Below are 112330 nucleotides of genomic sequence, written 5' to 3' on the forward strand. Positions count from 1 at the left end.
CGCCTGTGCCAGATCATCGGCGACCGGCTCGCCGAGCACGCGCGGGGCGGCGGTCTCGGCGGCGCGCCCCTCACCGGCATCACCGTGACATTGCACGAGTCGCACATCGCGTGGGCGTCGTACGAGGTCGAGCTGTCGTGACCCCACCGCCCGTCGTCTGGTTCGTCGTCCCCAAGGGCATCGACGACCCGGCCCGGGTGAGCGGCGGCAACGTGTACGACCGCGAGGTGCGCGACGGCCTCCGCGACCGCGGCTGGACGGTGTCGACCGTCGAATGCGCGGACAGCGCGGGCGTGGCATCCGCTCTCCGTTCCGCTCCCGACGGAACACTCGTGCTCGTCGACGGGCTCGCGGCCGGCTGGGCGGCCCCCGAGGTCGAAGCCGCAGGGGAGCGGCTGCGGGTCGTGGTGCTCGCGCACATGCTCGTGGCGGCATTCCCCGATGCGACCGAGGCGCAGATCGAGGCGGAGAGACGGATGCTGCGCCACGCGCACCGCGTGATCGTGACGGGTCGCTGGACCGGCGAAGAGGTGGCGCAGCGTGGTCTCGCCGACGTCGATCGCATCACGGTGGCCGCGCCCGGCGTGCGAGCGGCCGACTCCCCCGAGCCGGAGCACGACACGGCGCTGCTGTGCGTCGGCGTCGTCGCGCCGCACAAGGGCCAGGACCTGCTGCTCGAAGCGCTCGACCGGTTGCCCACGAAGGACTGGACGTGCACGATCGCAGGTTCGACCGACTCGTATCGCGGGTTCGCCGAGAGGATCGCGCAGCGAGCGGGGGACTTCGACGGACGGGTCCGCCTGCCCGGCGTGCTCGTCGGCGACGCCCTCGCCGACGCCTACCGTCGCAGCGCGCTGCTCGTGGCGCCGTCGCGTGTGGAGAGCGCAGGCATGGCGATCGCGGACGCGCGCGCGCGAGGCATGCCCGTCGTGGGCACCGCCGTCGGCGGCATCCCCGACACGGTGGTGGGCGGCGGGGCGATCCTCGTCCGCCCGGACGACCCCGACGCGCTCGCGCACGCGCTCACGTCGTGGATGACCGAACCCGGGCTGCGCGAGCGCCTTCGGGCGGAAGCGCTCCGTGCGCGCGAGCACCTGCCGACGTGGGATGACACCCTCGCCACCATCGCCGACGTCTTGGAGGCCGCATGACCTCGATCTCGGTCGCTGCTCCCGACTGGCTCGCCCAGCGAGCATCAGCTGACGACCGGTCCCGCTCGGTCGGACTCGCCGAGCAGTTGGCGCGGATGCTTCCGTCCGGCCCGCTCGTCGTGCACGACCTCGGCGCGGGCACAGGCGCGATGACCCGCTGGCTCGCGCCGCGCCTCGGCGGTCCCCAGCGGTGGGTCCTGCGCGACGGCGACGAAGGCATCCTCAACCACGTCGACCTCTCGGAGACGACCGATGCCCACGGGAACCCCGTCGTCGCCGAGGCGACCGTCGAGGATCTGACGTCGCTCCCGCTCGACGCGTTCCACGGTGCGTCGGCGGTCACCGCATCCGCCCTGCTCGACGTCATCACCGTCGAAGAGGCCGCGAACATCGTCGCCGCATGCGTCCACGCGCACACGCCCGCGCTGTTCAGCCTGACCGTGACGGGCGGCGTGCGCATCGAGCCGCATCTCCCGCGCACGAGCGGCATCGAGGGTGACCTCGCCGCCGCGTTCAACGATCACCAGCGACGCGAGACCGCCGGGCGCCGGCTGCTCGGACCGCACGCGGTGCCCCTCGTCGCCGCCCTGTTCGAGGCGGCCGGGTGGAGCGTGCGGCGCGCGTCGACGCCCTGGCGGCTCGACGCATCCGACGGCCCTCTCATCGCGCAGTGGCTGGACGGATGGCTGACCGCCGCCGTCGAGCAGCGGCCCGACCTCGCCCGACCTGCCGACGAGCTGCGGCGCGCCCGCCTCGCGCAGAACGCCGTCGGACGGCTGCGCGTGACGGTCTCGCACGAGGACCTTCTCGCCTGGCCGCCGCAACCCCCTGGGACCGGGGGCGCGTACGGGGGAGGATAGCGACATGAGCGAGCGACCGTACGTCACCCTCAGCTGCGCGATGTCGATCGACGGATGCCTCGACAGCACCGCGCCGCAGCGGCTCGCCATGTCGAACGCCTCGGACCTCGACCGCGTCGACGAGGTCCGCTCGCAGAACGACGCCATCATGGTCGGCGCCTCGACCGTGCGGCGCGACAACCCGCGACTGCTCGTGCGCGACCCCGACCGTCGCGCGCGGCGCGTCGCGGAAGGCAAGCCGTGGTCGCCCGCCAAGATCACCGTGACCTCGACCGGCGACCTGCCGCCCGACGCGCACTTCTTCACGACGGGCGAGTCGCCGCGCATCGTCTACTGCCCGGACGGCCTGGTGGAGTCGCTGCGCGACGTGCTCGGCGACCGCGCGACGGTCGTGGGGGTCGGCGAGCAGGTCACGATGGCGGCCGTGCTCGACGACCTCGCGAGCGCGCAGGGCATCCGCAGCCTCATGGTCGAAGGCGGCGGCACCGTGCTGACGCAGTTCCTCGAGGAAGACCTCGCCGATGAGCTGCACCTCGTGATCGCGCCCTTCTTCGTCGGAGAGCCGCGCGCCCCGCGCGCCTTCGGTGCCGGCTCTTTCCCGTGGACCGCCTCGCGTCGCGCCCGTCTCGCGGGCAGCGCGCAGATCGGCGACGTCGTGCTGCTGCGATACGCGCTGTCGGATCGCGTCGGAATGCTCGACGGCGAGCGGTCGCTGCCCGAGGCCGGGTGGAGGCCCGTTCCCTACCGGATGCCATGATCCCGATCCCGCGAGCGGACACGGGCGCTCTCGGCACGCGGGGGCGTCTGGGGCTCGGGGTCGCGATCGCGGTGCTCGTCGTCGTGCCGCTCGTGCCGGGATTCGTCGAGCACGGCACGCCGCTCGGACTCGTGCGCATGCCGGCCGAGTCCCTCGTGGCGCTGCTCGTGCTCGCGCTCACTCCGTGGCGCGCGCTGCGGTGGATCGTCGCGGCGCTCTTCGGGGCGTTCGTCGTGGCCGCCATCGCGCTCGCCGCGATCGACAGCGGCTACCGGGCGGCGGTCGGGGCGCGCTTCGTGCTCATCGACTGGCCGCAGCTCGGCGACGCGTACGGCGTGCTCGTCGACTCGATCGGCGAGCTCGCGGCATCCGCGGTCGTCGTGGCGATCGTCGTCGTGCTCGTCGGCACCGGCGCGACGCTCGCGTGGGCGGCGATGACGACGGATGCGGCGCTCCGCCGCCGCCCGCGCCGCGGACGCACCGCGCTCGCGACGGTGACGGCCGCGTGGATCGTCGCGGCGCTCGTGGCGGTGCCGGTCGGCGGTGCGGGGCAGGTGGCGGCCGCGGCATCCGCTGATTCGATCGGATCCGCTGCCGCACGCACCGAGGCGACCCTGCGCGCCCAGGCGGACCTCGCGCGACGCATCTCAGACGACGACTTCGCGGATGTCCCGTCATCACGCCTGCTGACCGCGCTGCGTGGGAAGGACGTCCTCCTCGTGTTCGTCGAGAGCTACGGCAAGGCGGCACTGCACGGCACCCCGGTCTCGCGCGGCGTCGTCGAGGTGCTTCGCGAGGGCGAGTCCGCACTCGCCGACGACGGATACGAGATGCGCAGCGCGTGGCTGACGTCGCCCACCTTCGGCGGTGTGAGCTGGCTCGCGCACGCGACGCTGCAGAGCGGGCTGTGGGTCGACACGCAGGCCGACTACGCCGCGGTGCTGCGAAGCGACCGGCTCACATTGAGCCGTGCGTTCCGGCAAGCCGGGTGGCGCACGGTCGGTGTCGTGCCGTCGAACATCCGTGCGTGGAACGAGGGCCGGGAGTTCTACGGGTTCGACGCACTCTACGACACGAGGAACCTCGGCTACCGCGGGCCGAAGTTCGGGTACGCGCGCGTGCCCGACCAGTACACGCTCAAGCGGTTCGCCGACCGCGAGCTGGCGGGGGAGCATCCGCCCGTCATGGCCGAGATCGATCTCGTGTCGTCGCACTCGCCATGGGCCCCGCTGCCGTCGCTCGTCGAGTGGGGCGAGCTCGAGCGCGACGCGATCTTCGACAGGCAGATAGGCGCGAGCAGAAACGCGGCGGAGGTGTGGGAGAGCCCGGCGACCGTGCGGCGGTTCTATGCAGATTCGATCGAGTACTCCCTCGGGTCGCTGTTCTCGTTCGTCGAGCGCGTCGACGACCCGGAGCTGGTGGTCATCGTGCTGGGCGACCACCAGCCGAACGCGATCGTGAGCGGTGAGGACGCCGACCACGACGTGCCGGTACACGTGATCGCGAAGGACCCCGCGGTGCTCGAGGCGATCGCCGCGTGGGGATGGGAGGACGGGCTGCATCCGGATGCCACGGCTCCTGTCTGGCGCATGGACGAGTTCCGCGACCGCTTCTTCGAAGCGCTCAGCGTTGCGCGCTGATCAACCGCGAAGCGCCTCGCTGAGCCAGCGCGCGTACGCGTCCCACGGCGAGGCCTTGGCCGAGATCGACCGCACGTGTTCGAGCAGCTCGTCGTCGGCCCGGAACCACTCGCCGCCCTCGCGCAGGTGCGCGAAGCGGCGGTGCCGCTCCTGCTCGACGGCGCGCCCGCCGCGCTCGAACGCCAGCAGCTCGTCGTGCCAGATCGCACCGAGGCGCCGGCGGGGCTGCGACGACGTGCCGATCTTGATGCGGTCGGCGTACCGGATGTAATAGACGACGTCGATGCGGGGGAGCGGCAGATCCGCATCCGGCACATCGCCCACGCGCCAGCCGCACACCGCGCACGACCAGCGCCCGGCGCGGCGCTCGCCGCGCGTCGCGCCGCACAGCACGCACGGGCCCGGCATCTCTCGGCGCATCGCCATGCCCGAAGAGTACGACCGACCTCCGACGCGGGCGCGATACGGTCTCGGAGGGCAAACCACGAGGGAGACGACCGTGACCGCAGCCGGCGCCAACTGGGCGGGCAACCTCACCTACAGCGCGCGCGAGCTCGTCGCGCCGGCGACGATCGACGAGCTGCGGCGGGTCGTGGCATCCGCCCCTCGGGTCAAGGCGCTCGGCTCGAGACACTCGTTCAACCGCATCGCCGACACCGACGGCGTCCTCGTCTCGACGGCTGCGCTCGGCGGCGAGCCCGAGCTGGACTCCGAGCACGCCCTCGTGCGCGCCCCCGCGGGCATGCGCTACGGCGAGCTCGCGCGGTGGCTCCAGGAGCGAGGGTGGGCGCTCGAGAACCTCGCGTCGCTGCCGCACATCTCGCTCGCGGGAGCCGTCAGCACGGGCACGCACGGATCGGGCGACCGCAACGCGTCGCTCGCCGAGGCGGTCGAGGCCGTGGAGTTCGTCGGCTCCGACGGCGACGTGCATCGCCTCGCGCGGGACGATGCCGACTTCGGCGGCGCGGTGGTCGCGCTCGGTGCGCTCGGCGTCTCGACGGCGCTCGAGCTTCGCGTCGAGCCGACGTTCGACGTCGCGCAGACGGTGTATCCGGATGCCGCGCTCGACCGCGTGCTCGAACGATACGACGCCGTCACCGCGGCTGCCTACAGCGTGTCGCTGTTCACGACGTGGCAGGACCCCGACCGCGTCGACCAGATCTGGGTGAAGGACCGCCCCGGCCGGCCCGGCCCCGGACTGCCGGATGAGCTGGGCGTCTCACCGGCGGGGAAGCCGCTGCATCCGCTCCCCGGTGTGAGCGAAGAGCCGTGCACGACGCAAGGCGGCGTGCCCGGCCCGTGGCTCGCGCGTCTGCCGCATTTCCGGCTCGAGTTCACCCCGTCGGCGGGCGACGAGCTGCAGTCGGAGTACCTCGTGCCGCGCACCGTGGGCGTCGCGGCGATCGAGGTGCTGCGCGGGCTCGCGGCGCGCATCGCGCCGCTCCTGCAAGTGTGCGAGCTGCGCACGGTGGCGGCCGACACGCAATGGCTCGCGCCGTCGAGCGGTCGCGACAGTGTCGCCCTGCACTTCACGTGGAAGCCGCTGCAACACGAGGTGGAGGCATTCCTGCCCGAGCTCGAGTCGGCCCTCGCCCCCTTCGACGTGCGACCGCACTGGGGCAAGCTCTTCGACACGACCGCGGCCTCGCGCCTGCCCGGCCTCTACCCGGAGTGGGCGCGCTTCGCGGGCCTGCGTGACCGTCTCGACCCGCGCCGGGTCTTCGTCAACGGCTTCCTCGAGGCGATCGGTCTCTAGGGGGAGCGGGTCAGAGCTTGACGGATGCGTCGAGCAGCAGCCGCACCGCCTCGGTCACGGTCTGCGACAGGATGTGCTCGGGGTCGCCGTTCAGCCGCAGCGCACGGTGGCCGTGCGACCCGTCCATGGCCCACCCGATGTAGACGGTCCCGGGCGGATGACCGTCCTGGGGGTCGGGTCCGCCCACGCCCGTCGTCGAGACGGCGACGTCGGCCTTCATCGCCCGCAGCACTCCGACCGCGAGCTGCTCCGCGCATTCACCCGACACGGGGTCGAGGCCGGGCTCGACGCCCAGCAGCCCCTCCTTGACGCTCGACTGGTACGCGACGACCCCGCCGGCGAACCAGTCCTCGGCTTCGGGCCCCGCACCGATCGCGCTCGCGACGAGCCCGCTCGTCAACGACTCCGCGACCGCGACCCGCACGCCGCCGGCCAGCGCGATGTCCGCCAGCAGCACGACCCAATCGATGCCCCCCTGGTCGGACTCGGTCACATTCGTCCCCGCATTCGCGCCCACGTCAGAGTCCTCCATCGTCGAAACGATACGCCGCCGTCGCGATCCGCCCTGGGGGTTGACAAACGGCCCGCGGCACGGGCGGGCCCCCGTGTGCGGGGAAGGTCGACAGCCCGGCGCATCCGTGTCAAGCGCCTGGGAGACATCGGGCACGACGCGTACCGTGGCGCACATTCGTCACGAAGGAGACAGTCATGACCGATTCCCCGGGCGCGGACCCGCGCCACTCCCAGCCCGACGACGGGTTCGCCCCGCAGGAGCAGGAGCAGCCGGGCACGACCGACCAGACGCGGCCCACTCCCGACCACGGCGAGGAGTCGTACCGCGGATCCGACAGGCTGCGCGGTCGCCGTGCGCTCATCACGGGCGGCGACTCGGGCATCGGCCGCGCCGTCGCGATCGCGTTCGCGCGCGAGGGCGCCGACGTCGCGATCGTCCACATGCCCGAAGAGCAGGAAGACGCCGACGAGACGGTCGGCTGGATCGAGAAGGCCGGATGCCGCGGCCGCAGCTTCGCGGGCGACATCCGCGACGAGGGGTTCGCGACCGGCATCGTCGACCGCACCATCGCGGAGCTCGGGGGCCTCGACATCGTCGTGCTCAACGCCGCCTACCAGAAGGATCGCGAGTCGCTCGGCGACCTCACGACCGAGGAGTTCGACCGGGTCTTCCGCACGAACCTCTACGGCATGCTGTGGACCGCTCGTGCCGCAGTCCCGCACCTCGAGCCGGGCTCGTCGATCATCGTCACGGCGTCCATCCAGGCGTTCGACCCGTCGCCGCACCTGATCGACTACGCGATGACGAAGGCCGCACAGGTCGCCTTCGTGAAGGCGCTCGCCGAGCAGCTCGGCGAGAAGGGCATCCGTGTCAACGCCGTGGCGCCCGGTCCGATCTGGACGCCGCTCATCCCCGCGACCGGCGGCGACCCCGAGTGGATCGAGGAGTTCGGCCAGGACACGCCCCTCGGCCGTGCGGGGCAGCCCGCCGAGCTCGCCGGCGCGTACGTCTATCTCGCGTCGGACGCCGCCACCTACACGTCGGGCGCCGTGCTGCCGGTGACAGGCGGCAAGGGGCTGTGAGACGACCCGGCGCTGAACGGGCCGAAGGCGAGACGAAGCGCCCGCGGAGCATCCGGCGGATGCTCCGGTGTCAGGCCACGGAGTAGGGTTGCCGTCATGGCGACGACCCCACCAGGCTGGTACGACGACGGACACGGCGCGCTGCGCTGGTGGGACGGCACGCGCTGGACGGAGCATGCGCAGCCGCTTCCGGCACCGGATGCCGCGCCCGCGGCATCCGCGTCGACCGAAGTGGCCGCACCGATCGGCGACAAGCCGGTCGTCGAAGAGGTCGAGGTCGTCGAGTCCCTCGAGCAGCTCGAGGCGGCGACGGCGGCGCCCGCGCAGGAGCAGCCCGCGGTGCCCGTCGGGTATCCGCCCGTGCCGCCGCCCCCGCCGGGCGCGCAGGGCGCCGCTCCCGTGACGTATCCCGTCACCGGCGGACCGGGCTACCCGCAGTCCACGTACCCCGGCGGCTACGTCGGCGCGCCGGGACAGACCGGAGGCTTCATCGCGGCGACGGAGCCGAAGAAGTCGAAGACGTGGATCGCCTGGCTCGTGATCGGCATCGTCCTGCTCCTGCTCGTCGCCGCGGCTGCCGTGATCATCCCGCTCACGCTCATGATCAGCAGCTCGTCCGGCGTCGGCCCGTCCGGCGAGGATGAGACCGCCGCCGTCGCGACGGTGGAGCTGTACGACGACGCGTGGTCGGCGAGCGACTGCGACATGTTCGTCGCCGCGACGACCGAGTCGTTCCGCGAGAACATCGGGCTTGCGACGTGCGAGGACTTCGAGCTCGCATCAGCCGACTTCGGCTCATCCGTGCAGGGCTACGAGATCACCGTGACGGACATCGCACACGAGGACGGCTCGATCATCGTCTCGACGACCGAGCACTACGAGAGCCTCCTCGATGAGACCGGCGAGCCGGCCGATGTGCCGATCCCGCTCGAGGACCACTACGTCTACACGCTCGTCGAGAGCGGCTCGGATTGGCTGATCGACGGAGCCAGGACCGAGGAGTGACCGCCGCGGAGGGCACCCACCCGCGCAGGTCGGTGGGCTTCTTCGCCGCGTGCATCGGCACGGGCCTCGCGGCAGGGCTCCTGTCGGGTCTGTTCGGCGTCGGCGGTGGGACCGTCATCGTGCCGCTGCTCGTGCTGTTCCTGCACTTCGACCAGCGTCTGGCCGCCGGCACGTCGCTCGCCGCGATCGTCCCGACGGCGGCCGTAGGCGTCATCTCGTACGCCGTGCACGGGGCGGTGGCGTGGATCCCGGCGATCATCCTCGCCGCAGGAGCGGTGATCGGCGCGCAGATCGGCACGTGGCTGCTCCATCGGCTTTCGCAGGTCGTGCTGCGTTGGGGCTTCGTCGCCTTCCTCGCCGTCGTGATCGTGAGTCTCTTCGTCGTGATCCCGTCGCGCGACGCGCAGCTCGAGCTCACCTTGTGGACGGGACTCGGCCTCGCGGCCCTCGGCGTCGTCACGGGTGTGCTCTCGGGGCTGTTGGGCGTGGGCGGCGGCGTGATCGTCGTGCCCGCGCTGCTGCTGCTGTTCGGCACGAGCGACCTCGTTGCGAAGGGCACGTCGCTGCTCATGATGATCCCCACCGCGATCTCGGGCACGGTCGGCAACCTGCGGCGCAGGAACGTCGACATCGTCGCGGCGCTGTGCGTGGGTGTGGCCGCGTGCACGACGACGGCGCTCGGCGCGTGGATCGCGACGCTCATCGACCCGTTCGTCGGGAACATCCTGTTCGCCGCGTTCCTCGTGGTGGTCGCGGTGCAGATGGCGCTCAAGGCGATCCGCGTGCAGCGGCAGCTGCGCGGCCGGAACGGCTGAGGCATCCGCATCGGCCCGAGGCCCCCAGGTGCGGCTCAGTAGGATGTCATGGTGCCAGTGAACCCCGAGCTCGTCGGGCGCGTCTTCCCTCCGACCGCGCCCTACCTCGTCGGCCGCGAGAAGGTGCGTGAGTTCGCGCGCGCCGTGTTCGCCGATGATCCGCAGCACACCGACCCGAGCGCGGCGAGGGCTCTCGGCTATCCCGACGTCGTCGCACCGCCGACCTTCGCGATGGTCATCCAGGACCAGACCCTCCAGCAGCTGCTCGCGGAGCCCGACTCGGGCATCGAGCTGTCGCGCGTGCTGCACGCCGAGCAGCGCTTCCGCTACTCCCGCCCGATCGTGGCGGGCGACGAGCTGACCGCGACGCTGTCGGTCACCGGCATCCGCTCGGTCGGCGGCAACGCGATGGTCACGAGCGAAGCAGAGATCACGGATGCCGCGGGCGGTCACGTCGTGACCGCCACCTCGGTGCTGCTGGTCGGAGGTGACGAATGAGCGAGCTGATCGTGGGCGACGTCGTCGCCCAGCGCGACGTGCACCTCACGCGCGAGTCGCTCGTGCGGTACGCCGGGGCGTCCGGCGACTTCAACCCCATCCACTACCGCGACGACATCGCCGCCGAGGTCGGCCTGCCGGGCGTCCTCGCGCACGGCATGCTCACGATGGGCCTCGCGGTCGAGACGATCGTGCCGTGGCTGGGCGACTCCGGCCGCATCCTCGAGTACGGCGTGCGCTTCACACGTCCGGTCGTCGTCGACGCCGAAGAGGGCGCGACGCTCATGGTCGTCGCCAAGGTCGGTGCGATCGCGGACGACGCCGTGCGAATCGACCTCACCGTGACGCACGGCGAGGTTACCGTGCTCGGCAAGGCCCAGGTGCGCGTGCGCCCGCTCGCCGCGTAGCCCATGCCCGACGTCACTCCCATCCCGCTCGCGCAGCTGACCACGCTGCGCACCGGCGGCACGCCCACGCGGATGATCGACGCCCGCACGAAGGGCGAGCTCGTCGCGGCGCTGCACGAGGCGTGGACCGAAGACGGCGCGTGGCTCGTCCTGGGCGGCGGGTCCAACCTGTTCATGGGCGACGGGCCGTTCGAGGGCACGGTCGTACGCGTGCTGACCCAGGGCATCGAGCGGATGCCGTCACCGCGGCCCGGCTTCGCGAGGCTCACGGTGCAGGCGGGCCACGACTGGGACGACCTCGTGGCGTACGCCGTGCGCGAGGGGCTCGCCGGCATAGAGGCGATGTCGGGGATCCCCGGCACGGTCGGCGCCGCGCCCGTGCAGAACATCGGCGCGTACGGGCAGGAGATCGTGCAGACGCTCGTCGAGGTCGAGCTGCTCGACGAGGGCGCCGCCGAGCCCGTCGTCGTCCCGGCATCCGAGCTCGGACTCGGCTTCCGCACGTCGGTGCTGAAGCACCACTACGGATCCGCGCCCGCGCGCACCGCCGTCATCCTGTCGGTGACGCTCGAGCTCGAGGAGATCGGCCACGCGGAGCGCCCGATCGAGGGGGAGCAGCTGCGCTCCGCGCTGGGCCTCGACGAAGGCACCGGGGCATCCCTCGCGTGGGTCCGCGGCCACGTGCTCGAGACGCGCCGGCGCAAGGGGATGGTGCTCGACCCGAACGACCCCGACACCTACAGCGCGGGCTCGTTCTTCCAGAACGCGATCGTGTCCGCGTCCTTCGCGCGGACCCTCCCGCCCGAATGCCCGCGCTGGCCGCTCGAGCCCGATCCCGACAAGTTCCTCGTGATCCCGCTCGACTCGTTCGACGGGTACGTGCCGCCACCGGCGGTGCACGATCCCGCCGTCAAGGTCAGTGCCGCGTGGCTCATCGAGCACTCCGGCATCCGCAAAGGCTTCAAGCTGCCCCGCTCGCGCGCCGCGATCTCGACGAAGCACGCGCTCGCCCTCACCAATCGCGGTCAGGGCACGGCGGCCGAGCTCGCCGAGCTCGCGCGCTTCATCCAGGGGCGCGTGCATTCGGAGTTCGGCCTCATCCTGCAGCCTGAGCCCGTGCTGGTGGGCGTGGAGTTGTAGGCAACGGCCTGCGGCGCGTGGCATCCTGACGGTACCGGCGGCGCGGGGGCGCCCGTGGGAGGGGCGGAATGGCGAAGGCGACCACATTCTTCGCCGGTCTTCGCGACGCGACGGCAGATCTGCTGACGTCGGGTATCAGCGTCGACCTGCTCGGCCAGCCCGGCTCGGGGCGCAGCACGCTCGTGACGTCGGTGAGCTCGGCGCTGGTCGAGTTCGGCTGGGATGTGGTGCAGGTGCGCGGGGTGGCCGCACTCGCCGACCGGCCGCTCGAGGCTCTCGCGCTCGCGGAACTGGTTCGACGCCCGGCCCAGCGACCGGAGTCCCCCGTCTCGGCGACGGTGGAGCGCCTGCGTTCCGCGCTGGCGGGGGGCCGAACGGTGCTCGTGGTCGACGACGCCGACGACCTCGACGTCACCTCCGCGGGGGCGATCGCGGCCGCACACGGTCAGCAGCCGTTCCCGGTGCTCACGACGTCGCGCCCGCGGCCCGCATACCGGCAGGCGCCGGTGACCCTGCGCTCCTCGATCCGACCCGGAGTCGTGATCGACATCCCGCCGCTCGACTTCGTCGAGGTCCTCGCGATCCTCGCCGACATCCTGCCCGGAGAGATCGAGCCCGACACGGTGGCGCGCATCGATGCCCTCTCCGGCGGTCTGCCGAACCTGATCGTCTCCGTGGCGACCGCCGCGCGCCACACCGGTCGCATCCAGCTGGTCGACGGCGTGTGGGTCGCCGGTGCGGACCTGTGGACCCCGGGACTCACCCGAGTCGTGCAGACGCTCATCGCCGATCTCGGAGAACCCGCGCTCGAAGCGCTGCAGATGCTCGCGCTGGCCGGGACGGTCTCGGTGTCGATCGCCGCGGAGCTGGTGGGCTGGGAGGCGCTGGAAGAACTCGACGCATGCGGCCTGCTCCGGTTCGTCCCGCGCGGGGACGACGTCGTGCTCGGGATCTACCCGCCTCTCGTCGAGGAACGCTATCGGCGTCCGCCGCTCGGCGCACGCAGCTTGCACTTCAACGCCCGGATGGCCGCCCTCCTCGACCCGTCCGAGGCCTCGAAGCCCGGTGCGACGACCCTCCTGCCGCCCGCGGTGACCGCCCCCTGGTTCAGGCCCGGCGACGCCGCACCGGACGAACCGCGGTTCGAGCGCAGGCATCGCGACCCGGAGGTCGCCGAGCAGTCCGACACGGTGCACGTCCGTCTCATGCGCGAGCACTGGCACAGGCAGCTTCTGCTGCGGCGACGCGAGTGGGAGCGCAACCCCGCGCCTGGGACGGCGGCTGCGTACCTCCGCGCGCTCCTGGTGAGCAACGCCGAGGTCGAGACGATGCTCACGGTGGTGGCGCAGACCCGTCCCACGAGCGATCAGGCGCAGATGGCCGACCTGTACCGCTGGCACGCGCTCGTTCTCGCGCACGCTGCCGGCGACCTCGCCGAAGCCCGCGCACTGCTGGAGCGCGCGGCCGGCGAGGTCGGTCCGTGGGCCGAAGTGCTGCACGCGGTCGAGGACTACCTCACCCTCACGCTCGACCGGCTTCCGGAACCGCGGGCGATCGATGGCGGGCGCACGGATACCCGCCAGTTCTCTGCGGCCGTGTCCGCCGCGAGGCACGTCGCCGCGGGCGAGGTGCCGGAAGCGCGCGCCGCGCTCGCGGGCGGAGAGTGGACCGATCCGGACATGATGCGAACGCGCGACGTGGTCCGGGGCATGCTGCACCTGACGGCCGGAGAGGTGGAGGAGGCGCTCGCGTGGAGCCGTCGGCGCATGGAAGAGGCCCGCGACGCGCTCGACCCGGAAGGGGTCTACGGGCACGCGTACGTGGCGGCGAGCGCGCTCATCTTCGGCGGTCGGATGAACGAGCTGCGAGTCATGCTGGGGAACGTGCTGTCGACCGGACTGACGTCGTCGGTGCAACGGCACTATGCGGACTCGCTGCTCGGGCTCGCGGCCGTCCTCGCCGCTCGAGATGGCCTGACCGTTCCCGACGCGTCGTATTACCGATACCTCCGGTCGGCAGCGAGTTCCAGCACGCTGCCGCTGCCGGCCTGGGCGATGACTCGCGCGGACCTGGCTCTCGCGGATGACGACGCCGAGGCGGCGGACCACCTGTGGGAGGCGGTCCTGGGCTATCTCGACCGGGGACTGCTCGTCTCCGCGGTTCTGCTCGGCGGTGTCGCACTGGACCTGAGTCCGGACCCGGACCGTGTCTCGCTGCTGCGTCGAGCGGTCGGCCGACGACCCGCCGGGATTCTGGACGCCGTCGTCACCGTGGCCGAGGCGGCCGTCGACCCCGACCCGGTCGCGGGAGCACGACTCGGCGAGCGCCTGATCGACTCCGGCCTCGTCTCGCTGGGCGTGAGGGCAGCAGGGCACTCGATCCGCCGACTCCGCGCATCGGATGCAGGTCCCGACTCCCGCGCGGTCTCGGATGCGATGGTGCGGCAGCTTCACGCCAAGGGCGTCGACCCCGATCCGCTGCTCGGCGCCCTCGCACCCACGCGGCAGCTGTCGCCGCGCGAGCAGCAGGTGGGAAGCCTCGTAGCCCACGGCATGTCGAACACGGAGATCGCGCGCACCCTCGGCATCACTCCGAAGACGGTGGAGAACCACCTCAACAGGATCCTCCGCAAGCTGGGTGCCACGGATCGCTCCGAAGTGGCGCGGGTGTTCCGCGGCTGATGCGCAAGCCGTCATCCGCCCGATCCTCGGAAACGCCGATCAGGGGCCGGACCCGAAGGTCCGACCCCTGACGAGCGGTCATGGTGCGACGACCGCACTCGGCGTCAGCCGACGTCGGCGAACCGGCGCACCGCCACGAGTCCCGCACCGAGGGCCACGAGCAGGCCGGCTCCGAGGAGCAGGCCCATCTGTCCGTCGGCACCGGTCACGGCGAGCGTCTGCGTCTCGGTCGCGGGAGTCTGCTCCACGGGGACCTGCTCCGCGGGGACCGGGTCGATCGTCACGTAGCGGCCGTAGCGGTACTCCACGTGGGTGAGCTCCTCGACCGGATCCACCGTGTAGGCGAAGCGGAATTCGGTGTGCCCCTGCTCCGGAACCGCCGGGCGGTAGTCGGGGTTGGGCACCTCGATCATCGGCTCACCCTGAGCCGGCACCGTCTCTGTGCGGTTGACCGCCTCGAGGTAGAACCAGTCGCAGTTCCCCGAGTTGCCGTTGCTGCGGTAGTAGGCGCCCTCGACGCCCACGCCGTGCGGGTCGCCCTCGGTGTTCGCCTGCCAGTCCGCGCCGGGCCAGGCCGGCTCTTCATCCGCGGTCAGCGGGGCGCCGGTCCAGCTGTACCGCTGCCAGTGGTCGAACACCTCGACCGTGTGCTCGGGCACGTACTCGGGGTTCTCGATCCACATGGTCGGCTCGCCCTGCTCGGGCTGCGCCGGCACGTCCACGACGTAGCGGTCCGCGATCCGGGTCCAGCTGCGGCCGTCCTCCGGTGCCTCCGTGACCCAACCGGTCTCCTCATATTCGCCCGGCACTCCCGGGCGGTCGATCACGGTACGGGTCTCGATGACTTCCCAGCCGTCACCGGCAGGTGCGGCGGTGAGCCACGACGTCTCTTCGTAGCGGGTCGTCGCTTCCGCGGCGACGGGCGCGTCGGCGGGCATCGGGGGCTCTGCGGCGGATGCCGGGGCGGCTGCTCCGACCGTCAGGACTCCCATCAGCAGGAGGGCCACTCCGGCCGCCGGCATCATCGTCTTGCGCATTTCTCTTCCCCCTTTTCGGATCTGTTGCGTTGACTTCACGATCCGCCGGTTCAGCGGGGCCCCACGTCGCGGGTGGTCTGTCTGGGGGTGGACAGTCGCGAATTGGGTGCATCCCCGGTTCGCGGAGCGCCCCGTAGGGGAGGGGGACGGGTCACGGCGCGTCGGCTCGAACCGCGCGCTTCAGGTGCGCTTCAGGCGCGATCCGCCACGATGGAGGCATGCGCGTGCTGGTCGTCGACGACGAGGTCCGCCTCGCCGACGGGATCAGGCGCGGCCTGGAGGCGGAGGGCTTCGCCGTCGATGTCGCCCACAACGGCGTCGAGGGGCTCTGGTACGCGCGCGAGAACGAATACGCGGCGATCGTGCTCGACATCATGCTCCCCGGCATGAGCGGCTACGCCGTGTGCCGCACGCTCCGCGACGAGGAGAACTGGACGCCCGTGCTCATGCTCACCGCGAAGGACGGCGAGTGGGACGAGGTCGAGGGCCTCGACACCGGGGCCGACGACTATCTCACCAAGCCGTTCTCGTTCGCGGTGCTGCTCGCACGCCTGCGCGCACTCGTGCGACGCGGTGCCACGGCGCGACCGGCGACGCTCTCCGCCGGCGACCTCGTGCTCGACCCGGCGCGCAGGACCGTCACGCGCGCCGGTGCCTCGGTCGACCTCACGACCCGCGAGTTCGCGGTGCTCGAGTTCCTGCTGCGCCGCGCGGGCGAGGTCGTCTCGAAGTCGCAGATCCTCGCGGGCGTGTGGGACTTCGCGTTCGACGGCGATCCGAACATCGTGGAGGTCTACATCGGGCACCTCCGTGCGAAGGTCGACCGCCCGTTCGGACGCACGTCGATCCGCACCGTGCGGGGCGCGGGCTACGTGATCGGCGACGACGGTGGCTGAGGCGGAGAACGCGCCGAAGCGGATGCGCCGGCGCGCCGGCATCCGCACCCGCATCACGGCGGTCAGCGTGGGCGCGGTCGCCCTCGCGCTCGTCATCGGGGCGATCGGCTTCTGGCTGACCCTGCGGTCATCGCTCTACGGGCAGCTCGACCTCGCCACGCGTCAGGACGCGGCCGCGTTCGCCGCACAGGCGGACGACGTCGGCCCCGAAGCGCTGCCGGAGGTCGACGACGACCGATTCTGGCAGCTCATCGACCGCGACAGCGGCTCGATCGTCGCGGCGAGCGACCTCCTCGAAGACCTGAGCCCGATCGCCGATCGCGAGGGGAACGTCCCGCCGTTCGTCTCCCTCGGCGACGACGGGGTGTTCGCGGTGGCGGCCGAGCGTGAGAGCGGCGACGCCATCGTCGTCGCCGGCCGCTCGACGACGACGATCGAGGAGACGCTGGGCTCGGTCGCGACCCTCCTGACGATCGCGGTGCCGCTCATCGCGCTCATCGTCGGCATCACGACGTGGGTCGCTGTCGGCCGCGCGCTCGCACCGGTCGAGCGCATGCGCCGCCAGGTCGACGCCGTCACGGCGAGCGACCTGTCGCAGCGCGTCGAGGATCCCCGCACAGGCGACGAGCTGGGCAGGCTCGCGCACACGCTCAACGACATGCTCGCGCGACTCGAGGACTCCCAGCGCGCGCAGCGACGATTCATCTCGGATGCGTCGCACGAGCTCAAGTCGCCCCTCGCCGTGCTGCGCCAGTACGCCGAGGTCGCCGCCGCGCACCCCGATCGCGTGACCGCGAGCGAGCTCACCGAGACCGTCCTCGACGAGGGACAGCGCCTCGAACGGCTGGTGCAGGGCATGCTCGTGCTCGCGCGCGCCGACGAGCACGCCCTGACGATCACGGCGGTCGACGTCGACCTCGACGACGTGCTCTACGCGGAGGCGCAGCGTCTGCGGGCGCTGGGGAAGGTCGAGACGGATGCCTCGGCCGTCCGCCCTGTGCGCGTGCACGCCGACGCCGGCCTCGTGCGCCAGGCCTTGCGCAACCTCGTCGACAATGCCGCGCGGCATGCGTCCGCGCGCGTGGTGCTCGCCTCGGAGGTCGCCGACGGCATGGCGCTCGTCACGGTGGACGACGACGGTCCCGGCGTTCCCGCCGATCAGCGCGAGCGCGTCTTCGAGCGGTTCGTGCGGCTCGACGACGCCCGCTCGCGCGATGCGGGCGGAAGCGGGCTCGGCCTCGCGATCGTGCGCGAGATCGCCGTGCGCCACGGCGGCGGGGCCCGCATCGTCGAGTCTCCGTTCGGCGGCGCGAGGGCCGAGCTGCGCCTGCCGCTCGCACCCGCGGACTGACCGCGATCCCCGTTTCAGGACGCTTCAGGCTGGCTTCAGCATCGCCGCGAGATCGTGGAGACCTCGACAGAGGAGGACACCATGAACAAGCGCACGATCGGATTCACCGCGGCGGCCATCGCGGGGGCCGCGGTCCTGACCGGCGGCGCGGCCATCGCCTTCGCGGCCGGTTCGGCGCCGACCCCCGCCACGAGCCTCGCGGGCACGTCGACCCCCGCCTCCGACTCGCCCTCGCCGTCCCCCTCGGCGAGCTTCGACCACGACCGCGTCGCGGCCGCCGACATCGACCGCGCGATCCAGGCCGCGCTCGACGCGGCGGGACCCGGCACGGTGATCGAAGCCGAAATCGACGACGACGCGACCCACGCGTACGAGATCGACATCCTGCTCGACGCGGGCGGCGTGGCCGAGGTCAAGCTCGACGCGGCGTTCCAGGTGGTCTCGGTGACTCCGGACGACCGCGGCGGCGACCGCGACCGTCGCGACCGGCGTGGTCGCGACGACGACTTCGACGACCGGGATGACGACGACGAGCTGCTCACGGACGCGGCGCGCGTGCACGCGGCATCCGCTGCCGCCCTCGCCTACGTCGGGGCGGGCCGCGTCGTGAGCGTGGAGCTCAGCGATGACGCCGACCACGTCTATGAGGTCGAGATCGAGTTCGACGGCGGCGACGACGTCGACGTCGATCTCGACGCGTCGTTCACCGTCATCCGCGCAGACTGACCCCAGGGCTCGCGCCCCCAGCCGCGGCCCGTGCCCCACGGAGCCACAGCGACGGAACCGTCAGGCCGGGCAGTTCGGGCAGGAAGTTCAGGCGCATGCGGCGCGGCCGTACGACGTGATCTGCCAGTCGTCCAGCGCGCGCTCACGGTGGCGCCGCTTGGCGTCGGCCTCGGTCTGGACGAGCTGCATGATCTCGTCGAACCCGGGCGTGCGGTCGCCGGCGGCGAGTGCCCGGATCATCGAGCTGCGCAGGGTCTTCGGCGAGGCCGCCAGCCATGCGGCGGTCCAGCGCAGCAGCAGCGTCGATTGCAGGAACAGCCATGTCGTGAACTGCCACGGGCGCACGTCGTCGATGCCACCCGGCGCGGCGACGACCAGCCGGCGCACGCGATCCGGGTGGTGGAGGGCGAACCCGAGAGCCACGCCGCCGCCCATCGAGAGGCCGACGAGGTCCGCCTGCTCCCCTCCGACGTGGTCGAGCAGATCGACGAGCACGTCTTCCAGCCGGGGCTGATCCACGATGCCCGTCCAGGGGCGCGACCCGCCGTGGCGGGGGAGGTCGATCGCGATCACGTCGCGGTCGGACGAGAGTCTGGGCATGACGTCGCGCCACAGCAGGGGAGCCGTGTCGTACATCGCCCCGTGCAGGAGGATCACGGGGGTGCCGGTCGCGGTCCCCGCGCGGTACACACGAACGGGGCCGCCGCCCAGCGTGACGTCGTCGTATGCGTCGAAGACGCTCATGTCCGTCCCCCTCCGGGTCGTGCGCGTTCGTTCTCGAGCTCCGCGATCTGCCGGTCGAGAGCGTCGATGAGGCGCAGGTGGGCGTCGCGGATGCTCCGCTCCGCCGTCGCGGCGTGGGGGCGGGTCTCCCAGCCGGCGGCGATCATGTCGCTGAACGTGTCGACCGTCGCCCGCAGGCGCTCGGGGAGAGGGACCCGATCGCGGCGGCCGCGTTGACCAGGCCGATGGCGAAGACGCCCAGCACTCCGGCGGCTTCCGCCGGATCGACGTCCTGACGGACGAGTCCGGCGTCGCGCAGCTCGGTCAGGTGGTTGACGAGCCAGTCCATCCGCTGCGCGTACCGGGCGGGGCCCTTGTCGCGCACGTAGGCTCCGAGCACCTCTGAGCCGGAGAGGTGGAACGCGAGCATGAGCTCGTCGGCGAGCAGCGCCTCGAGCGAGTACCGGTACAGCGTCGACAGCGCCACCGGGGCAGCGGAGTGTCAGGCGAAGAGGTCCTGGAGGCGGCGGACCCCTTCGAGCAGCGCATCGTCGCCGAGCGCGTACGACATCCGCACGTATCCCGAGGGCCCGAAGGCCTCGCCCGGGACGACCGCGACCTCGGCCTCGTCGAGGATGAGGTCGGCGAGCTCGAGCGACGTCTCGACCCGCTTGCCGCGCCACTCGCGACCGAGGAGTCCCGTGACGTCGGGGTACACGTAGAACGCGCCGAGCGGCCTCGGGACCGTCACACCCTCGATCTTCGACAGCTCGTCGACGATCACGCGGCGGCGGCGGTCGAACGCCTGACGCATGTGCTCGACCTCGTCCTGCGGCCCGGTGAGCGCCGCGAGCGCTGCGCGCTGGGCGATGTTGTTGACGTTGCTGCACAGATGCGACTGCAGGTTCGCGGCGATCTTGATCGCGTCGGCGGGACCGACCATCCAGCCGAGGCGCCACCCGGTCATCGCGTACGTCTTGGCGACGCCGTTGACGAGGATCGTCTGGTTCGCCGCATCCGGCACGGCCTCGACGATCGAGACCGCCCGCACTCCTTCGTAGACGAGGTTCTGGTAGATCTCGTCCGAGATGATCCAGATGCCGTGCTCGACGGCCCACTCGCCGATCGCGCGCGTCTCCTCGTACGAGTAGACCGACCCGGTCGGGTTCGACGGCGACACGAACACGAGCGCCGTCGTGCGTTCGGTGCGGGCTGCTTCGAGCTGCTCGACCGTGACCTTGTACTCCTGGTCGGCGCCCGCGAAGACCTCGACGGGGATGCCGTCGGCGAGGCGGATCGCCTCGGGGTACGTCGTCCAGTACGGGGCCGGCAGCAGAACCTCGTCGCCGGGGTTCACGACCGCCTGGAACGCCTGGTACACGGCCTGCTTGCCGCCGTTCGTCACGATGATGCGCGACGGCTCGACCTCGAGGCCCGAGTCGCGCAGCGTCTTGGCGGCGATCGCCTCGCGCAGGACAGGGAGACCGGCCGCAGGCGTGTAGCGGAAGTTCGCGGGATCGTGCAGCGCCTCGGCCGCCGCATCGACGATGTGCCCCGGCGTCGCGAAGTCGGGCTCGCCCGCCGCGTACGAGATGACGGGGCGCCCGGCCGCCTGGAGCGCCTTGGCCTTGGCATCGACCTTGAGCGTCGCAGACTCGGCGATCGCGGACAGCTTGCGAGACAGGGGAGCGCGTTCGGTCACGCGTACGAGCGTAGTCGCGACATCGCGGTTTCGGAGGGCCGCTCGACGCGGTACGGTGAGCGCGTGGGAGCGTGGATCTGGAGCGCGATCGCCTTCGCCATCGTCCTGGTCATCGCGGGCGGCATCACGTGGTGGCTCGCCAAGGGCTGTGTCGTGACCATCGTCGGCGCGGTCGGTGCGATCGTCGGGAGTCTGCTGTCGCTGGGCAGCCTCCTTCTGCTGCTCGACGTCGAGACGGCGATGCGCGTCTCCTACACGCTCATGGGGGTGTCGGGCGTGTGGCTGCTCGCGTGGGCGTTGGCCGGCGGCATCCGGGGCCAGCGGAACGCGAGGGCGGATGCCGCGGCCGAGGCCGCACCCGTCCCCGCGCGCATCGTCGAGTACTGAGCCGTCCGGGCGAGCCCGGCATCCACCGAATGGAGGATGCCGTCTCCCACTGATGACCGCTGGGGCGCACCCGCGCGCGGCGCGATCGTGGAGTCATGGAAACCAACGCGGTGCGGGTGCGGAACCTGCGCAAGGTGTACGGAAACCGGACGGTCGTCGACGACGTCTCGTTCGACATCGAGCGGGGTGAGACGTTCGCGATCCTCGGTCCGAACGGCGCCGGCAAGTCGACCGTCGTCGAGATCCTCGAGGGCTACCGTCGCCGGTCAGGCGGCGAGGCCACGGTGCTCGGCATCGACCCGGGCGACGGGGGCCTCGACTGGAAGGCGCGCATCGGCATCGTGCTGCAGACGACGGCCGCGACCGGACCGGTCACGGTGCGCGAGCAGCTGCGGGAGTTCGCCGGGTTCTACCCGAACCCCCGCGACGTCGACGAGGTGATCGCCGCGATCGGCCTCGAGGACCAGGCGAAGACGCGCGTCTCCAAGCTCTCCGGCGGCCAGCAGCGCCGCGTCGACGTCGCGATGGGCATCATCGGGCGCCCCGAGCTGCTGTTCCTCGACGAGCCCACGACCGGTTTCGATCCCCACGCACGGCGCGAGTTCTGGGACCTCATCCGCTCGCTCAAGGCCGAGGGCACGACGATCCTGCTCACGACCCACTACCTCGACGAGGCGGCTCAGCTCGCCGACCGCGTCGCGGTCATCGCGAACGGGCGGGTGCGCGCGACAGGGCCCGTCGACGGCTTCGGCGGTGAGCACGCGCGTGTGCCGGTCGTGAAATGGGTCGAGGACGGCGTGCATCGGCACCAGCGTGCGGAGGACCCGTTCGAGTTCGCGACCGCGCTCGCCGCGCGACTGGGCGGGGCCCCGGCCGAGCTCGAGATCGTGCGGCCGAGCCTCGAAGACATCTACCTCGCGCTCGTCGCCGAGGAAGCCGAACACGACGCGGAGCTCGCCGCGGCAGTCGTGATGGGAGCGGCACGATGACCGCCATCGCGCAGCAGACAGGCTCGACCACGCGGTCGCTGTCGCGTCGCAACCTCTTCGCCGTGGGGGCTCAGCGCATCCGATTCGAGCTGCTGCAGTACTTCCGCTCGGGCGACACGCTGTTCTTCACCTTCCTGTTCCCGATCTTCATGCTGGGGCTGTTCAGCATCGCGTTCGGCACCGATGGGGACGTCGTGCTCGCCCCGGGGCTCCCACCCGTCTCGATGGCGGAGCTCTACCTGCCGGGCATGCTCGCGGCCGGATTGCTGCTGTCGGGCTTCCAGAACCTCGCGATCGACATCGCGATCGAGCGCTCGGACGGACTGTTGAAGCGGTACGGCGGCACCCCGCTGTCTCCCATCAGCTACTTCATCGGCAAGATCGGGCTCGTCGCGCTCACCGGCGTGATGCAGGCCACGCTGCTGCTCGCGTTCGCGGCGCTCGCGCTCGGAGTGCGGCTGCCGACCGAACCCGAAGCGTGGATGACGTTCGCATGGGTGTTCGTCCTCGGGATCACGGCTTCGGCGCTGCTCGGCGTGGCGCTCTCGGCGCTGCCGCGGACCGGCAAGAGCGCGACCGCCGTCGTCGTGCCGATCGCCCTCGCACTGCAGTTCGTCTCGGGCGTGTACCTCATGTTCGCGCAGCTGCCGGAGTGGCTGCAGAACGTCGCCGCCCTCTTCCCGCTCAAGTGGATGGCGCAGGGCATGCGAGCCGCGTTCCTGCCCGACGGGTTCGCGGCGCTCGAGCAGAACGGCGAGTGGAACCTCGCCGGAGTGGCGATCGCGCTCGCCGTGTGGCTCGTCGTGGGCCTCGTCCTCTCGCGACTGACGTTCCGGTGGATCCGGCGCGACGCGTAACCTGAGGGCGGCAGAGGGAGCGCAGTGCTGAAGCGTCGTTGGTGGGATGTCGCGGTCGCGGCCGGTTCGGTCGTGATCGCGACGGCCCTGCTGATCGGGTTCAATCCGGACGATCCGGTGCGCCTGGCGGTGGGACTCGCGTCGATCGCAGGCTTCGCGGCCGCGTACTTCCTGATCGCACGGCCCGCGATCTGCGAACCCGGCGAGGACCGCGTGCCGGCTCGCTGGCGTTTCCCCGTCTTCGTCGTCGTGGGCTCCCTCGCGATCGCGGTCGGAGCGGGCGCGACGGGCTTCCTCGCGATCTTGCAGGCGCTCGCCTACCCGCTCATGTGGGTCGTGGGGGACTCTCGTCGCCGCGCGATCATCGGCTCCGCGGTCGTCGCGGTCACCATCTGGGCCGGGATCGCGATCGCCGGCGACGACGCGGGCGCGTTCGTCGCGGGTCTCATGACGGCGGGCTTCTCGTTCGCCTTCGCGATCGCCCTGGGCCTGTGGATCTCGAGCATCGCGGAGTACGGCGAGGAGCGCGCACGCCTCCTTGCGGAGCTCACCGCCGCGCAGGCCGAGGTCGAGGCGCTGAGCCGTGAGCGCGGGGCATCCGCCGAACGGGAGCGGCTCGCGCGCGACATCCACGACACGCTCGCGCAGACGCTCGCGGGTCTCGTCCTCCTCGCGGAGCGCGCGGGTCGGCAATCGAGGGACCGGCAGACGGATGCCGCGGCCACGACCATCGCGACGGTCGAGCAGATCGCGCGCGACGCTCTCGCGGAGGCCCGGGCGCTCGTGGCCCGCACGGCGGCCGTCCCGAGCGAGCCGGTCTTCGCCGCCGCCGTGGAGCGCCTCGTCGACCGCTTCCGCGCGCACAGCTCCGCCGACATCGTGCTCGACGCGTCCGGAGTCGACGGCGAGCTCGACCGCGAGACGCAGGTCGTCGTGCTGCGCTGCCTGCAGGAGGCGCTGTCGAACGTGGGCAAGCACGCCGCGGCGGAGCATGTCGACGTGCGTGTCACGGTCGACGACGCAGGCGCCGCGACCCTCACGGTCACCGACGACGGACGCGGCTTCGACCCCGCGCAGTCGACCATGGGCTTCGGCCTCGAGGGCATGCGCGAACGCGTGGCGATCGCGCAGGGAGTGCTCGACGTGTCGTCCGCCGTCGGGCGCGGAACGACGTTGAGCCTGCGGCTTCCGGGTACGCGCACGACCGGGGGCGTCGCGCCCGAGAAGGCGCCCGCGACCGAGCCCGAACGATCCGGAGGACCCCGATGATCCGTCTGCTGATCGCCGACGACCATCCCGTCGTGCGCGCAGGGCTCGCGGGACTGCTGTCGGACGAGCCCGGGCTCGAGGTCGTCGCCGAGGCTTCCGACGGCGACGAGGCCGTGCGCCTCGCCGCTGCCACTCGTCCCGACGTCGTGCTGATGGACCTGCGGATGCCGCGCGTCGACGGCGTCGCCGCGACGACCCGCATCGCGGCGGGTGAGGCGGGCGAGCCGGCACCGCGTGTGCTGATCCTCACGACGTACGAGTCCGACGACCAGATCCTCGCCGCGATCGAAGCCGGCGCGGCGGGCTATCTCCTGAAGGCGGCGCCGCAGGCGGAGATCGTCGCCGGCATCCGGTCGGTCGCCGCGGGGCAGTCGGCGCTGTCGCCGCAGGTCGCCGTGCGGCTCGTGGAGCGGATGCGTCAGCCGGCGGTGCCCGAGACGGTGCTGACGGCCCGTGAGACCGAGGTGCTGCGGCTCGTGGCATCCGGTCACTCGAACAAGCAGATCGCCGTCGCGCTCGGGATCGGCGAGTCGACCGTCAAGACGCACCTGCTGAAGACCTTCGACAAGCTCGGCGTCGCCGACCGCACACGCGCCGTGACGCTGGCGATGGAGCGCGGTCTGCTCGCGTAGCGTCATCCGATCGCTGCGCTCCTCGCTCAGCGACCGGATCTTCTGTCGGCCGCTGAGCGAGGAGCGGGATCGCAGCGTGCTCAGCTGAACTGGTTCATCGTGTTGTTCTTGCCGCCGGCCTTGAGCGCCGCCTCTCCGGCGAAGTACTCCTTGTGGTTGTCGCCGATGTCGCTGCCCGCCATGTTCTGGTGCTTGACGGTCGCGATGCCTTCGCGGATCTCGCGGCGCTGCACGCCGCGCACGTACGCGAGCATGCCCTCGTCGCCGAAGTAGCCCTTGGCGAGGTCATCCGTCGACAGGGCCGCCGTGTGGTAGGTCGGCAGCGTGATGAGGTGGTGGAAGATCCCGGCCCGGGCCGAGCCGTCGCGCTGGAACGTGCGGATCTTCTCATCGGCGAGCCGAGCGAGGTCGGTGTCGTCGTAATCCGAGCTCATGAGGTTGCCGCGGTCGTAGACCGACACGTCGTGTCCCTCCGCCTCGAGCAGGTCGTACGCCTGCTGGCGGAAGTTGAGCGTCCAGTTGAACGAGGGGCTGTTGTTGTAGACGAGCTTCGCGTCGGGCACGACTTCGCGGATGCGGTCGACCATGCCCGCGATCTGCTCGATGTGCGGCTTCTCGGTCTCGATCCACAGCAGATCGGCGCCGTTCTGCAGCGACGTGATGCAGTCGAGCACGACGCGATCCTCGCCGGTGCCGGGGCGGAACCGGTACAGGTTGCTGGCCAGCCGCTTCGGGCGCAGGAGCTTGCCCTCGCGGCGGATGACGACATCGCCGTCGTCGAGCTCCGCCTCGGTGATCTCCTCGACGTCGAGGAACGAGTTGTACCGGTCGCCCAGGTCGCCGGGCTCGTTCGAGACGGCGAGCTTCTGCGTGAGGCCCGCACCGAGCGAGTCGGTGCGGGCGACGATGATGCCGTTGTCGACGCCGAGCTCGAGGAACGCGTAGCGCACCGCGTTGATCTTCGCGATGAAGTCCGCGTGCGGGACGGTGACCTTGCCGTCCTGGTGGCCGCACTGCTTCTCGTCCGAGACCTGGTTCTCGATCTGGATGGCGCACGCGCCCGCCTCGATCATCTTCTTCGCGAGGAGGTACGTCGCCTCCGGGTTGCCGAAGCCCGCGTCGATGTCCGCGATGATCGGCACGACGTGCGTCTCGTGGTTGTCGATCTGCGACTGGATGAACTCCGCCGCGGTCTCGTCGCCGGCGGCGCGTGCCCGATCGAGCTGCGTGAACAGCAGGTCGAGCTCACGCGCGTCGGCCTGACGGAGGAACGTGTACAGCTCCTCGATGAGCGCCGGCACCGCCGTCTTCTCGTGCATCGACTGGTCGGGGAGCGGGCCGAACTCCGAGCGGAGGGCGGCGACCATCCAGCCCGAGAGGTACAGGTATCGCTTCTTCGTGCTCTTCAGGTGCTTCTTGATCGAGATGAGCTTCTGCTGCCCGATGAAGCCGTGCCAGACGCCGAGCGACTGCGTGTACTGCGACGGATCGGCGTCGTATTCCGCCATGTCGCGGCGCATGATGTCGGCGGTGTAGCGGGCGATGTCGAGCCCGGTCCGGAAGCGGTTCTGCGCCCGCATCCGTGCGACGTACTCGGGATTGATCGCGTCCCACGTCGCGCCGTGCAGGTCCTTGAGGGACTGCGTGTCTCGGATGTCGTCCGTGTAGATGGTCATGTCGTCGTCCTTGGTCGTCGTGTCGCAGGGTGGGTCAGTCGGCCTCGACGAGGAAGCGCGAGTAGGCGGGCAGGGTCAGGAACGCCGGGAAGTCCGAGCCGAGCGCGACCTCGCGGAACACCTCGGCGGCGTCGTCGAACCGGTCGCCGTCGCGCCGCTCGACCTCGCCGAGCACCTGCGCGATGAGACCCTCGACGTACTCGCGCGTGATGCGCGTGCCGTCTTCTGTGGTGCGGTCCTGGTGGATCCACTGCCACACCTGGGAGCGCGAGATCTCGGCGGTCGCGGCGTCCTCCATGAGGTTGTCGATCGCGACGGCACCGAGGCCCCGCAGCCATGCCTCGATGTAGCGGATCGCGACCGAGACGTTGCCGTGCACGCCCGCGGCCGTGATGGGCCGGCCGATGTGCACGTCGATGAGATCGGCCGCCTTCACATCGACTTCGGGACGCTGCCGGTCGAGCTGGTTGGGGCGGTCGCCCAGCACCGCGTCGAACTCGGCGCGCGCCACCGGGATGAGGTCGGGGTGCGCGACCCACGTGCCGTCGAAGCCGTCACCGGCCTCGCGCTTCTTGTCGGCGGCGACCTTCTCGAACGCGCGCTCGGTGACCTCGGGGTCGCGGCGGTTGGGGATGAACGCGCTCATGCCGCCGATCGCGAAGGCTCCGCGCTTGTGGCAGGTCTTGACGAGCAGCTCGGTGTACGCGCGCATGAACGGCACGGTCATCGTGACCTCGCTGCGGTCGGGCAGAACGAACCGTGCGCCGCGGCCTCGGTAATTCTTGATGATCGAGAAGATGTAGTCCCAGCGGCCGGCGTTCAGGCCCGCGCAGTGGTCGCGCAGCTCGAACAGGATCTCCTCCATCTCGAACGCGGCCGGCAGCGTCTCGATGAGCACGGTCGCGCGGATGGTGCCGTGCGGGATGCCGATGTACTGCTCGCTGAAGGCGAAGACGTCGTCCCACAGCTTCGCCTCTTCGCTCGACTCGAGCTTGGGCAGGTAGAAGTACGGGCCGCGGCCGTTCGCGATGAGCTGCTCCGCGTTGTGGAAGAAGTACAGGCCGAAGTCGACGAGCGAACCCGACGATGCCATCGTGCGCCCGAAGCGGTCGGTGAAGCGGATGTGGTTCTCGGTGAGGTGCCACCCGCGGGGACGCATCACGATCGTCGGCGTCTCGGCGGCTGTGACCTCGTATCGCTTGCCCTCGGGGCTCGTGTACGTCAGCTCGCCGCGGATCGCATCGCGCAGAGACAGCTGCCCCTCGATGACGTTCTTCCAGGTCGGGCTGGTGGCGTCCTCCTGGTCGGCGAGCCATACCTTCGCGCCGGAGTTCAGTGCGTTGATCGTCATCTTCGGATCGGTCGGGCCGGTGATCTCGACGCGGCGATCCTCGAGCCCGGGGCCGGCGCCGGCGACCTTCCACCCGGTGTCCTCGCGGATGTGCCTCGTGTCGTCGCGGAACTGCGGGTCGTGGCCGTTGCCGACCTCGAAGCGCCGGCGCATGCGGTCGGCGAGCCGGTCGTGGCGACGGGTGCCGAACCGATCGTGCAGCGCGGTGAGGAATGCGATCGCGTCGGGCGTGAGGATCTCGTCGTAGCGCGGCGCGATCCGACCCGAGATCTCGATCGACGGCTCGTGGGTCTGGGAGGCGATGGGGCCGGTGCGCGTGCGCATCGGGGCGATGGTCGAAGGTGTCATGGGCCTGTCTTCCTGTGTGCGGTGTGCTGAGACTGTCGACGGATGCGTCGCCCGGCGTGTGGGCCTGGTCGGGGCATCCGGTCATCCGCGTTCTGGGTCGACCGGCGGACGGTCGTGAGACCACTTTCCGTGAAGTTCGGACCGACCTCGTGCCAATCCAGGGGGTGAAGTTTCGCCAGATTTCTGTTTTCGTGACAGAATCGCAGGATGACGACCCTCGCCACGACAGATCCGCTGACGGACTTCTCCGACGATGGAGAGGTGGACGCGCTGACCATCGGCCGCCGCATCCGTCAACTGCGCACAGACCGGGGCATGACTCTCGAAGAGCTCGCCGCCGCCGTCGACCGCGCGCCCAGCCAGCTGTCGATGATCGAGAACGGTCGGCGCGAGGCGAAGCTCACGATGCTGCGGACCATCGCGCGGGCACTCGGCACGACGCTCGACGCGCTGCTCGAGGCCGAGCCGCTCGATGAGCGTGCGACGCTCGAGATCGCCCTCGAGCGGGCGATGCGCGGGCCGACGTTCCGGTCGCTGGGCATCGCGCCGTTCCGCGTCGCGAAGTCCGTTCCGACCGATGCGCTCAAGGCGATGCTCGCCCTCCACGGCGAGATCGAGCGGCTCAACGACGAGCGCGCCGCGACGCCGGAGGAGGCCCGTCGCGCCAACGTCGCGCTGCGCAAGCTCATGCGCACGCAGAACAACTACTTCGGCGAGCTCGAGGAGCAGGCCCAGCGGATCCTCCGCGCGGTCGACCACCCCGGCGGCCCACTCACACAGCGCACGGCATCCGACATCGCCGCGCACCTGGGGTTCACGCTCCACTACGTGCCGGACCTCCCGCAGACGACCCGCTCGGTCGCCGACATCAAGAACGGGCGCCTGTACCTCTCCAGCCGTCACGCCGCGAAGGGAGACCCGCGCACCGCGGTGCTGCAGGCGCTGTCGAGCCGCATCCTGGGCCATCGCGAGCCGAAGAGCTATGCCGAGTTCCTGCGGCAGCGCGTCGAGACGAACTACCTCACGGGTGCGCTGCTCATCCCCGAGGCCCACGCCGTGCCCTTCCTGCAGGAGGCGAAGAAGGACCGCGCGATCTCGATCGAAGACCTTCGCGACGCGTACTCGGTGTCGTACGAGACCGCGGCACACCGCTTCACGAACCTCGCGACGGTGCACCTGGGCATCCCCGTGCACTTCCTCAAGGTGCACGAGTCGGGCACGATCACGAAGGCGTACGAGAACGACGACGTGAACTTCCCGACCGACCGGCTCGGGGCGATCGAGGGGCAGATGTGCTGCCGTCGGTGGACCTCGCGCGTGGTCTTCGACATCGAGGACCACTTCAACCCGTACTACCAGTACACCGACACCGGCAACGGCACGTACTGGTGCACGGCACGCGTCGAGCACTCGAGCGAGGGAGCGCACTCGGTGTCGGTCGGCGTGCGCTTCGACGACACGAAGTGGTTCCTCGGCCGCGACACGACGAACCGAGGTGTGTCGAAGCACTCGGTAGAGGCGTGCTGCCGGCGTGCGCCCGCCGAGCTCGAGGCCGCGTGGCGCGACCACTCGTGGCCGAACGTGCGGACGCCGCGAACGCTGTTGGCGACGCTTCCGACGGGCGCCTTCCCGGGCGTCGACACCACCGACGTGTACGAGTTCCTCGAGGCGCACGCGCCTCGCTGATCAGCCGTCGTTCACCCGCATCGCGGGACGTGATGGTTTGATCAGACTGTGACACGTCGCCTCATCCCCTCGCCGTCGCTCAGCCCCGAGCCGACGCTGCGGCATGCGCTGCGGCATGTGTCGAAGCAGTTCTCATCGCAGTTGCAGCGGCTGCTGCAGGAGCACGGGGTGAGCCAGGCGGAGTACGTCGCGATGTTCGCGCTCAAGCGTCTCCCGGGCCTTTCGAGCGCGGAGGTCTCGCGGTGGACCGGGGTGACCCCGCAGGCGGGCAATCAGATCGTGAAGGCGCTCCTCGATCGCGGTCTCGTCCGGCGCCGGCCGTCCCGTGATCACGCTCGCGTGCTGCTGATCGACCTCACCGAAGAGGGGCGTCGCGTGATCGACGTGTGCGAGAAGGACGCCGACGAGCTCGAGAACCGCATGTGCCAGGGGATGACGAGCGAGCAGCGGCAGGAGCTCATGTCGCTCCTGCGCATGGCCGCGGCGGGGTTGGGCAGCCCGATCTCGGGCCCCGTCCGCTGACCGACGCACCCACACGCGGGACCGAGGCTGCTTCATAGCTCCCGGTGTCAGGCCACTTGATCAGTATCTAGTTACTTGATAATCTCACCGCGGCGTCGCTGACGCGCTGAACAGGTTGGCAAGGAGGCTGAACCCGTGGCCGGGATGTTGGGCAGACGACTTCTCCTCGTGATCCCGATGGTCATCGTGGTCTCGCTCGTCATGTTCCTGCTCGCCTCGCTCGTTCCGGGCGACCAAGCCCGCACCATCCTGGGAGAGAACGCATCGCCCGAGGCGGTCGCTGCGCTGCGGAAGGAGCTGGGTCTCGATCTCCCGCCGCTCCAGCAGTACCTCAACTGGGCCCTCGCGGCGGTGCGCGGCGATCTCGGCGCCTCGATCTACAGCGGTGAGCCGGTCGTCTCGATCCTCGCGGGCCGCCTTCCGGTCACCTTGTCGCTCGTGGTTCTCTCGACGCTCGTCATCGGCATCATCGGCGTCGCACTCGGGCTCATGAGCGCGCTGCGCGGGGGGTGGCTCGGCCGCTTCCTCGACGCGATCTCGCTCGTCGGTCTGGCCGTTCCCGGCTTCGCGATCGCGATCCTGGCGGTGTCGCTGTTCGCCGTGACCTTCCGCATCTTCCCCGCGACCGGCTACGTGCCCCTCACCGTCAGCGTCGGAGGCTGGCTGTGGGCGCTCGTCCTCCCCGTGTTCGCGCTGAGCCTCACCGGCACCACGCTCGTCGCCAAACAGGTGCGCGACTCGGCGAAGGACGCGCTCGCGAAGGACTTCGTCCGGTTCCTCCGCGCCAACGGGGTGAGCGAGACCTCGATCGTGCTCCGGCACGTGCTCAAGAACGCCTCCATCCCCGCCGTCACGGTGCTCGGCATCGGCGCGATCGCCTCGCTGACCGGCACCATCTTCGTCGAGAACGTGTTCGTGCTCCCCGGGCTCGGAACGATGGCGACCCAGGCGACGCTCAACCACGATCTGCCCGTTCTGCTGGGAATCGGCGTCCTCTTCACCTTGATCACCGTGGTGATCAACCTCATCGTCGACATCGTGTACGGCGTGCTCAACCCGAAGGTGAGGGCCGCGTGATGGTCTCCCGTCAGGGATCGCCGCGCATCGTCGCGAGCAACCGGCGCAACCTCCTCGTCGACGTCCTTCGCCGCCCGCTGGGCGCGGCGGCCGTGATCTACCTCGCGATCGTCATCCTCGCGTGCGTGTGCGCGCCGCTGCTCGCGCCGCACGATCCCCTCACGCAGAACCTGAGCGCGGTGCGGCTCGGCCCCACCGTCGAATACCCCCTCGGCACGGACGCCCTCGGGCGCGACATCCTGAGCCGGCTGCTGTACGGCGGGCAGGAGTCTCTCATCGGAGTCGCACAGGCGCTCGTGGTGGCGCTCGTCATCGCCATCCCGTTGGGGACCGCGGCCGGCTTCATCGGCGGATGGTTCGATCGCCTCGTGATGCGCTGCATCGACATCAGCATGGCGATCCCGGGCATCATCGTGACGCTCGCGGTGCTCGCCATCTTCAGCAACAGCATGCTCGCTGCGATGGTCGTCTACGGCATCCTCGTGTCGGCATCCGCCGCGCGCGTCATCCGCAGCTCCGCCCTCAACGTTCGCGAAGAGCTGTACATCGACGCCGCCCGGACGACGGGGCTCACGCGCGGACAGATCCTGGTGCGCCACATCCTGCCGCGCACGCTGGGCGTCATCATCGTCCAGGCGGCGATGCTGAGCGCGATCGCGCTGGGCGTGCAGACGGGTCTCGCATTCCTCGGCTTCGGGCCCCCGCCTCCCCAGCCGACCTGGGGTGGAATGGTCGGCGAGGCCTCGTCGATGCTGCAGCTCCACCCGTGGATGATCGTCCCCACGGCGGGGATCATCACCGTCACGACGCTCGCCTTCGGCCTGCTGGGCGACGCAGTCCGAGATGCGAACGCCGAAGGCATCGAACGGCCGATGCGGACTGCGCGCCGCCGGCGCGGTGCTTCGAACACGGATGCCGCGCCCGCCCCCGCCGCGCCCGCGAGCTCGCCGCCGAACCCGGATGCGCTGCTCTCCGTGCGGGGGCTGACCGTCGCGTTTGGAACCGGCGACGACGAGACGATCGTGGTGGACGGCGCCGACTTCGACATCCGTCGCGGCGAGACCGTCGGGCTGGTGGGGGAGTCGGGCTCGGGGAAGACGGTGACCGCGATGGCGGTCCTCGGCCTGCTCGCACAGGGCGGACGGGTCGTCTCGGGGAGCATCTGGTTCGACGGCACCGACATCTCCGGTTACACGAGCGCGCAGTACCGGGCGCTGCGCGGGACGCGCATGGCGCTGATCTCGCAGGAGCCGATGGTGGCCCTCGACCCGGCGTTCCGCATCGGGTTCCAGGTGGCCGAGGTGCTCCGCTCGCACCACCGCCTGAGTCGGCGCGCAGCACGTGCCCGTGCGGTGGAGCTGCTCGCGGCCGTGCGGCTCACCGATCCCGAGCACGTCGCCACGCTCTACCCGCACCAGGTCTCCGGCGGCATGGCCCAGCGGGTCGCCATCGCGATCGCGCTCGCGGGGCGCCCGGAGCTGCTCGTCGCCGATGAGCCGACGACCGCCCTCGACGTGACCGTGCAGGCCGAGATCCTCGACCTGCTGCGCTCCCTTCAGGAGCGGCTGGGCATGGCGGTGCTCTTCGTGACGCACGACTGGGGCGTCGTCGCCGACATCTGCGACCGGGCCGTCGTCATGTACGCGGGCCAAGTCGTGGAACGCGCCTCCGTCGCGGAGATCTTCCACGATCCGCTGCATCCGTACACGCAGGCTCTGCAGGCGTCCGATCCGCACAACGCGGTCAAGGGACAGCCGCTGCCCACGATCGGCGGGATCGTCCCACCGCCCGGGCACTGGCCCGTGGGCTGTCACTTCGCCGACCGGTGCAGGTTCGCTGTGGACGAATGCCGCGCCGGACGCATCCCGTCGTTCGAGCGGGGCGAGGGCCGCGAGGCTCGCTGCATCCGCATCGACGCCGTGCACAGCGAACGGGCGCAGACGCTCGAGGAGGTCGTCGGATGACCGCGTCGGACCGGCCCATCCTCGAGGTGCAGAACCTGTCGGTCGAGTATCGTCGCGGCCGACGTGTCAACCTCGCCGTGAACGACGTGTCGCTGCACATCGCGCCGCGCGAGACGCTGGGGCTCGTCGGCGAGTCAGGCTCCGGCAAGTCGACGATCGGCAAGGCCGTCCTGGGGCTCGTGCGACCGACGGGCGGCAGCATCCGCTTCGATGGGAACGACATCCTCACGGCCCCTGCCTCGCAACGGCGGGCGCTCGCGCGCGATCTCCAGGTCATCTACCAGGACCCGCACACGTCCCTCGACCCGACGAAGCCGATCGGGTACTCGATCGCCGAGCCCGTCCAGATCCACGAGCCGGCGAGCAAGGACGTCGTGCGCGAGCGCGTCTTCGCGATGCTGCGACGCGTCGGCCTCGACGAGGACGCCGCGCGGAAGTTCCCCGCGCAGTTCTCGGGCGGTCAGAAGCAGCGGATCGCGATCGCGCGTGCGCTGATCCTCTCGCCCCGCCTCGTGGTGTGCGACGAGCCGGTGAGCGCGCTCGATCTGTCGATCCAGGCAGAGGTGATCAACCTCATGGCCGAGTTGCAGCGCGAGACGGGTGCGAGCTACCTCTTCATCTCGCACGACCTGTCGATCGTGCACTACCTGTCGGATCGCATCGCGGTCCTCAGGAAGGGACGACTCGTCGAGTACGGCGACGCGGGCCGCATCTACGAGGACCCGCAGAGCGACTACACGCGGCGGCTCCTCGCCGCCGCCCCCGTCCCCGATCCCGAGCTGCAGGCGCAGCGCAACGCCGCGCGGGACAAGGACGGTCTCGACGCGCGCACCGACGCCATCGCCCGTGCCATCCGCTGACCCGACCCACCGAGGAGGAGCATGCCGCTGCAGAAGATCGACGACGCCGACCTGTGGTACGACGAGTACGGTCCCGACGACGCCCCCGAGACGGTGCTCTCGTGCGCGATGGGATTCTCCGGAACCGGGTACCCCGAGATCCTGGCCGAGCCGCCCACGGGCTACAAGGTCCACACGATCGTGGCGCGGGGCTTCGGGCGGTCCACGCATCCGCAGGCGCCACCGCCCGAGGGGTGGCTGACGCGGTGGGCGGACGACGTGGTGGCCTTCGCGGATGCGAAGGGCATCGACCGGTTCGTCTACACCGGCGCGTCGCATTCGGCCGGGATCGGGTGGTACATCGCGGTGCGCCACCCGGACCGACTGAAAGCGTTCGTCTCGGTCGTCGGCACTCCTCACGACCGGTTCGGGGTGACCGACTCCTCGGAAGGGAGGCGGGAGGTCATCCGTGCGCGCCTCGCGGGCGACACGACCGCCGTGCGCGCGCAGCTCGAGAAACTCGGCGGCTGGCTGCACGAGGACGAGACCGAGCGGCGGCGCGAACGCGACAAGCTGATCGACGCGGCGGTCGCCACGACCATGACGCGGGATGAGGACGAGTCGCGCATCAACCAGGGGATGCCCTTCCCCGAGGCGAAGACGAACGACGAGCTGGCGGCGGTGCTGCGCACGATCCGCGTTCCGACGCTCATGCTCGCCGGCATGCGGGACGGCATCGTCTCGCCCGAGTCGGCGCTGCGGGGCGTCGTCAACGTCCGCGATTCGAAAGCGGTGCTCTTCGAGAGCGAGGGGCACTTCATGGCTCAGGAGATCCCGGAGCGCCTGGCGCGCGAAGTGCGGATGTTCCTGGATGAGATCAACGGCACGGCCGAGCCGCGGCCGCGTTTTTCGCGCGAGAACGAGAAAGTGGGGACGATATGACGACACGACCGAACCGATCACGGCGCTCGGCGATGCGCCGCGTGGGCGCGATCGCCGCGGCGGCGGCCCTGGTCGCAGCGCTCGCGGCCTGCGCGCCCGCAGCGGACGGAGCGGATGCGGGCGATGAAGCCTTGGGGCAGCGCGGCGAGGAACTCATCGTGCAGTTCCGCGGAGCGCCCATGAGCCTCGACCCGGCCCTCCAGGGCACGGCGAGCGGCTCCATCTTCACGGTGCTCGCGTACGATCCGCTCATCTACCAGGCACCCGACGGCAGCCTGCAGCCCGCGCTCGCGACGGAGTGGGAATTCACCGACGACGACCGCACCGTGTTCGAGCTGACGCTGCGCGACGGCGTGCAGTTCGCCAGCGGCAAGCCGCTGACGGCGGAGAGCGTCGTCGCCTCGATGGAGTACTTCCTCTCCAAGAGCGGCCCGAACATGTCGCGCGTGGGTCCCATCGAGACGATCGAGGCCGTCGACGACGACACGGTGCGGATCACCTACAGCGCCCCGTTCGCGGATGCGCCGATGTCGCTGACGCAGACCTACATGTTCGGCAACATCATCGGCCCGGACGGCGTCGCCGATCCCGCGTCCCTGCTGCAGACGATGGACGGCGCGGGACAGTACGTGTACTCGCCTGAGGCCTCCGTCCCCGACTCGGAGTACGTCTACGAGCTCAATCCGACCTACTGGAACCCGGATGCCCAGATGTGGGATCGCGTGAAGGTGGAGATCATCTCCGACCCCAACGCGGTGCTCAACGCCGCGGCGACGGGTCAGATCGACTTCGGCCTCGGATCCTCGCTGCTGGCGGAGTCGGCGGAGGCCGCCGGGCTCGAGATCGTCACGGCGCCGTTCTACAACTGGGGGCTGCGTCTCGTGGACGTGAACGGCGAGATCAACCCCGCTCTGGCCGACGTGCGGGTGCGGACGGCGATCGGCCTGGCCATCGACCGCGAGTCCATCGTCAACGCGCTCGGCGGCGAGTACATGGCGCCGAGCGACCAGATCGTCGTGGAAGGCGCAGACGGCTACAACCCGGAGATCGGTTGGGAGTACGACCTCGATCGGGCGCGTGAGCTCATGGCGGAAGCCGGGTACGAGGACGGCTTCTCGATGACGATCCTCGACAGCAGCCTTCAGGACCAGCAGTCGCAGATCGCTCAGGCCATCGCGAGCGCCCTGGGGGAGATCGGCATCGACGTGAAGCTCGAAGTCGACTCCACGAGCATCCCCTCGTTCATCGAGAAGGCCGAGTCGAAGCAGTTCGAGGCCATTCTGTGGGCGACGAACGGCACGTTCGGGAACGCGTACGCGGATCTGCGCGGCGTCGGCTCGATGGCCAACCCGTTCGGGTTCGTCGACGAGGAGATGGAGCGCATGTACGCCGAGAGCCTCGGTGTCGAAGGCGACGAGCGGCAGGCGCTGTACGAGCGCATGGGCGAGCGCTGGCAGGAGCTGGCCATCACGATCCCGGTGCTGACGCAGTACTTCGTCAACTACGTCGGACCAAAGGTCACGAACGTGCAGGCCTCGGCGCAGAACCCGGTGATGCTGCCGGTCGGCCCGCAGCCGGAGTACAGCTGGCAGCCCGCGGGCTGAGCCGTCATGCGGATCAGGACACGCGCACGACGTCGTCCTCCCATGAGAAGCCCGTGTCGAGGCCGGCGCGGCGGGAGATGTCCTCGATGTATGCGGCCACCGAGTCGCGGTCGCCTTCGGCCAGGGGCACGGGGCGCGCGTCGTCGTCGATCCAGCAGGGGATGAATCCGGCGCGGATGTGCCCGCCGTCGACGTCGAGCACGGCGATGGCCGTGTTGCGACTCTCGGGGTGGAACGGGTAGCCCGGCATCGCGGGATCCGGTGCGAATCCGTACATCTCGACGCGACGCCGGGCCCAGGCCTTCAGCTCCTCCGAGTCGCTGTCCGGGTCGGGAGTGAGGGCATCCGTCACGCACACGAAGTTGCCCAGGCCGTGGAAGATCGGCTTGCCCCGGTACACCTCGATGCCCCGCATGATGTGCGAGTGGTGCCCGACCACGGCATCCGCCCCCGCGTCCACTGCGGCGTGCGACACCTCGAACTCGTAATCGTCGATGCGTGCGGGTGTGTGCCCGTATCCCTTGTGAAGCGCGACGACCACGATGTCGACCTCGCGCCGGAGCGCTTCGATCGCCTCGGTCATCTGCGCGAGCGACCGGCGGTCGCAGAACGTGTAGATCTGCGGAGGGTTGCCGGGGTTCAGGTCGTCGAGGTCGTAGTGCGTGATGACCTTCACGAAGGCGCATCCGGCCTTCTTGCTCGTCGCCCAGGATTCGCGCGGTCCCACGCAGTTGAAGCTCAGGACACCCACGCGCACGCCGCTGCGCTCGACGATCGCGGGGACCATCGCCGCGGCGAGGTTCGCCCCGGTTCCCGTCGTCACCATGCCGGCGTTCCGCGCGGCGGCGATCGTGTCGAGCACGCCTCTCGTGCCGAGGTCGAAGGCATGGTTGCCGGCGACCGTGCCGATGTCATAGCCCGCCGCGGCCATCACGTCGAGGTACGCCGGGTCGGCGGGGGGCGAGGGCACCGTGAGCGCGCTGACCGCCGTCTCGGTCGTGTGGGGGACCTCGATCTGGCCGATGGCGACATCGCTCGCACGTGTGATGGGCGCACTCGGAGCGAAGTAGCGCTCGGGGTCGCCGTACTGCATGACGATGTCGCCGACGGCGGTGATGCGTATGCTCATGGGTCTCCTTGAATCAAGTTACTTGATATTATTGTCGCGATCGCCGGGGGTGGGTGGCAACGTGGCAGCGCCGCCGATCGCCGATTCCTCAGACCGCATCGGGGTGAACATGAGCCGACCGCTCGAAGGCAAGACCGTCATCGACCTGACATCGGCATTGGCCGGTCCGTACGCGACCCTCCTGCTCGCGGGACTCGGCGCGCGCGTCATCAAGGTCGAGAACCCGGCCCGCGGGGGCGATTCGTCGCGGAACAACTCGCCCTACGTCGGGTCCGACGGCCTCAGCGTGCGACGACGGTCCGCCGACGACATGTCGGTGTCGATGATGCTCCGCGGCCGCGGCAAGCAGAGCATCGTGCTCGACCTCAAGCGCGCCGAGGGGAGAGAGGTGCTCCGCGACCTCGTCCGGCACGCCGACGTGCTCGTCGAGAACTACAGCTCGGGCGTCGCCGGGCGACTCGGGATCGACTTCGCCGCGCTGCGCGAGGTCAACCCGCGCCTCGTCTACACCTCGATCAGCGGGTTCGGTGCGACGAGCGGCCAAGGCGACCGCAAGGCGATGGACACCATCATCCAAGCCCTGAGCGGAGTGATGCTGACCGCGGGGGAGCCGAACGACCCTCCCGTGCGCTTCGGCCTGCCGATCGGAGACCTCGTCGCGCCGCTGTTCGCCGTCATCGGGACACTCGCGGCCGTCCTCGAGGCCGAGCGGACAGGCGAGGGGCAGCACGTCGACGTCTCGATGCTCGGCGCCCTCACCTCGCTCGTGGCGTGCGAGCCGTTCGACGCCCTCGAGTCGGTGGGCTTCCCGCTGCGCACCGGCGCGCACGTGCCGCGGCTCGCGCCGTTCGGCACGTTCGCCACGAAGGACGGATGGTTCGCGCTGTGCGCCCCGACCGATCAGTTCGCGGCCGGCGTGCTCGAGGCGATCGGTCGCCCCGACCTGCTCGACTCGGACGACTTCCGCACACGCGACGCACGCGTGGCGAACGCCGATCGTCTCCACGGCCTCATCGCGGGCTGGGCGGCGGAGAGGACGCAGGCCGAGGCCCTCGCGGCGCTCGAGGCGCACGGCGCACCCGCGGCCGCGGTGCGCACGACGGCGGAGGCGGTGCGGGATCCGCTGGTCGTCGCTCGCGGCGAGGTCGTGCCCCTCGTGCATCCGCGGTTCGGGCATTTCGACGGACTCTACGGCTCGGGTCTGCCGATCGTGTTCTCGCGCAGCACGACGGACCTCTCGACGCCCGCTCCGGGTCTCGGGGAGCACACGGACGCCGTCCTGCGCGACCTTCTCGGCTACACCCCCGATCGGATCGCGGAGCTGGAGGACGCGGGCGTCGTCGGACGCCGGCCGCTCGACGACCTTGCCACATCGCTGCGCGCGTGAGGTCGTCGGGCGTGATCATTCCGGGCCGGGTGACTGCACGCCGCGTGGTGTCCTCGCTCCGCCGAGCGATGCGCTCCCGGCTCGCGATCCGGTCGATGTGCGCAAGATCCTGAAGACCGCTGTGCCGCGCTGATCCGGGGGCGAGGCGGATGCCGCATCCGATGCCCGCCGGCCAGCTCGCACCCACCACAGGGCGAACAGCAGCGCGGGCACCAGGCCGCCGAGGGCACCCGCCGCAGCCGCCCAGCGGGGGCCGGCCTCGGTCGCGATGAACCCGATCGCGGGCGCTCCGATGGTCGGCCCGCCGATGATGACGGCGATGTAGATCGCCATGACCCGGCCGCGCAGCTCGGGCGGCGTCGCCGCCTGCAGGTAGGCGTTCGTCGTGTTCATGATCACGAGCGACGTGAAGCCCAGCACGACGAGGAAGGCGCCGAACACCCACGCGTCAGGGCTCACCGCCGCCCCGATCGCGCCGAGTCCGAACACGAGCGCCGAGAGCGCGATCGCCGAGAGGCGCGCTCGCTCGCGGCGGGCGCCGGCGATCGCCCCGATGACGCTCCCGATCGCGACCACCGACGACAGGATGCCGAACTCGGTCGGGCCGAGCCCGAACTCCACGGTCGACATCGTCGCGACGATGATCGGCAGATTCGTGCCGATCGCGCCGAACACGAGGGCGCTCAGTACGACCACCGCGAGGTCGCCCCGCGAGCTCACGTAGAGCAGTCCCGCCCGAAGGCGTCCCGGCGCGCGCGGCGACCGCGGCTGGCGGTGCAGCTCCGCAGTGCGCATCGCGAGGATGCCCGTGATCGTGGCGGCGAAGGTCACCGCGTTGATGAGCAGCACCCACCCCGCCCCGATCGCGGCGGTGAGCAGGCCGGCAAGCGCGGGCCCCGCGAGACGCGCGACCGTGAAGGAGGTCGCGTTGAGCCCGACCGCGTTCGAGATGAGCGACGTCGGCACGAGCTCCGACACGAAGGCCTGGCGCGCGGGCCCGTCGAAGGCGCTCGCGACGCCGAGTGCGACGGCGAGGCCGTAGACCATCCACAGCTCGACCGCGCCGGTGAGCACGAGTGCCGCGAACACCGCGCCGATCACGGCCATCGCCGTCTGGGTCGCGAGGAGCAGTCGCCGTCGGTCGAACACGTCGGCGGCGAGCCCTGTCAGGGGAGTGAGCAGGAGCACCGGTCCGAACTGCAGTGCGGTGGTGATCCCGACGGCGACCGCGTCGTGGTCGGTGAGCTCGGTCAGGACGATCCAGTCCTGCGCGGTGCGCTGCATCCAGGTGCCGACGTTCGACACCGTCGCGCCCGCGAACCACAGGCGGTAGTTGAAAACACCGAGCGAGCGGAACGGGCTGCTCATACGGGCGGGTCTCCCACCGGCATCCGCGGTCGACCGTTCCCTCGCACGATGATTAGGGTACCTTATGAAATTCGAGGAGGTCACATGACGACGACGCGCGTGGCACAGATCGAGGTTCGAGACCCCGGACGGTTCGACGAGGTGGTCGGCGAGGTCGCCGTCGCCTCGCCCGACGAGATCGACCGGATCGTGCGAGAAGCGGATGCCGCCGCCGCGGCGTGGGCACGGGCCGGCGTCGACGCGCGGGCGGAGGCCCTCCTCTCCGCGGCACGGGACTTCGACGCCGTCGACGACGCGCTCGCCGAGCTGCTCACACGCGAGAACGGGTCGGTGCTCGCGGTGTCGCAGCGCGAGGTGTCGCTCGTGCCGCACCTGCTGCGCATGGCGGTCGACCTCGGACTCGGAGCGCTCGCCGAGCCCGCCGTCGAGGACGCGACGGTCTCGCTGCGGCGGCGCCCGTACGGCGTCGTGGCGTGCATCGTGCCGTGGAACGCGCCCGTCGTGCTCGCGCTGCAGAAAGTGGGCCCCGCGCTCATCGCGGGCAACACCGTGATCGTCAAGCCGTCGCCGAATGCGCCGCTCGCCGTGACGCGCATCCTCGAACGCATCGCGGCGCACCTTCCCGCCGGGGTCCTCTCGGTCGTGAACGGCGGCGGCGAGGTCGGATCGGCGCTCGTCGTCCATCCGGCGGTGCGCAAGGTCTCGTTCACGGGCGGCGAAGCGGTCGCGCGGCAGATCATGGTGCTCGCGGCCGACTCCTTCACGCGGGTCCACTTCGAGCTCGGCGGCAACGACCCCGCGATCGTGCTCGACGACGCCGACGTGCCCGCGGCGGCGGAGGCGATCGTGTCGCACGCGTTCCGCCGTTCCGGCCAGGTCTGCTACGCGATCAAGCGCGTGTACGTTCCGCGTCGCAGGCTCGACGACTTCGCCGACGCGGCGTTCGCCGCGATGGACCGTTTCGTCGTCGGTCACGGCCTCGACCCCGACGCGACCATGGGGCCCGTCAACAACGCCGCGCAGTTCGAGCGCGTGCGCCGCCTGCACGACGGGCTCCGCGAGCGGGGGGTGCGGGTCGAGACCGGCGGTGTGCGCCTCGACCCCGCGGGGTGGGATCGCGGGTGGTATGTGCAGCCGTCGCTCGTGCGCGGCGCGGACCCGCGCGACGAGGTCGTGACGACGGAGCAGTTCGGCCCGATCCTGCCGATCGTCGCGTACGACCAAGAGGCGGATGCCGTCGCCCACGCGAACGGCACCGAGTACGGCCTGTGCTCGTCTGTCTGGTCGAGCGATCTCGACAGGGCCCGGGGGATCGCGGAGCAGCTCGAGGCGGGCATCACATTCATCAACGAGCACGCCCTCAGCCCCGCGGGCCGCCGCGCGCTTCCGTTCGGGGGCGTCAAGCGCAGCGGGATCGGGTGGGAGGGGGCGTCGGCCGGCATCGACGAGTACCTCCAGTTCCACGGGATCCAGGTCGCGGAGGCGGCGCGATGACGGGCGGTCGCGGCGAGACGGCCGCGCGTGCGCTCATCGAGGGGCTCGCGGCGTACGGCGTCGAGGTCATCTTCGGAAACCTCGGCAGCGACCACACCGCCCTCATCGACGCGCTCGCCGAGCTCCATGGGCGGGGCGAGCGGGTGCCCGCGGTCGTCCTCGCACCGCACGAGGCGAGCGCCCTCGCGGCGGCCCACGGGTACGCGCTCGTGCGCGGGCGGGCGCAGGCGGTGTTCGTGCACGTCGACGTCGGCACGGCGAACCTCGGCGGGGCGGTGCACAACGCCGCCCGCGCACGCGTCCCCGTGCTGCTGTTCGCCGGTCTCACGCCCTACACGATGGAGGGCGAGCTTCCGGGCAGCCGCAACTCGTACCCGAACCACCTTCAAGACGTCCCCGATCAGCACGGCATCGTCCGCCCGTACGTCAAGTGGAGTTACGACCTGCGCACGGGGGCCAACGCGCGACAGCTCGTCTCGCGGGCACTGCAGATCTCCGAGAGCTCCCCGCAGGGGCCGGTCTACCTCACGGGGGCGCGGGAGGTCCTCGCATCCGTGTCGTCCGGTCGCGGCGTCGACCCGCAGCGCTGGCGCGCGGTCGAGCCGGCCCCGCTGCCGTCGTCGCTCGTCGACGAGATGCTCACGGCGGTCGCGGGGGCGGAGTTCCCCGTGCTGGTGACGTCGTCGCTCGGGCGCGACCCCGGCTCCGTCGACGTGCTCGTCGAGCTCGCCGAGACGCTGGGCATCGGGGTCGTCGAGGCGGTGCCCGACGTGCTGAGCTTCCCGGCCGACCACGAGCTGCACATGGGCTTCATGGCCGAGCCGCTGCTGTCGCGCGCGGACGTCGTGATCGTGGTCGATTCGCACGCGCCGTGGATGCCGACCCGCGCGACGCCGCGCGACGACGCCCGCATCTTCGTGCTCGGCGCGGACCCCCTCGACGAGCGCACGCCGCTGTGGTACCTCGAGGCTGACGCGTTCGCGCGCACGGACTCGCCCGTCGCGCTGCGACAGCTGCGGGACGCGGCGAGAGACCTCGCGGACCGAGGAGAGGCGACGGGTCGGCGGGCGAGGCTCTCGGCGGAGCATGCGGCGCAGCGCGACCGGTGGCGCGCGGAGCGCCAGGGCGGTGACGGACGCCTCACGGTGCCGCTCGTGTGCGCGGCGCTCGAGAGTGCGCTCGATCCCTCGACGATCGTGCTGAACGAGGCGATCAGCAATGCCGAGACGGTGTTCCGCCATCTGCCGCGCACGCGCCCCGGAACGCGCTTCGCGAGCGGCGGGTCGTCGCTCGGGTGGAGCAGCGCGGCGGCGGTGGGCATCAAGCTCGCGCAGCCCGACGCGACCGTCGTGTCGATCGTGGGGGACGGGTCCTACTTCCTCAGCGAGCCCTCGTCGTCGCACTGGATGGCGCATCGATACGGAGCGCCGTTCCTCACGGTGATCCTCGACAACGGAGGCTGGAACGCGACGAAGCAGAACGTGATCCGCCAGCATCCGGAAGGTCCCGCCGCAGCGGGCGACCGGTTCTGGGTCAATCTCGCTCAGGAGGCGGACCTGCCCGGTGTCGCGGCCGCGGCCGGTGGCGCCTATGCCGGCACGGCGTCGACGGTGTCCGAGCTCGAGGAGCAGCTGCGCCTCGGTCTCGAAGCGATCGGGTCGGGCCGTGCCGCGGTGATCTCGGCCCGGCTCGCGCCCATCAGCGGTCAGCGCCCCGACAGGCTGTCGGCACGCGTCCGCTCCGCTTGACGCGTGATCACAGGGAGCCGTAATCTGGAAGTAGTTAGGTCACCTAAGGAAATGGAGACGATCGTGTCGGAGGCCGCGCCGGTACTTGCCGCTGATCGCATCGAAGAGGACCACGAGCTCCTCATCAGCGTGGCCGCGCGCCTCAATCGCACCAGCCAGATGCTCCTGGCATCCTTGCCCGTTCCGCTGACCTTCCGCCAGTACCGCACGCTGTCGCGCGTCATCGGCGGGTACACGTCCCTCAGCCAGCTCGCGAAGCGAGGCAACCTCTCCCTTCCGACCGTCTCGGAGAACGTCGACGGGCTCGTCAAGCGCGGACTCATGACGACGACGGCGAGCGAATCCGATCGGCGCGCGATCGTCCTGCATGTGACGGATGCCGGGCGCGAGGCCGCGGCCGCCGGCCAGGCCGTGCTGAAGGACTTCACCTCCGCCCTGCTCGCCGAGCTCGCGCCGGGCAGCCGCGCCGACCTGCAGGACTCGCTGCGGGTCGTGTACGAGGCGGCGACCACGTACTTCGTGCAGAACGTCCAGGCACGCTAGCCGTCACGACAGCCGAGGAGGCGCCGCTGTGGGCATGACGATGGCTGAGAAGGTCCTCGCGCGCCGGAGCGGACGGGCGGTCGTGCGACCGGGCGACATCGTCGTGACCGACGTCGACCTGATCGTGCTCGCCGACACCGTCTTCAGCGACACCCCCGACACCCTCCCGACCGACCTGCTGCGCGTCGCGCATCCCGACCGGATCGTCGTCCTGATGGATCACGGCGTGCCGGCACCCAACGAGCGTTACGCGCGTGCGCAGCGCCGCGCCCGCGAGCACGCGCGGCGCCTCGGCTTCCGCGAGGTCGCCGACGTCGGCGGCGGAGGCATCGAGCATCAGCTCATCTTCGAGCGCTGCCTCGCGTTGCCCGGGCAGCTCGTCGCGTCGAACGACTCGCACACGAGCGCGGCCGGCGTGCTCAACTGCGCGGCCCGGGGCCTGGGCCTCGCCGACATCCTCCAGCTCGCCGCCACGGGCCGCACGTGGTACCGGGCCTCGCCGACCGTGCGGTTCGTGCTCGAGGGGGAGCTGCCGTTCGGCGTGTACGGCAAGGACGTGTTCCTCCACCTGTCCCAGCTGTACGGGAGCCAGGAGGGCCACGACATCGAGTTCGGCGGTCCGGGACTCGAGACGATGCCCCTCGACGACCGCGCGACGCTCGCGACGATGTGCACCGAGCTCAACGCGAACTTCGTCATGATGCCCGTCGACGCGCTGCTGCGCGAGCACATCGCGGCAGTGACCGACGCCGCGTACGAGCCGGTCGAGCCGGATCCGGATGCCGAGTACGCCGCCGTCCACGTCGTCGACCTCGCCGAAGTGAAGCCGCGCATCGCACTCCCGCACCGCATCAACGGGAACGTCCGCAGCGCGGCGGCCGTCGCGGCCGACGGCATCCGGATCGACCAGGCGTTCATCGGCTCGTGCGCGAACGGCAAGCTGTCCGACCTGCGCATCGCGGCGCGTCTGCTCGAGGGGCGGAGCGTCGCCGACGGCGTGCGCCTCATCGTGACGCCCGGGTCCCAGGCGGTGTACCTCGAGGCGCTGCGTGCGGGCTACATCGAGACGCTCACCGAGGCCGGAGCCGTCGTCACGAACTCCACGTGCGGCGCGTGCGCCGGCGGACACCTCGGCGTGCTCGCTCCCGGCGAGGTGTGCATCACGTCGAGCACGCGCAACTTCCGCGGTCGCATGGGGAGCGCGGACGCCGAGATCTACCTCGCCTCGACGGCCACGGTCGCTGCATCCGCGATCGAAGGCGTCATCGCAGACCCGATGCCGCATCTCGTCGAACGGCCCGTCGCATGACCGGGCGGGAACGAGACTGGGTGCTCACCGGCCGCGCGCGGGTGTTCGCCGAAGACGACATCAACACCGACCAGATCATGCCGCGCCGCGGGTTCGAGCTGCCGCCGGACGAGCAGTCCGCGCTCGTGCTCGACTCGATCCGCCCCGGGTGGGCGGCGACGGTGCGGGACGGCGACATCCTGATCGCGGGGCGCCGATTCGGATGCGGGTCGAGCCGACCCGCGCCTCTCGTGATCGCGCGCACGGGCATCGCTGCGGTCGTGGCCGAGTCGCTCGGCGACATCTTCCTGCGCAACGCCGTCGCGTACGCGGTTCCCGTGCTCGAATGCCCGGGCGTGCTCGAGGCCGTCGCCGAGGGGCACGAGGTCGAGGTCGACATCGCGCGGGGGACCGTGGCGAATCTCACGACCGGCGCCGCCGCGGCGTCCACGCCGCTGCCGGCCATGCTCCTCGACACGATCGCGGCGGGCGGCGTCCACGCACTCCTGCGGCGCGACGGCTATCTCGCACCGGTCGGCTGATCGCGCGGCACCCGTTTGGGCCACGCTGTCGGGTGTTTCCGACCATCGGAACGCACCGTCCTCGGCTGATCGCATCTCTGGTGGAGTGGGCATTTCCCGGACAGCGGGCCCGACGCATCCGGATCCCTTGACTAGTTAGGGACCCTAACGGTATCGTCGGGCAGGTACTTAGGGGCCCGTACTAATGGGCTCGGCCCACAGGCCGGCACACGTCGAGGTCCCGGTACTCCACCCGACGGTCGAACCCCGTCCGGCGGGTGAGGAACGCACCGATTGCCCGAAGAAACGCAGCCCCGGCCGGGACTCGAAGCAGAGCCCCGACCTCGATGAAGAGAAAGAGGCCAGTAATGCGTGCAAAGAGAGGTATCGCCCTGGCGATGGTCGTGGCCGGCACGATCGCCCTCGCCTCCTGCGCCAGCCAGCAGCAGCCCCAAGCCGGTCCGTCCGACGGGGGAGCCGACGAGTGCGGCCCCCTGACCGAGCTCACGAAGGTCACGCTCGGGGTCAACCCCGGCGCCCAGGACCTCGTGACGCAGGCGATCAAGGAACAGGAGTTCGACAAGAAGTACAACCTCGACCTCGAGATCAAGAGCTTCGAGAACCCGCCCGCCTCGGCCCAGGCGGTCACGCAGAAGGCCGTCGACATCGGCTTCGGCGGCGTCACCACGATGGCCCAGGCGCGATCGAAGGGCCTCGACGTCTTCCTGTTCGGCGCGCTCGCGAGCCCGTCGAACGGCGTCTTCGTCCAGAAGGACTCCGACATCGAAGACATCGGCGACCTCAAGGGCGCGCGCTTCGGCTCGTTCTCGGCGAACAACAGCGCGACGTTCGTCGTGCTGTCCGCGATCGCGTCCGAGGCGTTCGGCATGGACAAGCTCGAGGACGAGCTCGCATCGCTCGCGGTGGCTCCGGATGCCGCGATCTCGGGCCTGCTCGGTCAGGGCGAGCTCGACGCCGTCCTCCTCGGCTCCACGGCGACGGTCGTCACGCAGCTCGAGGGCAAGTACAAGCAGATCGGCGATCTGTCGAGCGAGTACATCGAGGCCACGGGCATCGCCCCGGTCCACCTCGGGATCGTCTCGACCGACAGCTATGCGGCGGATCACTGCAGCGAGCTCGTGGCGTTCTCGAACGCCATGCGCGACGGCGTCGAGTACGTCCAGGCCGACGACGAGGCGTGGGAGCGCTACGCCGAGGCGCTCGACCTCACCGATCCGAAGGCGCCGCAGGCCCTGCAGGACCTCCTCGGCGCGAACTTCCGCACCGAGTGGGACGAGAAGCAGGTCGAGGGCATCACGAAGATGCTCGAGTCCTTCATCCCGATCCTCGGCGAGGAGGACTTCATCCCCGAGGTGCCCGACGGCCTCTTCCGCCTCGAGTTCGTGGCCACCGAGGACTGACCCGTCCGCTCGGCCCGGACCGCGCGGTCCGGGCCGAGCCCACCGGAACCACTCCACATCGATATGGAAGGCAACCCCATGTCCACTTCCACCGAAGTCGCCGACGACTCGGGCATCCGCGTCGACACGGACGTCGTGCGGGGCATCGAAGAGCCCGTCCCGATCAAGCGGCGCAAGTCGTGGAAACGGCCGCTGCGGCGGTTCTCCGCCCTCATCGGCATCATCGTCATCTGGTGGCTCGCGTCGCTGTTCATGAGCCCGCAGACCCTGCCCGGTCCGTTCCTCGTCTTCTCGACGATGCTCGACAACCTGACCGAGGGCGACACCTACTACCAGCTGGCCGTCACGATGGGCCGCGTTCTCGGCGGCATGACGATCGCGATGATCATGGGCCTGGTCATCGGCCTCATCATGGGCCTGTCGGCCTGGGGCGAAGACCTCCTGATCAACGTCGTGCTCGTGGGCTTCTCGATCCCCGCCGTCGTCTTCGGAATCCTCTTCATCCTGTGGTTCGGGCTCAACGACACGGCGGCGATCCTCGCGGTCGGCGTCGCGGCGACGCCCGCCATCGCCATCAACATCTGGCAGGGGACGAAGGCGATCGACCGAGACCTCATGCACATGGGCAAGGCGTTCCGCTTCTCGCAGCGCTCGATGCTCACGAAGGTCGTCATCCCGCAGCTCGTCCCGTTCGTGCTCGCGGCTCTGCGGACCGCGCTCGCGATCTCGTGGAAGATCGTCACCGTCGTCGAGCTCATCGGCCTCTCCAGCGGCGTGGGCTACATGCTCCATTGGTGGTTCGGCAACTTCAACATGACGCAGGTGCTCGCGTGGACCCTGCTCTTCACGATCACGCTCCTGTTGATCGAGAACCTCATCCTCAAGCCGATCGAGAAGCGGCTGACCCGTTGGCGTCCGCACGCGGCGGCGCTGGAAGGAGCGGCCTGACATGGCGTACCTCGAGATCGACAATCTCCGCAAGGAGTTCCGCCGGCCGGGGCAGGCGCCCCTCAAGGTCATCGACGGGCTGAACGTGAGCGTCGAGGAGGGCGCGCTCCTGTCCATCCTCGGACCGAGCGGATGCGGCAAGTCGACGATGCTCAACATCATCAACGGCCTCGACGACGCGACCTCCGGGCGGATCGTGCTCAACGGCAAGGAGGTGAGCACGAAGGCGCGGTCCGACGTCAAGGTGAGTGTCGTGTTCCAGCAGCCGCGCCTGCTCAACTGGCGCACGGTCAGCGACAACGTCCTCGTCCCTCTGCTCGAGCGCGGCGTCGGCAAGCGCGAGGCCAAGGAGCGGGTCGAGAAGTACCTCGACCTCGTGGGGCTCGGAGAGTTCGGCGGCTACTACCCGCTGCAGCTGTCGGGCGGCATGCAGCAGCGCGTGTCGCTGGCCCGCGGCCTCGCGATCGAGCCCGACCTGCTCCTGGCCGACGAGCCGTTCTCGGCGCTCGACGAGATCACGGCGCGCAAGCTCCGCCAGGAGTTCGTGCGCGTGTGGGCGACCACCGGCCGGACGATCCTGTTCGTCACGCACAACATCCGCGAGGCGGTGTTCCTCTCGTCCCGCATGCTCGTGATCACCGCACGCCCGTCGACGACGTTCCTCGACATGGAGATCGACGTCCCCCAGCCGCGCAAGCCCGAGGACGACGCGCTCTTCGAGCTCGAGAAGTCGATCACCGCCGACTTCATGCGCATGGAGGACGAGTCCGAGATGAAGCGCCGCCTGCAGGAGGCCGTGGCATGACGGACGCGACGACCCTCACTCCGGGTGCGCCCTCGACGCTCGAACCGGCGGATGCCGCGGAGCGCGCGCTTCGCCACAGGAAGCTGCGCGCGGCGATGGCCGACCAAGGGCTCGACGCGATCCTCGCATACGCCCCCGCGTGGCGCCGCGAGAACGTGCGCTACCTCACCGACACGTCGGTGGGAGGCACGGCGACCTTCGCGCTGCTGCCGCTCGACGGCCCGGCCACGGCGTACTCCACGAGGCTGAGCGACCTCGCGCCGCTCGTGCGCACCGGGTGGGTCGACGACGCCCGCCTCATCGCGCTCCCGGGCGCGGAGGCGCTGGTGGACGCGGTGGCGGACCTCGGCCTGCGCCGCATCGGCGTCGGGCACCTCGAGCTCCTGCCGCTCGGCTTCGACCGCGCGATCCGCGAGGGCATGCCCGGGGTGGAGCTCGTCTCGGCCACCAAGCCCCTCGACGAGGCGCGCATGGTCAAGAGCGAGTGGGAGCTCGAGCGCATGCGAACGGCTGCGGCGGTGTCGGATGCCGCGTGGAACGCGTTCGTCGAAGTGCTCGAGCCCGGCATCACCGAGTACGACATCGTCGCCGGCGTCGAGGCCGAGATCAAGCGCCTCGGGGCGGAGGACAACTTCATGCTCATCGCGTCGGGCAAGGACGAGGTGCTCGGCATGACCCCCCCGAGCCGCCGCGTCATCCAGACGGGAGACATGGTCCGCACCGAGCTGACGCCGCAGACGGGTGGCTACTGGCTGCAGATCTGCCGTTCGGTCACCGTCGGTCCGCCCTCCGCCGAGCAACAGCGCTCGTTCGAGCTGTTCCGGGAGGCGGCGGATGCCGGGTTCGCGGTCGTCAAGCCGGGCGTCACCGCCCACGAGATCGCCGTCGCCGAGAACGACGTGTTCCGCAAGCACGGGCTGGGGGAGTACTGCTCCGATCAGTGGACGCGCGTGCGCGGACACGGGGTCGGCCTCCACCTCGACGAGACGCCGATCATCGAAGGCAACCACACCGTGCTGCCCGAGGGCGCGACGTTCATCATCCACCCCAACACGTTCACCCCGATCGCGGGCTACCACGTGTTCGGCGACCAGGTGGTCGTCACCGCGACGGGCGCGGAGTACTTCGTCTCGACCGAGCGACGACTCTTCTCGTCCGACGAAAGGAGCCGGCGATGAAGCGCGGACTCGTGGTGCTCGACCATGACGAGGTCTCGGTCGACGAGTGGAGCGGCCGCATCGCGGCGCTGCAGGCCGACCTGCATGCGCAGGGCGTCGACCTCGCCCTCATCTACAACGACGTCTCGCGCGGCGACGACATCGGCTACCTGACGAACCTCGTCATCTACTGGAACGAAGGCGTGCTGGCCGTCCCCGCCGAGGGCGAGGCGACGCTGCTCACGAAGCTGTCGAAGCGCGTGTTCCCGTGGATGCAGCGCACATCCAACCTGACCGACATCCGCAGCGGCCGAGCGTTCGGCGCCCTCGTGTCGGCGTACGTCGCAGACAAGCCCGCCGGGACGATCGGTTTCGTCGACGCGGAGCTGTGGCCGGCGGGCGTCGTCCGCGAGATCGAGGCCGCCGTGCCGGAGTGGCGCACGAAGCTGCTCGGCCCGCTCGTGCGGGACCGCAGGGCGCTGCCGTCCGAGGCGGAGCTCACGCTCCTGCGCACCGGTGCCGGCATCCTGCGCGACGCGCTCGCGGCGGCGACGGCGGACGGCCTCGGGGCGCGCGACCGCATCGCCGCGATCGAGGACATCGCGCGCCGCGGCGGGTTCGCGGACCTGCTGTTCCGCATGGCCGACGACGACGGCCACGTCACGTTCGAGGCCACGGGGCAGTACCGGAACGGATGGCTGCTCATCGCGCGGACGTTCGGCGACGAGCAGTGGCTGCCCGCTCTGGCCGACGCGCAGCGTGCGGCGCTCGGGGCGATCCGTCCCGGTGTCGAGTGGAGCGCGGTCGAGGCATCCGCCGCTTCGGCACTCGACCCGCTGCCGCCCGGCTCCGTGTCGACCCTGCGGTGGATCAGCCAGGCCGACTTCGCCACCGGCGGAGAGCTCCAGCCGGCGCCCGAGACCGGCCCGGCCGAGGGCGAGGTCATCGCCGTCGTGCTCGAGGTCGTCGACCCGCGCGGCATCCGCAGCGTCCTCACCGACACCGTGCTCGTCGCACGCGACGGCGTCGAGCCCCTCACCATCTGAACGAGAGAGAACTTCCGAGATCCATGAGAATCCTGTCGAACGCCGACGTCGAGCAGCTCCTGAGTCCTCAGGACGTGCTCGATGTCCTCGAGGTCGCCTACCGCGAGCTCGCCCAGAACCGCGGCCACAACCGCCCGCGCAACCACACGTACTTCCCGGTCGAGGATGAGCGGTATCCGGGGTTCCGGTTCCGCTTCAAGTCGCAGGAGGGCGGCAACATCTCCAGCGGCGTGTGGGGCACCCGCATCACGTCCGACATGGTCGGCGTCGAGACGCTCCCCACGGGCGAGAAGCGCCGGCGCCTGCTCCCTGTCGCACCCGGCGGCAACTACGTCGGGCTCGTGACGCTGTTCAGCCTCACCGAGCTCGCCCCGCTCGCGATCATCCACGACTCGGTGATCCAGAAGTACCGCGTCGGTGCGACCACGGCTCTCGGCATCCGCGAGATGGCGCGCGAGGACGTCACGGTCGCCGGCATGTTCGGGGCCGGGTGGCAGGCCGCAGCGCACCTCGAGACGCTCCTGCTCGTGCGTCCCGACATCGAGGAGATCCGCGTGTTCAGCCCGACGCGTGAGCGCCGCGAGAAGTTCGCGGCGGACTGGGCCGAGAAGACCGGCCGCAACGTCGTCGCCGTCGACGACCCGAAGCAGGCGGTCGTCGGATGCGGCATCGTGACGGCGGCCACCGCGGCGATGGATCCCGTGTTCGACGGGAACTGGATCGAGCCCGGCACGCACGTGTCGTGCATCACGAGCCCCGACGGCACCGCGACCCGGCGCGAGCTCGACGACACCGCGTTCGACCGCGCCGGCCGCATCGTCGTCTTCAGCCGTGAGCAGGTGCATCACGACAAGCAGTTCGACATCCTCGGCCCCGTCGAGCGTGGTCTGAAGAAGTGGGAGGACATCCAGGAGCTCGGCGACATCCTGGATGACCCCGCACCCGCCCGGTCGAGCGACGACGAGATCACGATCTTCGCGAACAACACCGGCATGGGCATCCAGTTCGCGGCGGTCGGGGCGAAGATCCTCGAGCTCGCCGAGGAGCGCGATCTCGGTCACGTCATCCCGACCGAGTGGTTCGTCGAGGACACGACGCCGTGAGCGCCGTCACGAAGGACCGCCTCGGCGGCAGGAGCATCGTCTTCGGAGACGACATCAACACGGACGTCATCATCCCGGGCCGCTACCTCGTGAGCATCGACCCGATCGAGCTCGGAACCCACGCGTTCGAGCCGCTCGGGCCCGAGGTCCAGGCGAAGCTCAAGGAGAGCCGGGTCGTCGTCGCCGGTCGCAACTTCGGATGCGGCAGCGCCCGCGAGCAGGCGTCGACGTGCCTCATCGGGGTCGGCGTGACGGCCGTCGTCGCGCGCTCGTACTCGCGCGTCTTCTTCCGCAACGCGATCAACACGGGACTCGTCGCCGTCGAGTGCCCCGCCGCAGTCGACGCGATCACCGAGGGCGACGAGGTGTGGGTCGACTACGAGGCGGGCACGGTGACGGTCGGCGACCGGTCGTTCCCGTTCACGCCGTTCCCGCCGGTGCTGCGCGAGATCCTCGAGGCCGGCGGCCTGATCGAGCACCTCATGAAGAAGTTCGCGAAGGAGAAGAGCTGATGGGCAAGACTTTCGCCGTCAAGGCGCTGGAGCGCGCCTCGGGGGAGAGGGGGCTGGCTCCCGGTCAGATCGTCGACGCCTACCCCGACCTCTACATGAGCCACACCGCGACCTGGCGCTGCATCAAGACGTGGGAGCGCATGGGCGAGCCGGAGCTGTTCGACAAGGACCGCATCGCGATGGTCATGGACCACATCTCGCCCGCGCAGACCGCGAAGATCGCCGGCGACCACCGGCTGTCGCGCGCCTTCCGCGACAAGATGGGCATCAAGAACTTCTTCGACGTCAACGCGGGCATCGCGCATGTCGTGCTGATGGAGAACGGCCTGGTCAAGCCCGGGAACCTCATCATCGGCACGGATTCGCATTCGACGATCTACGGCGCCCTCGGCGCGCTCGGCACGGGTGTCGGGTTCAGCGAGATCACCGCTGCGTGGGTGACCGGCAAGCTGTGGATGCGCGTGCCCGAGTCGATGAAGATCGTCGTGAAGGGGCCGCTTCCCGACGGCGTCTACCCGAAGGACGTCATGCTGAAGCTCATCGGCGACATCAGCGCCGACGGCGCGACGTACTACTCCGTCGAGTTCCACGGCGACTGGGTCGAGTCCCTGTCGACCTCGGAGCGCATGACCCTGTGCAACCTCGCGATGGAGGCGGGCGCGAAGAACGCGGTCGTGCCGCCGGATGCCGAGACCATGCGCTACCTCGCCGAGCACGGCGTCGACCTCGACACCGTCCAGCCGCTCGCATCCGACCCCGACGCGGTCTTCGAGAAGACGATCGAGCTGGACGCGACCGAGCTCGAGCCGCAGATCGCGATCCCGCACAACGTCGACGACGTCGTGGGCATCTCCGGCGTCGCCGGCACGAAGGTCGACCAGGTGTTCATCGGCTCGTGCGCGAACGCCAAGTACGACGACCTCGCGATCGCCGCGAGGTACCTCAAGGGCAACCGCATCGCCCCCGGTGTGCGGCTCGTCGTGACGCCGGCGTCCGCCGACATCATGGCGAAGGCGGCGGCCGACGGCATCGTCACGACCCTCATCGAGTCGGGCGCGCTCATCACGAACCCCGGATGCGGCGCGTGCGCGGGCAGCGGCGGTGCGATGGCGGACGGCGAGGTGACCCTCTCGACCGCGAATCGCAACTTCCGCGGTCGCATGGGCAGCTACGAGTCGAGCATCTACCTGTCGAGCCCCGCGGTGGCCGCGGCATCCGCCGTCACCGGTGTCATCACCGACCCGCGTCACGTGGCGGTGCCGGCATGAACCTCGTCGAGAAGATCCTCGCGCGCGCGAGCGGACGGGAGTCGGTGTCGGCCGGCGACGTGGTCGTCGCCGAGGTCGACCGGCTCGTGATGCACGACCTGAGCGCCTACCTGACCGGCAAGGTGTACGACGAGCGCGTCGGCGTCGACCTGCCGTATCCCGACCGCGTCGTCACGGTGTTCGACCATCACTTCTCGCCGCCGACCGAGCATCAGGCCGACGTCCTCAACCGCAACCGCGAGTGGGCCAGGCGCCGCGGCACGCAGCTGTTCGACTGCGGCAGCGGGAACATCCACAACGTGCTCGTGCAGCACGGGCTCGCGCTGCCCGGCCAGATCGTCGTGGGCTCCGACAGCCACACGCCCGTGCACGGAGCCGTCGGGGCGCTCGCGGTGGCGCTCGGCAACGACTCGCACGCGGGCACGGTCATGCCGTTCGGCAAGGCGTGGTTCCGCGTGCCCGAGCTCATCCAGATCGAGCTGACGGGCGAGCTGCGGCCGGGTACGACCCCGCGCGACGTCGCCCTGTGGCTCGTGAAGGAGCTCGGCGAGGGATCGGTCATCTACAAGGCGCTCGAGTTCACCGGCCCGTTCATCAAGAGCCTGGACTTCTGGGACCGGTGGCTGTTCCCCGTGCTGTGCGTCGACCTCGGCGCGAAGTGCGGCTACATCGAGCCCGACGAGGTGACGCGCGCGTTCGTCGAGTCGCTGCCGAACGGCAGCGTCGACCGGCTCGTGAACGGCGACGGCGACCCGGTCGAGGACGTCCGCCGGTTCGACGTGAGCGACCTTCCTCCGCAGGTGGCTGCGCCGCCGACCGTGGGAAACGTCCACCCCGTCGACGACGTCGTGGGCACACCCGTGCAGTGGGCGGAGCTCGGCGGGCACGGCGGCGGACGCCTCGAGGACTTCATCCTCGCTGCGAAGGTGCTGCGCGGCCGCCGGATCCACCCGGACGTCAAGCTCAACCTCGTCCCCGGCAATCGCGAGGTGTTCCGGCAGGCGCTCGAGCTCGGGCTCGTCGCCGACCTCCACGAGGCCGGCGGCACGTGGTTCCCGCCGAGCACCGGCTCGAACCAGACCGCGAACATGGGCGCGATGTCGGCGGGCGAGGCGATGATCTCGACGCATTCGCGCAACTTCCCCGGGCGCAACGGCAGCACGGAGGCGTCGATGTACCTCTCGTCGGCGCTCACGGTCGCCGCATCCGCCGTCGCCGGCCGCATCGCCGACCCGCGCCGCTATGTCTCGGAAGGGGACCCGCATGAGTGAGTTCGTCACGCGCTTCGAAGGGCGCTGCTGGAAGTTCGGCGCGAACATCCCGACGGACGCGCTCGTGAAGTCGGCGTACGTGTTCGACCCGATGGAGGAGATCGTCAAGCACGTGCTGGAGGACCACAACCCGCGGTTCCCGCTCGAGGTGCAGCCGGGCGACATCGTCGTGGCCGGTCACCACTTCGGCCAGTCGTCGGGCCGCGCGATCGCCGCGAAGGCGCTCAAGGCGACGGGGATCGGATGCGTCGTCTCGAACGCGTTCTCGCGGACGTTCTACCGCAACGTGTTCGAGATCGGACTGCCGTCGCTCGAGGTGCCCGATGCGACCGAGCTCGTCGACGACGGGGATCACGTGGTGGTGGACATCTCCGAGGGGCTCTTCCGCAACGAGACGAGGGGAGTGGAGCGCCGGGTGCCTCCGGCGTCGCCCTTCCTGCTGCGGATGCTGGAGGCCGGCGGCCTCATCGCCCTCACGCAGTCCGATCCGAACTGGGCGGAGGCGGCGCGCGCGTGAGAACCCGCCGCGCGTGAGAACCCGGGAAGGACGACGACGGGGTTTCACGTAATACCTGTCGAGTGTTAGGTTCTCCCCACCGAGGGTGGATGCTCGCGGCGACCCATCGGGATCGAGCCCACGGGGGCTACGCTGAGGGACTACTTCGTCGATCGCGAGATGGAGCAAGGCCTCCGTCCGGCGACGTGGAAGCAGGACTTCGGGTCGTCGTGGGGAAACGCCTGGACACGGTCAGCGCGGCTGAGCCGGGCATTCCTCCGCTCGCCGAGAGGGAGGTCGCCGTGGGGGCACAGGAGCAGGACGCAGGCGGGCAGCGCCGCACGCGCGGGAGCTACGCGAAGGGGCAGGCGCGCCGCCAGGCCATCGTCGATGAAGCGCTCGCGGTGTTCTCGCGCACCGGGTTCCACAGCAGCTCGCTGCGCGAGATCGCCAAACGCGTGGGGCTCACCCCCGCCGGTCTCATGCACCACTTCGCCGACAAGGAGGAGCTGTTCGCCGAGGTGCTCCGCCAGCGCGACGAGAAGGTGCGCGCGGCCGCGGGCGATCCCGCCGAGCACACGCTCATCGAGCAGGCCGAGAAGGTCGTCGCGTACAACCAGACCTCTCGCGGCCTGACGTCGCTCTACGTGATCGTGTCGGCTGAGGCGACCGACTCCGAGCATCCTTCGCACGACGACTTCGCGGAGCGGTACCGCGAGACGGCGGCGCGCGGGGCGGAGCTGCTGCGGGCCGGCCAGGAGGCGGGCGAGATCCGCGCCGACATCGACCCCGCGCACGCCGCGCGCCTCATCAGCGCCGTGATGGACGGCATCCAGCTCCAGTGGCTGCTCGACGAGTCCGTCGACATGGTGCCGCTGTTCCAGGAGTTCGTGCGGGGCTACTTGCGGCCGCAGACCTCCTGACGCCCCACCGGACGCTGAGCGAGGGACCGCAGCGACCGAGACGAAGAACCCGTCAGCGGGCGGGATCCACTGGCAGCGCGTTCGCGCGCGCGACGCCGCCCAGCCACGCGAGGCTCGGCTTCGGATGCCGCTCGAACGTCTCGCGGTCCCACGCGATGAGCCCGAACGTCGGCCGGTAGCTGCCCCACTCGTAGTTGTCGAGCGCACTCCAGTGCAGGTATCCGCGTACGTCGATGCCGTCCGCGATGCACGCGTGCACCGCCTCGAGCGCGCCGGTCGTGTAGTCGATGCGGCGCCTGTCGTCGGCGGTCGCGATGCCGTTCTCGGTGACGTACACCGGCGCCTGCGCGCGCTTCCAGGCATTGCGGATGCCGTCGCCGACGGCAGGCGGGTAGTACTCCCATCCGGTGAGCGTGCGCTCCGCGGCATCCGGGATCTCCCGCGGGCCGTCAGGTCCGATGACCGTGCGCGTGTACGCCTGCACGCCGACCCAGTCGTCGCCTTTCGCGGCCTCGAGGAAGACGTCCTCCCGCGACCACCCGTACTCGGCGGCGACCTCCTCGGCGCCCGGCTCGGGCTGGTAGGCCTGCGTCGCGACCGACCATCCCGCCTGTGCCCCCGTGGAGCGCACGAGCTCGACGGCGGCGCGGTGCGCCGCGATGAGGCGATCGGTCACGTCCGGGACTCCGGGCGGAAGCCCGATCGACGGAAACGCGACCTCGGGATCGGCGAGCACCGACACCATGTTCGGCTCGTTGATCGTGCACACGAGCGACACGTCCTCGAGCACCGGCAGCGCGGCCTCGACGTAACGGCGGAACGCGTCGATCGAGGCATCCGTCCGCCATCCGCCCTCACGCGCGAACCAGACCGGATTCGTGAAGTGATGCAGAGTGATGACGGGCTCGAGCCCGTTCTCGCGTGCCGTGTCGACCATGCGGCGATAGTGGTCGATGGCTGCGCGCGACACCCAGCCCCGCTCGGGCTCGATGCGCGCCCACTCGATGCTGAACCGGTACGCCGCGAGGCCCGCCTGCGCGAGGAGTGCCATGTCCTGCGGGAAGCGGTGGTAGCTGTCGGCGGCGTCGCCCGACGGCTCCGCGATCGCGGGTCCGGGCAGGTGGCCCCATTCGCGCTGCCACCAGTCCGAGTTGATGTTCCCGCCCTCGATCTGGTGCGCGGCGGTGGAGGCGCCCCACAGGAAGCCGTCGGGGAAGTCCATGCGGTGGGAGTCCTTTCGATTCATTTGATGCCGGTGAGCGCGATGCCCTGCACGAAGTGGCGCTGCAGCACCACGAAGACGATGAGCACCGGAACGACGACCACGAGCGCGCCGGCCATCATGAGGCCGTAGCGCGCGGCGTTCTGACCGACCGAGTAGAGGGCGAGCGCGACCGGGAGGGTGTACATGTCCTCGGTCGTCGCGACGACCAGCGGCCACAGGAAGTTGTTCCAGCTCGCGAGGAACGTGAGGATCGTGAGCGTCGCGATCGCCGGGCCGCACAGCGGCATGATGACCCGCAGGAAGATGCGCCACTCACTGGCCCCGTCGATGCGCGCGGCCTCGATGAGCTCGTCGGGAAGCCCCAGCATGAACTGCCGCATGAGGAACACGCCGAGCGGTGTGATGAGGAACGGCAGGATGAGCCCGGGGTAGGAGTTGACGAGTCCGAGGTTCGCGGTCAGCACGAACAGCGGCACGAACGTCACGACGCCGGGGACCATGAGAGTACCGAGGACGAGGGCGAACAGCAGCTTCTTGCCGCGGAACTGCAGCTTCGCCAGCGCGTAGCCGACCATCGAGCAGAACACGATGTTGCCGACGGTGACGAAGACCGCCACGACGATGCTGTTGATGAAGAACGTCGTGAAGTCGAGCCGACCGAACAGCGTCGTGAAGTTGTCGAGCGTCGGCTCGCGCGGGAGGAACTCGGTCGGATGCCGGCGGATCTCGGCATCCGTCTTGAAGGAGCCGAGGATCATCCACGCGAACGGCGTGAGCATCGCGATCAAGCCCAGCGTCAGCACGACGTGGAGCCACCAGCGGCTGCCGGTGCGGCGGCGTCCCGCGGGCGCGATCTCGTCCGACCCGGCCGTCGTCTCGACAGGGGTGGGGGCGATGGCGGTCACGTCAGTCCTCCTTGCGCCCGAGCAGGCGGAACTGGATGAGGGCGAGCACGACGATCGCGAGGAACAGCACGTAGCTCGCCGCGGACGCGTACGCGTAGTTGCCGAACCCGAACTGCTGGAACGTGTACATCGCCGCCGAGAGAGTCGAGTCGAGCGGCCCACCGCGCGTCATCACGAACGGCTCCTCGAAGAACTGCAGGAACCCGATGCCGGTGATGACCGCCGCGAACAGGAGTGCGGGCCTCATCGCGGGCAGCGTGATGTTCCAGAACCGCTGCCACGCGTTCGCGCCGTCGACCATCGCGGCCTCGTGGTGCTCGCGCGGCACGCCCTGCAGTGCCGCGAGGAAGATCACCATGAGCGTTCCGATGTTGCGCCACACCGCCATCGCGATGAGCGAGGGCAGCGCCCACGTCGTGCTCTGCAGCCAGTCCGGCCCCTGGATGCCGAACAGCCCCAGGAACCCGTTGAGCAGTCCGTCGGGCTGCAGGATGAACCGCCACACGATCGCGATCGCCACGATGCTCGTGACGACGGGCGTGTAGAAACCCACCCGGTAGACGGTGCGGAATCGACGGATGCCCTTGTCGAGCGCCAGCGCGACGGCGAGGGCGAGAACCATCGTGAGGGGCACCGCGACGATCACGAAGGTGAACGTGTTCAGAAGCGACCGCAGGAAGCGCGGATCCTGGAACAGGCGCACGTAGTTGTCGATCCCGACGATGTTCACCTGGAACGGCGTCTGAAGGTCCCTCGTGGTCATGTCGGTGAAGCTCATGAGGAGCGATCCGACGATCGGCCCCGCCATGAACACGAGGAACAGGACGACGAACGGCAGGGCGAACAGCCACGCCGTGATCGTCATGCGCCGCGCCCGCCGCGTGGACCCGCGTGAAGGCGGGGCGCTGCGGGGCGGGGCGGATGTCGCGACGGCGGTCATCGGCGGAGCCTAGTTGCCGGTGCCGATCGACTGCGCCTGCTGCTGGATCGTGGCGATCGCGTCGGCGGGCGTCGTCTCGCCGCGCGTCGTCTTCTCCAGCTCCTGATCGATCACCGCCGACACCTGCGCCCACGTGGGGATCGCCGGCGGCGCCTTCGAGTCCTGCAGCTGTTCGCCGAAGACGCTCAGGTACGGGTCCTCCGAGAATGTCGGGTCGTCCCACGCCTCCTGAACACTCGGCAGGTCGGTCGAGATCTCGTACCACGAGATCTGCGTCTCGGGCAGGCTCAGCCAGCGCACGAGCTTCCACGCCGCGTCTCGGTTGTCGGTGTCCTCGAACACCGCGAGGTTGCCGCCGCCCGTGAAGCTCGTGCGGCTGTCGGCGCCCGGCACCATCGCCACGGCGAACTTGTCGGCGAACTCCTCGCCGCCCTGATCGAGCAGCAGGCTCACGTGGAACGGGCCGCTGTAGAACGCGCCGACGTCACCGTTGATGAACGCCTGCTCGATCTCGCCGCCCTCGAGCCGCCGCGGCTCGGCGATGCCCTCGTCGAAGAAGCTCTTGTAGTACGTGAACGCCTCTTCCCACTCCGGGGTGTCGAACGTGAACTCGGTGCCGTCCTCGTTCAGGATGTCGCCGCCCTGCTGCCACGCGAGGGGCGTCACGTACTGCCAGGAGTCGAAGCCTCCGGGCGGGAGCGAGACCCCCCACGTCGCGCCGGCCGACTGCAGCGCCTCGGTGAACTCGGAGTACTCCTCCCACGTCGTGGGCGGCTCCACGCCCGCCTGCTCTGCGAGGTCGGTGCGGTAATAGAGCACGCGCGTGTCGACGTACCACGGCACGCCGTAGGCGACGCCGTCGACGACTGCGGTCTCCCACGAGCCTTCGAAGAACGCGGACTCGTCGACGAGTCCCTCGGGCGTCGGCTCGAACGCGCCGGTCGCCGCGAACTCGCCGACCCACGTCGTGCCGAGCATCGTGATGTCGGGGGTCTCGCCGCCCGCGATCGCGGTGGCGATGCGGTCGTGTGCGCTCTCCCACGGCACCGCGGTGACCTCGACGCTGACGTCGGGGTTCTCCTCCTCGAACTGTGCGACGACCTCGTCGAGCACCTCGCCCTCGTTGCCCATCGCCCACACGGTGAGCTCGCCGGTGGCGGGGGAGTCGTCGATCGCCTCGCCCGCCTGTCCGCCTGCCGCACCACCGCCGTCGCTGCGGCCGCAGCCGGCGAGGGCGAGGGCGCCGACGAGGGTCACCGCCCCGACGGTCGTCCAGCGGGAAGTCCTTCGTGCTGCTGCTCGTGTCATCGGTCTGACGCCTCCATCGGTCGTCGCCGCAACGGGCGACCCTGCCTCGGCTGGTACGGCGCTTGACGGCGCCGTGTCACGACTGTAGGACGAATACCTAACATGTGAAAGGTTTTCGCGATGAGAATCGCCTCATCGACAGCAGGTTCGCGCGCGGACGCCGTCGACGGAACGGCATGGCGCAGCGCACCGGTTCGTGCTAGCGCCGACTCAGACACTCGCGACGCTGAGCGCCGCCCACACCTCGGCGCGCTCGGGGAAGGACGAGAGGTCGCGTCCGAGCACGCGCTGCGCCGTCGCGAGCCGCGCGCGCACCGTGTGGCGGTGGATGCCGAGCGCGCGCGACGTCGCCTCGTGCGAGCAGTCCTGCTCGAGCCACGTGCGCACGGTCTCGCGCAGTGCGCCGGCGTGCGCGGCGTCGTACTCGTCGAGTGGGGCGAGCAGGGCCGCAGCGACCGCGCGCGCCTCGTCGGACGGCTCGGCCGACAGCACGCTCCCGACGCCCGAATCGCCGAAGCGCGACACTCGGGAGCCCGCGGCGGCCCCGCGGTCGCGCGCCACGCGCGCTTCGCGCACGGCCGCCGAGAACGACGAGTACGGCGCGGGTCGCGACACCCCCACACCCACCCCGAAGAGCTCGGCGAACTCGCCCACGATCCCGTCGTGGTCGGCCGACGTCACGATCACGAGTCCGTCGTCGCCGCGGCCGTAGAACACCTCGCCCCGGCTCTCGTCCGCCTTGAGCTCGAGCCACTCGGTCGCCGTGTGGTCGCGGGCGGTCGCGGCATCCGTCATCGCCACCGTGATCGGCGGATGCGGCAGCCCGCGCCACGCGTCGCGCGCGATGCGCCGCGCGAGCGTGGGGTCGTCGGAGAGCAGTGACTGCACGACGCCCGCACGCAGCGATGCGCGGGCGCGGCTGAGGCCCTGGTTCTGTTCGAGCGCGAGGCCTGCCATGGCGATGACGGAGGTCACGACGCCGCGCTCCTCCTGGTCGAGGTCGCCCGACGCGATCGCGATGACGCCGCGCAGGTGCCCCGTGCGCCCGAGAGTCTGCAGCCTGAACGGGGTGTCGCCGATGCGCAAGGACGACCCGGCACGCGTGCCGCGCCGCAGGACGGTGCCCGCCTCGGCGGTAACCTGCGCGAGCGCGTCCGCGTCGAGGGCACCGGGCGGATGCTCCCGCGTGAGCGACCCGGTCGCATCGAAGAGACCCACCCACGCGTCGAGCTGCCGTGCCAGCTCGGCGAGCGTCGCCCCGAGGCCGTCGGGGCGCAGGGCGGCGAGCGAGATGGCGCGCTGCGCGGCGAGCGCCCACGAGCGGCGCGCGTATGCCTGGGCGGCGATCGCCTCGGCGTTCGCGCGCGCGACGGCGATGAAGGGCGTGCGATAGGGGACCTCGAACAGCGCGAGCCCCGCGTCCCGGCATGCGTCGGCGAGCGCGGGCGGGATGCCCTCCCTCACCACCTCGGTGCCGAACCCCAGGCCGAGCACACCGCGGGCCGCGAGCCGACGCACGTACGCGGAGTAGTCCTCCTCGTCCGCTCCCTGGAACTGCGTTCCCGTGGTCAGCAGCACGAGGCCGTCGGAGAGGAACGGCGTCGGGTCGGCGAGGTCGGAGCTGTGCACCCAGCGCACCGGACGGTCGAGCGCGTCCTCGTCGGCCGGCGCCGCCTCGAGGCGCAGGCGCAGGTCGGTGCGCGCGAGGAGAGCGCGCAGCGTGGGGGAGTCGCTGACGATGGTCAGGTGACCTTTCTGTACGCGGCGTACATCAACGTAGAGAGAATGTACACGCAGGAGAGTGCCGCACGAGGCATCCGGCTCTTAGCCTCCCATTCATGACCGCTGCCGACGCCGCCGACACGATCACCGCCCTGCCCCTCGGCGGGCCCTCGCTTCCTCAGGAGCGCCGTCTCGTGACGAGCATCCCGGGGCCCCGTTCGCAGGAGCTGCTCGCGCGCAAGGCCGCCGCCGTCGCGGCGGGCGTGGGGCACACCGCGCCGATCGAGGCGGTCGCCGCGGGCGGGGGCGTCGTCGTCGATGCCGACGGCAACTCGCTCATCGACCTCGGCTCGGGCATCGCGGTGACGACCGTCGGCAACGCGCACCCGAAGGTCGTCGAGGCGGTTCAGGCGCAGGTCGCGCGGTTCACCCACACGTGTTTCATGATCTCGCCGTACGACTCGTACGTCGCCGTCGCCGAGGCCCTCAACCGCATCACGCCGGGCGACCACGAGAAGAAGAGCGCGCTGTTCAACTCGGGTGCCGAGGCGGTCGAGAACGCGGTCAAGATCGCTCGCAAGCACACGAAGAAGCAGGCGGTCGTCGCGTTCGACCACGGCTACCACGGCCGCACGAACCTCACGATGGCGCTCACCGCGAAGTCGATGCCGTACAAGAGCGGCTTCGGACCCTTCGCGAGCGAGATCTACCGCGCGCCGCTGTCGTACCCCTTCCGCGACGGACTGAGCGGGGCGGATGCCGCCCGGCGCGCGATCTCCGTCATCGAGAAGCAGGTCGGCGCCGACAACCTCGCCGCCGTCGTCATCGAGCCGATCCAGGGCGAGGGTGGCTTCATCGTGCCCGCCGACGGCTTCCTCCCCGCTCTCGTCGAGTGGTGCCGCGCCAACGGCGTGGTGTTCATCGCGGACGAGATCCAGACCGGCTTCGCTCGCACGGGGGCCATGTTCGCGAGCGAAGGGTTCGGCATCGTGCCGGACCTCATCACGACCGCCAAGGGCATAGCGGGGGGCTTGCCCTTGGCGGCCGTGACCGGTCGGGCAGAGATCATGGACGCCTCCCACGCCGGCGGCCTCGGCGGCACGTACGGCGGCAACCCGGTCGCGTGCGCCGCGGCGCTCGCGTCGATCGAGGTGTTCGAGACCGAGAACCTCTCGCAGCGCGCCCGCGAGGTCGGCGACATCCTCGTGTCGCGCCTCACCGCGATGCAGGCGGACGACCCGCGCATCGGCGACGTCCGCGGACGCGGCGCAATGGTCGCGGCCGAGTTCGTGGACCCGGCGACGGGCGATCCGGATGCCGCGCTGACCGCGGCGGTCGCGAAGGAGTGCATCGCGCGGGGCGTCATCGTGCTCACGTGCGGAACGTACGGCAACGTGATCCGCTTCCTTCCGCCCCTGTCGATCGGCGACGACCTGCTGAACGAGGGGCTGGATGTGCTGGCGGACGTGCTCGCGACCGCGTGACCTCCCGTGCCGGACCGCTCGCGGCACGGCAGACTGTCTGAAAGAACCGATCGGAGAGCAATGACCGACTACGCCGTCGTCAATCCGGCCACGGGCGAGACCGTGGCCACGTTCCCCGCATTCACCGACGCCGAGGTCGAGGAATGCATCGCCCGCGCGGAGGCCGCGTACCGCACGTGGCGTGAGACGCCCGTCGCCGAGCGCGCGGCGCTCATCCGCCGGGTCGCCGAGCTGCACCGCGAGCGGCGCGACGAACTCGCCCGCATCATCGTCCGCGAGATGGGCAAGCCTCTCGAGGCGGCCCTCGGCGAGGTCGACTTCGCTGCCGACATCACGGAGTTCTACGCCGACAACGCCGAGAAGATCACCGCCGACCAGCCGATCGACATCCTCGGCGAGGGCAGTGCGGTGATCCGCAAGTCTCCGCTCGGTGTGCTGCTGGGCATCATGCCGTGGAACTTCCCGTACTACCAGGTCGCGCGCTTCGCGGCGCCGAACCTCGTGCTGGGCAACACGATCCTCCTGAAGCACGCATCGCAGTGCCCCGAGTCGGCCGCGGCGATCGAGGCGATGTACCGCGACGCCGGCATGCCCGATGGCGCATACGTGAACCTCTACATCACCAACGAGCAGGCCGCGCACGTCATCGCCGACCCGCGCGTGCAGGGCGTGTCGGTGACGGGCTCCGAGCGCGCGGGCGCCGCGGTCGCCGAGGTGGCGGGCCGCAACCTCAAGAAGGTCGCGCTCGAGCTCGGCGGATCCGACCCGTTCATCCTGCTCAGCACGTCCGACCTCGACGCGACCGTGCAGGCCGCCGTCGAGGCACGTCTCGACAACACGGGCCAGTCGTGCAACGCCGCGAAGCGCTTCATCGTCGCCGACGGCCTGTACGAGCCGTTCCTGGAGAAGTTCACCGAGGCGATGAAAGCCGCGAAGGTCGGCGACCCGCTCGCCGAGGACACCGTTCTCGGGCCCCTCTCGTCGCTCACGGCGGCGCAGCGGCTCGAGGAGCAGGTCAAGCGCGCGGTCGAGCAGGGTGCGAAGCTCGTCACGGGCGGCAAGCGCGACGGCGCGTACTTCGAGCCGACCGTGCTGACCGACGTCACACCCGACATGGACGCGTACCGTGAGGAGTTGTTCGGCCCCGTGGGCATGGTCTTCCGCGCGAAGGACGAGGACGAGGCGATCGAGATCGCGAACGGCACGCCGTTCGGCCTGGGCTCGTACGTCTACACGACCGACCCCGAGCAGGCCCAGCGCGTGGCCGACCGCATCGACGCGGGCATGGTCTACATCAACATCGTGCTCGCCGACTCGCCCGAGCTGCCGTTCGGCGGCGTCAAGCGGTCGGGCACCTCACGCGAGCTGGGTCTTCTCGCCGCGGACGAGTTCGTCAACAAGAAGCTCATCCGCGTCGGTCCGTGATCGCGGCCGTCGCCTCGGCGATCGCCTCGTCGGCCCACTGAACCTGCTGGGGTGTGCCCCAGCGGACAGCGGCGTCCTTCGCGCGCTCGAACTCGGCGAGGGCCTCATCGAGGCGCCCCGCGTCGAAGTGGTCCCACCCGGCGTTGTTGTGCAGGCTCACACGCCAGCGCAGCGTCCGCGGGTCGTCGCCATCCTCGAGGGCGTCGAGCGCCTGCGCGGTCCACTCGGCGGTGTGCGAGGTGTCGGCGGCGAGCATGTGCAGCGCGTCGACGTGCAGGAACACGAGATCGCGTGACGCGGATGCCGCATCCGCCGCCTCGCGGAAGAGGGCGGCCGCGGCATCCGCGTCGCCCGCCGAGTCGCGCAGTCGGCCGCGCTCGAGCAGCACGCGCGCCCGCACCGAGGACGAGCGCGCGGCGAGGTCGGCGGGGATCGCGTCGAGCACCGCGTCGCCTTCGGCGAAGCGCTCCTGGAGCCCCAGAGCACGGGCGACCTGGGTCTCGAGCTCGGCGCGGGTCGCGGCATCCGTCTCGGCATCGGCGGCCGCGCGCAGCCGCGCCTCCGACCCGGCCGGATGGGAGAAGTCCCACAGGGCGTCGAGCTCCTGTTGGCGCAGCGCCATGCGCCGATCGTAGGGCGCTGGGAACCTCCCGGCGAGTGGGTGGGACGGTGGCGCCGGATGCCTCCCACAGGGCACGATGGAGCCATGAGCGACACCGACCCCGTCGTCTCTCTCGACGACGCCCAGTGCTGGGAGCTGCTGCGCACGCAGGAGCTCGGGCGGCTCGTGACGCACGTCGGCCGGGTGATCGACATCTTCCCGGTCAACTACGTCGTCGACGACGAGACGATCGTGTTCCGCACCGCCGAGGGCAGCAAGCTCTTCGAGCTGACGGTGAACGACGAGGTCGTGTTCGAGGTCGACGACCACACCGACGACGAGGCGTGGAGCGTCATCGTCCGCGGCCACGCGCACCGCCTCGACACGGCGGCAGAGGTCGAGCACGCCGACAAGCTGCCCCTTCGTCCGTGGATCCCGACCCTCAAGTACAACTACGTCGTGATCAAGCCGGATGCGCTCACCGGGCGGCGCTTCCGACGCGAGCCCGAGCCCGACCGCTACGGCATCCAGCAGTACTGAGGAGCCCCTCGACATGCCCCGCTCGGTTCGCCACCCCGAAGGGCATGCCGTACACTGGGTCATGCAGTTGAAATCTGCATTCTTTTGCCGTGCCCGCCAGTTGGGCAGTCTCCCTCATCGCGATGGATTCGGCGCAGGAGTGCGGGTTGCCGAGGCCCTCCGGGCCTCTAGGGCGGTAGCTCAATTGGCAGAGCAGCGGTCTCCAAAACCGCAGGTTGCAGGTTCGATTCCTGTCCGCCCTGCGCGTCAGCCCAAGCTGACACATGGAAGGTAATCAGGTGGGTTCGATGGTCCAGGATGAGCCGAAGGGCGAAGTCGTCGCGAAGGGCGACGGCACGCCGCGCGAGAAGAAGCCGAACGTCTTCGCGCGCATCGCCCTCTTCATCCGCCAGGTCTTCGCCGAGCTTCGCAAGGTCGTCACGCCGACGCGGCAGGAGCTGGTGAAGTTCACGGCAGTGGTGCTCGGCTTCGTCATCGTCATGATGGCCTTCGTCTACGGCCTCGACGTGCTCTTCGTCTGGGTCACGACCGTCGTCTTCGGAGTGCCGGGCGGCGCCTGATCGCACCGAGCGGCGCGGATCGTGCGATCCGCAGCCGTCCACGAAGAAAGAGATGTCAAGTGTCTGAGAGATATGTCGACGACGCCGATTGGGCGACCGCGGCCGAGCAGTCCAGCGAGGACGACGAAGCCCAGGAGGGCAACGTCCTCGCGGCCGAGGAGCGTGCGGTCGAGGCGGCGGAGCACCGCGCTCTGCACATCGTCGACGACGAGGAAGAAGACGGCGAGAACCTCGACGAACTCGAAGACATCGACGACATCGACGACCCGGAGGCGGATGCGATCGTGAACGACGCACTGGAAATCGACGAGGCCGCAGAGGCCGAGGCGGCAGCCGAAGTGCTGAACGACTCGATCGCCGAAGAGGTGGCAGAGCGCGAGGCCGAGGCCGCAGAAGAGATCCCGCCCTACGACGGCCCCGACATCAACGGCGACGAGGACCGCCCCGCGCTCGACGAGGACTTCGTCGAGGAGGTCGAGGCGGCAGCCGAGGAGGTCGACGAGGTCGAAGCATCCGTCTCGCCCGCCGATGCCGCGACCGAGCCCGAGCGCGCCGAGGGTGCGGCCGACGACGACGAGGCGGATGACTCGGCCGACGAGACCGACCCGTACGAGGCGTTCCGTCAGGAGCTTCGTTCGCTCCCCGGCAAGTGGTACGTCATCCACTCCTACGCCGGCTTCGAGCGCAAGGTGAAGGCCAACATCGAGCAGCGCAAGTCGACGCTCGAGGTCGAGGACGAGATCTATCAGGTCGAGGTCCCGATGGAGGACGTCGTCGAGATCAAGAACGGCCAGCGCAAGATGGTCACGCGCGTCCGGATCCCCGGCTACGTGCTCGTGCGCATGGAGCTGAACGAAGACACGTGGTCGGTCGTGCGCCACACGCCCGGTGTCACCGGCTTCGTGGGCAACGCGCACAACCCGACGCCGCTGCGCTTCGAAGAGGCCTTCAACATGCTGAAGTCGCTCGTCGAGGTCAAGGAGGTCGCCCCCGCGAAGGGCGGCGCCGCCAAGGGCGGTCAGGCCGTGGCCCGCTCCATTCCGGCGGAGGTCGACTTCGAGGTCGGCGAGACCATCACGATCAAGGAGGGCTCGTTCGCGGGTCTTCCCGGCACGATCAGCGAGATCAAGCCCGAGAGCGGCAAGCTCACGGTGCTCGTGTCGCTCTTCGAGCGCGAGACGCCGGTCGAGCTCAGCTTCGACCAGGTCACGAAGCTCTGACGAAACCCCGAACTCACGAGAACGCCCCGCAGGCTCCGGCCCGCGGGGCGTTCTCGTCTCGCGGCGCCGGCCTCACGCGTGCTGCGCCGCCCAGTGCGGGCTCTGGATGAGTCCGAGGAGGTTCCCGAACGGGTCGCTCACCGACGCCGACCACCAGCCCTCGCCGCGCTGCGTCACCGGGTCGAACGCCTTCGCCCCGAGTTCGACGAGCCGGTCGAATGCCGCGTGGATGTCGTCGACGTGGATGCTCACGAGCGCGCCACCGGGGGCGGGGAGTGCGGGGCGGTAGGCGGTCGACATGAGAGCGAGCTCGTCGTCGTCGTCACCGAAGCGCCACTCGGCGTACTGCACCGCGCCCGTCTCGGGGCGCGTGAAGTACGGCGGGGCGTCGAGCACGCGCGTGTACCAGTCGATCGCCGCCGCCATGTCGTCGGCCACCAGGTTCAGATTCGCGAGTCCGCGGAGCATGTGTTCGTTCCTTCCGTCGGCGGTCCCGTCGACCGCTTCGAGAACCAGCCTTCCGGTTAAAGTGATCAAGAACTGATCGCTTCAACGAAGATCCTGAAGTCATGCGCGCAGACCGTCTCGTCCAAGCGCTCCTGCTGTTGCAGGGGCGCGAGTCGCTCACGGCGGCCGAGCTCGCGGCCGAGCTCGAGGTGTCGGTGCCGACCGCGCGCCGCGACCTCGAGGCCCTCCTCGCGGCCGGCGTTCCCCTCTACCCGCAACCGGGGCGCGGCGGGGGCTGGCGGCTCATCGGCGGCGCCCGCACCGACCTCACGGGGCTCACCGGCCCGGAGGCGACCGCGCTGTTCCTGCAGCTTGTGCGCGCGGGCGGCGGATCCGACGCCGCGACGCGCGCGAGGCGCAAGGTCGTTCAGGCGCTCCCCGCGTCCTTCCGCGCGGCGGCCGAGCGCATCGCCGCGACGACCGTCGTCGGCCCGGACTGGGGTGCGGCGCCCGGCGAACCTGAGCCTGCCGAAGCAGGACTGCTTCAGCAGGCGATCGCGGACGAGCGGCTCGTGTCGTTCGTCTACGGTGCGGAGCGCCGCACCGTCGAGATGGTTCCGCTCGTGGTCGGACGCCGCGGGCGCCGCTGGTATCTCATGGCCGCGCCGCTCCGCCCCGGGACCGAGACGGCGGATGCCGCGCGGCTGCGCACGTACCGCGTCGATCGCATGGGCGACGTGAGGGCGCTGCGCACGCCCGGTCGCGCTCCGGAGGGGTTCGTGCCGGGGGAGGCGTGGGACGCGACGGTGACCGAGATGGAGGCGCGGCGGGGTGCGGCATCCGCCACCGTCTCGGTCGCACTTCATGCCGTCGCACCGCTGTGCTCCCGATTCGGTGTACACGCACGCGTGATCGAGGAGGGCGACGAGCGCTCCATCGTCGAGGTGCGCGCGCAGAGCGACGAGGCGCTCGCCGAGCAGCTCGCCGGATGGGCGTCCGTCGCGCGCGTGCTCGCGCCGGCATCCGTGAAGCGTGCGCTCGCCGACCTGGGGGCGCAGCTCCTGGCCGCCTACGGTTCGGAGGGCACCGCCCGGGTGCGGTAGACTGTCTTGGTTTTGTGTGCGCTTTTGCGCGCGCTGACGACACCGCGTTCCGGAACGGCCGGATTCGCGGGAGAACCGGATGCCGCGGCATCCGATTCGATGAGAGGAAAACACATGGCACCGAAGAAGAAGGTGACCGGCCTGATCAAACTCCAGATCAACGCCGGCGCCGCCAACCCGGCGCCGCCGATCGGGCCCGCGCTCGGTCAGCATGGCGTCAACATCATGGAGTTCTGCAAGGCGTACAACGCCGCGACCGAGTCGCAGCGTGGGAACGTCATCCCCGTCGAGATCACCGTCTACGAGGACCGCAGCTTCACCTTCGTCCTGAAGACCCCGCCCGCCGCCGAGCTGATCAAGAAGGCCGCCGGCGTGCAGAAGGGCTCGAAGACGCCGCACACCGCCAAGGTGGGCAAGCTCACCAAGGAGCAGGTGCGTCAGATCGCCGAGACGAAGCAGCCCGACCTGAACGCGAACGACATCGAGGCCGCCTCGAAGATCATCGCCGGCACCGCCCGTTCCATGGGCATCACGGTCGAGGACTGAGGGGAGTAGAGAACATGGCCACCAAGTCCAAGGCTTACGAAGCAGCGCTCGCGAAGATCGACCGCACCAAGCTCTACTCGCCCGCCGAGGCCGTCGCCCTCGCGAAGGAGACCGGCTCGAAGAAGTTCGACTCGACCGTCGAGGTCGCGCTCAAGCTCTCGGTCGACCCCCGCAAGGCAGACCAGATGGTGCGCGGCACCGTCATGCTCCCGCACGGCACCGGCAAGACCGCTCGCGTCATCGTGTTCGCCACCGGTCCGGCCGCTGAGGCCGCGATCGCCGCGGGCGCCGACGAGGTCGGCGGCGCCGAGCTCATCGAGAAGGTCGCCGGCGGCTGGACCGACTTCGACGCGGCCGTCGCCACGCCCGAGCTCATGGGCCAGGTCGGTCGCCTCGGTAAGGTCCTCGGTCCCCGCGGCCTGATGCCGAACCCGAAGACCGGCACCGTGACCCCCAACCCGGCCAAGGCCGTCGAGGAGATCAAGGGCGGCAAGATCGAGTTCCGCGTCGACAAGCACGCCAACGTGCACTTCGTCGTCGGGAAGGCCTCGTTCACGGCCGAGCAGCTGAACGAGAACCTGAACGCCGCTCTCGAGGAGATCGTGCGTCTCAAGCCGTCGAGCTCGAAGGGCCGTTACATCCAGAAGGGCGCCGTGTCGACCACGTTCGGCCCCGGCATCCCGCTGGACGTCAACTCCATCTGACGCGACGACGTCGCATCCACGAAGGGCCTCGCCATCCGGCGGGGCCCTTTCGCGTCGCCGCGGTCAGCTCGCGCGTCGACCGGCCGACGCTTCCGTGCGCCGCGCGCGCTCGCGCGTCTGCTCCGCCCACGGGCTCCACAGGAACCACTTCGGCAGCGCCGCGGCGAGCCGCGGCGGGCCCTCGACCGTGATGAGCCCCGCGTCGACGGCCTCCTTCCAACGCCGATAGCCCTGGAACACGGATGCCAGGTCGGGAGTCGTCATGGTCACGACGAGGTCGACTTCGAAGCCCGGATGCTGGACGCACACCGACACGGCGCCCCGCTCCAGCACGAACCAGATCGTCTGCGGGTCGGGCGCGGTGTGCCGCCATTCGACGACGGTGCGCACGGGCGGGAACTGCTCGGGGTCGACCCGTCGGTGCATCCACCACATGAGCGTCGTCGCCTCGACGGTCTCGGGCTCGAAGTCGTCGAAGAGCCACTCGACCGCCCAGCGACCGAGGCTGTGGATGACGCGCTCGAGGTCGCGGCCCGCAGGAGTGAGGTGGTACTCGCGCCCGTGGCCCGACGGCGACGTCCACGTCTGAAGCACGCCGTTGCGTTCGAGGTGGCGCAGGCGCTGCACGAGCAGCGACCGCGAGATTCCGGGCATCGCACGGGCGATGTCGTTGAAGCGCGTGTTCCCGAGCACGAGCTCGCGCACGATGAGGGGAGTCCACCGGTCGGCGATGACCTCGCTCGCCATCGCGACCGGGCAGTACCGGCCGTAGTCCGCCATGCCCCTATCGTGACCCTCCGCACGCCGCGCGTGTAGTCCTGAATCTGTACCGGGTCGGTCACGATCGTGTACTGGAGGCGATTCCGCGCGGGGCGGAGGCTGTCGGCATGACCACAACCGATGGCACCACACTCACCACCGCCTCCGTCCTCGACCGCGCGAAGAAGATCGGCCCGATCCTGGCCGAGCACGCTGAGCGGCACGACCGCGATGCGACCTTCGTCACCGAGGCGTATGACGCCCTCCGTTCGGCGGGCCTGTTGCGAGCCGCCGTTCCGATCGAGCTCGGCGGCGACGGCGCCACGATCCGCGAACTGGCCGCGCTGCAGCGCGAGCTCGCGCACCACTGCGGATCGACCGCTCTCGCGAGCTCGATGCATCAGCACGTGACCGCCTTCACCGCGTGGCGGTACCGCCGGGGGCTTCCGGGCGCCGAAGCGACCCTTCGCCGCGTCGCGGAGGAGCAGATCGTGCTCGTGTCGACGGGGGGCGGCGACTTCACGCATCCGTCCGGCGAAGCCGTGGCCGTCGACGGCGGCTACATCGTCAACGGGCGCAAGCGCTTCGTGAGCCAGGGTCCCGTGGGGGCCGTCATGTCGACGATGTTCACGTACGACGACCCCGAGCGCGGGCTGCGCGTGCTCAACATGGCCGTGCCGTTCGCGTCGGAGGGCGTCGAGATCGGCCACAACTGGGACACGCTCGGCATGCGCGGCACCGCGAGCGACGACGTCGTGCTGACCGACGTGTTCGTGCCGGCCGAGCGGGTGCTCGCCGACCGGCCGCACGGCGTCGTCGACGGCCCGCTGCAGGTGATCGCGAGCATCGCGTTCACGATCATCGCGGGCGCGTACCTCGGCGTGGCCGAGTCCGCCTACGCCGAGGCACTCCGCCACGCGGAGCGTCGCGCGGAGGACCCGTCGGTGCAGCGCGCGGTCGGCGTCATGCGGGAGCGCCTGCAGGTCGCGGAGTGGGCCCTCGACGGGGCGCTCGAGGCGATCGGCGACGACCCCGCGCCGTCGTACGACTCGTTCCTCGCGGTCATGACGGCCAAGAGCGTCGTGGCGCGCACGGGCGTCGAGGTGTGCGACCTCGCGATGCAGGTCGTCGGCGGGCCCGCGTTCTTCCGGGGGTCGGTCATCGAGCGCGCGTACCGCGACATCCGCGCCGCGGCGTTCCACCCGCTCACGCCGGAGGCGACGCTCACCGCCCTCGGTCGCCACGCGCTCAGACTGCCTGCTGAGTGAAATCCCCTCGTCGACGTGTCGCCGGAGGGCGGCAGAATGGGGAATCCCGCTCCGCGCGACACGTCGACGAAGGGTGACATCAGCGATGAAGCACACACGCCTCGGCTCGTCCGGCCTCCAGATCTCGAGGATCATCCTCGGATGCATGAGCTACGGCGACCCGAACCGGGGCGCACACCCGTGGTCGCTCGGCATCGACGACGCGCGACCTTTCCTCCGCCGTGCGATCGAGGCGGGCATCACGACGTTCGACACCGCGAACGTGTACTCGCTCGGCAGCAGCGAGGAGATCACCGGTCAGCTTCTGCGCGAGTTCACGTCTCGCGACGAGGTCACCATCGCGACGAAGGTCGCCATGCGCATGGGTCCGGGTCCGAAGGACTCGGGCCTTTCGCGCGCGGCGATCATGGCGCAGGCGGATGCGTCGCTCCGCCGCCTCGGCACTGACTACATCGACCTCTACCAGATCCATCGCCTCGACCCCGCGGTGCCGATGGAGGAGATCATGGAGGCGCTGCACGACCTCGTCCGCGCGGGCAAGGTCCGCTACATCGGGGCGTCGTCGATGTACGCGTGGCAGTTCGCGAAGCTGCAGCACACCGCCGATCTCCACGGGTGGACGCGGTTCGTCTCGATGCAGGACCAGTACAACCTCCTCATGCGCGAGGAGGAGCGGGAGATGCATCCGCTGTGTCTCGATGAGGGGGTCGGCGTCATTCCGTGGAGCCCGCTCGCGCGGGGCCGCCTCACGCGGGAGTGGGGTGCCGAGACGCCGCGCACCGCGAGCGACGACTTCGGCAACACGCTCTACCACCAGCAGGAGGAGTCCGACCGCGCGATCATCGACGCCGTCGGCGCGATCGCCGCGGAGCGCGGTGTGTCGCGCGCACAGGTCGCGCTCGCATGGGTGCTCTCCAAGCCCGCGATCTCGGCTCCGATCATCGGCGCCACGAAGCCGCATCACCTCGACGAGGCCATCGCCGCGGTCGACCTCGAGCTCACCGACGACGAGATCGCGCGGCTCGAGGCGCCGTACGCGCCGCGTCTGCCGGAAGGGTTCTGAGGGCGGGCCACCTCGCCCCGCCGAACGTCCGTTTACGGACGAGTTGCGTCCGGGCGTCCCCCTATGTGGGACGCCCCGTTGTCGCGTCTCGCGACGCCGCCTGGAATGGACTCACCCCCCGAACGCCGTCCCTCAGGGACGTGAACGGGACTCGCCGACGCACTCTCCCGATGCGTCGATGGCACCGAGCACCAAGACATGGCAAAGGAGCTGTACGTGAGGAACATCAGCAAGGTCGCGGCCGCCCTGATGGGCGCGACCCTTCTCATCGCGACTGCGGGGTGCGCGTCCGACCCCGCGCCGTCGGGGCAGACGCCCGCCTCCGACGACGCGCAGGCTCTGATCGAGGCCGCACAGGCCGAGGGCGAGCTCACCTTCTACGGCGATGCCAACGAGACGTCGCTGCAGGCGTGGACGCAGGGCTTCACCGAGCAGTACGGCATCGCCGTCAACATCCTGCGACTCCCCGGCAGCGAGCTGTTCCAGCGGTTCAGCCAGGAGATGTCGGCGTCGCAGCACCAGGCCGACGTGTTCAGCATCGCCGACCGCGTCTCGATGGAGACCGCCGTCGACTCGGGCTGGATCGCCGAGTACACGCCTGAGAACGCCGACCTGTATCCGGCGGAGCAGGCGGGAGCCGGCTACTTCTACCCGGTCCAGAACGGCTACTTCCAGACCGTCGCGTACAACCCGACGCTCCTGTCCGAAGACGAGATCGCCAAGATCGAGAAGGACCCGATCAAGGCCGCCGGCGACCCGGCGTTCAAGGGCCGCGTCGGCGTGAACATGCCGCAGTCCTCGCAGCAGGCCGCCGCGTTCTACTACCGCTTCGCCGAGGGCGACGCGGCCGACGAGTACGGCTGGGACGCGCTGCAGGCGATCGCCGACAACGACCCGCTGTTCTACAGCTCGGCGACGCTCGTGCAGAACCTCATCGCGGGCGAGTACGCGGTCGCCGTCGCCCTCACCGACAGCCTCGCCGCACCGCAGGCGCTGCAGGGCGCGCCGATCGAGTTCGTCTACCCGAAGGACACGACGGGCGGCTACTTCGCCGTGGGCGCCGTCGAGGACGCACCGCACCCCAACGCGGCGCGGCTGTTCATGGAGTGGGCGACCACGCCTGAGGCCAACGCCGCGTACACCGAGATCACGCAGACCGTGCCCGCCAACAGCGAGGTGCCGGACGAGCGCGAGATCGTGGACTTCGAGTGGTACCAGGCGCCCGACGTCGCCAACGTGTGGTTCGACTTCATCGGCGACGAGGAGTTCCTCAAGGCCTCGTCGGCCGACGGCGACTTCCTCTCGCACTGGAACGACGTCTTCGGGTACTCCGGATGACGATCCTCGATCGGGCTGAGCCCGTCGTCGACCAGCCGGACGGCACCGCGACCACCTCGGTCGCGGTGCCGCCCGCGGGTCGCCGCCGCGCCCTGTGGCGGCGACCGTCGGCGCTCGGCGTCGTCGTCTTCATCGTCCTGCTCGGTCTGGTCGCCGGGCCGGTCGCGATGGTGTTCGTCGGAGCGCTCCAGAGCTCCGCACCGGGCCTGCCGGACAACTCCTTCTCGCTCGACGCGATCTACCGCGTCTACTTCAGCGGCGAGTACTACGCGTCGCTGTTCGGCACGCTCGTCATGGCGGTCAGCGTCGCGGCGCTCGCGGTCGTGTTCGGCGGCCTCGCCGCATGGTTCCTCACCCGCGTGAACGTCCCGGGCCGCAAGATCTGGGAGTTCGGCCTCATCGTGCCGCTCTTCCTGTCGCCGTTCGTCGGCGCACTCGCCTGGATGATGCTCGCGGCGCCGAACTCCGGGATGATCAACGTCAACCTGCGGTGGATGCTGGGTCTCGGGCAGGACGCGGTCTTCGTGAACATCATGACGCTGCCGGGCGTCGTGTTCGTGATGCTGCTCTTCTACATTCCGTACGCGTACCTGTTCATCTCGTCCGCGCTCAAGAACATGGACCCGTCGCTCGAAGAGGCGTCGTACATGAACGGGCGCGGCACGTTCGCGACGGCGCTCAAGGTCACGCTGCCGATGATGCGTCCCGCGCTCGTGGCGTCGTTCTTCTTCGTCGCCGTGCTCGCGACCGGTGTGTTCGTCATCCCCGCGGTGCTCGGGCTCAACACGAGCTTCTCGCCGCTCGCGGTCGAGGTGTACCGCGCGATGACAGTCTTCCCGGCTCGCCCGCCCGTGGCGGCCGCGCTCGGCACGCTCCTGTTCTGGTTCACGCTCGGCGGCGTGTACCTCTACCGCCGCTCGGTGCGCAACGCGAACCGCTTCGTCACGGTGAGTGCCCGCGGCACGCGCCCCCGCCTCGTGAAGCTGCGCATCGGCCGTCACGTCGCGGCGGTGGTCTTCGCGATCTACGTGCTGCTCGCCGCCGTGCTGCCGTACCTCGTGCTCATCGTCATGTCGCTGTCGCCCTTCTCGATCACGGACTTCCGGCGGATGACGTTCTCGTTCGACGGGATCATCGAGGTGTGGAGCCGGCCGGACGTGTCGACCGCGTTCGTCAACACGATCTGGCTCGGCATCCTCGTGCCGACGCTCACCGTGCTCGTGGGTCTCGCCGTCGCCTACGTCGTCGTGCGCGAGCGCGGCCGGCTGGGTGCGATCGTCGACTACCTCGGCACGTTCCCCATCGCCGTCCCGGGCATCGTGTTCGCGACGGGCATCGTGTGGATGTACGTGCGCTCGCCGATCTACGCGACGATCGTGATCATCACGGTCGCGCTCATCGGCGCGTACATCCCGCAGGCGGCGCGCTTCGCGAGCGCCGGCCTCATCCAGGTCGACAAGTCCCTCGAGGAGGCGGCGCGCATGAACGGCGCAGGCAAGCTGCGCACGATCACGACCGTCACCTTCCCGCTGCTGCGGCCGGCGCTGCTGTCCGCGTGGACGCTCCTGTTCGTCTTCGCGACGCGCGAGGTGAACGAGGCCGTCATCCTGTCCGGGCCGAAGTCGCGACCGCTCGCGGTGCTCGCGTGGAACTACGTCGAGCAGGGATCGATCCGCAACGCGGCGGTGGTGGGCCTCTTCCTCACCGTCGTGATGGTGGTGGGGATCCTGTTCGCGCGATTCGTGCTGAGAGCCAAGCTCGACTCCTCCAATCTCTAGCGACTGTCCACAGTCGACGACCGAAGGAACACACAGTGAGCAACACCATCGAGGCGCCTGCGGGCGTCGCCGCATCCGCCGCCACCGGCCAAGGAGCCGCGCTGGTCGTGTCGGGCCTGCGGATCAAGTACGGCGAGGTCGAGGCCGTGAAGGGAATCGACTTCACGATCGCGCCGGGCGAGTTCCTGACCCTGCTGGGGCCATCCGGATGCGGCAAGACCACGACCCTGCGCTGCATCGCGGGCCTCGAGGCCCCGTCGGGCGGCACGATCACCCTCGACGGCGAGGTCATCGCGTCGGCGGACCGCCAGACGCCGCCCGAGAAGCGCGGAATCAACATGGTCTTCCAGTCGTACGCCGTGTGGCCGCACATGACGGTCGAGAAGAACGTCGGGTACGGGCTGAAGGGCATGAGCAAGAAGGACGCCGCGTCGCGGGTCGCCGAGGTGCTCGAGCTCGTCGGCCTCGCGCCCTATGCCAAGCGCTACGGCACGGAGCTGTCGGGCGGGCAGCAGCAGCGCGTCGCGCTCGCACGGGCGATCGTCACGCGACCGAAGCTCCTGCTTTTCGACGAGCCGCTGTCGAACCTCGACGCGGGGCTCCGCGAGCAGATGCGGTTCGAGCTCCTCGAGCTGCAGCGCACGGTCGGCGTCACGAGCGTCTACGTCACGCACGACCAGACCGAGGCGATGTCGATGTCCGACCGCGTGGCGCTCATGCGCGACGGCGTCATCGAACAGCTCGACGCCCCGCGTGAGATCTACCGCCGCCCCGCGACCGAGTTCGCCGCGAACTTCATCGGCCGCGCCAACCTCGTGCGCGGCACGGTCGACGCGGCGCGCACGTCTGTGCGGGCGGACGGGGTCGCGGTCGTCGCCGACGAGCCGTACGACGGCGAGGGCACGCACGTGACGGCCGTCTTCCGCTCCGAGAACGTCGTGATCGGCGCCGACGCCCACGCGTACGAGAACACGTGGACGGCCCGAGTCGAGCGCGTGGCCTTCCTCGGACGCCACATCGACGTCGCGCTGCGTCTGCCGAGCGGCGTGATCCGCGCCGAGGTGCCTGCCGACACGGACGTGCACGTGGGCGACGAGGTGACCGCGGGCGTCCGTGCGCGCGACGTGCACTTCGTCCCCGCCCAGGAGGGCTGACGTGCGCATCGCGCGGTACGAGACGCTGCACTGCGCCGCCGGCACTCGTGTGTGGGCGTTCCTCAAGCTCGAGACCGACGACGGCATCGTCGGCTGGGCGGAGTTCACCGACGGCGGCTACTCGTCGCGCGGGACGCACCAGGTGGTCGAGCGCCTCGCCGCGCTCGTCGTCGGGCAGGATCCGTCCAACACGAACCGGCTCGAGGCGATCCTGCGGTCGGCGACGCACGAGGCCGAGGAGGGCCTCAACCGGCGCGCGGCCGCGGCGATCCTGAACGCGAGCCTCGACATCCGGGCCAAGGCTCTCGGAGTGTCGGTGGCGACCCTCCTCGGAGGTGCGCTGCGCACGCGGCTGCCCGTCTACTGGTCGCACTGCGCGCTGGGCAGGATCCGGATGTCGCAGGCGGGCGTCCACCCGCCGGTCCGCTCCCTCGACGACATCACGGCGCTCGGCCGCGAGGTGCGCGAGCGCGGATTCACGGCGCTCAAGACCAACGTGATCCTGTTCGAGGACGGAGCGGCGAAGCTGTACCTGCCGCTGTGGGATCCGTACGGCGAGCCGTCGCTCGAGCTCGCGCACTCCACGATCGAAGGTGTCGCCGATCTCGTCGACGCGTTCCGCGAGGGCACCGGCGACGGCATCCAGATCTTCCTCGACACGGTGTGGACCGTGAAGGGCGAGGCGATCCCGCGCCTCGCGCGCCGACTGTCGCAGACGTCGCTCGACTGGCTCGAGGCCGACACGCACGACCCCGAGCAGCTGCTCGCCGCGCGCGGCAACGGCAAGCTCAAGATCGTGTCGGGCGAGGCGCTGTCCGGCGTGCGTGAGTACCGCCGCTTCTTCGATCGCCGTGCCATGGACATCGTCAAGGTCGATGTCGCCTGGAACGGCATGCCCGAGTCGAAGCGCATCGCCGATCTCGCCGCGTCGTACGACCTCAACGTCGCGCCGCACAACCCGATGAGCCACCTCATGACGCACATGAGCGCGCAGTTCGGTGCGACCCTGTCGAACTTCTCGATCCTCGAGGCCGACATCGACGGCGTTCCGTGGCGCGACGAGCTCGTGACGCCGCCGGTTATCGAGGACGGCGCGCTCGTGCTGTCGGATGCCCCGGGCTGGGGGTGCGAGGTGAACGAAGAGGCGATCCGCGCGCATCCGCCCACGTTCGAGGTCTGACGAGTCGGGTCGGAGAAGGAGACCGATGGCATCGGAAATCGTCGCGCTGAGCGCGCGTGTGCACACCTGGCGGTTCGGCGAGCGTCCGCGCGAGATCGGGACGGGGAGCATCCTGCGCCGCGACTTCGTGCTCGTGCGGGTCGAGCTCGCCGACGGCACGGTCGGCTACGGCGAGGCGTTCCACGGGCACGCCGGCACCGCCGTGGCCGAGATCGTCAACACGACGATGCAGGACGTCGTCGTCGGCCGCCGCTGCGACGAGATGCTCGCCGTGCGCGAGGAGACGCGCGAGCGGTTCCTCGCGGCGAGCGGCATGGGCGGCTTCGTCTTCGCGCTGAGCGGCATCGACATCGCGATGTGGGACGCGTACGGCAGGAGCGTCGGCGAGCCCGCATGGCGCCTTCTCGGCGGGATCGAGCCGGATGCGCCCGCCTACGCCGGCGGCTTCACGCTGGGCTACTCGACGCCCGAGCTGCTCGTCGCCGACCTCGTGAGCCTCGCCGAGCGCGGCTACCGGGCGGCGAAGGTGCGCGTCGGCGACGGGTTCGAGGCGGATGCCGCGCGCGTGCGCGCCGCGCGGGAGGCGCTCGGCGACGACTTCCGTCTCATGACCGACGCGAACCTGGGCCTGAACTACGACACGTCGCGCCTGGCGACCGTGCTGGGCGAGGTCGGCGCGGACTGGCTGGAAGAGCCGTACGTCCCGGGCCGTCGCGACGCGTTCGAGGCGCTCGCGGCACTGCGCCGCGTGCCGCTCGCCGCGGGTGAGAACATCTTCGGCGCGGACCCGTTCGCGGAGTGGATCGCCTCCGGCGCGATCCAGGTCGCCCAGCCCGATGTCAGTCGCGTGGGCGGCATCTCCGAAGCGATCCGCGTCGGCCACCTCGCGCAGGCGCACGGCGTGCGGTTCGTTCCGCACATCTCGCACACCGCCCTGAATCACGCGGCGACCCTCACCGCCATGTCGGCCGTCGGCTCGAAGGACTTCTTCGAGGCGGACCCGACCGCGGTGAACCCGTTCCGGCAGGACGTGATCTCGGGCGGCGTGGTCGTCGAGGACGGTCGGGCGCGCATGACGGATGCCCCGGGTCTCGGCGTCGCTGTGGACGAGGAGCGGCTGGCCGAGGAGTTCCGGGGCGAATCCGGCTCGCCGTGGCCGCGCGTGCGCCGCTGACGGCACGCGTCCGCGCGGCGGTCAGCCGACGGTGAAGACGTCCACCTCGTGCGCGGCGATCCACTCGTGGTCGAGCGGGGTGCCCAGGCCCGGACCGGTCGGCACGCCCACCGTCCCGTCCGCGTCCACCTCATCGAGCCGGTCCTGGTAGTCCAGGAAGAACGGCGGAGTGATCTCGTTGAGGCTCGGGGCGACGAGGCCCATCTCGTAGAAGTTCGAGTTGCGCAGCGCCGACATGATGTGCCGGTGCACGGGGCTCGTCGCGTGCAGCTCGACGTCGATGCCGAGCGACTCCGCAGCGTGGGCGATCTTGAGCACGCCCGTCACCCCGCCGTCGAGGCCCGCGTCGGCACGCATGAAGTCGGTGCCGCCGGCGAGCACGTTGTCGACGTGCGCCTGCAGGCCGCGGATGTGCTCGCCCTGCAGGAAGGGAGTCTTCAGCATCTCGCGCAGCTTGCGGTACGCGAACGCCGACGTTCCGCCCTCCATGCCGGGGTCTTCGAACCAGTAGTAGCCCGCCTCGTCGAGCGCGCGCCCGACCGTGAGGATGTCGCCGAACGTGTGGTAGGCGCCGGAGGGATCGAGCATGAGGGCGATGTCGGGTCCGACCGCCTCGCGCACCGCGTACACGAGATCGATCTCGCGGCGGATGTCCCCGTCGTTCCAGCCGTGCAGTTTGACGGCCCGATAGCCGAGCGAGACGCAGTGCTTCGCGAACTCGGCGTACTTCTCGGGCGTGCCGAGCGGGCCCGTGCCGGCGTCGTCGCCGAACAGCGTCGAGGCGTAGGCCGGCAGGCGCTTGCGGTAGCCGCCGAGCAGCTCCCACAGGGGCGCGCCGTAGGCCTTGCCCGCGATGTCCCACAGGGCGCAGTCGAGCGGACCCAGGCCGAGCTGGTCGTACTTGCGCCACACGCGCCGCAGCTCGTTCCAGATGCGCTCTCGCTCCGTCGCGTCCTGCCCGATGAGCCACCCGGCGACGGAGCGGATGTGGTCTGCGGCGTGTCCGTTGATTCCGGTGGTCCACGTGTACTCGCCTGTGACGCCGGCGTCGGTGAGGATCTCGAGCACGTAACCGGTCTGCGGCGTGACGCCTCCGTCGTACGCGGTGGGGTAGAAGCCCGCCTCCTGGCGGCGCCCCTGCGCCTCCCACGAGAGCCGGCGGATCGTCACGGATCGGATGCGCTGTTCTGCCACGTGGCCATCCTCTCTTCGGGCGCGCGGCGCGACGACGTGCCGTCCCGCTCTGCGGACCGCGCGGCGCCCGCGTCAGGCGGCCGCGCGCGGAGTGCCGAGCGCGTGCGACAGCGCCTGCGCGGACGCCAGCACGACACCGGAGAAGCTCCGTGCCTGGCTGCGCGACGTCGCCCCCGTGACCGAGATCGCCCCCACGACGCGTCCCGTTCGTGCGAAGATCGGCGCCGCGACGCAGAACAGCCCGAGCCGGGACTCCTCGAAGTCGTACGCCACGCGCGACTGGCGCGCCCCCGCGATCTCCCGGCGCAGCGTGCTCGGGTCGGTGATCGTCTTCGGCGTGAGGGGCGTCAGCGGTCCCTCCAGCACCGAGTCGACGAACGTCGGGCTGCTGTGGGCGAGGATCGCCTTCCCCAATGCCGTGCAGTGCATCGGGAGCCGGCCGCCCACGCGCGAGTGGGGGACCTTCAGGTCGCGACTGGTGATCTTCTCGAGGTAGATGATCTCGCTTCCCTCGCGCACCGCGAGGTTCGACGTGAGCTGCGTGATGGCGTTGAGCGAGTGCGCGAACGGGATCGCGATCTCGCGGAGCCGGCTGTGGTCGGGGACGAGGTGGCCGAGCTCGAAGAGCCGCACGCCGAGGCGGACGCCGCGCCGGCCCTTCTCGAGCGCTCCCCACTTCAGCAGGTCGCCGACAAGGCGGTGGGTCGTCGACTTCGGCATGCCGGTGCGACGAGCCATCTCGCTGATCGACATCTCGCTGTCCTCGGGCGTGAACAGCTCGAGCAGGCTGAGTCCGCGGGACAGCGAGGACTCCGTCTCGGTACGCGCTTCGGCCATGGTTCCTCCTTGCGAATCCGAGCATTATTGCCCGGATATCGGGACGCGCCGAGTGGCGCTTCCACTGAACGGGCGTCCTGCATCGCGGGACGCTCCCTTCGGCGGCCCGCGTGGATGTGGTGGCATTTCGAAGGCGGAAGCGCTGAGAGGAGACCCATGACCCGGGACACGGACGTACGACACGTCGACGCGACGACGGCGATCGAGGTGGCGTGCGACGCGCTCGTGGCCGCGGGGTCCGATCCGCATCCGGCTCGTCTGCAGGCCGAGCATCTCGTCGAGGCCGAGCTGCGCGGTCACCCGTCGCACGGCCTCCGGCGCCTGCCGATCCTCGTCGGCCGCATCCGCGCCGGCCTGCTCGATCCGAACGCCGAGCCGACGTTCGCATGGGGCGCGTCGGCCGCGCTGAGCGTGGACGGCAACCTCGGGTTCGGTCCGGTGGTCGCATATCGCACGATCGACGAGCTGCTGCGGCGCGTCGCGCAGACGGGCGTCGCGGTCGCGGCGCTGCGCCGCACGCACCACCTCGGCATGCTCGCCCCGTACGTCGAGCGCTTGGGGGGCCGCGGATGCATCGGGCTCGCGCTCTCGTCGACCGAGGGGCTCGTCCACCCGTGGGGCGGTGCAGGACCCCTCCTCGGCACGAACCCCCTCGGGGCATCCGTTCCCGCGCGAGACGGCGGCATCGTGCTCGACATGTCGACGGGCGCCGTATCGGCGGGCAAGATCCTCGACTACGCCGAGCGCGGCCTGCCGCTGCCGGAGGGGTGGGCGGTCGACGCCGACGGTCATCCCACGACGGATGCGGATGCCGCGACCCGCGGCTCGATCTCGCCGTTCGGCGGCGGCAAGGGCTACGCCCTCGGGCTGACGCTCGGGGCCATCGTCGGCGCGCTCACGGGCACGGCGTACGGCCCGAAGGTGCGCGGGACCCTCGACGCATCGCATATCGTGACCAAGGGCGACGTCTTCGTGGCGATCGACGTCGAGGCGTTCGGCCAGCCGGCCGACTCGCCGGAGCTGGCGGCATACCTCGACCTCATCCGCGCGAGCGGCGCCGACGGCGGCGCGGTCGACGTGCCCGGCGATCGTGCACGACGGGCGCGGCGCAGCGCGGAGGAGAGCGGGTTCGACGTGACCGAAGACGTCTGGTCGACGATCGTGGGGCTCGCCAGTGAAGCAGGCATCGGAGTGAAAGCAGGTCATCGTCCATGAGCGAGCACATCGGTCTTCTCCGCCTCCCTCGGGAGGTGAGGTTCGGGTTCGGGGCGCGCCGCGCGGTCGCGGGGCTCGCCGCAGGGTTCGGCGAACGCGTCGCGTTCGTCGTCGATCCCTTCCTCGCCGAGACCGACGACTTCCGTGCCGTGCTCGCCGAGACGCACGATCGCGGATGCCGCACCGAGGTGATCGCCGACGTGCCGCCCGAGCTTCCGGTGGGCGCCGTGCAGGACGCCGCCGAGGCGCTGCGCCCGTTCGGCGCCGACGTCATCGTGGGCTACGGCGGCGGCAGCGCGCTCGACGCGGCGAAGCTCGTGTCGCTCCTGCTGGCGCATCCGGCACCGCTCGACCGGTACTACGGGGAGAACGCCGTGCCGGGTCCCGTGACCCCGCTCGTCGCCGTGCCGACGACAGCCGGCACGGGAAGCGAGGTGACCCCGGTCGCCGTGGTGTCGGATCCGTCGCGCGCCGTCAAGGTCGGCATCTCGAGCCCCCACCTCATCCCGGCGATCGCGGTCGTCGACCCCGAGCTGACGATGTCGGCGCCGGCGGGCGTGACCGCGTACGCCGGCATCGACGCGTTCGTGCACGCGGTGGAGTCGTTCACGGCGGCACCGCTCGCCGACGTCGGCGCCGAGCGGCTTCCGGTCTTCGTCGGCCGTGACGTGCTGACCGAGCCGCTCTCGCTCGAGGCGGCGCGGCTCATCCACCGGTCTCTCCCGGTCGCGATCGCGAACCCGGGAGACCGGCGCGCGCGCGAGGAGATGTCCCGTGCCAGCCTGCTCGCCGGCATGGCCTTCGGCTCCGCGGGGACCCACATCAGCCACGCCGTGCAGTACCCGATCGGCGCGCTGACCCACACGCCGCACGGTCTCGGGACGGGAATGCTCCTGCCGTACGTGCTGCAGGCGTTCCTCCCCGCGATCCCCGACCGGCTCGCGGTGCTCGGCGAGGCGCTCGGACTCGACGCCGCCGGCGATGAGCGAGCCCGCGCCCAGGCGACCGTCGATGCGATCGCCGACCTGTGCGCGCGCATCGGGCTTCCGACATCGCTCGCCGAGCTCGGCGTCTCGCACGCCGACCGCGAGCAGGTCGTAACGCTGTCGCTGCAGGCGCGGCGGCTCGTCGACATCGCCCCGCAGCCCGTGGACGAGCAGCTCATGGGAGCGATCTTCGACGCCGCGTTCGCCGGCGATCGCTCGCGCCTCTCCGATGTCATCGTCGACATGCGTCCCTGAACCGAAACGAAGGACCGCTCATGACCCAGCTCGCAGAAACCGAACTCCAGTACGCCCGGCTCTTCATCGACGGGGAATGGCGGGACGGGGGATCCGGCCAGACGTTCCCGGTGATCGATCCGGCGACCGGCGAGGTGCTCGCACAGTTCCCGGTCGCCACGTCGGAGGACTGCACCGCGGCCGTCGATGCGGCCGCCGACGCGTTCCCGTCGTGGTCGCAGACGAGCCCGCGCCACCGATCCGAGATCCTCTATCGGGCGTTCGAGATCCTGCGCGCCGAGCGCGAGATCTTCGCCCGCATCATGGTCCGCGAGAACGGGAAGGCGTGGCCGGATGCCATCGCCGAGGCGAACTACGCGATGGAGTTCTTCCGGTGGTTCGCCGAGGAGGCGGTCCGCGTCCCCGGCGACTTCCGCCTCTCGCCCGCCGGCGACAAGCGCATCGTGGTCGCGCGCCAGCCGACCGGCGTGGCGCTGCTGATCACACCGTGGAACTTCCCCGCGGCGATGGCGACGCGCAAGCTCGGCCCCGCCCTCGCGGCCGGCTGCACGACGGTGCTCAAGCCCGCGCGCGAGACACCGCTCACCGCTGCCTACATCGTCGACGTGCTGGGGAGGGCCGGCGTCCCGCGCGGCGTCGTGAACCTCGTCACGCCGGTGCCCACTGGGCCGCTCGTGGCCGAGATGATCGCGCATCCGGCGGTGCGCAAGCTGTCGTTCACGGGCTCGACGGAGGTCGGCCGCGACCTGCTGCGGGAGTGCGCCGACTCGATCGTGAGCACCTCGATGGAGCTCGGCGGCAACGCACCCGTCATCGTCCTGCCCGGAGCCGATCTCGACAAGGCGGTCGAGGGCGCGATGCTCGCGAAGATGCGCAACGGCGGCTCGGCCTGCACCGCGGCGAACCGCTTCTACGTGCACTCGAGCGTCAAGGACGAGTTCGTGCGCCGCATGACGGCGCAGCTCGAGGATGTGCGCACCGGCTCGGGCCTCGACTCGACCAACACCCTCGGCGCGCTCGTGTCGGTCGGCGAGCGCGACAAGGTCGCACAGCTCGTCGAGACGGCCGTCGCGGAGGGCGCGAGCGTCGTCACGGGCGGCACGTCGTCGCCGGAGGGGGCGTTCTACGCGCCGACGCTGCTGGACGGCGTGCGCCACGGCGACACGATCACGCGCACCGAGATCTTCGGACCCGTGACCGCTGTCGTGTCGTATGACGACGTCGACCGCGCCGTCGAGATGGCGAACGACACCGAGTACGGGCTCGTCGGCTACGTCTTCGGGCCCGAGGCCGACGCACTTCGCGTCGCGCTGAGGCTCGAGACGGGCATGGTCGCGGTGAACCGAGGCGTGTTGAGCGATCCTGCCGCTCCATTCGGCGGGGCGAAGCAGAGCGGGCTCGGCCGCGAGGGAAGCTCCGAGGGCATCCTCGAATACCTCGAGGAGAAGTACATCGCCCTCGACGTGTGACGGCCGCCGGGTGCCGTAACGAAGAACCGGCGGATGCCGCATCCGCACTACCGTCGAATCGTGACGGACCTTCGCGACACCCTCGGAATCGACGCCCCGATCGTCCTCGGGCCGTTCGGCGGGCTCTCGTCGATCGCGCTCACGGCGGCGGTGAGCGAGCTCGGCGGACTCGGCTCGTACGGGCTGTACGGCTATTCGCCCGAGCGGATCCGCGACACGATCGCGGCACTGCGTGAGCGCACGGCCAAGCCGTTCGCGGTGAACGTGTGGCTCTCGACGGGCGACGAGGTCACGCCCGCAGAAGTAGACCTCGGCCCGCGCATCGCCGACCTCGCGCCGCTGTTCGAGGAGCTCGGCCTGCCGCTGCCGACACCGCCGGCGGCATTCCTCCCCGACCTCTCGGCGCAGCTCGACGCGGTGCTCGATGCGGCGCCGGCGGTGCTGAGCGTCGTCTACGGCGTGCCGAGCGGCGAGCTCGTCGAGGGGGCGCGGGAGCGCGGCATCCGTCTCATCGGCACCGCCACCACCGTCGCCGAGGCGGTCGCGCTCGACGAAGCGGGCGTGGACGCAATCGTCGCGACAGGCGCCGAGGCGGCGGGGCACCGCGTGTCGTTCCTCGCCCCGGCGGAGGAGTCGCTCGTCGGCACGTTCGCTCTCGTGCCGCAGGTGGTCGACGCCGTGCGCCGGCCCGTCATCGCGGCGGGCGGCGTCGCCGACCGGAGGGGCGTCGCGGCTGCCCTCGCGCTCGGCGCGTCGGGCGTACAGGTCGGCACGGCGTTCCTTCGCACCCAGGAGTCCGCGGCACCGCCGTCGCACCGGAAGGCGATCGCAGAGGCGACCGACACGACGACCGTGCTCACGCGCGCGATGAGCGGGCGGCTCGCGCGCGGCATCCCGAATCGGGCGATGCGGATGCTGGGCGAAGCGGAGGTTCTCCCGTTCCCCGCGCAGAACTGGATCAGCGGGCAGTTCCGAGCGGAGGCGGGGCGTCGCGACATCGGCGACCTCGTGTCGCTGTGGGCGGGGCAGTCCGCCCCGCTCGCGCGGCGGCAGACGGCGGCCGAGGTGTTCGCCGAGCTGCTCGCGGGACTCCCGGACTGACCGCAGGGCGGGTCACTCGGTCGGGAGCACGTCGAACCCGCGCGAGCCGGTGGGTGCGGCATCCGTCACGCTCGCTTCGCGCACGTGGGAGCCGGGCGGCCCTTCGGCCATCCACGCGACCACTTCGTCGACCTGCTCGGGCGTGCCCTCGATCTCGGCCTCCACGCTCCCGTCGCGCCTGTTGCGCACCCACCCGCTCACGCCGGCGTCGCGCGCGACCATGCGCATCGTGTAGCGATAGCCGACGCCCTGGACCTCGCCCCGGACGACCACGTGCACGCGCTTCATTCCTCCATGGTGCCGTGACGCGGCCCCTGCGCACGAGGTCCACGGGGTGGCAGGATGCCCGCATGGGCACCGTCGACGATTACCTCGCGTCCTTGGACCCCGCCGACCGCGAGGTCATCGCGCACGTCTTCGACGTCGTGCGCGAGACGATCCCCGACGTCGAGCAGGGTACGAGCTACGGCATGCCGGCGCTCTTGTATCGCGGCAAGGCGCTCATCTCCGTCATGCGCACGAAGAAGCACATCGGCGTCTATCCCTTCAGCGGTCTCGTGCCGGAGCGCATCGCGCCGGCTCTCGAGGGGATCGAGCACGACAAGGGCACGATCCGCTTCCAGCCCGAGGATCCGCTGCCCGACGACACGATCCGCGCGATCGTCGAGGCACGGCGGGCCGAGATCGAGGATCCGTCGCTCAGGCAGGCAGCACGAGGCTGATCGCGATCGCGAACATCACCACCGCGATCACGCCGTCGAGGATTCGCCACGCGCGCGGCGTCGAGAGCCACCGGCTGAGGAAGCGCGCGCCGAGCGCGAGGCCGAAGAACCACAGCACGCTCGCGGCCATCGCCCCGACGGCGAAGACCCAGCGTCCGTCGCCGTGCGTGTTGGCGACGGAGCCGAGAAGGAACACGGTGTCGAGATACACGTGCGGGTTGAGCCACGTGAGCGCGAGGCAAGTGAGCACGACGGTGACGAGGCGCGTGCGGGGCTTCGTGGCGGTGGCGGTGCCGGATGAGCCGGGCGCGGCCGGCTCGGCGGGGGCATCCGTCTCGGCCCGCGCGTCGAGCACCTGACCGCTCGGCTTGAGCGCTCGCCGAAGCGCGAGGATCCCGTACCCGGTGAGGAAGAGGGCGCCCGCCCAGCGGACGACGTCGACCACCCACGGCACCGCGAGCAGCACGAGACCGACACCCGAGACTCCGAGGGCGATGAGGACGGCGTCGGATGCCGCGCAGATCGCCGCGACGACGAGCACGTGCTCGCGGCGGAGTCCCTGGCGCAGCACGAAGAGGTTCTGCGCGCCGATGGCGACGATGAGCGAGAGGCCGAGGCCGAATCCCGCGAGGGCGGAAGGGATCACGCGTACGACGCTAGGGCGCGGCGTGTACCGAAGAACAGCTCAGGATTCTTCAGGACCATTAGCATGTCTTACGTGAGGATCCCGCTCGAACTCGCGGAGACCGTCGCCGCCGTCGTGGATGAGGGCACGCTCGATGCGGCCGCGCGTCGCCTGTACATCACGCCGTCCGCGGTGAGCCAGCGCATCAAGTCCCTCGAGGAGCAGCTCGGTCGCACCGTCCTCGTGCGATCGAAGCCGGTGAGGGCGACGGATGCCGGGGCCGCCGTCGTGCGGCTCGCACGACAGCTCGCGCTGCTGGAGCACGACGTCCTCGCCGAACTGGGCGTGGGTGACGAGGGCTCGGGCGCACTCGTGTCGGTGCCGCTCGCGGTCAACGCCGACTCGCTCGCGACCTGGTTCCTGCCCCCGCTCGCCCGGTTGAGCGAGCGGCTGCCCGTCGTGTTCGAGCTGCATCGCGACGACCAGGACTTCACGACCGGGCTGCTCGAGTCGGGAACCGTGATGGGTGCGGTGACCTCGCGCGCGACACCGGTGGCCGGATGCCGCGTCAGCACCCTCGGCACCATGCGGTACGAGGCGGTCGCGACTCCGGAGTATCTCGCGCGGTGGCTGCCCGCCGGCGCCGACGCCGCCGCGCTCGCGGTCGCGCCCGTAGTCGAGTTCGATCGCCGCGACGACCTCCAGTCGCGATGGCTCACGGCACGGGGCGTCGACTCCTCCGCTCCGCCCCGCCACTACGTGCCGGCGTCGAACGACTTCGCCACCGCGATCAAGCTCGGACTCGGGTGGGGACTGCTGCCGCGGTTCCAGTCGGCCGAGGCGCTCGAGTCGGGCGCGCTCGCTCCGCTCGGCGGCCCGCCGATCGACGTCGCCCTGCACTGGCAGCAGTGGAACCTGCGCTCGCCCCTGCTCGACGCGGTCGCGGACGAAATCGTGGCGGAGGGGAGGCGTGTGCTGGGGCCTGGTCCATCGCACTGATCCGCCCCGAACACCTCAGATGCGGCGGAGGCTCAGTCGTCGCTGATGCGCAGCACGACCTTGCCCCGCGTGTGACCGCGCTCCAGCTCGGTGTGGGCGTCCGCGGCATCCGCGAGATCGAACACGCGGTCGACATAGACCTGCACCGCGCCCGACTCGAGCAGACGCGCGATCGTGGCGAGTGCAACCCCGTCGGGGACGACTTTGTACGACGTCGCGCGCACGCCCGCCTCGGCGGCGGCTTCCGCGTAGCCCGGCCATGCGCCGGTCGGCACCATGACGTACAGGCCGCCCGGACGAAGCACCCCGAGTGAGCGCGTGCCGGTGCTGTCGTGCACGTTGCCGACGAGGTCGATCACGACGTCGACGTCTCCCACGACCTCTTCGAAGCGCGTGGTGGTGTAGTCGATGACGACGGATGCCCCGAGCTCACGCAGCCACGAGGCGTTGCGCCCGGAGCCGGTCGCCGTCACGTGCGCGCCGAAGTACGCCGCGAACTGCACCGCGAAGTGCCCGACGCCCCCGCTCCCGGCGTGGATGAGGATGCGCTGCCCCTCGTGGGCGTGCGCCGTCTCGACGATGAGTCCCCACGCGGTCAGCGCCGCGAGCGGCACGCCCGCCGCCTCGACGTGCGACAGCGACGGCGGCTTGCGGGCGACCGACAGGGTCGGAACGACGGTGTACTCCGCGTAGGTGCCGGTCGTGCGGGGGAACGCCGCCATGCCGAACACTTCCATCCCCGGCTGCAGCGGGTGCGACTCGTACGGCGACTTCACGACGACGCCGCTGAAGTCGTAACCGAGGATCGCGGGATAGGCCTCGATCGCCGACGTGGCGCCCTTGCCCGCGCGCGTCTTCGCGTCGATGGGGTTCACGCCCGCCGCGACGACGCGCACGAGGAGCTCGCTGAGGACGGGAGTGGGAACGGGGGCGGATGCCGTGCGCAGCGCGTCGGCCGGACCGGGGGCGTCGTACACCACCGCGCGCATGTCCTCGGGCGGGTCGGGGACCGGCAGGGGAGGGGCATCCGGGACCGAGGCGGTTCGCAATGGCCGGAATCTCATCGGTCGCTCCTTCCGTTGAGAGTGCGGCACAAGGTCGTTCCCGCTCCGCCCAGTCAACTCCTCGTATGTCTCGGGCGTGTTACACGGGTGCTACCGCGTCGAGAAACACCAGTCACTGAATTCTCTCGCGTCACTTCTCGAGCAGGCGTCGCGTCGACTCGAGCTCGTCGAAGTCGCCCGGCTTCTCGGCCAGGCCGAACGCGTGCAGCAGCACCGCGAAGCGGCGCACGTCATCGGTGCTCCACGCCTGCAGCGCCTCCGCGAGATCGCTCCGCTCGGGGCTGCGCGCGTGCTCGAGGCGGCGACGGCCTTCGTCGGTGAGCGAAAGCAGCGACGAACGGCGGTCGTTCGGATCAGAGGCGCGCTCGACGAGGCCGACCTTCTCGAGCCACGCAACTGTGCGACTCGTGAGCCCCTTGTCGAGCGTGAGCGCCTCGGAGAGCGCCGACACGGTGATCGGCTCGTCGCGCGCGATGCGCACGAACACCTTGTACGCCCCGGGATGCATCCCCGGTTCGATGCGCTCGGCCGCGTCGCGGACCTGGCGGCGAAACCGGTTCACGAGATCGCTGAGCTCCGCCTCGAGGACGCGCACGGCCACAGCGCGGTCCTCGGGGTCGGTGTCGCGCGCGGTCATCGCGACTCGTCCTCCGGCTTCGCCGAGCGGGTGGCGGATGCCGCGGCATCCGTCTCGTCATCGGACGTCTCGACCAGCGTCTGCATGCCCTGCGGCACCGACACGGTCGCGAGATCCGCCTCGCCGGCTTCGAGTCGCTGGCTCGTGGTCATGCGGGTCAGCGGCTTGTTGGGCAGGAACACGATCGCGATGAGGGAGATCACCGCGAACGGCACCGCGATGAGGAACGACTGGGCGATGCCCTGGGCGTAGATGTCCTCGACCACGACGCGCAGCACCTCGGGCATCTCGGACACGCGGGGCAGGGTGCCCGACTGCAGCACCTCCATCCAGTGCTGCGCCTTGTCGCCGAGCGACATGATCGCCGTGGCGAGGGCGTCCTTGCGGTCGGTGAACAGGCCGGTGACGGCGGATGCCAGCGCGGCCCCCATGATCGACACGCCCACCGTGCCGCCGAGGCTGCGGAAGAACGCGACGCCCGAGCTCGCGACGCCGATCTCGGTCGGCTTGGCGGTGTTCTGCACGACCAGCACGAGGTTCTGCATCGTCATGCCGACGCCGGCGCCGAGCAGGAACATGTACACCGAGACGAGCACGAAGTTCGTGTCGTAGTGGATCGTCGACAGCAGGTACGAGCCCGCGATCAGCGAGAGCGCCCCGACGATGAGATACGGCTTCCAGTGGCCGTACCGCGTGATGAGCGCGCCGACGCCCATGGAGGCCACGAGCAGGCCCGCGATCATCGGGATCGTCATGAGGCCCGCCTCGGTCGGCGACGCGCCGCGTGCGAGCTGCATGTACTGGCTGAGGAACACGGATGCGCCGAACATCGCGATGCCCGTCGCGATCGATGCGATCACCGAGAGCGTGAACGTGCGGTTCCGGAAGAGCGAGAGCGGAACGAGAGGCTCCTTCGAGCGCAGCTCGACGATGATGAACAGCGCCGTCGCGACGATCGCGCCGCCGACCATGAGGATCGTCTCGGTGCTCCACCACTCGAACGAGTCGCCGGCGAGCGAGATCCAGATGAGCAGGAGACCCGCGGCGATCGACAGCAGCACGATGCCGAGGTAGTCGATCGACACCTTGCGTCGGGCGATCGGCGAGATGTGGAGCGTCTTCTGCACGATGATGAGGGCCGCGACCGCGACGGGGAGCGCGACGAAGAAGTTCCAGCGCCAGCCCCACGCGTCGGTGATGAGCCCGCCCAGGAGCGGACCGCCCACGGTCGCCAGAGCCATGACGGCGCCGAACAGGCCCATGTACCGGCCGCGCTCGCGCGGGCTGATGATGTCGGCCATGAGCACCTGGCTGAGCGCCGCGAGACCGCCCGCGCCGATGCCCTGCACCGCGCGGAAGGCGATGAGCATGCCGGGATCCTGCGAGAAGCCGGCGGCGGCGGTCGCGAGCACGAAGATCACGATCGACAGCTGGTAGAGCACCTTGCGGTTGGTGAGGTCGGCCAGCTTTCCCCAGATCGGCGTCGAGATCGCCGTCGTGAGCAGGGTCGCGGTGATCACCCAGGTGAACGCGGCCTGGTCGCCGTCGAGGTCGTGGATGATGACCGGCAGCGACGTCGAGACGACCGTCGAGGCGAGCATCGACACGAACATGCCGAGGATCAGACCGGACAGGGCCTCGAGCACCTGCCGATGGGTCATTGCGGGCTTGGAGCTGCCCGACGCTGCGTCAGGGGAGGGGTTCGACATGAAGCTCTTTTCGAAGCGGAAGGGAACGGATGCCGCGCCGAACGGCACGGCCAAGATCGTTGACGAAAGTCAACTATAGGGTAAATGGTTGATCTGCGTCAACTATTCCCGTCTCGCGCGCGATGGTCCGGTGCGACGACCTGCGCGGGTCGCCGCATCCGTCCTCTCGTCCTTCTAGAGCGCTGCGACCCCCGCCTCTGCGACCGTCTGGTCCTGCTCGCCCGAGCCACCGCTCACACCGACCGCGCCCACGACCTTGCCGTCGCGGGTGAGGGGCACACCGCCCGCGAAGATCGCGACGCCGCGCCCGTGCGCGTTGGTGGTGTGGATGCCGAAGAACTGCTGCGTCGGCTGCGAGTTGTCGCCGAGGTCCTTCGTCGAGATGTCGAACGCGCGCGAGGTCCACGCCTTGCTGATCGAGATCTCGATGCTGCCGATCCAGGCGCCGTCCTGGCGTACGTGCGACACGAGGTTTCCGCCGGCGTCGACGACGGCGATGTTCATGGGCTGGCCGATCTCGTCGGCGCGCTTCTCGGCCGCGGCGATCACACGCCGGGCGTCTTCGAGGGTGATGGACATGGGTGTTCCTTTCGTGGGTGTCGGGTGGGTGTCGCGTGGCTCAGGACTTGATGTATCCGTTGGGGTCGAGCACGTACTTGCGGGCGGCGCCCTTGTCGAAGTCGGCGTAACCCTGCGGGGCGTCCTCGAGCGGGATGGGAGTCGCGTTGACGGCCTTCGCGATCTGCACGCGGTCGTGGAGGATCGCCATCATGAGCTGCCGGTTGTAGCGCATGACCGGGCACTGGCCCGTCGTGAACGACAGCGACTTCGCCCACCCCAGACCCAATCGCAGCGACAGGGAGCCGACCTTGGCCGCCTCGTCGACGCCGCCCGGATCGCCCGTCACGTACAGGCCGGGGATGCCGAGGGCGCCGCCTGCCGCGGTGAGGTCCATGAGGGAGTTGAGCACGGTCGCGGGCGCTTCGTGGCTCGCATCCGCGCCGTGGCCGCGCGCCTCGAACCCGACGGCGTCGACCGCGCAATCGACCTCCGGCACGCCCAGGATCTGCTCGATCTGGTCCTTCGGGTCACCTCTCGAGACGTCGACGGTCTCGGCGCCGAACGACCGCGCCTGAGCCAGGCGGTCCGGGTTGAGATCGCCCACGATCACGACCGCCGCGCCGAGCAGCTGCGCGCCGACGGCGGCAGCGAGCCCGACAGGGCCGGCACCCGCGATGTAGACGGTCGACCCTGGCTTGACTCCCGCGGTGTAGGCGCCGTGGAAGCCGGTCGGGAAGATGTCCGACAGCATCGCGAGGTCGAGGATCTTCTCGAGCGCCTGGTCGCGATCGGGGAACTTCAGGAGGTTCCAGTCGGCGTAGGGCACGAGCACGTACTCCGCTTGGCCGCCGACCCAGCCGCCCATGTCGACGTAGCCGTACGCGCTGCCCGGTCGGTCGGGGTTCACGTTCAGGCAGATGCCGGTCTTGCCCTCCTTGCAGTTGCGACAGCGGCCGCACGCGATGTTGAACGGCACCGACACGATGTCGCCCACTTCGATGAACTCCACGTCGGGGCCCGTCTCGACGACCTCGCCGGTGATCTCATGGCCGAGCACGAGTCCGACCGGGGCCGTCGTGCGGCCGCGCACCATGTGCTGGTCCGACCCGCAGATGTTCGTTGCGACGGTGCGCAGGATCGCGCCGTGCATGACCTTCCGGCCGACGTTCGCGGGATTGACCCCCGGACCGTCCTTGAGCTCGAACTCGGGGTAGTCCGTGTCGATGACTTCGACGACTCCGGGCCCCTTGTAGGCCACAGCTCTGTTCGCAGACATCCTCGTCCTTCCTCGCGGCCGAGGTCTTCCGAGGGTCGGCCGCATCGCCGATTCGGGGCGCGCCGGTGCGCCTCGGAACCAGCCTTTACCTCTGCGTGTGGCGTCGCAATAGGGGTGGTGTTCGGTGGCCGGGGATGCGCGGTCGCTGCTGCGGCGAGAGGATGGGCGCGTGTTCAGCGTGGAACTCGTGCTCGATCCCGAGACCGAGAGCACGGTGCGCGAGGACTGGGACCGTCTGCTCGCGGCCGACCTGCCGAGCGCCGGCCGCAACCCGGCGCCGAGCAACCGACCGCACGTCACGCTCGCCGTACGGGAGCACCTCGACCCGTCGGCGTTCGCGGGCGCCGCGGACCTCCTGCCGGTGCGCATCGAGCTCGGCGGAGTGCTGCTGCTCGGGCACCGGGACCGCTTCATCCTCACGAGGCACATCGTCGTCAACCGTGCGCTCCTCGAGGTGCACCGCGTCGTCGCGGAGCTCGCCGGACCGACCGAGCCGCGCCACTCCAACACGCTGCCCGATCGATGGACGCCGCACGTGACGCTCGCGCGCGGGCTCACCGCGACGCGGCTCGCGACGGCGCTGCGCCTGATCTCCCACCGGCACGTCGTGGGGGAGGCGACGGGGCTGCGCGTGTGGAACGCGCAAGAGCGCGTCGTCACGACGCTGCGGTGACAGCGACTGGCCGGCGACGGTCAGTCGGCGAGGGCGAGTGCGCGGAACGGCTCGCGCGGAGCCACAGGAGGCTGCGGCATCCGCTCTTCCCTCCGCGCCGCCGCGGCCACGTGCCGGCGGTGCAGCTCGTCGATGAGCGCCGTCGCGAGGCGCACGAGCTTCGCGATCTCGGCGTCGTCACGGTCGACCCACTGGCACCGCGGCTCGTCGTCGACGGGCACGAAGCCGTCGTGCTGCTCCCACGCCACGAGCGTGCGCTCGGCGCCGAGCACGTGCTGCTGCCACCACACCTGACGCAGGTACGAGCGCGGGATGCTGCGCCACGGCTTGTTGGTCGTCTTGATCTCGGCGAGCGTGATGCGCCCCGCGGAGTCGACCGCCAGCCCGTCGGGCGTCGCGAGGTGCCGCTTCTCGACGACCGCGTGGAAGAGAGCCGTCGACGGCAGGATGCCGTGCGTCGCGGCGAGCCACCGCGCGATCTCGGGTTCGCGCTGCCGCCCGTGCGCCGTGTACGCGTTGCCCGAGAACCCCGTGCCCGAAAGACCGAGCTTGGCGTCGGCCGCGCGGGCGATCGCGCGCTCGGACGTGAGCGCCGCGACATCCGTCGCCGTGATGCCGCGCGATCGCGCACGTACCCAAGCCACCCGATCGCGGGAGTCCGCGACGATGCGGGCGGCGAGTTCGGGGGTCACGCGTTCGAGGTTAGCCCGGGCGACGGACGTCTGCCGGGTGCGACCCGCGGGCCGGTGCCCTTGCTGGGGCTCGCCCTGCGCGGAGTGCACGACTTCCCGTCGAATGCACGACATCTCGACGTGGCGCGCTCGTGCATTCGATGTGATGTCGTGCATTCGGTGAGGGGGTGCGGGGTCGGCGTCGAGCGGTGGGTGGATCCTCCCCAGGCGCCCATGTCCACCGAGATTCCCCAGTACCCCGAAGCCGATCGCGCCAAGAGGAGGCGGATGCTGGACAGTCGAGCGTGCCCCGAACCGTCACGGCCGATGAACTGACGCCGCTCATCCGATCCCGGAGCGACCTCGTCGCACACGGGTGGACAGAGCGCGATATCGACGGCGCGGTCCGCGCGGAGCGTCTGCGCCTCATCCGCCGCGGCTGGTACATGGATGCCGACGACTGGGCAGAGCTGTGGCCCGAGGGCCGCCACTTGGCACACGTGATCGCCGTCGCGCGCGACGCGCGCGGGTCGGCGGTGATGTCGCACGAGTCAGCCGCTGTGCTGTGGCAGCTTCCGCTCTACCGGCACCGCCCGTCCCGGGTGCACATGACGACGACCTCCCCTCGCCGGATCTCGAGCGGGCCGGACGTCCTGCGCCATGTCGCCCCGCTGCGGCCCGGCGACGTCGCGGTGCGCGACGGCATCCGCGTCACCTCGCTGCAACGGACGGTGTTCGACCTGCTCCGGACGGTTCCGCCGGAGGCGGCTTTCACCGCTGCCGATGCTGCTGAGCGCCAGATCGCGTCGAACGGCCGAGAGTGGAACGCCGAGCGCGCCGAGCGGTGGCGGCGGGACCTCGCGGCGGTGCTGGACGAAGCGACCGGCGCGAGAGGCATCCGTCAAGCCCGACGCCTCGCGCCGTTGACCGACGGTCGCTCCGAGTCGCCGGGTGAATCGGTGAGCCGACTGCAGCTCATCCGCCTCGGGTTCGCTGCGCCGTCGGTTCAGGTCGCTGTACCGGCTCCTCACGGCGGCTTCTATTACGTCGACTTCGGGCTCGACGACGTCGGCGCGTTCGGCGAGTTCGACGGCCGCAGCAAGTACCTCGACGAATCCGTGCGCCGCGGCGTCGCTCTCGAGCAGGTCCTCTTCGAGGAGAAGCAGCGCGAGGACTGGATCCGTGGCACGAGCGGGCGTCGCCTCGTGCGCTGGGAGGACGAGCACATCCACACGCCCGCACGCCTCGCCGCGCGCCTGGCGGCGTTCGGCATCCGGCCGCCGCACTGACCGTTCGCCGAATGCACGACTTCGTGCCGAGTGCACGACTTCCGGAGGTAGGTAAGGCGTGCATTCGACGACAAGTCGTGCACTCGGCGAAGAGGAGGGGCGAGGGGGGCGAGGGAGGAGGCGGGGGAGGAGGCGGGGGCGATTTGGGGGACGGCGCGGGGTCACGTAGACTGGTGGAGCCGAAGACCGCCGGTCATCGACGTGCGCGCGAGCGCATGACGATCGAAGCTCTGCGATGCAGGGGCCTGCGCAGGTGACACGAACGAACTCCTGGGTATTCCAGGCCGAAGCTCCGTGCGCTTGCGCCGGAGCTTTTTCCATTGTGGGCGAGATCAGATGACCGGATGCCTCCGGCTCGGCGCCCCGCCACCGCGGAGCGTCTCGTACACACAAGGAGTGGCCATGGCGCAGAAGGAAGCATCGGTCGCCGAGCTCACGAAGCACTTCGAGAACTCGACCGCCGTTCTGCTGACCGAGTACCGCGGTCTGACGGTGAAGGAGCTCAAGGAGCTCCGCAACAGCATCCGTCAGGACGCGGAGTACGCCGTGGTGAAGAACACGCTGACCAAGATCGCCGCGAACAACGCGGGGATCACGTCGCTGGACGACGACCTCAAGGGTCCGTCGGCCATCGCGTTCGTGCACGGTGACCCGGTCTCCGTCGCGAAGGGTCTGCGCGCCTTCGCCAAGGCACACCCTCTTCTCGTGATCAAGGGCGGTTTCTTCGACGGGAACCCCCTGACCGCGGACGAGGTCAACAAACTCGCCGACCTCGAGAGCCGTGAAGTCCTGCTGGCGAAGCTCGCCGGTGCGATGAAGGCCTCGCTGACCAAGGCGGCATACGTCTTCAATGCGCTTCCGTCGAAGGCCGTTCGCACGGTCGACGCGCTGCGCGCGAAGCAGGAGTCCGCGGCCTGACATCGGGCCCCGGCGTGAATACCCCAATCAAGGAGAAACATCATGGCTAAGCTCAGCACCGAGGAGCTGCTCGACGCGTTCAAGGAGCTCACGCTCATCGAGCTCTCGGAGTTCGTCAAGGCGTTCGAGGAGACCTTCGACGTCACCGCCGCCGCGCCCGTCGCGGTCGCCGCTGCCGGCGCCCCCGCCGGTGGTTCCGGCGAGGCCGCCGCCGAGGAGGAGAAGGACTCGTTCGACGTCATCCTCGAGGCCGCCGGCGACAAGAAGATCCAGGTCATCAAGGTCGTCCGCGAGCTCACCTCGCTCGGCCTCGGTGAGGCGAAGGCCGTCGTCGACGGTGCTCCGAAGGCCGTGCTCGAGGGCGCGAACAAGGAGACCGCCGACAAGGCGAAGGCCGCCCTCGAGGAGGCCGGCGCGACGGTCACCCTGAAGTAATTCAGCGGCTCACGCGTCACGAAGGCCCCCGGGTTCGCCCGGGGGCCTTCGTCATGTCCGGGAGCGACGCGCGTGCCGGCCGCGCTAGCGCGGCGTCGCGCGCATGTCGACCGCCATCGCCGACTGGAGCGCGTCGGGGTGCGCGGTCGAGGTGCGCATGACCAGGGTCGGCTTCAGGCGCACCTCCGTCGGCGGCAGCCCGGGATCGGCGAGGTGACGCTCCAGGAGAGCGACCGCGGCCGCTCCCTGCTCACGCGGAACCTGCCGCAGCGTCGTGAGCGAGAACATCTCGGCGTACTCGTGGTCGTCGATTCCCACGACGCTCAACTCGCTGGGGACACGGATGCCGAGCCGCCGCGCCGCGATGATCGCCCCGATCGCGACCTCGTCGCACACACCCACGATCGCGGTCGGCCGTCGGCGCGCGTCGCCCAGCAGATCGACCGCCGCCGCGTAGCCGCCGGGGCACGTCACGTCGGAACGCACATGGCGGACGTGCTCGGAGAGCCCGGCATCCGTCATCGTCTCCACATAGCCCGACATGCGCCGACGGTCCACATGCGCCCAATGCGCCGTCGCACCGCCGCCGAGGAACACGATGTCGCGATGGCCGAGATCGATGAGGTGCTCGGTCGCCCGCCGCGCCGCGTGACCGTCGTCGATCGAAACGACGCTCGTCGCGGTGGTGGCCGCCACGACGCTCACGACCGGCCGCTCGAGGGCGAGCATGCGCTCGAGCTCTTCGTCCTCGGGCTCGAGGCCGACGGCGATCAGCCCGTCGAACCGCTTGCGCGCGAGGAAGTGCTCGAAGATGCGGCGACGGCCCGGCGTGCCGGGCTTGGCGTCGTACAGCGCGAGATCCAGCCCGCGCTCGAGGAGGGCGTGCTGGATGCCCTCGAGGACTTCGGCGAAGAACCACCGGTTGACGTACGGCATGACGACGCCGACGGTCTGGGTCCGGCCGGTCGCGAGGCTGACTGCGCTCGTCGACGGGACATAGCCGAGCGATGCCGCGGCGTCCAGCACGCGCTTGCGCGTGCGCTCGGAGACATACCCCGAGCCGGTGAGGGCACGACTGGCCGTCGACTTCGACACGCCTGCGAGGCGTGCGACGTCGGCGATGCCGCCCACCCGGACACCTCCCTCGGTTTCACGCGCCGTCGCGCACCAGGGCGCCGGTTCGCCGCATTTTCGGGAACCGGTTCCATTCCCATCCTGCCGTGGAAACCCGCCACGCACCAGGGAAAGTCACTGTATTTATCGACTTGTGATCCCATTCGATTGTGCGGACGCACCGCATCCCCTAGCGTGATTCTGGAATCGGTTCCCGAAGTTCCTTGCGCCGGTTCTGGCGGGTCATCGACATCCCGCACATCTCAACGAGGAGGACCAATGAAGACACAGAGACGAGGGAGGCTCCTCATCTCAGTGGCCGCGGTGGGCGCCGCGGGTATCGCCCTCGCCGGTTGTTCCGGCGGCCCGGGTTCGGGCGGCGGCGGCGGAGACGAGGGTGGCGGCGGCGACAACGTCGTGACCATCTACGGCACGATCGCGGACACGGAGGCCGAGCTCCTCGAGGAGTCGTGGGCCGAGTGGGAGGAAGAGAACGGCATCGACATCCAGTACGAGTCGTCGAAGGAGTTCGAGGCCCAGATCGCTGTTCGCGCGCAGGGCGGCAACGCCCCCGACATCGCGATCTTCCCGCAGCCGGGTCTGCTCGCCGACATGGCTCGGCGCGACTTCCTGAAGCCCGCTCCGCAGAGCGTGCAGGACAACGTCGCCGAGTACTGGACCGAGGACTGGGCCAACTACGGCACCGTCGACGGCACGCTCTACGGCGCGCCGCTCATGGCGAGCGTCAAGGGCTGGATCTGGTACTCGCCGGCCACGTTCGAAGAGCACGGCTGGGAGATCCCGAACTCGTGGGACGAGCTGCTCGACCTGACCGCGCAGATCCAGGCCGACATCGGCGGCCCGCCGTGGTGCGTCGGCTTCGGTTCGGATGCCGCGACCGGCTGGCCGGGCACGGACTGGATCGAGGACGTCGTCCTGCGCCAGTCCGGCACCGAGGTCTACGACGAGTGGGTCGCGAACGAGATCCCGTTCACCGACCCGGCCATCAAGTCGGCGTTCGACGAGGTGGGCAAGATCCTGCTCAACCCGGACTACGTGAACGCGGGCTTCGGCGGCGTCGACACGATCGTGACCACGCCGTTCGGCGACCCGGCCGCGGCGCTCGTGTCGGGTGAGTGCACGCTGCACCACCAGGCGTCGTTCTACGACGGGTTCATCACCGACGCCGGCGGCACCGTCGCCGAGGACGGTGACATCTGGGCGTTCATCACCCCGGGCTTCGGCGGCGAGGCCGCGGAGGGCGCGGTCGTGACGGGCGGTGGCGAGATCGTCGGCGCGTTCGACGACTCCGAGTCGACCGTGAAGGTGCTCGAGTACCTCTCGAGCCCCGAGTGGGCGAACAGCCGCGTGAGCCTGGGCGGCGTCATCAGCGCCAACAAGGGTCTCGACCCCGAGAACGCCTCCAGCAACATCCTCAAGGAGGCCATCGGCATCCTGCAGGACGACACCACGACCTTCCGGTTCGACGCATCCGACCTGATGCCGTCCGCCGTGGGCGCCGGAACGTTCTGGCAGGGCATGCGCGACTGGGTCAACGGCACGCCGACCGAGACTGTCCTCGAGCAGATCGAGGCAGGCTGGCCGTCGAGCTGACCTTCCTGAACGGGGCCGCCCTTCCCAAAGGGCGGCCCCGTTCCCTACCGTGAACGCAATGGACGTCCCCGGGTCCGACGACGCACTCGAAAGGTAGCCATGTCCGATTTCTTCCGATGGTTGAGCACGCTCAACCCGTGGCTGGAGATCATCGTCATCGTCGGGATCTTCCTCGCCGTGGTGGGGCTGATCCTCTTCTTCATCGAGATCGCGCCCCGACCGGGACGGATGTACACGATCATCCGTCTCATCGCGTGCGTGGTCGGTCCCGTGCTGGTGCTCTTCCTGCTCCAGTCGTGGATCGAGGCGATGATCGCAGCGGCCGTGCTCGGCCTCCTGTTCTTCTTCCTGGACAAGAGGGCCCGCGACGGCGCGGGCTCGCTCTTCCAGCTCGTGGGCTTCCTGACGCCCGCGATCGCCCTCCTGGCCGTCGGCCTCATCGTTCCGACGATCCAGACGACGGTCCAGGCGTTCATGAACTCGCGCGGCACCGAGTTCATCGGCTTCGAGAACTTCGCGTGGATCTTCACGCAGCCGGCGAACGTGCGCATCATCATCAACACGATCGTGTGGGTGCTCGTGGCGCCGGTCGTCTCGACGATCGCGGGTCTCGCGTACGCCTACTTCATCGACAAGTCCCGCGGGGAGCGGTACTACAAGATCCTCGTGTTCATGCCGATGGCCATCTCGTTCGTGGGTGCATCGATCATCTGGCGCTTCATGTACGCGGTGCGGCCGGCGGGGTCGAACCAGATCGGCTTCCTGAACCAGATCATCGTGTGGTTCGGCGGTCAGCCGCTGAACTTCCTCGCGGCCGAGCCGTGGAACACGCTGTTCCTCATCGTGGTGCTGATCTGGATCCAGACCGGTTTCGCGATGGTGATCCTCTCCGCCGCCATCAAGGGCGTGCCGACCGAGCAGCTCGAGGCGGCGGAGCTCGACGGAACGAACGCGTGGCAGAAGTTCATCAACGTGGTCGTGCCCGGCATCCGGCCCGCTCTCATCGTCGTCCTGACGACGATCTCGATCGCCTCTCTGAAGGTCTTCGACATCGTCCGCACGATGACCGCGGGAGCGAACAACACGTCGGTTCTCGCGAATGAGATGTACACGCAGTTCCGCAGCTTCGAGGCCGGGCGGTCCGCAGCATTCGCGGTGATCCTGTTCATCCTCGTGCTGCCGATCGTCATCTACAACGCGGTGCAGCTGAAGAAGCAGCGGGAGGTGCGCTGATGAGCGCGGTGATGCCCGTCGATCTCCCGATCGACGAAGAAGGCCAGAAAGAACTGAAGCGCGGCGCGCGCAGGGCCGACAAGATCCAGCTCGGTTCGACCAAGCGCAAGCTCTCGTCGCCGTGGGCGACCGCGGCCGCGCTGATCATCGCGATCCTGTGGACGATCCCGACCTTCGGTCTTCTGGTCTCGTCGTTCCGACCGCGTGAGCTCATCCAGACCACGGGTTGGTGGACGGTCTTCGAGAACTGGGGCTGGACGCTCGACAACTACGCGACGGCGCTGCAGTCGGGCAACAGCCAGCTGAACATGGCGGGCGCCTTCGTGAACTCGTTCGCGATCACGATCCCGGCGACCGTCATCCCGATCTCGATCGCGCTGCTTGCCGCGTACGCGTTCGCGTGGATGGACTTCCGCGGCAAGGACGCGCTGTTCATCCTCGTCTTCGCGCTGCAGATCGTGCCGATCCAGATGGCCCTGATCCCGCTCCTGCAGCTTTTCTCGCAGGGCACGATCTTCGGGTTCCCTGTGATGGAGGCGTTCGGCTCGTTCGGCTACGCGCAGGTGTGGATCGCGCACACGATCTTCGCCCTGCCGCTGACGATCTACCTGCTCCACAACTTCGTGTCGGAGATCCCGCGCGAGGTGATCGAGGCGGCCCGCGTCGACGGCGCCGGGCACGGGCAGATCTTCTTCCGGCTGATCCTGCCGCTCACGATGCCGGCGATCGCGTCGGTCGCGATCTTCCAGTTCCTGTGGGTGTGGAACGACCTGCTCGTGGCCCTCATCTTCGCCGACGGCAACGTGGCCCCGATCACGAAGCTGCTCGCCGAGATGACCGGCAGCCGCGGACAGGACTGGCACCTGCTGACGGCCGGTGCGTTCATCGCACTGGTGGTTCCGCTGGTGGTGTTCCTGTCGCTGCAGCGGTTCTTCGTCCGAGGCCTGCTGGCGGGTTCGACGAAGGGATAATCGGTCAGGACCGTACCGCGCGGCGCACGCTCCACGGGGCGTGCGCCGCGCGGTCCTTGCGGCGGGACGAATGAGCGAGCTGATCGATTCCGAGACGGATGCCGCGGCATCCGTCGACCCCGACGTCGGCCTGAGCGGAGCCGACGTCGCCGAGCGCACGGCGGCAGGGCGGACCAACGCGTTTGAGACGCGGACGAGCCGGAGCGCGTGGTCGATCATCCGCGCGAACGTCTTCACGTCGTTCAACGGGATCGTGCTCGGGTGCTTCGCCGTGCTGCTCGTGCTCGGCCGGTGGCAGGACGCGCTCTTCGGGCTCATCGCGCTCGCGAACTCGATCATCGGCGGCGCGCAGGAATTCCGTGCGAAGCGTGCGCTGGATCGCCTCGCGCTGCTCAACGCGCCGCGGGCGCGCGTGCGCCGCGACGGCGTCGAGATCGAGCTGCCGCCGTCCGAGGTCGTGATCGACGACGTGCTCGTGCTCCGCGCGGGCGATCAGATTCCCGCCGATGCGCTCGTGCTGCGCTCACGGGGACTGCAGGTCGACGAGTCGCTGCTGACAGGGGAGTCCGACGCGATCGACAAGAACGCCGGCGACGAAGTGCTGTCCGGGTCGAACGTGATGGCCGGTCAGGGCGAGGCGCAGGTGGTGCGCGTCGGGGCGGATGCCTTCGCCAACCGCATCGCCGCCGAGGTGAAGCGTTTCTCGCTCGTCGCGAGCGAGCTGCGGTCGTCCATCGACCGTGTGCTGAAGTGGGTCGGCTGGGGCCTCGGCCCGATCGGACTCCTCGTGCTGAACGCGCAGATCATGGTCGCGGGAGGCTGGATCGAGGCGTGGGACACGGGCGGCTGGGTGCAGGCCGTCGTCAACGCGGTCGCATCGATCACGGCGATGATCCCGCTCGGCCTCGTGCTCATGACGTCGATCGCGTTCGCGGTCGGGGCGGCGCGCCTCGCGCGGCGCAAGGTGCTCGTGAACGAGCTGCCGGCTGTCGAGGGTCTCGCGCGCGTCGATGTCGTGTGCCTCGACAAGACCGGCACGATCACCCAGGGCGACATCCGCTTCGACACCGCGCTCCCGCTCGACGCCGCCCCGCCCGGCTGGGAGGACGCGCTCGCGTGGTACGGCGCGGCGCCCGACGCGAACGCGACGGCGCGATGCCTCCGCGACCCGTATCCGGTCACCCGTGAGCTCGACCCGACGGCGTACGTGCCGTTCTCGTCGGCGCGCAAGTGGAGCGCCGTGAGCTTCGCGCCGCACGCCGGAACGTGGGTGCTCGGCGCGCCGGAGATGGTGCTCGGCGATGCCGCGCTCGACGGCGACGGTGCGCTCGCGCGCCTCCACGGCGAGCTCATCTCGACAGGTCGCCGCACGCTCGTGCTCGCGCACACCGACCGCTCGCTCACCCCGGCCGACGTCGACGCCGAGCGCCTGCCCGACGGACTGCGGGCGGCGGTCATCGTGGCGTTCCACGAGTCGGTGAGGCCGGATGCCGCGCAGACGCTCGCGTACTTCGCGGCGCAGGGCGTCGGCATCCGCATCATCTCCGGCGACCACCCGCGGACCGTCGCCGCGATCGCCCGCCGGGTCGGTGTCGACGTGGAGGACGGCTTCGACGCGCGAGGGCTCCCCGACGATGACGACGAGCTCACCGCGGTGCTCGAGCGCAATTCGGTCTTCGGGCGCGTGAACCCCGAGCAGAAGCAGCGCATGGTCCTCGCACTGCAGCGCGCCGGTCATACGGTCGCGATGACGGGCGACGGGGTCAACGACGCGCTCGCGATCAAGACCGCCGACCTCGGCATCGCGATGAACTCGGGCTCGGCGGCGACGAGGGCCGTCGCGCAGCTCGTGCTCCTCGACGACCGGTTCTCCCACCTGCCCGGCGTCGTCGCCGAAGGGCGTCAGGTGATCGCGAACATCGAGCGCGTGTCGATGCTCTTCCTCACGAAGACGGTGTACGCGACGGGACTCGCGATTCTGTTCGGCCTCCTCGTGCTGGAGTTCCCGTTCCTGCCGCGGCAGCTCTCGATCACGGACGGCCTCACGATCGGCCTTCCCGCGTTCTTCCTCGCTCTCATGCCGAACGGGCAGCGCTATGTGCCCGGATTCCTGCGCCGCTCGCTCAGCTTCGCGATCCCCGCGGGCGTGATCATCGCGACCGCCCTGACGGCCTACACCCTCGTCGCGCGGTCCCTCGGGGTTCCCCAGCCCGAACTGCGCACGGGGTCGACGATCATCCTCGCCGTCGTCGGCATCTGGGTGCTCACGGTGCTCTCACGCCCGATCACGCGCTTCAAGGGCCTCGTGATCGGCGCGATGTTCATCGGGCTGGTCGGGATCTACACGATCCCGCTCCTCACGCGGTTCTTCGAGCTCGTCGATCCCGGAGAGACGGCCGCGTACCTCGTCGCGCTCGTCACCGTGCTCACGATCGGCGCGATCGAGGTCGTGCGGTTCTTCCATCGGCGGTACATCGCTCGACGGTGGAACCTGTGACGCCCGTCAGGCGGGCGGCGGCACAACGGATGCCTCGGCCTCCGCGATCGCGCGGAACCACCTCGATCCCGGAGGGGTCCACAGGGCGACCACGATGAACACCTCGACGGCGAGGAGGACGAGTGCGACGAGATCCCACGGGTCCGTCGTCAAGATCGTGACGACCTGCAGGGCGGCCTGGACGGTGAGGTACGCGGTGACGAGCAGCCGTGCGAGGCGGCTTCCGCGGCTGAGGCCCGAAGCGAGGGCGAGCGAGAGGAGGCCGAACAGGATCGTGCCGGCACCGAGCAGCGACACCGTCAGCACGGCATCGGGCTCCACGCGGTAGCGGCTCAGCAGCACGAGCAGCCCGATCGCGACGTTCGAAAGGCCGCTCAGGTAGACGAACACGACCGCCGCCGTGACGACGGCGGGACGCCGCGGCCGGGGAGGGCTCGGAGCGGTCACGCGACCACTGTAGAGGTCAGCCGGTGCAGCCGAGTCGCGCCTGCACCGCCTTCATCGCGTCGATCTCGGCGGTCTGCGCGACCTTCATGCTCTCGGCCACGGCCAGCACGCGCGGCTCCGACCCGAGCTCGAGGACGGCGTCGACCATCGGGATCGCGCCCTCGTGGTGACGGATCATGAGTTCGGTGAACAGGCAGTCCGCGTCGAGGCCCTCAGCGGCCCTGAGGCGCGCGAGCTCCTCGTCGCTCGCCATGCCCATGGCCTCGCGCATCTCGGCATCCGTCATCGGCTCGTCCGATGCTGCGCCGCCGTGACCGTGGCCGTCGCCCGTACCGCTCATCCATGCCATCGGCGGGCCGCCCGCCTGCGGAAGCCCCCACTGGACGAGCCAGTCGAACATCTCGCCGCGCTGCGCCGACTGCCCCGTGGCGATGTCGTACGAGAGGGCGCGCAGGTCTTCGTCCTCGGTCTTGCGGTAGAGCTCCATCGCCATCTCGACGGCCTGCGCGTGGTGCACCTGCATGTCCCGCGCGAATCCGGCTTCGGCGGAGTCGTTCGCCGGCGCGAGCGGTCCGGACGAGCCGAACGTCGAGAAGCGCCCCACCGCGAACGCGAGAGCGGCCACGGCCACGGCGATGAGCACCGGGACCAGCCACCGCCGAGCGCGGGAGGGTCGCTCCTGGGACGTCATCCTCGCGTCACGAGACCTTGCCCGGGCCGTCCAGCGCGCCGGTGCACGCGGCGTTCGGCTCGGGCGCGTTCTGGTTGCGCCAGTACTCCTCGAAGAACTGCTCGATGCGCTCGTCATCCGCGGAGTCGACCTTCAGCTGCGCGTTCCACGCGCTGAGGGCGATCGGCGTGTCGAGGCCCTCGTAGGGCGAGAGGATCACGTAGCTCGAGGGGAGCTTGCGCTTGAGCGCGTTGAGCTCGTCGTCGCTGAGCGCGTCGGCGTCGTACGTCACCCACACGGCGCCGTGTTCGAGCGAGTGCACGGCGTGCTCGTCGGGCTGCGGCTCGGTGTAGATGCCGCAGTTGAGCCACACCGCGTTGTGCGGGCCGCCTGCGGGCGGGGTCTGCTCGTAGTCGACCGTTCCCTCGACGTGGTTCGTCTCGTTCGTGAACGTCTCGACGCCTTCGATCTCGATGCCTTCGCCGCCCGCGGTGTAGCTGGCCGGGGGAGGCGGCGCGAACACGAACGACGCGATGATCGCGGCGACGATCGCGGCGACGCCCACGACTCCGAGCGTCCAGCCGACGACCTTTCCGCGCCGACGGCGCGCGAGCTGTCGCTGATACTCGGCGAGCTTCTCCTGGCGCTTCTGCTCGCGCTGCTGCTTGACGGTGAGGTTGATCTCGGCCTGCTTCGCGGGGTTGCCGCTCGTGCGCTTGTCGGTGGAGCGCGGGGATGTCGGGGTCATTCGCGGTGATCTCGGCTCGGGCGCCCGGCGGGCGGCGGACAACGGATGCGGCGGGCAGAGCGTTCCCGCCGGCCCAAGCCTATTCGTCTCGATGCATCCGCCGCCTGGGAACAAGCCCAGGCAATGGGAGAAGTACGCCCTGAATCGGCAGGATCCGGGTGGTCGACGGCAGGGAACGGCTGGCGGCATCCGATAGCATTGATCGGCCCCGAATCGATTCGAGACGCTCTCTCCACTCGCATCGTTCGTCGTCCTCCGTCGCCGCATCCGGCTTTCGCCACCTGCCCCGACGGTTCGCCTCCCCACGCCGCCCTCGTCTCGATTGCCGAAGACCCTTGCTCGACACCGCCTCCATCCCGACCCGCACACCGCCCGCCTCTCCCGAAGAGCCGGCGGTGACGGATGCCCCGCCCGCGCCTCCGACGACGACGGGCTCCATCCGCACGCGCGGCGCGAGCCCGACCGGCGCGATCCGCACGCTCGGCAGCAATCCGGCGACCGCGCCGATCATGCTCCACCCGGGCGACTCGCTGTCGTCGGGGCGCCGCCTCCTCTACGTCATCCTGCTCGGCGCGCTCACCGCGCTCGGGCCGTTCACGATCGACCTCTACCTGCCGGCGTTCCCCGTGCTCGAGGCGGACTTCGACACGACCGCGGCCGCGATCCAGCTCACGCTCACCGGCACGATGATCGGCTTCGGGCTCGGGCAGCTCATCGTGGGTCCGCTCAGCGACAAGGTGGGCCGTCGCCTCCCGCTGCTGTCGGTGACCGCGCTCCACGTGCTCGCGAGCGTCGCGGCAGCCTTCGCTCCGTCGCTCGAGCTGCTCGGCATCGCGCGCGTGCTCATGGGCGCGGGCGCCGCGGCGGGCGGCGTCGTCGCCGCCGCGATCGTGCGCGACCTGTTCGGCGGCCGTCGCCTCGTCGTGATGCTGTCGCGCCTCGCGCTCGTGTCGGGGGTCGCGCCGGTGCTCGCACCGCTCGTCGGCTCGGCGCTGCTGCTGGTGATGCCGTGGCGCGGCGTCTTCGTCGTGCTCGCGATCTACGGCGCGGTCATGCTCGTGTCGGCGATCGCGTTCGTGCCCGAGACGCTGCCGCCCGCGCGGCGTCACGAGCGCGGCGCCACGACCGTGTGGCAGCGCTACCGCAGCGTCTTCACCGATCGCGTCTTCATCGGCGTGCTCATCATCGGCGGCATGACCTTCAGCGGCCTGTTCTCGTACCTGTCGGCGTCGTCGTTCCTGTTCCAGGAGATGTACGCGTTCAGCCCGCAGGAGTACGGCGTCCTCTTCGCGGTCAACTCGGTCGGCGTCGTCGTAGGCGTTCAGACGGCCGCGCGCCTCGCGGCCCGGTTCGGACCCCAGTGGGTGCTCGCCGTCTCGACCTCCACGCTGGTCGTGGCATCCGTCGCGATCATCCTGGCCGATCAGCTCGGCCTCGGGCTGTGGGGCACGATCGTGCCGCTGTTCGTGTTCATGACGGCGTGCGGGTTCACGTTCCCGTGCGTGCAGGTGCTCGCGCTCGACCGGCACGGCAAGGCCGCGGGCACGGCGCAGTCGATCATCGGCGCCACCAACTTCGGCGTCGCGGGGATCATCTCGCCGCTTGTCGGCGCGATCGCCGCCGGCTCGGGCATCACGGCGACGACGATGGCCTCGGTCATGGTCGGCTGCGCCGTCGTCGGTGTGATCGCGCTGTGGGCGATCGTTCGGCCGCGCACGGTAGAGCAGCTCACGCCGTGAGCGGCATCCGTCTGACTCGATCCGCTTGACGGGCTGCAGCAGGAAAAGCCGCACCTTCCGGCCCGACGACCGCTCGTAGTTGCGGTAGCCCGGCCACTGGCGCTCGATGGTGGCCCACGCCGCCTCGCGCTCGTCGTCGGAGAGAAGCGTGGCGCGCGCGGCGTAGCGGCGCCCGCGCACGGAGATCTCGGCGTCGGGGTGTGCGAGCAGGTTGTTCGTCCACGCCGGATGGTTCGGTCCGGCGAAGTTCGTGCCCGCGACGATCGCGCGCCCCTTTCCGTCGGGCGTGTACATGAGGGGAGCGTCGCGCGGCTGCCCGGACTGCGCTCCGATCGTGTGCAGCACGAGCGAAGGCACGAGCAGTCCGCTCACCTGAACGCGGCCACGCGAGATCCACGACACGAACCGCTCGACCGGCGGCAGCAGCGCCGGGCCGATCCAGCGGCGGAACACCCGCGTGCGCGAGAGCGGCGCGACCACGGCCCGGACGGCTTGCACAACACGGGACATGGCGTCAATCCTGCCCTCGATCGTCGTGGTGCGGGAGGCAGAATGGGGCGATGGAACGCGCGACGACACGACCGGATGCCTCGCCGTCGCGCCTCATCGCCGTCACGATCGCCGGGGTCGCACTCATCGGGCTCGGCGTGCTGCTCGGCTGGGTGATCCTCATGCGCGGCGAGGAGCCGTTCGCGATCGATGTGTGGTGGAACGATCTGCTCGTCGAGTGGTGGGTTCCCGCGATCGGCGGGTTCTCGCGTGTCATGAACTGGCTCGGCGGAGGCTGGTTCGGCGTGCTCGCCGTGCCGATCCTCGGCGCGATCGCGCTCGTGCTGCTGCGCAGGCCGTGGTCGGCGGCGTACTTCCTCGCCGCCGAGATCGTGTCTGTCGCGATCGTGCAGGTGC

General features: G+C 70.3%; 108 protein-coding genes, 1 tRNA gene and 1 pseudogene (1 of these 110 cut by a window edge). 76 read left to right on the forward strand and 34 right to left on the reverse strand.

Going from position 1 to position 112330, the window contains the following annotated elements; all coding sequences use genetic code 11:
* The first annotated feature begins 137 nt into the window (after window positions 1–137).
* From VNR19_RS09590 to VNR19_RS09605, 4 genes are read left to right on the forward strand one after another with little or no spacing between them, the layout of a single operon-like run.
* Entirely contained in the window at window positions 138–1151 is a 1014-nt protein-coding gene (locus tag VNR19_RS09590; RefSeq protein WP_325726191.1) for a glycosyltransferase family 4 protein, read from the forward strand.
* Window positions 1148–2011, forward strand: a complete 864-nt coding sequence (locus VNR19_RS09595; RefSeq protein WP_325726193.1) for an SAM-dependent methyltransferase — start codon at window positions 1148–1150, stop codon at window positions 2009–2011. The genes VNR19_RS09590 and VNR19_RS09595 overlap by 4 nt, the downstream gene beginning before the upstream one ends.
* Window positions 2012–2015: 4 nt before the next feature.
* Window positions 2016–2768 (forward strand): RibD family protein, encoded by a 753-nt coding sequence (locus tag VNR19_RS09600; RefSeq protein ID WP_325033820.1) that lies wholly within the window; start codon window positions 2016–2018, stop codon window positions 2766–2768.
* Window positions 2765–4408, forward strand: coding sequence for an alkaline phosphatase family protein (locus tag VNR19_RS09605; RefSeq protein WP_325726194.1), 1644 nt, complete (start codon window positions 2765–2767; stop codon window positions 4406–4408). Before VNR19_RS09600 ends, VNR19_RS09605 begins: the two co-directional genes overlap by 4 nt.
* On the opposite strand, the gene VNR19_RS09610 is transcribed toward VNR19_RS09605, so the two are convergent.
* The gene (locus VNR19_RS09610) at window positions 4409–4834 is read right to left on the reverse strand and encodes a GIY-YIG nuclease family protein (RefSeq protein WP_325726196.1); all 426 of its coding nucleotides are present in this window, start codon (window positions 4832–4834) and stop codon (window positions 4409–4411) included.
* Between the two features lie 73 nt (window positions 4835–4907).
* Between VNR19_RS09610 and VNR19_RS09615 the strand changes: the two genes are divergently transcribed.
* Window positions 4908–6164, forward strand: a complete 1257-nt coding sequence (locus VNR19_RS09615; protein WP_325726198.1) for a D-arabinono-1,4-lactone oxidase — start codon at window positions 4908–4910, stop codon at window positions 6162–6164.
* A gap of 10 nt (window positions 6165–6174) precedes the next feature.
* On the opposite strand, the gene VNR19_RS09620 is transcribed toward VNR19_RS09615, so the two are convergent.
* Window positions 6175–6696: a CinA family protein gene (locus tag VNR19_RS09620; protein ID WP_325726200.1), complete on the reverse strand. Its 522-nt coding sequence runs from the start codon at window positions 6694–6696 to the stop codon at window positions 6175–6177.
* Between the two features lie 176 nt (window positions 6697–6872).
* Between VNR19_RS09620 and VNR19_RS09625 the strand changes: the two genes are divergently transcribed.
* The 7 genes from VNR19_RS09625 to VNR19_RS09655 all read left to right on the forward strand — a co-directional run bounded on the left by VNR19_RS09625 (window position 6873) and on the right by VNR19_RS09655 (window position 14306).
* Window positions 6873–7760: an SDR family oxidoreductase gene (locus tag VNR19_RS09625; protein ID WP_325726202.1), complete on the forward strand. Its 888-nt coding sequence runs from the start codon at window positions 6873–6875 to the stop codon at window positions 7758–7760.
* Between the two features lie 96 nt (window positions 7761–7856).
* Window positions 7857–8765, forward strand: a complete 909-nt coding sequence (locus VNR19_RS09630; RefSeq protein ID WP_325726204.1) for a DUF2510 domain-containing protein — start codon at window positions 7857–7859, stop codon at window positions 8763–8765.
* Window positions 8762–9580 carry a sulfite exporter TauE/SafE family protein gene (locus VNR19_RS09635; RefSeq protein ID WP_325033827.1) on the forward strand — a complete coding sequence of 273 codons (819 nt, stop codon included), beginning with the start codon at window positions 8762–8764 and terminating at the stop codon, window positions 9578–9580. Before VNR19_RS09630 ends, VNR19_RS09635 begins: the two co-directional genes overlap by 4 nt.
* A 51-nt stretch (window positions 9581–9631) precedes the next feature.
* Window positions 9632–10078 (forward strand): MaoC family dehydratase N-terminal domain-containing protein, encoded by a 447-nt coding sequence (locus VNR19_RS09640; protein WP_325033828.1) that lies wholly within the window; start codon window positions 9632–9634, stop codon window positions 10076–10078.
* A complete protein-coding gene (locus VNR19_RS09645; protein ID WP_325726207.1) occupies window positions 10075–10485 on the forward strand; it encodes a MaoC family dehydratase in 411 nt (136 codons plus the stop codon). The genes VNR19_RS09640 and VNR19_RS09645 overlap by 4 nt, the downstream gene beginning before the upstream one ends.
* Before the next feature lie 3 nt (window positions 10486–10488).
* Window positions 10489–11625 carry a UDP-N-acetylmuramate dehydrogenase gene (locus tag VNR19_RS09650; RefSeq protein ID WP_325726209.1) on the forward strand — a complete coding sequence of 379 codons (1137 nt, stop codon included), beginning with the start codon at window positions 10489–10491 and terminating at the stop codon, window positions 11623–11625.
* Window positions 11626–11693: 68 nt separating this feature from the next.
* Window positions 11694–14306 (forward strand): helix-turn-helix transcriptional regulator, encoded by a 2613-nt coding sequence (locus VNR19_RS09655; RefSeq protein WP_325726211.1) that lies wholly within the window; start codon window positions 11694–11696, stop codon window positions 14304–14306.
* Window positions 14307–14410: 104 nt separating this feature from the next.
* Here VNR19_RS09655 and VNR19_RS09660 read toward each other — a convergent pair whose 3' ends face one another.
* On the reverse strand, window positions 14411–15343 hold the full coding sequence (locus tag VNR19_RS09660) for a hypothetical protein (RefSeq protein ID WP_325726213.1): 933 nt from the start codon (window positions 15341–15343) through the stop codon (window positions 14411–14413).
* A 218-nt stretch (window positions 15344–15561) separates the two neighbouring features.
* On the opposite strand from VNR19_RS09660, the gene VNR19_RS09665 reads away from it, so the two are divergent.
* From VNR19_RS09665 to VNR19_RS09675, 3 genes are all read left to right on the forward strand, one after another.
* Window positions 15562–16239, forward strand: a complete 678-nt coding sequence (locus VNR19_RS09665) for a response regulator transcription factor (protein WP_325726215.1) — start codon at window positions 15562–15564, stop codon at window positions 16237–16239.
* 22 nt (window positions 16240–16261) lie between these two features.
* The gene (locus tag VNR19_RS09670; protein ID WP_414684147.1) at window positions 16262–17590 is read left to right on the forward strand and encodes a sensor histidine kinase; all 1329 of its coding nucleotides are present in this window, start codon (window positions 16262–16264) and stop codon (window positions 17588–17590) included.
* A gap of 81 nt (window positions 17591–17671) precedes the next feature.
* Complete coding sequence (locus VNR19_RS09675; RefSeq protein ID WP_325726219.1) at window positions 17672–18316, forward strand: PepSY domain-containing protein; 645 nt, start codon at window positions 17672–17674, stop codon at window positions 18314–18316.
* A gap of 87 nt (window positions 18317–18403) precedes the next feature.
* On the opposite strand, the gene VNR19_RS09680 is transcribed toward VNR19_RS09675, so the two are convergent.
* The 4 genes from VNR19_RS09680 to VNR19_RS09695 are packed head-to-tail and all read right to left on the reverse strand — an operon-like array spanning window position 18404 to window position 20741.
* Window positions 18404–19060: an alpha/beta fold hydrolase gene (locus VNR19_RS09680; RefSeq protein ID WP_325726221.1), complete on the reverse strand. Its 657-nt coding sequence runs from the start codon at window positions 19058–19060 to the stop codon at window positions 18404–18406.
* Window positions 19057–19206 (reverse strand): hypothetical protein, encoded by a 150-nt coding sequence (locus tag VNR19_RS09685; protein ID WP_325726223.1) that lies wholly within the window; start codon window positions 19204–19206, stop codon window positions 19057–19059. Before VNR19_RS09685 ends, VNR19_RS09680 begins: the two co-directional genes overlap by 4 nt.
* Window positions 19203–19526, reverse strand: a complete 324-nt coding sequence (locus VNR19_RS09690; RefSeq protein ID WP_325726224.1) for a hypothetical protein — start codon at window positions 19524–19526, stop codon at window positions 19203–19205. Before VNR19_RS09690 ends, VNR19_RS09685 begins: the two co-directional genes overlap by 4 nt.
* Window positions 19527–19541: 15 nt before the next feature.
* Window positions 19542–20741, reverse strand: coding sequence for a pyridoxal phosphate-dependent aminotransferase (locus tag VNR19_RS09695; RefSeq protein ID WP_325031503.1), 1200 nt, complete (start codon window positions 20739–20741; stop codon window positions 19542–19544).
* Between the two features lie 63 nt (window positions 20742–20804).
* On the opposite strand from VNR19_RS09695, the gene VNR19_RS09700 reads away from it, so the two are divergent.
* The 5 genes from VNR19_RS09700 to VNR19_RS09720 all read left to right on the forward strand — a co-directional run bounded on the left by VNR19_RS09700 (window position 20805) and on the right by VNR19_RS09720 (window position 24875).
* A complete protein-coding gene (locus tag VNR19_RS09700) occupies window positions 20805–21128 on the forward strand; it encodes a hypothetical protein (protein WP_325031502.1) in 324 nt (107 codons plus the stop codon).
* A gap of 95 nt (window positions 21129–21223) precedes the next feature.
* Window positions 21224–22117: an ABC transporter ATP-binding protein gene (locus VNR19_RS09705; RefSeq protein WP_325726226.1), complete on the forward strand. Its 894-nt coding sequence runs from the start codon at window positions 21224–21226 to the stop codon at window positions 22115–22117.
* Window positions 22114–22974 (forward strand): ABC transporter permease, encoded by an 861-nt coding sequence (locus tag VNR19_RS09710; RefSeq protein WP_325031500.1) that lies wholly within the window; start codon window positions 22114–22116, stop codon window positions 22972–22974. Before VNR19_RS09705 ends, VNR19_RS09710 begins: the two co-directional genes overlap by 4 nt.
* 24 nt (window positions 22975–22998) lie before the next feature.
* The gene (locus VNR19_RS09715; RefSeq protein ID WP_325031499.1) at window positions 22999–24243 is read left to right on the forward strand and encodes an ATP-binding protein; all 1245 of its coding nucleotides are present in this window, start codon (window positions 22999–23001) and stop codon (window positions 24241–24243) included.
* Window positions 24240–24875, forward strand: coding sequence for a response regulator transcription factor (locus VNR19_RS09720; RefSeq protein WP_325031498.1), 636 nt, complete (start codon window positions 24240–24242; stop codon window positions 24873–24875). The genes VNR19_RS09715 and VNR19_RS09720 overlap by 4 nt, the downstream gene beginning before the upstream one ends.
* An 80-nt stretch (window positions 24876–24955) precedes the next feature.
* Here VNR19_RS09720 and VNR19_RS09725 read toward each other — a convergent pair whose 3' ends face one another.
* Window positions 24956–26551, reverse strand: coding sequence for an isocitrate lyase (locus VNR19_RS09725; protein WP_325726228.1), 1596 nt, complete (start codon window positions 26549–26551; stop codon window positions 24956–24958).
* Between the two features lie 34 nt (window positions 26552–26585).
* Window positions 26586–28226: a malate synthase A gene (aceB, locus tag VNR19_RS09730; RefSeq protein WP_325726494.1), complete on the reverse strand. Its 1641-nt coding sequence runs from the start codon at window positions 28224–28226 to the stop codon at window positions 26586–26588.
* Between the two features lie 231 nt (window positions 28227–28457).
* On the opposite strand from aceB, the gene VNR19_RS09735 reads away from it, so the two are divergent.
* From VNR19_RS09735 to VNR19_RS09765, 7 genes are all read left to right on the forward strand, one after another.
* On the forward strand, window positions 28458–29936 hold the full coding sequence (locus tag VNR19_RS09735; RefSeq protein ID WP_325726230.1) for a helix-turn-helix domain-containing protein: 1479 nt from the start codon (window positions 28458–28460) through the stop codon (window positions 29934–29936).
* Between the two features lie 48 nt (window positions 29937–29984).
* Window positions 29985–30458: a MarR family winged helix-turn-helix transcriptional regulator gene (locus VNR19_RS09740; RefSeq protein WP_325726232.1), complete on the forward strand. Its 474-nt coding sequence runs from the start codon at window positions 29985–29987 to the stop codon at window positions 30456–30458.
* Between the two features lie 144 nt (window positions 30459–30602).
* Window positions 30603–31535 (forward strand): ABC transporter permease, encoded by a 933-nt coding sequence (locus VNR19_RS09745; RefSeq protein ID WP_325726495.1) that lies wholly within the window; start codon window positions 30603–30605, stop codon window positions 31533–31535.
* Window positions 31535–33499: a dipeptide/oligopeptide/nickel ABC transporter permease/ATP-binding protein gene (locus VNR19_RS09750; protein WP_325726234.1), complete on the forward strand. Its 1965-nt coding sequence runs from the start codon at window positions 31535–31537 to the stop codon at window positions 33497–33499. Before VNR19_RS09745 ends, VNR19_RS09750 begins: the two co-directional genes overlap by 1 nt.
* Window positions 33496–34359 (forward strand): ATP-binding cassette domain-containing protein, encoded by an 864-nt coding sequence (locus VNR19_RS09755; protein ID WP_325726236.1) that lies wholly within the window; start codon window positions 33496–33498, stop codon window positions 34357–34359. Before VNR19_RS09750 ends, VNR19_RS09755 begins: the two co-directional genes overlap by 4 nt.
* A gap of 21 nt (window positions 34360–34380) precedes the next feature.
* Window positions 34381–35280 (forward strand): alpha/beta fold hydrolase, encoded by a 900-nt coding sequence (locus VNR19_RS09760; protein ID WP_325726238.1) that lies wholly within the window; start codon window positions 34381–34383, stop codon window positions 35278–35280.
* Between the two features lie 32 nt (window positions 35281–35312).
* Window positions 35313–36884, forward strand: coding sequence for an ABC transporter substrate-binding protein (locus VNR19_RS09765; RefSeq protein ID WP_325726240.1), 1572 nt, complete (start codon window positions 35313–35315; stop codon window positions 36882–36884).
* Between the two features lie 13 nt (window positions 36885–36897).
* Here the strand turns inward: VNR19_RS09765 and VNR19_RS09770 are convergent, their stop codons facing one another.
* Complete coding sequence (locus VNR19_RS09770; protein ID WP_325726242.1) at window positions 36898–38013, reverse strand: CapA family protein; 1116 nt, start codon at window positions 38011–38013, stop codon at window positions 36898–36900.
* Window positions 38014–38122: 109 nt separating this feature from the next.
* On the opposite strand from VNR19_RS09770, the gene VNR19_RS09775 reads away from it, so the two are divergent.
* Window positions 38123–39400 (forward strand): CaiB/BaiF CoA transferase family protein, encoded by a 1278-nt coding sequence (locus VNR19_RS09775; RefSeq protein ID WP_325726244.1) that lies wholly within the window; start codon window positions 38123–38125, stop codon window positions 39398–39400.
* Window positions 39401–39415: 15 nt separating this feature from the next.
* Here the strand turns inward: VNR19_RS09775 and VNR19_RS09780 are convergent, their stop codons facing one another.
* Complete coding sequence (locus tag VNR19_RS09780; RefSeq protein ID WP_325726246.1) at window positions 39416–40768, reverse strand: MFS transporter; 1353 nt, start codon at window positions 40766–40768, stop codon at window positions 39416–39418.
* Between the two features lie 84 nt (window positions 40769–40852).
* Between VNR19_RS09780 and VNR19_RS09785 the strand changes: the two genes are divergently transcribed.
* The 16 genes from VNR19_RS09785 to VNR19_RS09860 all read left to right on the forward strand — a co-directional run bounded on the left by VNR19_RS09785 (window position 40853) and on the right by VNR19_RS09860 (window position 57312).
* Window positions 40853–42262: an aldehyde dehydrogenase family protein gene (locus VNR19_RS09785; RefSeq protein WP_325726247.1), complete on the forward strand. Its 1410-nt coding sequence runs from the start codon at window positions 40853–40855 to the stop codon at window positions 42260–42262.
* Window positions 42259–44010 (forward strand): thiamine pyrophosphate-requiring protein, encoded by a 1752-nt coding sequence (locus VNR19_RS09790; protein ID WP_325726248.1) that lies wholly within the window; start codon window positions 42259–42261, stop codon window positions 44008–44010. Before VNR19_RS09785 ends, VNR19_RS09790 begins: the two co-directional genes overlap by 4 nt.
* Before the next feature lie 51 nt (window positions 44011–44061).
* Window positions 44062–44553 (forward strand): MarR family winged helix-turn-helix transcriptional regulator, encoded by a 492-nt coding sequence (locus VNR19_RS09795; RefSeq protein ID WP_325726250.1) that lies wholly within the window; start codon window positions 44062–44064, stop codon window positions 44551–44553.
* Between the two features lie 40 nt (window positions 44554–44593).
* Window positions 44594–45862 carry an aconitase/3-isopropylmalate dehydratase large subunit family protein gene (locus VNR19_RS09800; protein ID WP_325726252.1) on the forward strand — a complete coding sequence of 423 codons (1269 nt, stop codon included), beginning with the start codon at window positions 44594–44596 and terminating at the stop codon, window positions 45860–45862.
* Window positions 45859–46383 carry a LeuD/DmdB family oxidoreductase small subunit gene (locus VNR19_RS09805; protein ID WP_325726254.1) on the forward strand — a complete coding sequence of 175 codons (525 nt, stop codon included), beginning with the start codon at window positions 45859–45861 and terminating at the stop codon, window positions 46381–46383. The genes VNR19_RS09800 and VNR19_RS09805 overlap by 4 nt, the downstream gene beginning before the upstream one ends.
* Before the next feature lie 347 nt (window positions 46384–46730).
* Window positions 46731–47783 carry an ABC transporter substrate-binding protein gene (locus VNR19_RS09810; protein WP_325726256.1) on the forward strand — a complete coding sequence of 351 codons (1053 nt, stop codon included), beginning with the start codon at window positions 46731–46733 and terminating at the stop codon, window positions 47781–47783.
* 78 nt (window positions 47784–47861) lie between these two features.
* Window positions 47862–48731: an ABC transporter permease gene (locus tag VNR19_RS09815; protein ID WP_325726258.1), complete on the forward strand. Its 870-nt coding sequence runs from the start codon at window positions 47862–47864 to the stop codon at window positions 48729–48731.
* A gap of 1 nt (window position 48732) precedes the next feature.
* On the forward strand, window positions 48733–49536 hold the full coding sequence (locus VNR19_RS09820; protein ID WP_325726260.1) for an ABC transporter ATP-binding protein: 804 nt from the start codon (window positions 48733–48735) through the stop codon (window positions 49534–49536).
* Window positions 49533–50714 carry a M24 family metallopeptidase gene (locus VNR19_RS09825; RefSeq protein WP_325726262.1) on the forward strand — a complete coding sequence of 394 codons (1182 nt, stop codon included), beginning with the start codon at window positions 49533–49535 and terminating at the stop codon, window positions 50712–50714. Before VNR19_RS09820 ends, VNR19_RS09825 begins: the two co-directional genes overlap by 4 nt.
* Complete coding sequence (locus VNR19_RS09830) at window positions 50711–51739, forward strand: aminopeptidase P family N-terminal domain-containing protein (RefSeq protein ID WP_325726264.1); 1029 nt, start codon at window positions 50711–50713, stop codon at window positions 51737–51739. Before VNR19_RS09825 ends, VNR19_RS09830 begins: the two co-directional genes overlap by 4 nt.
* A gap of 23 nt (window positions 51740–51762) precedes the next feature.
* Window positions 51763–52842: an ornithine cyclodeaminase family protein gene (locus VNR19_RS09835; protein ID WP_325726266.1), complete on the forward strand. Its 1080-nt coding sequence runs from the start codon at window positions 51763–51765 to the stop codon at window positions 52840–52842.
* Window positions 52839–53354 (forward strand): LeuD/DmdB family oxidoreductase small subunit, encoded by a 516-nt coding sequence (locus tag VNR19_RS09840; RefSeq protein ID WP_325726268.1) that lies wholly within the window; start codon window positions 52839–52841, stop codon window positions 53352–53354. Before VNR19_RS09835 ends, VNR19_RS09840 begins: the two co-directional genes overlap by 4 nt.
* Window positions 53354–54622 carry a 3-isopropylmalate dehydratase large subunit gene (locus VNR19_RS09845; protein WP_325726270.1) on the forward strand — a complete coding sequence of 423 codons (1269 nt, stop codon included), beginning with the start codon at window positions 53354–53356 and terminating at the stop codon, window positions 54620–54622. The genes VNR19_RS09840 and VNR19_RS09845 overlap by 1 nt, the downstream gene beginning before the upstream one ends.
* On the forward strand, window positions 54619–55893 hold the full coding sequence (locus VNR19_RS09850; RefSeq protein WP_325726272.1) for a 3-isopropylmalate dehydratase large subunit: 1275 nt from the start codon (window positions 54619–54621) through the stop codon (window positions 55891–55893). Before VNR19_RS09845 ends, VNR19_RS09850 begins: the two co-directional genes overlap by 4 nt.
* Entirely contained in the window at window positions 55886–56410 is a 525-nt protein-coding gene (locus tag VNR19_RS09855; protein WP_325726274.1) for a LeuD/DmdB family oxidoreductase small subunit, read from the forward strand. Before VNR19_RS09850 ends, VNR19_RS09855 begins: the two co-directional genes overlap by 8 nt.
* Window positions 56411–56619: 209 nt before the next feature.
* Window positions 56620–57312, forward strand: coding sequence for a TetR/AcrR family transcriptional regulator (locus VNR19_RS09860; protein WP_325726276.1), 693 nt, complete (start codon window positions 56620–56622; stop codon window positions 57310–57312).
* 52 nt (window positions 57313–57364) lie between these two features.
* On the opposite strand, the gene VNR19_RS09865 is transcribed toward VNR19_RS09860, so the two are convergent.
* From VNR19_RS09865 to VNR19_RS09885, 5 genes are all read right to left on the reverse strand, one after another.
* Window positions 57365–58534 carry a glycoside hydrolase family 1 protein gene (locus tag VNR19_RS09865; protein ID WP_325726278.1) on the reverse strand — a complete coding sequence of 390 codons (1170 nt, stop codon included), beginning with the start codon at window positions 58532–58534 and terminating at the stop codon, window positions 57365–57367.
* A 20-nt stretch (window positions 58535–58554) separates the two neighbouring features.
* Window positions 58555–59433, reverse strand: coding sequence for a carbohydrate ABC transporter permease (locus VNR19_RS09870; RefSeq protein ID WP_414684148.1), 879 nt, complete (start codon window positions 59431–59433; stop codon window positions 58555–58557).
* A gap of 10 nt (window positions 59434–59443) precedes the next feature.
* The gene (locus tag VNR19_RS09875) at window positions 59444–60382 is read right to left on the reverse strand and encodes a carbohydrate ABC transporter permease (protein ID WP_325726280.1); all 939 of its coding nucleotides are present in this window, start codon (window positions 60380–60382) and stop codon (window positions 59444–59446) included.
* A 9-nt stretch (window positions 60383–60391) separates the two neighbouring features.
* The gene (locus VNR19_RS09880; protein WP_325726282.1) at window positions 60392–61690 is read right to left on the reverse strand and encodes a sugar ABC transporter substrate-binding protein; all 1299 of its coding nucleotides are present in this window, start codon (window positions 61688–61690) and stop codon (window positions 60392–60394) included.
* A 210-nt stretch (window positions 61691–61900) separates the two neighbouring features.
* Complete coding sequence (locus tag VNR19_RS09885) at window positions 61901–63319, reverse strand: PucR family transcriptional regulator (protein ID WP_414684142.1); 1419 nt, start codon at window positions 63317–63319, stop codon at window positions 61901–61903.
* A 209-nt stretch (window positions 63320–63528) separates the two neighbouring features.
* Here VNR19_RS09885 and gabT point away from each other — a divergent pair, with 209 nt between their 5' ends.
* Window positions 63529–64896, forward strand: coding sequence for a 4-aminobutyrate--2-oxoglutarate transaminase (gabT, locus tag VNR19_RS09890; protein WP_325726284.1), 1368 nt, complete (start codon window positions 63529–63531; stop codon window positions 64894–64896).
* Window positions 64897–64956: 60 nt separating this feature from the next.
* The gene (locus VNR19_RS09895; protein WP_325726286.1) at window positions 64957–66321 is read left to right on the forward strand and encodes an NAD-dependent succinate-semialdehyde dehydrogenase; all 1365 of its coding nucleotides are present in this window, start codon (window positions 64957–64959) and stop codon (window positions 66319–66321) included.
* On the opposite strand, the gene VNR19_RS09900 is transcribed toward VNR19_RS09895, so the two are convergent.
* Complete coding sequence (locus tag VNR19_RS09900) at window positions 66302–66943, reverse strand: hypothetical protein (protein ID WP_325726288.1); 642 nt, start codon at window positions 66941–66943, stop codon at window positions 66302–66304. The two genes, VNR19_RS09895 and VNR19_RS09900, sit on opposite strands and share 20 nt — an antisense overlap.
* Window positions 66944–67027: 84 nt before the next feature.
* Between VNR19_RS09900 and VNR19_RS09905 the strand changes: the two genes are divergently transcribed.
* The 4 genes from VNR19_RS09905 (at window position 67028) to nusG (ending at window position 69242) form a co-directional block, all read left to right on the forward strand.
* The gene (locus tag VNR19_RS09905; RefSeq protein ID WP_325726290.1) at window positions 67028–67462 is read left to right on the forward strand and encodes a pyridoxamine 5'-phosphate oxidase family protein; all 435 of its coding nucleotides are present in this window, start codon (window positions 67028–67030) and stop codon (window positions 67460–67462) included.
* A gap of 169 nt (window positions 67463–67631) precedes the next feature.
* Window positions 67632–67704, forward strand: a tRNA-Trp gene (locus VNR19_RS09910).
* A gap of 45 nt (window positions 67705–67749) precedes the next feature.
* Window positions 67750–68022, forward strand: a complete 273-nt coding sequence (gene secE, locus VNR19_RS09915) for a preprotein translocase subunit SecE (RefSeq protein WP_325726292.1) — start codon at window positions 67750–67752, stop codon at window positions 68020–68022.
* 59 nt (window positions 68023–68081) lie between these two features.
* Window positions 68082–69242 carry a transcription termination/antitermination protein NusG gene (gene nusG / locus VNR19_RS09920; RefSeq protein WP_325726294.1) on the forward strand — a complete coding sequence of 387 codons (1161 nt, stop codon included), beginning with the start codon at window positions 68082–68084 and terminating at the stop codon, window positions 69240–69242.
* 72 nt (window positions 69243–69314) lie between these two features.
* Here nusG and VNR19_RS09925 read toward each other — a convergent pair whose 3' ends face one another.
* Entirely contained in the window at window positions 69315–69710 is a 396-nt protein-coding gene (locus VNR19_RS09925) for a VOC family protein (RefSeq protein WP_325726296.1), read from the reverse strand.
* Between the two features lie 101 nt (window positions 69711–69811).
* Here VNR19_RS09925 and VNR19_RS09930 point away from each other — a divergent pair, with 101 nt between their 5' ends.
* The 3 genes from VNR19_RS09930 (at window position 69812) to rplA (ending at window position 72042) form a co-directional block, all read left to right on the forward strand.
* A complete protein-coding gene (locus tag VNR19_RS09930) occupies window positions 69812–70792 on the forward strand; it encodes a helix-turn-helix transcriptional regulator (RefSeq protein ID WP_325726298.1) in 981 nt (326 codons plus the stop codon).
* A gap of 114 nt (window positions 70793–70906) precedes the next feature.
* Window positions 70907–71338: a 50S ribosomal protein L11 gene (gene rplK, locus VNR19_RS09935; RefSeq protein ID WP_325032008.1), complete on the forward strand. Its 432-nt coding sequence runs from the start codon at window positions 70907–70909 to the stop codon at window positions 71336–71338.
* 14 nt (window positions 71339–71352) lie between these two features.
* Complete coding sequence (gene rplA / locus VNR19_RS09940) at window positions 71353–72042, forward strand: 50S ribosomal protein L1 (RefSeq protein ID WP_325726300.1); 690 nt, start codon at window positions 71353–71355, stop codon at window positions 72040–72042.
* Window positions 72043–72105: 63 nt separating this feature from the next.
* Here rplA and VNR19_RS09945 read toward each other — a convergent pair whose 3' ends face one another.
* Window positions 72106–72822 (reverse strand): winged helix-turn-helix transcriptional regulator, encoded by a 717-nt coding sequence (locus VNR19_RS09945; RefSeq protein WP_325726302.1) that lies wholly within the window; start codon window positions 72820–72822, stop codon window positions 72106–72108.
* Window positions 72823–72929: 107 nt separating this feature from the next.
* On the opposite strand from VNR19_RS09945, the gene VNR19_RS09950 reads away from it, so the two are divergent.
* From VNR19_RS09950 to VNR19_RS09980, 7 genes are all read left to right on the forward strand, one after another.
* On the forward strand, window positions 72930–74069 hold the full coding sequence (locus VNR19_RS09950; RefSeq protein WP_325726304.1) for an acyl-CoA dehydrogenase family protein: 1140 nt from the start codon (window positions 72930–72932) through the stop codon (window positions 74067–74069).
* A gap of 85 nt (window positions 74070–74154) precedes the next feature.
* Complete coding sequence (locus VNR19_RS09955) at window positions 74155–75132, forward strand: aldo/keto reductase (protein WP_325726306.1); 978 nt, start codon at window positions 74155–74157, stop codon at window positions 75130–75132.
* Window positions 75133–75348: 216 nt separating this feature from the next.
* Window positions 75349–76470, forward strand: coding sequence for an ABC transporter substrate-binding protein (locus VNR19_RS09960; protein WP_325726308.1), 1122 nt, complete (start codon window positions 75349–75351; stop codon window positions 76468–76470).
* Window positions 76467–78248 carry an ABC transporter permease gene (locus VNR19_RS09965; RefSeq protein ID WP_325726310.1) on the forward strand — a complete coding sequence of 594 codons (1782 nt, stop codon included), beginning with the start codon at window positions 76467–76469 and terminating at the stop codon, window positions 78246–78248. Before VNR19_RS09960 ends, VNR19_RS09965 begins: the two co-directional genes overlap by 4 nt.
* A 35-nt stretch (window positions 78249–78283) precedes the next feature.
* Window positions 78284–79402 carry an ABC transporter ATP-binding protein gene (locus VNR19_RS09970; RefSeq protein ID WP_325726312.1) on the forward strand — a complete coding sequence of 373 codons (1119 nt, stop codon included), beginning with the start codon at window positions 78284–78286 and terminating at the stop codon, window positions 79400–79402.
* A 1-nt stretch (window position 79403) separates the two neighbouring features.
* Window positions 79404–80582, forward strand: coding sequence for a mandelate racemase/muconate lactonizing enzyme family protein (locus tag VNR19_RS09975; protein WP_325726314.1), 1179 nt, complete (start codon window positions 79404–79406; stop codon window positions 80580–80582).
* A 25-nt stretch (window positions 80583–80607) separates the two neighbouring features.
* A complete protein-coding gene (locus tag VNR19_RS09980) occupies window positions 80608–81756 on the forward strand; it encodes a mandelate racemase/muconate lactonizing enzyme family protein (protein ID WP_325726316.1) in 1149 nt (382 codons plus the stop codon).
* A gap of 21 nt (window positions 81757–81777) precedes the next feature.
* Here the strand turns inward: VNR19_RS09980 and VNR19_RS09985 are convergent, their stop codons facing one another.
* Window positions 81778–82950: an enolase C-terminal domain-like protein gene (locus VNR19_RS09985; protein ID WP_325726318.1), complete on the reverse strand. Its 1173-nt coding sequence runs from the start codon at window positions 82948–82950 to the stop codon at window positions 81778–81780.
* 72 nt (window positions 82951–83022) lie between these two features.
* Window positions 83023–83787, reverse strand: coding sequence for an IclR family transcriptional regulator (locus VNR19_RS09990; protein WP_325726320.1), 765 nt, complete (start codon window positions 83785–83787; stop codon window positions 83023–83025).
* A 156-nt stretch (window positions 83788–83943) separates the two neighbouring features.
* On the opposite strand from VNR19_RS09990, the gene VNR19_RS09995 reads away from it, so the two are divergent.
* From VNR19_RS09995 to VNR19_RS10010, 4 genes are read left to right on the forward strand one after another with little or no spacing between them, the layout of a single operon-like run.
* Window positions 83944–85002 (forward strand): Ldh family oxidoreductase, encoded by a 1059-nt coding sequence (locus VNR19_RS09995; protein WP_325726322.1) that lies wholly within the window; start codon window positions 83944–83946, stop codon window positions 85000–85002.
* Window positions 84999–86243, forward strand: coding sequence for an iron-containing alcohol dehydrogenase (locus VNR19_RS10000; RefSeq protein ID WP_325726324.1), 1245 nt, complete (start codon window positions 84999–85001; stop codon window positions 86241–86243). Before VNR19_RS09995 ends, VNR19_RS10000 begins: the two co-directional genes overlap by 4 nt.
* Before the next feature lie 20 nt (window positions 86244–86263).
* On the forward strand, window positions 86264–87712 hold the full coding sequence (locus VNR19_RS10005; RefSeq protein WP_325726326.1) for an NAD-dependent succinate-semialdehyde dehydrogenase: 1449 nt from the start codon (window positions 86264–86266) through the stop codon (window positions 87710–87712).
* A gap of 33 nt (window positions 87713–87745) precedes the next feature.
* A complete protein-coding gene (locus tag VNR19_RS10010) occupies window positions 87746–88813 on the forward strand; it encodes an NAD(P)H-dependent flavin oxidoreductase (protein WP_325726328.1) in 1068 nt (355 codons plus the stop codon).
* A gap of 12 nt (window positions 88814–88825) precedes the next feature.
* On the opposite strand, the gene VNR19_RS10015 is transcribed toward VNR19_RS10010, so the two are convergent.
* The gene (locus VNR19_RS10015) at window positions 88826–89101 is read right to left on the reverse strand and encodes an acylphosphatase (protein WP_325726330.1); all 276 of its coding nucleotides are present in this window, start codon (window positions 89099–89101) and stop codon (window positions 88826–88828) included.
* A gap of 62 nt (window positions 89102–89163) precedes the next feature.
* Here VNR19_RS10015 and VNR19_RS10020 point away from each other — a divergent pair, with 62 nt between their 5' ends.
* A complete protein-coding gene (locus tag VNR19_RS10020) occupies window positions 89164–89535 on the forward strand; it encodes an iron chaperone (protein ID WP_325726332.1) in 372 nt (123 codons plus the stop codon).
* Here the strand turns inward: VNR19_RS10020 and VNR19_RS10025 are convergent.
* Window positions 89513–90178, reverse strand: coding sequence for a LysE/ArgO family amino acid transporter (locus VNR19_RS10025; protein ID WP_325726500.1), 666 nt, complete (start codon window positions 90176–90178; stop codon window positions 89513–89515). The two genes, VNR19_RS10020 and VNR19_RS10025, sit on opposite strands and share 23 nt — an antisense overlap.
* Window positions 90179–90253: 75 nt before the next feature.
* Between VNR19_RS10025 and VNR19_RS10030 the strand changes: the two genes are divergently transcribed.
* On the forward strand, window positions 90254–91159 hold the full coding sequence (locus VNR19_RS10030; protein ID WP_414684143.1) for a LysR family transcriptional regulator ArgP: 906 nt from the start codon (window positions 90254–90256) through the stop codon (window positions 91157–91159).
* A 32-nt stretch (window positions 91160–91191) separates the two neighbouring features.
* On the opposite strand, the gene VNR19_RS10035 is transcribed toward VNR19_RS10030, so the two are convergent.
* From VNR19_RS10035 to fdhA, 5 genes are all read right to left on the reverse strand, one after another.
* Entirely contained in the window at window positions 91192–92223 is a 1032-nt protein-coding gene (locus VNR19_RS10035; protein WP_325726335.1) for an NADP-dependent oxidoreductase, read from the reverse strand.
* 130 nt (window positions 92224–92353) lie between these two features.
* A complete protein-coding gene (locus VNR19_RS10040) occupies window positions 92354–92860 on the reverse strand; it encodes a MarR family winged helix-turn-helix transcriptional regulator (RefSeq protein ID WP_325726337.1) in 507 nt (168 codons plus the stop codon).
* Window positions 92857–94521: an MDR family MFS transporter gene (locus VNR19_RS10045; RefSeq protein WP_325726502.1), complete on the reverse strand. Its 1665-nt coding sequence runs from the start codon at window positions 94519–94521 to the stop codon at window positions 92857–92859. Before VNR19_RS10045 ends, VNR19_RS10040 begins: the two co-directional genes overlap by 4 nt.
* Before the next feature lie 222 nt (window positions 94522–94743).
* The gene (locus tag VNR19_RS10050; RefSeq protein WP_325726339.1) at window positions 94744–95148 is read right to left on the reverse strand and encodes a GlcG/HbpS family heme-binding protein; all 405 of its coding nucleotides are present in this window, start codon (window positions 95146–95148) and stop codon (window positions 94744–94746) included.
* 40 nt (window positions 95149–95188) lie between these two features.
* Window positions 95189–96406: a formaldehyde dehydrogenase, glutathione-independent gene (fdhA, locus tag VNR19_RS10055; RefSeq protein WP_325726341.1), complete on the reverse strand. Its 1218-nt coding sequence runs from the start codon at window positions 96404–96406 to the stop codon at window positions 95189–95191.
* 169 nt (window positions 96407–96575) lie between these two features.
* On the opposite strand from fdhA, the gene VNR19_RS10060 reads away from it, so the two are divergent.
* Complete coding sequence (locus tag VNR19_RS10060) at window positions 96576–97079, forward strand: 2'-5' RNA ligase family protein (protein WP_325726343.1); 504 nt, start codon at window positions 96576–96578, stop codon at window positions 97077–97079.
* A 20-nt stretch (window positions 97080–97099) separates the two neighbouring features.
* Here the strand turns inward: VNR19_RS10060 and VNR19_RS10065 are convergent, their stop codons facing one another.
* Entirely contained in the window at window positions 97100–97771 is a 672-nt protein-coding gene (locus tag VNR19_RS10065) for a YqaJ viral recombinase family protein (RefSeq protein ID WP_325726345.1), read from the reverse strand.
* Between the two features lie 284 nt (window positions 97772–98055).
* On the opposite strand from VNR19_RS10065, the gene VNR19_RS10070 reads away from it, so the two are divergent.
* From VNR19_RS10070 to rplL, 3 genes are all read left to right on the forward strand, one after another.
* Entirely contained in the window at window positions 98056–99039 is a 984-nt protein-coding gene (locus VNR19_RS10070) for a hypothetical protein (protein WP_325726347.1), read from the forward strand.
* A 402-nt stretch (window positions 99040–99441) separates the two neighbouring features.
* A complete protein-coding gene (gene rplJ, locus VNR19_RS10075; protein WP_325031991.1) occupies window positions 99442–99957 on the forward strand; it encodes a 50S ribosomal protein L10 in 516 nt (171 codons plus the stop codon).
* Between the two features lie 42 nt (window positions 99958–99999).
* Window positions 100000–100392, forward strand: a complete 393-nt coding sequence (gene rplL / locus VNR19_RS10080; RefSeq protein ID WP_325726348.1) for a 50S ribosomal protein L7/L12 — start codon at window positions 100000–100002, stop codon at window positions 100390–100392.
* Window positions 100393–100476: 84 nt separating this feature from the next.
* Here the strand turns inward: rplL and VNR19_RS10085 are convergent, their stop codons facing one another.
* The gene (locus tag VNR19_RS10085; RefSeq protein WP_325726349.1) at window positions 100477–101523 is read right to left on the reverse strand and encodes a LacI family DNA-binding transcriptional regulator; all 1047 of its coding nucleotides are present in this window, start codon (window positions 101521–101523) and stop codon (window positions 100477–100479) included.
* A gap of 261 nt (window positions 101524–101784) precedes the next feature.
* Here VNR19_RS10085 and VNR19_RS10090 point away from each other — a divergent pair, with 261 nt between their 5' ends.
* The 4 genes from VNR19_RS10090 to VNR19_RS10105 all read left to right on the forward strand — a co-directional run bounded on the left by VNR19_RS10090 (window position 101785) and on the right by VNR19_RS10105 (window position 107820).
* Window positions 101785–103119 carry an ABC transporter substrate-binding protein gene (locus tag VNR19_RS10090; RefSeq protein WP_325726351.1) on the forward strand — a complete coding sequence of 445 codons (1335 nt, stop codon included), beginning with the start codon at window positions 101785–101787 and terminating at the stop codon, window positions 103117–103119.
* 99 nt (window positions 103120–103218) lie between these two features.
* On the forward strand, window positions 103219–104352 hold the full coding sequence (locus tag VNR19_RS10095) for a carbohydrate ABC transporter permease (protein ID WP_325726353.1): 1134 nt from the start codon (window positions 103219–103221) through the stop codon (window positions 104350–104352).
* Window positions 104352–105323: a carbohydrate ABC transporter permease gene (locus VNR19_RS10100; RefSeq protein WP_325726355.1), complete on the forward strand. Its 972-nt coding sequence runs from the start codon at window positions 104352–104354 to the stop codon at window positions 105321–105323. The genes VNR19_RS10095 and VNR19_RS10100 overlap by 1 nt, the downstream gene beginning before the upstream one ends.
* Before the next feature lie 70 nt (window positions 105324–105393).
* Complete coding sequence (locus tag VNR19_RS10105; RefSeq protein WP_325726357.1) at window positions 105394–107820, forward strand: HAD-IC family P-type ATPase; 2427 nt, start codon at window positions 105394–105396, stop codon at window positions 107818–107820.
* 6 nt (window positions 107821–107826) lie between these two features.
* On the opposite strand, the gene VNR19_RS10110 is transcribed toward VNR19_RS10105, so the two are convergent.
* The 3 genes from VNR19_RS10110 to VNR19_RS10120 are packed head-to-tail and all read right to left on the reverse strand — an operon-like array spanning window position 107827 to window position 109685.
* Window positions 107827–108267: a hypothetical protein gene (locus VNR19_RS10110; RefSeq protein WP_325726359.1), complete on the reverse strand. Its 441-nt coding sequence runs from the start codon at window positions 108265–108267 to the stop codon at window positions 107827–107829.
* Between the two features lie 16 nt (window positions 108268–108283).
* Window positions 108284–108958, reverse strand: coding sequence for a DUF305 domain-containing protein (locus VNR19_RS10115; protein ID WP_325726361.1), 675 nt, complete (start codon window positions 108956–108958; stop codon window positions 108284–108286).
* 7 nt (window positions 108959–108965) lie between these two features.
* The gene (locus VNR19_RS10120; protein WP_325726363.1) at window positions 108966–109685 is read right to left on the reverse strand and encodes a thioredoxin-like domain-containing protein; all 720 of its coding nucleotides are present in this window, start codon (window positions 109683–109685) and stop codon (window positions 108966–108968) included.
* Window positions 109686–110020: 335 nt separating this feature from the next.
* Here VNR19_RS10120 and VNR19_RS10125 point away from each other — a divergent pair, with 335 nt between their 5' ends.
* Entirely contained in the window at window positions 110021–111424 is a 1404-nt protein-coding gene (locus VNR19_RS10125) for a multidrug effflux MFS transporter (RefSeq protein ID WP_414684144.1), read from the forward strand.
* Window positions 111425–111472: 48 nt separating this feature from the next.
* On the opposite strand, the pseudogene VNR19_RS10130 reads toward VNR19_RS10125, so the two are convergent.
* Window positions 111473–111934 (reverse strand): annotated as a pseudogene (locus VNR19_RS10130) (nitroreductase family deazaflavin-dependent oxidoreductase); the annotation flags it as partial.
* A 50-nt stretch (window positions 111935–111984) separates the two neighbouring features.
* Between VNR19_RS10130 and VNR19_RS10135 the strand changes: the two are divergent.
* On the forward strand, window positions 111985–112330 hold the 5' portion of the coding sequence (locus VNR19_RS10135) for a phosphatase PAP2 family protein (protein WP_325726365.1). It continues 329 nt past the right edge of the window; 346 of the gene's 675 nt are visible here — the first part of the coding sequence; the start codon lies at window positions 111985–111987; its stop codon lies off the right edge, out of view.

Source organism: Microbacterium sp., from assembly GCF_035556355.1.
Taxonomy (GTDB): Bacteria; Actinomycetota; Actinomycetes; order Actinomycetales; family Microbacteriaceae; genus Microbacterium.

Excerpts from the sequence above, each read along its gene's own strand:
- VNR19_RS09850 (WP_325726272.1), top strand. The coding sequence starts at position 54,619 with ATGAACCTCGTCGAGAAGATCCTCGCGCGCGCGAGCGGACGGGAGTCG.
- VNR19_RS09795 (WP_325726250.1), top strand. The coding sequence starts at position 44,062 with ATGGAGACGATCGTGTCGGAGGCCGCGCCGGTACTTGCCGCTGATCGC.
- VNR19_RS09670 (WP_414684147.1), top strand. The coding sequence starts at position 16,262 with ATGCGCCGGCGCGCCGGCATCCGCACCCGCATCACGGCGGTCAGCGTG.
- rplL (WP_325726348.1), top strand. The coding sequence starts at position 100,000 with ATGGCTAAGCTCAGCACCGAGGAGCTGCTCGACGCGTTCAAGGAGCTC.
- VNR19_RS09605 (WP_325726194.1), top strand. The coding sequence starts at position 2,765 with ATGATCCCGATCCCGCGAGCGGACACGGGCGCTCTCGGCACGCGGGGG.
- VNR19_RS09825 (WP_325726262.1), top strand. The coding sequence starts at position 49,533 with ATGACGGACGCGACGACCCTCACTCCGGGTGCGCCCTCGACGCTCGAA.
- VNR19_RS09595 (WP_325726193.1), top strand. The coding sequence starts at position 1,148 with ATGACCTCGATCTCGGTCGCTGCTCCCGACTGGCTCGCCCAGCGAGCA.
- VNR19_RS09680 (WP_325726221.1), bottom strand. The coding sequence starts at position 19,060 with ATGAGCGTCTTCGACGCATACGACGACGTCACGCTGGGCGGCGGCCCC.
- VNR19_RS10015 (WP_325726330.1), bottom strand. The coding sequence starts at position 89,101 with ATGAAGCGCGTGCACGTGGTCGTCCGGGGCGAGGTCCAGGGCGTCGGC.
- VNR19_RS09880 (WP_325726282.1), bottom strand. The coding sequence starts at position 61,690 with ATGACACGAGCAGCAGCACGAAGGACTTCCCGCTGGACGACCGTCGGG.
- VNR19_RS09950 (WP_325726304.1), top strand. The coding sequence starts at position 72,930 with ATGACCACAACCGATGGCACCACACTCACCACCGCCTCCGTCCTCGAC.
- VNR19_RS10050 (WP_325726339.1), bottom strand. The coding sequence starts at position 95,148 with ATGTCCATCACCCTCGAAGACGCCCGGCGTGTGATCGCCGCGGCCGAG.
- aceB (WP_325726494.1), bottom strand. The coding sequence starts at position 28,226 with ATGCGCACGCGCACCGGCCCCATCGCCTCCCAGACCCACGAGCCGTCG.
- VNR19_RS09630 (WP_325726204.1), top strand. The coding sequence starts at position 7,857 with ATGGCGACGACCCCACCAGGCTGGTACGACGACGGACACGGCGCGCTG.
- VNR19_RS10095 (WP_325726353.1), top strand. The coding sequence starts at position 103,219 with ATGTCCGATTTCTTCCGATGGTTGAGCACGCTCAACCCGTGGCTGGAG.
- VNR19_RS09770 (WP_325726242.1), bottom strand. The coding sequence starts at position 38,013 with ATGAGCATACGCATCACCGCCGTCGGCGACATCGTCATGCAGTACGGC.
- VNR19_RS09875 (WP_325726280.1), bottom strand. The coding sequence starts at position 60,382 with ATGACCGCCGTCGCGACATCCGCCCCGCCCCGCAGCGCCCCGCCTTCA.
- VNR19_RS09625 (WP_325726202.1), top strand. The coding sequence starts at position 6,873 with ATGACCGATTCCCCGGGCGCGGACCCGCGCCACTCCCAGCCCGACGAC.
- VNR19_RS09665 (WP_325726215.1), top strand. The coding sequence starts at position 15,562 with ATGCGCGTGCTGGTCGTCGACGACGAGGTCCGCCTCGCCGACGGGATC.
- VNR19_RS09955 (WP_325726306.1), top strand. The coding sequence starts at position 74,155 with ATGAAGCACACACGCCTCGGCTCGTCCGGCCTCCAGATCTCGAGGATC.
- VNR19_RS09675 (WP_325726219.1), top strand. The coding sequence starts at position 17,672 with ATGAACAAGCGCACGATCGGATTCACCGCGGCGGCCATCGCGGGGGCC.
- VNR19_RS10035 (WP_325726335.1), bottom strand. The coding sequence starts at position 92,223 with ATGAGATTCCGGCCATTGCGAACCGCCTCGGTCCCGGATGCCCCTCCC.
- VNR19_RS09900 (WP_325726288.1), bottom strand. The coding sequence starts at position 66,943 with ATGGCGCTGCGCCAACAGGAGCTCGACGCCCTGTGGGACTTCTCCCAT.
- VNR19_RS09610 (WP_325726196.1), bottom strand. The coding sequence starts at position 4,834 with ATGGCGATGCGCCGAGAGATGCCGGGCCCGTGCGTGCTGTGCGGCGCG.
- VNR19_RS09705 (WP_325726226.1), top strand. The coding sequence starts at position 21,224 with ATGGAAACCAACGCGGTGCGGGTGCGGAACCTGCGCAAGGTGTACGGA.
- VNR19_RS09725 (WP_325726228.1), bottom strand. The coding sequence starts at position 26,551 with ATGACCATCTACACGGACGACATCCGAGACACGCAGTCCCTCAAGGAC.
- VNR19_RS10000 (WP_325726324.1), top strand. The coding sequence starts at position 84,999 with ATGAGCGAGCACATCGGTCTTCTCCGCCTCCCTCGGGAGGTGAGGTTC.
- VNR19_RS09810 (WP_325726256.1), top strand. The coding sequence starts at position 46,731 with ATGCGTGCAAAGAGAGGTATCGCCCTGGCGATGGTCGTGGCCGGCACG.
- secE (WP_325726292.1), top strand. The coding sequence starts at position 67,750 with ATGGTCCAGGATGAGCCGAAGGGCGAAGTCGTCGCGAAGGGCGACGGC.
- VNR19_RS10120 (WP_325726363.1), bottom strand. The coding sequence starts at position 109,685 with ATGACCCCGACATCCCCGCGCTCCACCGACAAGCGCACGAGCGGCAAC.
- VNR19_RS09830 (WP_325726264.1), top strand. The coding sequence starts at position 50,711 with ATGAAGCGCGGACTCGTGGTGCTCGACCATGACGAGGTCTCGGTCGAC.
- VNR19_RS09895 (WP_325726286.1), top strand. The coding sequence starts at position 64,957 with ATGACCGACTACGCCGTCGTCAATCCGGCCACGGGCGAGACCGTGGCC.
- rplA (WP_325726300.1), top strand. The coding sequence starts at position 71,353 with ATGGCCACCAAGTCCAAGGCTTACGAAGCAGCGCTCGCGAAGATCGAC.
- VNR19_RS09720 (WP_325031498.1), top strand. The coding sequence starts at position 24,240 with ATGATCCGTCTGCTGATCGCCGACGACCATCCCGTCGTGCGCGCAGGG.
- VNR19_RS10010 (WP_325726328.1), top strand. The coding sequence starts at position 87,746 with ATGCCGCATCCGCACTACCGTCGAATCGTGACGGACCTTCGCGACACC.
- VNR19_RS09790 (WP_325726248.1), top strand. The coding sequence starts at position 42,259 with ATGACGGGCGGTCGCGGCGAGACGGCCGCGCGTGCGCTCATCGAGGGG.
- VNR19_RS09965 (WP_325726310.1), top strand. The coding sequence starts at position 76,467 with ATGACGATCCTCGATCGGGCTGAGCCCGTCGTCGACCAGCCGGACGGC.
- VNR19_RS09775 (WP_325726244.1), top strand. The coding sequence starts at position 38,123 with ATGAGCCGACCGCTCGAAGGCAAGACCGTCATCGACCTGACATCGGCA.
- VNR19_RS09685 (WP_325726223.1), bottom strand. The coding sequence starts at position 19,206 with ATGATCGCCGCCGGCTGGGAGACCCGCCCCCACGCCGCGACGGCGGAG.
- rplJ (WP_325031991.1), top strand. The coding sequence starts at position 99,442 with ATGGCGCAGAAGGAAGCATCGGTCGCCGAGCTCACGAAGCACTTCGAG.
- VNR19_RS09760 (WP_325726238.1), top strand. The coding sequence starts at position 34,381 with ATGCCGCTGCAGAAGATCGACGACGCCGACCTGTGGTACGACGAGTAC.
- VNR19_RS09765 (WP_325726240.1), top strand. The coding sequence starts at position 35,313 with ATGCGCCGCGTGGGCGCGATCGCCGCGGCGGCGGCCCTGGTCGCAGCG.
- VNR19_RS09905 (WP_325726290.1), top strand. The coding sequence starts at position 67,028 with ATGAGCGACACCGACCCCGTCGTCTCTCTCGACGACGCCCAGTGCTGG.
- gabT (WP_325726284.1), top strand. The coding sequence starts at position 63,529 with ATGACCGCTGCCGACGCCGCCGACACGATCACCGCCCTGCCCCTCGGC.
- VNR19_RS09650 (WP_325726209.1), top strand. The coding sequence starts at position 10,489 with ATGCCCGACGTCACTCCCATCCCGCTCGCGCAGCTGACCACGCTGCGC.
- VNR19_RS09865 (WP_325726278.1), bottom strand. The coding sequence starts at position 58,534 with ATGGACTTCCCCGACGGCTTCCTGTGGGGCGCCTCCACCGCCGCGCAC.
- VNR19_RS10040 (WP_325726337.1), bottom strand. The coding sequence starts at position 92,860 with ATGACCGCGCGCGACACCGACCCCGAGGACCGCGCTGTGGCCGTGCGC.
- VNR19_RS09800 (WP_325726252.1), top strand. The coding sequence starts at position 44,594 with ATGGCTGAGAAGGTCCTCGCGCGCCGGAGCGGACGGGCGGTCGTGCGA.
- VNR19_RS10105 (WP_325726357.1), top strand. The coding sequence starts at position 105,394 with ATGAGCGAGCTGATCGATTCCGAGACGGATGCCGCGGCATCCGTCGAC.
- rplK (WP_325032008.1), top strand. The coding sequence starts at position 70,907 with ATGGCACCGAAGAAGAAGGTGACCGGCCTGATCAAACTCCAGATCAAC.
- VNR19_RS09925 (WP_325726296.1), bottom strand. The coding sequence starts at position 69,710 with ATGCTCCGCGGACTCGCGAATCTGAACCTGGTGGCCGACGACATGGCG.
- VNR19_RS10115 (WP_325726361.1), bottom strand. The coding sequence starts at position 108,958 with ATGACGTCCCAGGAGCGACCCTCCCGCGCTCGGCGGTGGCTGGTCCCG.
- VNR19_RS09780 (WP_325726246.1), bottom strand. The coding sequence starts at position 40,768 with ATGAGCAGCCCGTTCCGCTCGCTCGGTGTTTTCAACTACCGCCTGTGG.
- VNR19_RS09990 (WP_325726320.1), bottom strand. The coding sequence starts at position 83,787 with ATGGCCGAAGCGCGTACCGAGACGGAGTCCTCGCTGTCCCGCGGACTC.
- VNR19_RS09805 (WP_325726254.1), top strand. The coding sequence starts at position 45,859 with ATGACCGGGCGGGAACGAGACTGGGTGCTCACCGGCCGCGCGCGGGTG.
- VNR19_RS09655 (WP_325726211.1), top strand. The coding sequence starts at position 11,694 with ATGGCGAAGGCGACCACATTCTTCGCCGGTCTTCGCGACGCGACGGCA.
- VNR19_RS09815 (WP_325726258.1), top strand. The coding sequence starts at position 47,862 with ATGTCCACTTCCACCGAAGTCGCCGACGACTCGGGCATCCGCGTCGAC.
- VNR19_RS10090 (WP_325726351.1), top strand. The coding sequence starts at position 101,785 with ATGAAGACACAGAGACGAGGGAGGCTCCTCATCTCAGTGGCCGCGGTG.
- VNR19_RS10020 (WP_325726332.1), top strand. The coding sequence starts at position 89,164 with ATGGGCACCGTCGACGATTACCTCGCGTCCTTGGACCCCGCCGACCGC.
- VNR19_RS09660 (WP_325726213.1), bottom strand. The coding sequence starts at position 15,343 with ATGCGCAAGACGATGATGCCGGCGGCCGGAGTGGCCCTCCTGCTGATG.
- VNR19_RS10100 (WP_325726355.1), top strand. The coding sequence starts at position 104,352 with ATGAGCGCGGTGATGCCCGTCGATCTCCCGATCGACGAAGAAGGCCAG.
- VNR19_RS09735 (WP_325726230.1), top strand. The coding sequence starts at position 28,458 with ATGACGACCCTCGCCACGACAGATCCGCTGACGGACTTCTCCGACGAT.
- VNR19_RS10045 (WP_325726502.1), bottom strand. The coding sequence starts at position 94,521 with ATGACCCATCGGCAGGTGCTCGAGGCCCTGTCCGGTCTGATCCTCGGC.
- VNR19_RS09945 (WP_325726302.1), bottom strand. The coding sequence starts at position 72,822 with ATGGCGGACTACGGCCGGTACTGCCCGGTCGCGATGGCGAGCGAGGTC.
- VNR19_RS09785 (WP_325726247.1), top strand. The coding sequence starts at position 40,853 with ATGACGACGACGCGCGTGGCACAGATCGAGGTTCGAGACCCCGGACGG.
- VNR19_RS09750 (WP_325726234.1), top strand. The coding sequence starts at position 31,535 with ATGGTCTCCCGTCAGGGATCGCCGCGCATCGTCGCGAGCAACCGGCGC.
- VNR19_RS09980 (WP_325726316.1), top strand. The coding sequence starts at position 80,608 with ATGGCATCGGAAATCGTCGCGCTGAGCGCGCGTGTGCACACCTGGCGG.
- VNR19_RS09620 (WP_325726200.1), bottom strand. The coding sequence starts at position 6,696 with ATGGAGGACTCTGACGTGGGCGCGAATGCGGGGACGAATGTGACCGAG.
- VNR19_RS09710 (WP_325031500.1), top strand. The coding sequence starts at position 22,114 with ATGACCGCCATCGCGCAGCAGACAGGCTCGACCACGCGGTCGCTGTCG.
- VNR19_RS09995 (WP_325726322.1), top strand. The coding sequence starts at position 83,944 with ATGACCCGGGACACGGACGTACGACACGTCGACGCGACGACGGCGATC.
- VNR19_RS09855 (WP_325726274.1), top strand. The coding sequence starts at position 55,886 with ATGAGTGAGTTCGTCACGCGCTTCGAAGGGCGCTGCTGGAAGTTCGGC.
- VNR19_RS10005 (WP_325726326.1), top strand. The coding sequence starts at position 86,264 with ATGACCCAGCTCGCAGAAACCGAACTCCAGTACGCCCGGCTCTTCATC.
- VNR19_RS09645 (WP_325726207.1), top strand. The coding sequence starts at position 10,075 with ATGAGCGAGCTGATCGTGGGCGACGTCGTCGCCCAGCGCGACGTGCAC.
- VNR19_RS09755 (WP_325726236.1), top strand. The coding sequence starts at position 33,496 with ATGACCGCGTCGGACCGGCCCATCCTCGAGGTGCAGAACCTGTCGGTC.
- VNR19_RS09845 (WP_325726270.1), top strand. The coding sequence starts at position 53,354 with ATGGGCAAGACTTTCGCCGTCAAGGCGCTGGAGCGCGCCTCGGGGGAG.
- VNR19_RS09600 (WP_325033820.1), top strand. The coding sequence starts at position 2,016 with ATGAGCGAGCGACCGTACGTCACCCTCAGCTGCGCGATGTCGATCGAC.
- VNR19_RS09835 (WP_325726266.1), top strand. The coding sequence starts at position 51,763 with ATGAGAATCCTGTCGAACGCCGACGTCGAGCAGCTCCTGAGTCCTCAG.
- VNR19_RS09930 (WP_325726298.1), top strand. The coding sequence starts at position 69,812 with ATGCGCGCAGACCGTCTCGTCCAAGCGCTCCTGCTGTTGCAGGGGCGC.
- fdhA (WP_325726341.1), bottom strand. The coding sequence starts at position 96,406 with ATGTCTGCGAACAGAGCTGTGGCCTACAAGGGGCCCGGAGTCGTCGAA.
- VNR19_RS09820 (WP_325726260.1), top strand. The coding sequence starts at position 48,733 with ATGGCGTACCTCGAGATCGACAATCTCCGCAAGGAGTTCCGCCGGCCG.
- VNR19_RS09745 (WP_325726495.1), top strand. The coding sequence starts at position 30,603 with ATGTTGGGCAGACGACTTCTCCTCGTGATCCCGATGGTCATCGTGGTC.